Origin of the sequence: Polymorphospora sp. NPDC051019, from assembly GCF_040683055.1 — a bacterium.
In the GTDB taxonomy this organism is placed as follows: Bacteria; Actinomycetota; Actinomycetes; order Mycobacteriales; family Micromonosporaceae; genus Polymorphospora; species Polymorphospora lycopeni.
In genome coordinates, this window is the sequence record NZ_JBFBCH010000009.1 from 1 (window position 1) to 114360 (window position 114360).

At 71.6% G+C, this 114360-nt stretch carries 105 protein-coding genes, 1 pseudogene and 1 riboswitch (1 of these 107 only partly in view); of the genes and pseudogenes, 40 read left to right on the forward strand and 66 right to left on the reverse strand.

What is annotated here, in order from left to right:
- Nucleotides 1–56 precede the first annotated feature (56 nt).
- The 9 genes from AB0M79_RS17545 to AB0M79_RS17585 form a co-directional block, all read right to left on the reverse strand.
- A complete protein-coding gene (locus AB0M79_RS17545) occupies nt 57–530 on the reverse strand; it encodes a TIGR02452 family protein (RefSeq protein WP_364214304.1) in 474 nt (157 codons plus the stop codon).
- Between the two features lie 95 nt (nt 531–625).
- Nucleotides 626–784, reverse strand: a complete 159-nt coding sequence (locus AB0M79_RS17550; protein ID WP_364214307.1) for a hypothetical protein — start codon at nt 782–784, stop codon at nt 626–628.
- Entirely contained in the window at nt 781–987 is a 207-nt protein-coding gene (locus tag AB0M79_RS17555; protein WP_091094605.1) for a helix-turn-helix transcriptional regulator, read from the reverse strand. Before AB0M79_RS17555 ends, AB0M79_RS17550 begins: the two co-directional genes overlap by 4 nt.
- Nucleotides 987–1421, reverse strand: a complete 435-nt coding sequence (locus tag AB0M79_RS17560; protein ID WP_364214310.1) for a DUF2975 domain-containing protein — start codon at nt 1419–1421, stop codon at nt 987–989. Before AB0M79_RS17560 ends, AB0M79_RS17555 begins: the two co-directional genes overlap by 1 nt.
- Before the next feature lie 449 nt (nt 1422–1870).
- Entirely contained in the window at nt 1871–2194 is a 324-nt protein-coding gene (locus tag AB0M79_RS17565; protein ID WP_364214313.1) for a plasmid stabilization protein, read from the reverse strand.
- 136 nt (nt 2195–2330) lie between these two features.
- Nucleotides 2331–3119, reverse strand: coding sequence for an ABC transporter permease (locus tag AB0M79_RS17570; protein WP_364214316.1), 789 nt, complete (start codon nt 3117–3119; stop codon nt 2331–2333).
- Nucleotides 3116–4057 (reverse strand): ATP-binding cassette domain-containing protein, encoded by a 942-nt coding sequence (locus AB0M79_RS17575; RefSeq protein ID WP_357538406.1) that lies wholly within the window; start codon nt 4055–4057, stop codon nt 3116–3118. Before AB0M79_RS17575 ends, AB0M79_RS17570 begins: the two co-directional genes overlap by 4 nt.
- Nucleotides 4058–4068: 11 nt before the next feature.
- Nucleotides 4069–4926 (reverse strand): DUF4097 family beta strand repeat-containing protein, encoded by an 858-nt coding sequence (locus AB0M79_RS17580; RefSeq protein ID WP_364214320.1) that lies wholly within the window; start codon nt 4924–4926, stop codon nt 4069–4071.
- Between the two features lie 53 nt (nt 4927–4979).
- Complete coding sequence (locus AB0M79_RS17585; protein ID WP_364214323.1) at nt 4980–5486, reverse strand: toxin-antitoxin system HicB family antitoxin; 507 nt, start codon at nt 5484–5486, stop codon at nt 4980–4982.
- Nucleotides 5487–5626: 140 nt separating this feature from the next.
- On the opposite strand from AB0M79_RS17585, the gene AB0M79_RS17590 reads away from it, so the two are divergent.
- Together AB0M79_RS17590 and AB0M79_RS17595 are read left to right on the forward strand one after the other, a co-directional pair.
- Nucleotides 5627–6592: a DUF2267 domain-containing protein gene (locus AB0M79_RS17590; RefSeq protein ID WP_364214326.1), complete on the forward strand. Its 966-nt coding sequence runs from the start codon at nt 5627–5629 to the stop codon at nt 6590–6592.
- A gap of 29 nt (nt 6593–6621) precedes the next feature.
- Complete coding sequence (locus AB0M79_RS17595; RefSeq protein WP_364214329.1) at nt 6622–8040, forward strand: RtcB family protein; 1419 nt, start codon at nt 6622–6624, stop codon at nt 8038–8040.
- 29 nt (nt 8041–8069) lie between these two features.
- Here the strand turns inward: AB0M79_RS17595 and AB0M79_RS17600 are convergent, their stop codons facing one another.
- The 3 genes from AB0M79_RS17600 to AB0M79_RS17610 form a co-directional block, all read right to left on the reverse strand.
- A complete protein-coding gene (locus AB0M79_RS17600; protein WP_364214332.1) occupies nt 8070–8477 on the reverse strand; it encodes an archease in 408 nt (135 codons plus the stop codon).
- 84 nt (nt 8478–8561) lie between these two features.
- A complete protein-coding gene (locus tag AB0M79_RS17605; RefSeq protein WP_364214335.1) occupies nt 8562–9548 on the reverse strand; it encodes a phosphotransferase in 987 nt (328 codons plus the stop codon).
- 38 nt (nt 9549–9586) lie between these two features.
- Nucleotides 9587–10378 (reverse strand): GntR family transcriptional regulator, encoded by a 792-nt coding sequence (locus AB0M79_RS17610; protein ID WP_364214338.1) that lies wholly within the window; start codon nt 10376–10378, stop codon nt 9587–9589.
- A 229-nt stretch (nt 10379–10607) separates the two neighbouring features.
- On the opposite strand from AB0M79_RS17610, the gene AB0M79_RS17615 reads away from it, so the two are divergent.
- The 7 genes from AB0M79_RS17615 (at nt 10608) to AB0M79_RS17645 (ending at nt 17166) form a co-directional block, all read left to right on the forward strand.
- Nucleotides 10608–12095 (forward strand): FGGY-family carbohydrate kinase, encoded by a 1488-nt coding sequence (locus AB0M79_RS17615; protein WP_364214341.1) that lies wholly within the window; start codon nt 10608–10610, stop codon nt 12093–12095.
- Between the two features lie 41 nt (nt 12096–12136).
- Nucleotides 12137–13006 (forward strand): ABC transporter permease, encoded by an 870-nt coding sequence (locus AB0M79_RS17620; RefSeq protein ID WP_364214344.1) that lies wholly within the window; start codon nt 12137–12139, stop codon nt 13004–13006.
- Nucleotides 13003–13809 (forward strand): ABC transporter ATP-binding protein, encoded by an 807-nt coding sequence (locus AB0M79_RS17625; protein WP_357538384.1) that lies wholly within the window; start codon nt 13003–13005, stop codon nt 13807–13809. Before AB0M79_RS17620 ends, AB0M79_RS17625 begins: the two co-directional genes overlap by 4 nt.
- Nucleotides 13806–14813 (forward strand): ABC transporter substrate-binding protein, encoded by a 1008-nt coding sequence (locus AB0M79_RS17630; protein WP_364214347.1) that lies wholly within the window; start codon nt 13806–13808, stop codon nt 14811–14813. Before AB0M79_RS17625 ends, AB0M79_RS17630 begins: the two co-directional genes overlap by 4 nt.
- 33 nt (nt 14814–14846) lie before the next feature.
- Nucleotides 14847–16403, forward strand: a complete 1557-nt coding sequence (gene betC, locus AB0M79_RS17635; RefSeq protein WP_364214350.1) for a choline-sulfatase — start codon at nt 14847–14849, stop codon at nt 16401–16403.
- Between the two features lie 24 nt (nt 16404–16427).
- Nucleotides 16428–16781 carry a DUF202 domain-containing protein gene (locus AB0M79_RS17640; protein ID WP_364214353.1) on the forward strand — a complete coding sequence of 118 codons (354 nt, stop codon included), beginning with the start codon at nt 16428–16430 and terminating at the stop codon, nt 16779–16781.
- An 85-nt stretch (nt 16782–16866) separates the two neighbouring features.
- Entirely contained in the window at nt 16867–17166 is a 300-nt protein-coding gene (locus AB0M79_RS17645) for a DUF202 domain-containing protein (RefSeq protein WP_364214356.1), read from the forward strand.
- Between the two features lies 1 nt (nt 17167).
- On the opposite strand, the gene AB0M79_RS17650 is transcribed toward AB0M79_RS17645, so the two are convergent.
- Both AB0M79_RS17650 and AB0M79_RS17655 read right to left on the reverse strand, forming a co-directional pair.
- Entirely contained in the window at nt 17168–18112 is a 945-nt protein-coding gene (locus tag AB0M79_RS17650) for a formylglycine-generating enzyme family protein (protein ID WP_364214359.1), read from the reverse strand.
- A gap of 145 nt (nt 18113–18257) precedes the next feature.
- The gene (locus AB0M79_RS17655; RefSeq protein WP_364214362.1) at nt 18258–18596 is read right to left on the reverse strand and encodes a hypothetical protein; all 339 of its coding nucleotides are present in this window, start codon (nt 18594–18596) and stop codon (nt 18258–18260) included.
- A gap of 125 nt (nt 18597–18721) precedes the next feature.
- Between AB0M79_RS17655 and AB0M79_RS17660 the strand changes: the two genes are divergently transcribed.
- Nucleotides 18722–19324, forward strand: a complete 603-nt coding sequence (locus AB0M79_RS17660) for a nitroreductase family protein (protein ID WP_364214365.1) — start codon at nt 18722–18724, stop codon at nt 19322–19324.
- Nucleotides 19325–19327: 3 nt separating this feature from the next.
- Here the strand turns inward: AB0M79_RS17660 and AB0M79_RS17665 are convergent, their stop codons facing one another.
- On the reverse strand, nt 19328–19651 hold the full coding sequence (locus tag AB0M79_RS17665) for a hypothetical protein (protein WP_364214368.1): 324 nt from the start codon (nt 19649–19651) through the stop codon (nt 19328–19330).
- Nucleotides 19644–20111, reverse strand: coding sequence for a MarR family winged helix-turn-helix transcriptional regulator (locus AB0M79_RS17670; protein ID WP_364214371.1), 468 nt, complete (start codon nt 20109–20111; stop codon nt 19644–19646). Before AB0M79_RS17670 ends, AB0M79_RS17665 begins: the two co-directional genes overlap by 8 nt.
- Before the next feature lie 70 nt (nt 20112–20181).
- Here AB0M79_RS17670 and AB0M79_RS17675 point away from each other — a divergent pair, with 70 nt between their 5' ends.
- The gene (locus tag AB0M79_RS17675) at nt 20182–21363 is read left to right on the forward strand and encodes an MFS transporter (RefSeq protein ID WP_364214374.1); all 1182 of its coding nucleotides are present in this window, start codon (nt 20182–20184) and stop codon (nt 21361–21363) included.
- Nucleotides 21364–21441: 78 nt separating this feature from the next.
- Here the strand turns inward: AB0M79_RS17675 and AB0M79_RS17680 are convergent, their stop codons facing one another.
- From AB0M79_RS17680 to AB0M79_RS17695, 4 genes are read right to left on the reverse strand one after another with little or no spacing between them, the layout of a single operon-like run.
- Nucleotides 21442–21729, reverse strand: a complete 288-nt coding sequence (locus tag AB0M79_RS17680) for a hypothetical protein (RefSeq protein WP_364214377.1) — start codon at nt 21727–21729, stop codon at nt 21442–21444.
- Nucleotides 21726–22424, reverse strand: a complete 699-nt coding sequence (locus AB0M79_RS17685; RefSeq protein WP_364214380.1) for a DUF998 domain-containing protein — start codon at nt 22422–22424, stop codon at nt 21726–21728. Before AB0M79_RS17685 ends, AB0M79_RS17680 begins: the two co-directional genes overlap by 4 nt.
- Entirely contained in the window at nt 22421–23635 is a 1215-nt protein-coding gene (locus tag AB0M79_RS17690) for a glycosyltransferase (RefSeq protein WP_364214383.1), read from the reverse strand. Before AB0M79_RS17690 ends, AB0M79_RS17685 begins: the two co-directional genes overlap by 4 nt.
- Entirely contained in the window at nt 23632–24234 is a 603-nt protein-coding gene (locus tag AB0M79_RS17695) for a VTT domain-containing protein (RefSeq protein ID WP_357538356.1), read from the reverse strand. The genes AB0M79_RS17690 and AB0M79_RS17695 overlap by 4 nt, the downstream gene beginning before the upstream one ends.
- 236 nt (nt 24235–24470) lie before the next feature.
- Here AB0M79_RS17695 and AB0M79_RS17700 point away from each other — a divergent pair, with 236 nt between their 5' ends.
- Nucleotides 24471–25712 (forward strand): histidine kinase, encoded by a 1242-nt coding sequence (locus AB0M79_RS17700; RefSeq protein WP_364214386.1) that lies wholly within the window; start codon nt 24471–24473, stop codon nt 25710–25712.
- Nucleotides 25709–26377: a response regulator transcription factor gene (locus tag AB0M79_RS17705; RefSeq protein ID WP_364214389.1), complete on the forward strand. Its 669-nt coding sequence runs from the start codon at nt 25709–25711 to the stop codon at nt 26375–26377. Before AB0M79_RS17700 ends, AB0M79_RS17705 begins: the two co-directional genes overlap by 4 nt.
- Nucleotides 26378–26475: 98 nt before the next feature.
- Here AB0M79_RS17705 and AB0M79_RS17710 read toward each other — a convergent pair whose 3' ends face one another.
- Nucleotides 26476–27993 (reverse strand): hypothetical protein, encoded by a 1518-nt coding sequence (locus AB0M79_RS17710; protein WP_364214392.1) that lies wholly within the window; start codon nt 27991–27993, stop codon nt 26476–26478.
- A gap of 121 nt (nt 27994–28114) precedes the next feature.
- Entirely contained in the window at nt 28115–30172 is a 2058-nt protein-coding gene (locus tag AB0M79_RS17715) for a heavy metal translocating P-type ATPase (protein WP_364214395.1), read from the reverse strand.
- 268 nt (nt 30173–30440) lie between these two features.
- On the opposite strand from AB0M79_RS17715, the gene AB0M79_RS17720 reads away from it, so the two are divergent.
- Nucleotides 30441–30638, forward strand: coding sequence for a hypothetical protein (locus AB0M79_RS17720; protein WP_364214398.1), 198 nt, complete (start codon nt 30441–30443; stop codon nt 30636–30638).
- Nucleotides 30639–30689: 51 nt separating this feature from the next.
- Here AB0M79_RS17720 and AB0M79_RS17725 read toward each other — a convergent pair whose 3' ends face one another.
- Nucleotides 30690–31034 (reverse strand): hypothetical protein, encoded by a 345-nt coding sequence (locus AB0M79_RS17725; protein WP_364214400.1) that lies wholly within the window; start codon nt 31032–31034, stop codon nt 30690–30692.
- Between the two features lie 357 nt (nt 31035–31391).
- On the opposite strand from AB0M79_RS17725, the gene AB0M79_RS17730 reads away from it, so the two are divergent.
- Complete coding sequence (locus tag AB0M79_RS17730) at nt 31392–32081, forward strand: LuxR C-terminal-related transcriptional regulator (RefSeq protein ID WP_364214403.1); 690 nt, start codon at nt 31392–31394, stop codon at nt 32079–32081.
- Here the strand turns inward: AB0M79_RS17730 and AB0M79_RS17735 are convergent.
- From AB0M79_RS17735 to AB0M79_RS17745, 3 genes are all read right to left on the reverse strand, one after another.
- Nucleotides 32074–32388: a hypothetical protein gene (locus AB0M79_RS17735; RefSeq protein WP_364214406.1), complete on the reverse strand. Its 315-nt coding sequence runs from the start codon at nt 32386–32388 to the stop codon at nt 32074–32076. The genes AB0M79_RS17730 and AB0M79_RS17735 overlap by 8 nt on opposite strands.
- A 62-nt stretch (nt 32389–32450) precedes the next feature.
- On the reverse strand, nt 32451–35246 hold the full coding sequence (locus AB0M79_RS17740) for an AAA family ATPase (RefSeq protein ID WP_364214409.1): 2796 nt from the start codon (nt 35244–35246) through the stop codon (nt 32451–32453).
- 588 nt (nt 35247–35834) lie between these two features.
- Nucleotides 35835–36731, reverse strand: coding sequence for a DUF4231 domain-containing protein (locus AB0M79_RS17745; RefSeq protein WP_364214412.1), 897 nt, complete (start codon nt 36729–36731; stop codon nt 35835–35837).
- Between the two features lie 207 nt (nt 36732–36938).
- On the opposite strand from AB0M79_RS17745, the gene AB0M79_RS17750 reads away from it, so the two are divergent.
- From AB0M79_RS17750 to AB0M79_RS17760, 3 genes are all read left to right on the forward strand, one after another.
- Nucleotides 36939–37733 carry an AAC(3) family N-acetyltransferase gene (locus AB0M79_RS17750; protein ID WP_364214415.1) on the forward strand — a complete coding sequence of 265 codons (795 nt, stop codon included), beginning with the start codon at nt 36939–36941 and terminating at the stop codon, nt 37731–37733.
- Between the two features lie 61 nt (nt 37734–37794).
- Entirely contained in the window at nt 37795–37971 is a 177-nt protein-coding gene (gene fxsA / locus AB0M79_RS17755; protein WP_357538335.1) for an FxSxx-COOH cyclophane-containing RiPP peptide, read from the forward strand.
- A complete protein-coding gene (locus AB0M79_RS17760) occupies nt 37928–39616 on the forward strand; it encodes an HEXXH motif domain-containing protein (RefSeq protein WP_364214419.1) in 1689 nt (562 codons plus the stop codon). The genes fxsA and AB0M79_RS17760 overlap by 44 nt, the downstream gene beginning before the upstream one ends.
- Nucleotides 39617–39669: 53 nt before the next feature.
- On the opposite strand, the gene fxsT is transcribed toward AB0M79_RS17760, so the two are convergent.
- The 4 genes from fxsT to dnaE form a co-directional block, all read right to left on the reverse strand.
- Nucleotides 39670–43713 (reverse strand): FxSxx-COOH system tetratricopeptide repeat protein, encoded by a 4044-nt coding sequence (gene fxsT, locus AB0M79_RS17765; RefSeq protein ID WP_364214422.1) that lies wholly within the window; start codon nt 43711–43713, stop codon nt 39670–39672.
- A 44-nt stretch (nt 43714–43757) separates the two neighbouring features.
- The gene (locus tag AB0M79_RS17770; protein ID WP_364214425.1) at nt 43758–44981 is read right to left on the reverse strand and encodes a TIR-like protein FxsC; all 1224 of its coding nucleotides are present in this window, start codon (nt 44979–44981) and stop codon (nt 43758–43760) included.
- 146 nt (nt 44982–45127) lie between these two features.
- Nucleotides 45128–46345 carry an FxsB family cyclophane-forming radical SAM/SPASM peptide maturase gene (locus AB0M79_RS17775; protein WP_364214428.1) on the reverse strand — a complete coding sequence of 406 codons (1218 nt, stop codon included), beginning with the start codon at nt 46343–46345 and terminating at the stop codon, nt 45128–45130.
- On the reverse strand, nt 46342–49887 hold the full coding sequence (gene dnaE / locus AB0M79_RS17780; RefSeq protein ID WP_364214431.1) for a DNA polymerase III subunit alpha: 3546 nt from the start codon (nt 49885–49887) through the stop codon (nt 46342–46344). Before dnaE ends, AB0M79_RS17775 begins: the two co-directional genes overlap by 4 nt.
- Nucleotides 49888–50047: 160 nt before the next feature.
- Here dnaE and AB0M79_RS17785 point away from each other — a divergent pair, with 160 nt between their 5' ends.
- From AB0M79_RS17785 to AB0M79_RS17800, 4 genes are all read left to right on the forward strand, one after another.
- The gene (locus tag AB0M79_RS17785; RefSeq protein ID WP_357538322.1) at nt 50048–50515 is read left to right on the forward strand and encodes a DUF4442 domain-containing protein; all 468 of its coding nucleotides are present in this window, start codon (nt 50048–50050) and stop codon (nt 50513–50515) included.
- Between the two features lie 109 nt (nt 50516–50624).
- Entirely contained in the window at nt 50625–52166 is a 1542-nt protein-coding gene (locus AB0M79_RS17790) for a multicopper oxidase domain-containing protein (protein WP_364214434.1), read from the forward strand.
- 57 nt (nt 52167–52223) lie between these two features.
- Nucleotides 52224–53048: a beta-phosphoglucomutase family hydrolase gene (locus AB0M79_RS17795; RefSeq protein ID WP_364214437.1), complete on the forward strand. Its 825-nt coding sequence runs from the start codon at nt 52224–52226 to the stop codon at nt 53046–53048.
- A 70-nt stretch (nt 53049–53118) separates the two neighbouring features.
- A complete protein-coding gene (locus AB0M79_RS17800) occupies nt 53119–55491 on the forward strand; it encodes a glycoside hydrolase family 65 protein (RefSeq protein WP_364214440.1) in 2373 nt (790 codons plus the stop codon).
- Between the two features lie 53 nt (nt 55492–55544).
- Here the strand turns inward: AB0M79_RS17800 and AB0M79_RS17805 are convergent, their stop codons facing one another.
- The gene (locus AB0M79_RS17805) at nt 55545–56582 is read right to left on the reverse strand and encodes a hypothetical protein (protein ID WP_364214443.1); all 1038 of its coding nucleotides are present in this window, start codon (nt 56580–56582) and stop codon (nt 55545–55547) included.
- Between the two features lie 4 nt (nt 56583–56586).
- Nucleotides 56587–56718: riboswitch (cyclic di-AMP (ydaO/yuaA leader) on the reverse strand.
- A 277-nt stretch (nt 56719–56995) separates the two neighbouring features.
- On the opposite strand from AB0M79_RS17805, the gene AB0M79_RS17810 reads away from it, so the two are divergent.
- A complete protein-coding gene (locus AB0M79_RS17810; protein WP_364214446.1) occupies nt 56996–57439 on the forward strand; it encodes a hypothetical protein in 444 nt (147 codons plus the stop codon).
- Nucleotides 57440–57505: 66 nt separating this feature from the next.
- On the opposite strand, the gene AB0M79_RS17815 is transcribed toward AB0M79_RS17810, so the two are convergent.
- Nucleotides 57506–58585 carry a glycoside hydrolase family 19 protein gene (locus AB0M79_RS17815; protein ID WP_364214449.1) on the reverse strand — a complete coding sequence of 360 codons (1080 nt, stop codon included), beginning with the start codon at nt 58583–58585 and terminating at the stop codon, nt 57506–57508.
- Nucleotides 58586–58877: 292 nt separating this feature from the next.
- On the opposite strand from AB0M79_RS17815, the gene AB0M79_RS17820 reads away from it, so the two are divergent.
- On the forward strand, nt 58878–59114 hold the full coding sequence (locus AB0M79_RS17820) for a TerD family protein (protein ID WP_364214451.1): 237 nt from the start codon (nt 58878–58880) through the stop codon (nt 59112–59114).
- Between the two features lie 4 nt (nt 59115–59118).
- Here AB0M79_RS17820 and AB0M79_RS17825 read toward each other — a convergent pair whose 3' ends face one another.
- The 3 genes from AB0M79_RS17825 to AB0M79_RS17835 form a co-directional block, all read right to left on the reverse strand.
- Nucleotides 59119–60429, reverse strand: coding sequence for an ABC transporter ATP-binding protein (locus AB0M79_RS17825; protein WP_357538308.1), 1311 nt, complete (start codon nt 60427–60429; stop codon nt 59119–59121).
- Between the two features lie 104 nt (nt 60430–60533).
- Nucleotides 60534–62213, reverse strand: a complete 1680-nt coding sequence (locus AB0M79_RS17830; RefSeq protein ID WP_364214454.1) for a hypothetical protein — start codon at nt 62211–62213, stop codon at nt 60534–60536.
- A 36-nt stretch (nt 62214–62249) separates the two neighbouring features.
- Nucleotides 62250–64373, reverse strand: a complete 2124-nt coding sequence (locus tag AB0M79_RS17835; protein WP_364214457.1) for a glycosyltransferase — start codon at nt 64371–64373, stop codon at nt 62250–62252.
- 137 nt (nt 64374–64510) lie between these two features.
- Between AB0M79_RS17835 and AB0M79_RS17840 the strand changes: the two genes are divergently transcribed.
- On the forward strand, nt 64511–66163 hold the full coding sequence (locus AB0M79_RS17840; protein ID WP_364214460.1) for a glycosyltransferase: 1653 nt from the start codon (nt 64511–64513) through the stop codon (nt 66161–66163).
- Between the two features lie 26 nt (nt 66164–66189).
- Here AB0M79_RS17840 and AB0M79_RS17845 read toward each other — a convergent pair whose 3' ends face one another.
- The 5 genes from AB0M79_RS17845 to AB0M79_RS17865 form a co-directional block, all read right to left on the reverse strand.
- Complete coding sequence (locus tag AB0M79_RS17845; RefSeq protein WP_364214924.1) at nt 66190–68370, reverse strand: bifunctional glycosyltransferase family 2 protein/CDP-glycerol:glycerophosphate glycerophosphotransferase; 2181 nt, start codon at nt 68368–68370, stop codon at nt 66190–66192.
- Nucleotide 68371: 1 nt separating this feature from the next.
- Nucleotides 68372–70363 carry a DUF5941 domain-containing protein gene (locus tag AB0M79_RS17850; protein WP_364214927.1) on the reverse strand — a complete coding sequence of 664 codons (1992 nt, stop codon included), beginning with the start codon at nt 70361–70363 and terminating at the stop codon, nt 68372–68374.
- Between the two features lie 41 nt (nt 70364–70404).
- Entirely contained in the window at nt 70405–71151 is a 747-nt protein-coding gene (locus AB0M79_RS17855) for an ABC transporter ATP-binding protein (protein WP_364214463.1), read from the reverse strand.
- The gene (locus AB0M79_RS17860; protein WP_357538299.1) at nt 71151–71981 is read right to left on the reverse strand and encodes an ABC transporter permease; all 831 of its coding nucleotides are present in this window, start codon (nt 71979–71981) and stop codon (nt 71151–71153) included. The genes AB0M79_RS17855 and AB0M79_RS17860 overlap by 1 nt, the downstream gene beginning before the upstream one ends.
- Before the next feature lie 180 nt (nt 71982–72161).
- The gene (locus tag AB0M79_RS17865) at nt 72162–73535 is read right to left on the reverse strand and encodes an L-serine ammonia-lyase (RefSeq protein WP_364214467.1); all 1374 of its coding nucleotides are present in this window, start codon (nt 73533–73535) and stop codon (nt 72162–72164) included.
- Nucleotides 73536–73773: 238 nt separating this feature from the next.
- Here AB0M79_RS17865 and AB0M79_RS17870 point away from each other — a divergent pair, with 238 nt between their 5' ends.
- Nucleotides 73774–73974, forward strand: coding sequence for a PspC domain-containing protein (locus tag AB0M79_RS17870; protein WP_357538296.1), 201 nt, complete (start codon nt 73774–73776; stop codon nt 73972–73974).
- Between the two features lie 67 nt (nt 73975–74041).
- On the opposite strand, the gene AB0M79_RS17875 is transcribed toward AB0M79_RS17870, so the two are convergent.
- The 9 genes from AB0M79_RS17875 to pdxH all read right to left on the reverse strand — a co-directional run bounded on the left by AB0M79_RS17875 (nt 74042) and on the right by pdxH (nt 83820).
- Complete coding sequence (locus AB0M79_RS17875) at nt 74042–76135, reverse strand: arabinofuranosyltransferase (RefSeq protein ID WP_364214471.1); 2094 nt, start codon at nt 76133–76135, stop codon at nt 74042–74044.
- Nucleotides 76128–77354, reverse strand: coding sequence for a glycosyltransferase family 2 protein (locus AB0M79_RS17880; RefSeq protein WP_364214474.1), 1227 nt, complete (start codon nt 77352–77354; stop codon nt 76128–76130). Before AB0M79_RS17880 ends, AB0M79_RS17875 begins: the two co-directional genes overlap by 8 nt.
- A gap of 175 nt (nt 77355–77529) precedes the next feature.
- Entirely contained in the window at nt 77530–78366 is an 837-nt protein-coding gene (locus tag AB0M79_RS17885; protein WP_364214477.1) for a DUF4230 domain-containing protein, read from the reverse strand.
- A gap of 186 nt (nt 78367–78552) precedes the next feature.
- Nucleotides 78553–79722: an acyl-CoA dehydrogenase family protein gene (locus AB0M79_RS17890; RefSeq protein ID WP_364214480.1), complete on the reverse strand. Its 1170-nt coding sequence runs from the start codon at nt 79720–79722 to the stop codon at nt 78553–78555.
- 37 nt (nt 79723–79759) lie between these two features.
- Complete coding sequence (locus AB0M79_RS17895) at nt 79760–80056, reverse strand: type II toxin-antitoxin system VapB family antitoxin (protein ID WP_357538287.1); 297 nt, start codon at nt 80054–80056, stop codon at nt 79760–79762.
- A gap of 119 nt (nt 80057–80175) precedes the next feature.
- Entirely contained in the window at nt 80176–80811 is a 636-nt protein-coding gene (locus tag AB0M79_RS17900; protein WP_364214483.1) for a nitroreductase family protein, read from the reverse strand.
- Nucleotides 80812–80832: 21 nt separating this feature from the next.
- Nucleotides 80833–81765, reverse strand: a complete 933-nt coding sequence (locus AB0M79_RS17905) for an aldose 1-epimerase family protein (protein WP_364214486.1) — start codon at nt 81763–81765, stop codon at nt 80833–80835.
- Nucleotides 81766–81824: 59 nt separating this feature from the next.
- Nucleotides 81825–83120 (reverse strand): MFS transporter, encoded by a 1296-nt coding sequence (locus AB0M79_RS17910; protein ID WP_364214489.1) that lies wholly within the window; start codon nt 83118–83120, stop codon nt 81825–81827.
- Nucleotides 83121–83157: 37 nt separating this feature from the next.
- Nucleotides 83158–83820 carry a pyridoxamine 5'-phosphate oxidase gene (pdxH, locus tag AB0M79_RS17915; RefSeq protein WP_364214492.1) on the reverse strand — a complete coding sequence of 221 codons (663 nt, stop codon included), beginning with the start codon at nt 83818–83820 and terminating at the stop codon, nt 83158–83160.
- Between the two features lie 245 nt (nt 83821–84065).
- Here pdxH and AB0M79_RS17920 point away from each other — a divergent pair, with 245 nt between their 5' ends.
- The 4 genes from AB0M79_RS17920 to AB0M79_RS17935 all read left to right on the forward strand — a co-directional run bounded on the left by AB0M79_RS17920 (nt 84066) and on the right by AB0M79_RS17935 (nt 89046).
- The gene (locus AB0M79_RS17920) at nt 84066–85172 is read left to right on the forward strand and encodes a citrate synthase 2 (RefSeq protein WP_364214495.1); all 1107 of its coding nucleotides are present in this window, start codon (nt 84066–84068) and stop codon (nt 85170–85172) included.
- Nucleotides 85173–85430: 258 nt separating this feature from the next.
- Nucleotides 85431–86558, forward strand: coding sequence for a phosphoserine transaminase (gene serC, locus AB0M79_RS17925; RefSeq protein WP_364214498.1), 1128 nt, complete (start codon nt 85431–85433; stop codon nt 86556–86558).
- 241 nt (nt 86559–86799) lie between these two features.
- Nucleotides 86800–87879, forward strand: a complete 1080-nt coding sequence (gene sepH, locus AB0M79_RS17930) for a septation protein SepH (protein ID WP_364214501.1) — start codon at nt 86800–86802, stop codon at nt 87877–87879.
- Between the two features lie 180 nt (nt 87880–88059).
- Complete coding sequence (locus tag AB0M79_RS17935) at nt 88060–89046, forward strand: aldo/keto reductase (RefSeq protein ID WP_364214504.1); 987 nt, start codon at nt 88060–88062, stop codon at nt 89044–89046.
- A 20-nt stretch (nt 89047–89066) separates the two neighbouring features.
- Here AB0M79_RS17935 and AB0M79_RS17940 read toward each other — a convergent pair whose 3' ends face one another.
- From AB0M79_RS17940 to AB0M79_RS17965, 6 genes are all read right to left on the reverse strand, one after another.
- Nucleotides 89067–89768 carry a 2'-5' RNA ligase family protein gene (locus AB0M79_RS17940; RefSeq protein WP_364214507.1) on the reverse strand — a complete coding sequence of 234 codons (702 nt, stop codon included), beginning with the start codon at nt 89766–89768 and terminating at the stop codon, nt 89067–89069.
- Nucleotides 89765–90259, reverse strand: a complete 495-nt coding sequence (locus AB0M79_RS17945; protein WP_364214510.1) for a hypothetical protein — start codon at nt 90257–90259, stop codon at nt 89765–89767. Before AB0M79_RS17945 ends, AB0M79_RS17940 begins: the two co-directional genes overlap by 4 nt.
- 65 nt (nt 90260–90324) lie before the next feature.
- Nucleotides 90325–91077, reverse strand: a complete 753-nt coding sequence (locus AB0M79_RS17950; RefSeq protein ID WP_364214513.1) for a maleylpyruvate isomerase family mycothiol-dependent enzyme — start codon at nt 91075–91077, stop codon at nt 90325–90327.
- A 12-nt stretch (nt 91078–91089) separates the two neighbouring features.
- Entirely contained in the window at nt 91090–92397 is a 1308-nt protein-coding gene (locus tag AB0M79_RS17955) for an MFS transporter (RefSeq protein ID WP_364214516.1), read from the reverse strand.
- A 72-nt stretch (nt 92398–92469) separates the two neighbouring features.
- Nucleotides 92470–92919: a MarR family transcriptional regulator gene (locus AB0M79_RS17960; protein WP_364214519.1), complete on the reverse strand. Its 450-nt coding sequence runs from the start codon at nt 92917–92919 to the stop codon at nt 92470–92472.
- 106 nt (nt 92920–93025) lie between these two features.
- Nucleotides 93026–94492, reverse strand: a complete 1467-nt coding sequence (locus AB0M79_RS17965; RefSeq protein ID WP_364214522.1) for an NCS2 family permease — start codon at nt 94490–94492, stop codon at nt 93026–93028.
- A 180-nt stretch (nt 94493–94672) separates the two neighbouring features.
- On the opposite strand from AB0M79_RS17965, the gene AB0M79_RS17970 reads away from it, so the two are divergent.
- Nucleotides 94673–94879 carry a DUF2530 domain-containing protein gene (locus tag AB0M79_RS17970; RefSeq protein WP_357538486.1) on the forward strand — a complete coding sequence of 69 codons (207 nt, stop codon included), beginning with the start codon at nt 94673–94675 and terminating at the stop codon, nt 94877–94879.
- Nucleotides 94880–94898: 19 nt separating this feature from the next.
- Here AB0M79_RS17970 and AB0M79_RS17975 read toward each other — a convergent pair whose 3' ends face one another.
- Complete coding sequence (locus tag AB0M79_RS17975; protein ID WP_364214525.1) at nt 94899–95840, reverse strand: DUF3027 domain-containing protein; 942 nt, start codon at nt 95838–95840, stop codon at nt 94899–94901.
- On the opposite strand from AB0M79_RS17975, the gene AB0M79_RS17980 reads away from it, so the two are divergent.
- From AB0M79_RS17980 to AB0M79_RS17990, 3 genes are read left to right on the forward strand one after another with little or no spacing between them, the layout of a single operon-like run.
- A complete protein-coding gene (locus tag AB0M79_RS17980; protein ID WP_364214528.1) occupies nt 95830–97596 on the forward strand; it encodes an MFS transporter in 1767 nt (588 codons plus the stop codon). The genes AB0M79_RS17975 and AB0M79_RS17980 overlap by 11 nt on opposite strands.
- A complete protein-coding gene (locus tag AB0M79_RS17985) occupies nt 97593–98231 on the forward strand; it encodes a futalosine hydrolase (RefSeq protein WP_364214531.1) in 639 nt (212 codons plus the stop codon). Before AB0M79_RS17980 ends, AB0M79_RS17985 begins: the two co-directional genes overlap by 4 nt.
- Before the next feature lie 45 nt (nt 98232–98276).
- The gene (locus tag AB0M79_RS17990; RefSeq protein ID WP_364214534.1) at nt 98277–99113 is read left to right on the forward strand and encodes a 1,4-dihydroxy-6-naphthoate synthase; all 837 of its coding nucleotides are present in this window, start codon (nt 98277–98279) and stop codon (nt 99111–99113) included.
- Here AB0M79_RS17990 and AB0M79_RS17995 read toward each other — a convergent pair.
- Nucleotides 99074–99460, reverse strand: a complete 387-nt coding sequence (locus tag AB0M79_RS17995; RefSeq protein WP_357538256.1) for a cold shock domain-containing protein — start codon at nt 99458–99460, stop codon at nt 99074–99076. The two genes, AB0M79_RS17990 and AB0M79_RS17995, sit on opposite strands and share 40 nt — an antisense overlap.
- Before the next feature lie 176 nt (nt 99461–99636).
- Nucleotides 99637–99762: pseudogene (locus AB0M79_RS18000) on the reverse strand (succinate dehydrogenase/fumarate reductase iron-sulfur subunit); the annotation flags it as partial.
- A 184-nt stretch (nt 99763–99946) separates the two neighbouring features.
- Between AB0M79_RS18000 and AB0M79_RS18005 the strand changes: the two are divergent.
- On the forward strand, nt 99947–102361 hold the full coding sequence (locus AB0M79_RS18005) for a helicase-associated domain-containing protein (protein WP_364214537.1): 2415 nt from the start codon (nt 99947–99949) through the stop codon (nt 102359–102361).
- A 10-nt stretch (nt 102362–102371) separates the two neighbouring features.
- Here the strand turns inward: AB0M79_RS18005 and AB0M79_RS18010 are convergent, their stop codons facing one another.
- Entirely contained in the window at nt 102372–102623 is a 252-nt protein-coding gene (locus AB0M79_RS18010) for a hypothetical protein (protein WP_364214540.1), read from the reverse strand.
- A 209-nt stretch (nt 102624–102832) separates the two neighbouring features.
- On the opposite strand from AB0M79_RS18010, the gene AB0M79_RS18015 reads away from it, so the two are divergent.
- On the forward strand, nt 102833–104512 hold the full coding sequence (locus tag AB0M79_RS18015; RefSeq protein WP_364214543.1) for a DNA repair helicase XPB: 1680 nt from the start codon (nt 102833–102835) through the stop codon (nt 104510–104512).
- Between the two features lie 127 nt (nt 104513–104639).
- Here AB0M79_RS18015 and AB0M79_RS18020 read toward each other — a convergent pair whose 3' ends face one another.
- From AB0M79_RS18020 to ligD (AB0M79_RS18030), 3 genes are all read right to left on the reverse strand, one after another.
- Nucleotides 104640–105365, reverse strand: a complete 726-nt coding sequence (locus AB0M79_RS18020) for a helix-turn-helix transcriptional regulator (RefSeq protein ID WP_364214546.1) — start codon at nt 105363–105365, stop codon at nt 104640–104642.
- Between the two features lie 530 nt (nt 105366–105895).
- Nucleotides 105896–106810 carry a non-homologous end-joining DNA ligase gene (gene ligD, locus AB0M79_RS18025; RefSeq protein ID WP_364214549.1) on the reverse strand — a complete coding sequence of 305 codons (915 nt, stop codon included), beginning with the start codon at nt 106808–106810 and terminating at the stop codon, nt 105896–105898.
- Nucleotides 106797–107738, reverse strand: coding sequence for a non-homologous end-joining DNA ligase (gene ligD, locus AB0M79_RS18030; protein ID WP_364214552.1), 942 nt, complete (start codon nt 107736–107738; stop codon nt 106797–106799). The genes ligD (AB0M79_RS18025) and ligD (AB0M79_RS18030) overlap by 14 nt, the downstream gene beginning before the upstream one ends.
- Nucleotides 107739–107923: 185 nt before the next feature.
- Between ligD (AB0M79_RS18030) and AB0M79_RS18035 the strand changes: the two genes are divergently transcribed.
- The gene (locus tag AB0M79_RS18035) at nt 107924–108838 is read left to right on the forward strand and encodes a Ku protein (protein WP_357538244.1); all 915 of its coding nucleotides are present in this window, start codon (nt 107924–107926) and stop codon (nt 108836–108838) included.
- Nucleotides 108839–108855: 17 nt separating this feature from the next.
- Here AB0M79_RS18035 and AB0M79_RS18040 read toward each other — a convergent pair whose 3' ends face one another.
- Nucleotides 108856–109248: a PPOX class F420-dependent oxidoreductase gene (locus AB0M79_RS18040; RefSeq protein WP_364214555.1), complete on the reverse strand. Its 393-nt coding sequence runs from the start codon at nt 109246–109248 to the stop codon at nt 108856–108858.
- Between the two features lie 40 nt (nt 109249–109288).
- On the opposite strand from AB0M79_RS18040, the gene AB0M79_RS18045 reads away from it, so the two are divergent.
- The gene (locus AB0M79_RS18045) at nt 109289–109699 is read left to right on the forward strand and encodes a crosslink repair DNA glycosylase YcaQ family protein (protein ID WP_364214558.1); all 411 of its coding nucleotides are present in this window, start codon (nt 109289–109291) and stop codon (nt 109697–109699) included.
- Between the two features lie 15 nt (nt 109700–109714).
- Here the strand turns inward: AB0M79_RS18045 and AB0M79_RS18050 are convergent, their stop codons facing one another.
- Nucleotides 109715–110293: a hypothetical protein gene (locus AB0M79_RS18050; RefSeq protein WP_364214561.1), complete on the reverse strand. Its 579-nt coding sequence runs from the start codon at nt 110291–110293 to the stop codon at nt 109715–109717.
- Nucleotides 110294–110380: 87 nt separating this feature from the next.
- On the opposite strand from AB0M79_RS18050, the gene AB0M79_RS18055 reads away from it, so the two are divergent.
- Nucleotides 110381–110875: an NUDIX domain-containing protein gene (locus AB0M79_RS18055; protein ID WP_364214564.1), complete on the forward strand. Its 495-nt coding sequence runs from the start codon at nt 110381–110383 to the stop codon at nt 110873–110875.
- Nucleotides 110876–110908: 33 nt separating this feature from the next.
- On the opposite strand, the gene AB0M79_RS18060 is transcribed toward AB0M79_RS18055, so the two are convergent.
- A complete protein-coding gene (locus tag AB0M79_RS18060) occupies nt 110909–112543 on the reverse strand; it encodes an MDR family MFS transporter (protein WP_364214567.1) in 1635 nt (544 codons plus the stop codon).
- A complete protein-coding gene (locus AB0M79_RS18065; protein ID WP_364214570.1) occupies nt 112540–113028 on the reverse strand; it encodes a MarR family winged helix-turn-helix transcriptional regulator in 489 nt (162 codons plus the stop codon). The genes AB0M79_RS18060 and AB0M79_RS18065 overlap by 4 nt, the downstream gene beginning before the upstream one ends.
- Nucleotides 113029–113163: 135 nt before the next feature.
- Between AB0M79_RS18065 and AB0M79_RS18070 the strand changes: the two genes are divergently transcribed.
- A protein-coding gene (locus AB0M79_RS18070) for an MFS transporter (RefSeq protein ID WP_364214573.1) crosses the window boundary here: on the forward strand, nt 113164–114360 show its 5' portion. Its footprint extends 105 nt past the window's final position; only the first 1197 of its 1302 coding nucleotides appear in the window; its start codon is at nt 113164–113166; the stop codon falls past the right edge of the window.

Consider the following 114360-nt stretch of genomic DNA (forward strand, 5'->3'; position numbering starts at 1 on the left):
TGTAGTAACACGACCGACTTCGAGGGACCAAGGCTCTGACCTGCTCAAGCGCATGATCAATGCCTCCGTGTGACCACCAACTGCGGAACCCGGGGCACGCCGGGGCTGTAAATGACCCGGTCGCTGTAGCGCAGGTCGCGCTGCTCGCGGTGAAAGGTGTAGAAGTCCGGCGCGGTGAGCAGGCACGGGTACAGCGCGGACGAGCGGACGATGCTCTCCTCCTGCGCCTTCGCCCCGCCGAGGAAGCCGCCGCCGGGGTTTTTCGCCGACGCGAACACCAGGCACGCCGCCGCGGGGCCGAGGCGGCGGGCGGCGGCCAGGGTCGACTCGTGCGTCACCTCGACCGAGCCTTCACCGGGCTTGCCGTCGGGGACGGGCAGGGCGGCGTCAGGCGGGTAGTGGCGGGTTCCGGCGACGGCTGCCCGTACGTCATCGGCGATGACGACCTCGCCGCCGGCGCTGTCGAGGTAGCGGCCGGCTTCGGCGATCTCGACCGTCTGTCGGGCGATCTCCCGTAGCCGGCTGCTCACGAACGGACCTGAAGATCACAGCGTTGCACGAAGGGCAGGCTAGGCAGTCCGGGCGCCGACTGGCAACGCAATAGCCGACGACCGCGTGTCCGGTGCTATCTGCCGCGGCGGATGCTCCGTACGCCGAACGTGACCGCCCCGACGACGAACGCGACGCCGAGGATCTGCAGGCCCGGCGAGTCGTCGGCCTCCCCGTGCACGATGCCGGCGACCCCGATCACGACGGCAACAACGGCGAGGAGCCATTTCATCATTCCTCGACCCATTCGAGCAGGTCGCCGGGCTGGCAGTCGAGCACCCGGCACATCGCTTCCAGGGTGCTGAACCGGACGGCCTTGGCCCGCCCGTTCTTCAGCACGGCCACGTTCGCCGGGGTGAGCCCGACCCGCTCGGCGAACTCGCCGACGCTCATCTTGCGCTTGGCCAACTCGACGTCGATGCGGACGACGATGGGCATCAGATCACCGCTTCCATGTCGGTCCGCAGGGTGGTCGCCTGGCGCAGCAGCGCACGCATCACGATCATCAGGAGCCCTACCACGGCGACCCCGACCGACGTCAGGAACAGCAGCATCGGCAGCCCCGGGTCGTCCCCGGTGAATCCGACGTAGAGGAGAAGTCCCACGAGCACCACCCACGCGGCGACGATGGCCCACACGATCGTGTCGACCCACACCAGGGACGCCTCGGTGAAGATGCGGTCGTTCTTGACCAGGCCGAGCAACTTCCAGGTGGCCACGATCACCACCTGGACGCACAGCACCAGGAAGACCGCGATGGCGGTCATCGGCCACCGCAGGTAGGCGTCCTCGGGGGCCTCCTGCGCCATGTGTCTGAACTGTCCGGGCAGCGAGAGGGTCTGGAAGACGACCAGGATCCCGAACAACAACACGAGGAAGACTCTGAGTGGGGCTACGGCCCGATGCTCCGCCAACATGCATCGACTATCACTCGCTACCTATCGAAAGTCAATCGATTCGGCGACTTTCGACGGTATGCGGACCTGATGACGGCGCGGCGGACGAAGCACGGTCACGAACCACAGTGTGGCAGTCGCCGGCCAGCCGGACAGGTAGAGGGCAGGACGGTGAACGAGAATCCCCGGTGAGCGCGGATCGACGGCCGCCGCCGTACGGCTGGATCTGGTCCGGGCCTGGCGGACGCTGAGCGCCGGCGACCGCGAGGTGCTGGCGCTGGTCGCGTTCGACGGCCTGCCGGCCCTCGGCGTCATCCCGGTGTCATCTGATCGACCGATGCCGGGGCCCGGGGTGGGCGCCGTACCGTTGCAGCCACGTGTCGGCCGGGCAGGTCCCCCGTCTTGTCCGGCCCACACACTCCGGGCTACTTCGACAGGGCCTTTTCGAGTTGGGCCTTGGTCATCGTGGAGCGGCCCTTGATGTTGCGCTGTCTGGCCTCGTTGTAGAGCTGTTCCTTGGTGCGTCCCTTGGCGCCACTGTGCGACCGCAGCCCGCCCCGGCGTCCGGACGAGATGTCCTTGACCGAGGACCGGCTCGCGGTCCTGGATTCGCCGGCGCGGGCGCGTTCCTTGTTCACCGTGCGGGCGGCGATCTCCTCGGCGCGTGATTCGGAGACGCCCCGCCGCTTCGCGCTGGCCTTGATGTGCTTGTACTGACGTTCCCTCTTCGGGCTGGATCCCGCGGGCATGACCGGCTCCCCCTCCGTCAGGGCTTGTCACAGCGAGGCTGTCCACCCATCGGTTCGGCAGCCCCATATCGGCCTACATCAGGACAGATGCCCAGCACGGTCGACCGGCAAACGCTGCCGCCCGACCGGACCGGTGTCAGCGGGACGTGTCCCGGTTGTAGAGCCGCTTGGCCCAGACGTAGCTGGCCACGGTGATCACGATGGTCCAGGCGAGCGCGATCCAGCCGTCGTTGCCGATCCCGCTGCCCATCAGCAGGCCGCGCAGCGTCTCCATGATCGGGGTGAACGGCTGGTGGTCGGCGAACCAGCGCACCCCCGCCGGCATCGACTCGGTCGGGACGAAGCCGCTGCCGAGGAACGGCAGCAGGATCAGCGGCATCGGCAGGTTGCTGGCCGTCTCGACGCTCTTGCTGACCAGGCCGCAGGCGACCGACAGCCAGGTGACGGCGAAGGTGACGGCGACGAGCAGCCCGATCGCGGCGAGCCACTCGACCGGGTTCGCGGTGGGCCGGAAGCCGACCAGCAGGGCGACCCCGGTGACGGCCGCCAGGCCGAGCATCGTCTGGATCATGCTGCCGAGGACGTGGCCGGCCAGCACCGACGGCCGGAAGATCGACAGGGTACGGAACCGGTCGATGATGCCCTCGGTCATGTCCATCGCGACCGAGATCGCCGTTCCCTGCGCGGTGCCGGCGATCGCTATCAGCAGGATGCCGGGGGTGATGTAGTTGGCGTATTCGGCCCGGCCGCCGGCCCCGCCCAGCCCGGCCCCCATCGTGCCGCCGAAGACGTAGACGAACAGCAGCAGGAGGATTACCGGGATGCCGACCAGCATCAGGGTCAACCCCGGATACCGCTGCATCCGCCGCAGGTTGCGCCGCAGCATGGTGGTCGAGTCGCGTACGGCGTAGGTGAGGGTGCTCATCGCACGGATTCCCTTTCGGGGCGGCCGGTGAGGGCGAGGAAGACGTCGTCGAGGTCGGGGGTGCGCACGTCGAGGCCGTCGACCTCGATCGAGGCGCGGTCGAGCCGGTCGAGCAGGGCACGCAGCGAGGAAACCCCGCCGTCGCCGGGCACCCGCAGGGTCAGGGTCTCGTCGTCGCGGGTCGCCCCGGGGAAGGTGCGGGCGGCGGACTCCAGCCCGGACAGGTCGGCGAACCGCAGGCTGACGTGGCCGCCGGGGACGAGGCGCTTGAGTTCGTCGGGGGTGCCTTCGGCGATCAGCCGGCCGTGGTCGAGCAGCGCGATCCGGTCGGCGAGTTCGTCGGCCTCGGCGAGGTACTGGGTGGTGAGGAAGAGTGTCACCCCGGACCGGACGAGACCGCGAATGATCTCCCACATGGTGCGCCGGCTGCGTGGGTCGAGGCCGGTGGTCGGCTCGTCGAGGAAGATGATGCTCGGCTCACCGACCAGGGTCATCGCCAGGTCGAGGCGGCGCCGCATCCCGCCGGAGTAGGTGGCCACCGGCTTGCCGGCCGCGTCGACGAGATCGAAGCGGTCGAGCAGTTCGGCGGTCCGGCGCCGGACGGTGGCCCGGTCCAGGTGCCGCAGGTCCGCCATGAGGCGCAGGTTCTCCTCGCCGGTGAGCAGGTTGTCGACGGCGGAGAACTGCCCGGTGACGCCGATCGCGTCACGTACGGCGTCGGGTTCGCGGGCCAGGTCCCGACCGGCGATCCGGATTTCGCCGGCGTCGGCGCGGACCAGGGTGGACAGGATCTTCACGGTGGTGGTCTTGCCGGCGCCGTTCGGCCCGAGCAGCGCGAAGACGGTGCCGGCCGGCACGGTCAGGTCCACGCCGTCGAGCACCACCTTGCCGCCGTACGCCTTGCGCAGGCCGGTGGCCGTGATCGCGGGAATGGGCATCGCCTTCTCCTTCAGGTCTTCGAGGTCACGCTGCGGCGGACGGTGATGTCGCCGACGGAGGTGCTCGCCCGCACCCGGACGGTGTCGTCGGTGGTGTCCGGCGCGGGCGACGACGCCAGTTCGTTGTGGACACGTCCGAAGGTGGTGTCGAGGTCGAGCCAGGCGGCGGTGCCGGCGCGGATACCGATGCCGACGACCCCGGCGGCCGTCTCCAGCACCACCGTGCCGCGGATCACCTCGCTGACGTGTATGCCGCCGTTCGCGGTCCTCGCGGTGACGTCGGCGTGCGCCCGGTCGACGGTGATCGACCCGTTGGCCGCCCTGAGCCGCAGGTCGCCGCCGGCCTCGCCGATCCAGCTGTCGCCGTTGGAGTTCTTGACCGTCGCCGGCCCGTCGATCCGGCGGATCCGCACCGACCCGTTGCCGGCGGTGACCTCGCCGCCTTCGACGTGGTCGGCGATGACGGCGCCGCTGCCGCTGTTGAGGCGTACCGGGCCGGCCCGGTCGAGCTGGATGTCGCCGTAGCCGTTCTTGAAGCGGCACTCGCCGAGGCGGCCTTCGAGCCGCACCTCGCCCATGCCGGTCTCGCCGTCGAGGTGGGAGCCCTCGGGCAGTTCGATCGTGAGGTCGACCGCGCCGCTACGGGTGAACAGCGTCCCGAGCCGGGGGCCGCGGACCAGCAGTTTGCCGTCGGCGTACTCGACGCGGGTCTGTTCGGCGACCTTGCGGTCGGCCTTGCTCGACGGGTCGACGGGACGTACGTCGACGGTCGTGTCGGTGCGGGTGCCGGCGACGAGTCGCACGTTGCCGACGACGAAGCCGAGGTTCACGGTGACGGAGATCGGTTGCGGTGTGTCGAAGGTCGGCATGGCTGGTCCCCTACGTGGTGGGTGGACTGGTCCGAACGGAAATGGCTGGCGGGTCAGCGCACCCAGCCGGTGAACCGCTGGCCGTGGCCGGTGGCGCGGTGGCCGGATGTCGCGTTGCGGCCGGGTTCGAGCGCGGCGGCGGCGGCCCGGACGAGCCAGGCGTTGACCGAGAGCCGTTCCTGCCCCGCGGCCTCCTCGATCCGGGCCTTCAGCTCGTCGGGCAGGCGGACGTTGATCCGGGACGTCCCGCCGCCGCTTTCGTCGAAGGTGGGCGCCGGTGGGGCGGGTACGGGCTCCTCCGGTGCCTCGGGGGCGGGGCGGGCCGGCGTGACGACGAAGTCCGGGTCCCGGCCGCGCAGCCGCAGGTGGACCGAGCCCGGAGCGAGGTCGCGGGTGATCTCGGCGGTGGCGGCGGACAGCGCTTCCAGCAGGGTGAGCCGGATCGCGGATTCGAGCGGGGCGGTGAGGCGTTCGGCGAGGGCGCGCGCGTCGTCACCGCCGGCGTCGGCGGCGACCGCGAGTTCCCGCCGGAGCAGGTCGACGTACGGCGTGAGTTCCATGTGAGCCACTATGGCACCATTCTGGCTCAGACTGCAAGCAGATTGGCTCAACGCGGCACACGCTGAGCCACGCGCGCCGTCCCCACTACCCGGACGCATATGTCCGGGCGGGACGGGCAGTCGGCGGTATGGCCAAGGAGATGGAAGGCGACAACCAGAAGCGACGTGCGCTCGCCGCCGCCGCCCGCGAACAGGGCCGTACCGCCAGCGGGGCCGGGGCCAGCCTCGGCGGCTCCAAGCAGCGTGAACACGCCCGACGCAAGGAACGGGCCGGCCCGCAGCCGGCCGGCGCCCGCAAACCCGGCCCACGGGCACCGAGGCCGGACCTGCCACCAGGGCCGCAGACACCCCGCCCGCCGCACTCGCCGCCGTACGGCGACACGGTCGCCGACCCCGGCGTCCTGCGCCTGCGCTACCGCGAACTCGTCAGCGAGGTCGGCGACCGCACCGGCGTCGGGTTCGACCAGGCCAAGGGCGCCGCCCGCGCCACCGTGGGCGTGCTCGCCCGCGCGCTGCCCGAGGACGACAAGCAGCGACTGCTCGACGCCCTACCGGCCGAACTGACCGAGGGACAGGACGTCAGCGAGCCGTACTACGGCCGTGGCCTGTCCGGGTTCGTCCAGCAGGTCGCCGGCCTCGCCCAACGCCCGCCCGAACAGGCGCTGCTCCAGACGCAGGCGGTGCTCGGCGCCATCGCCGCCCAGGACGGACACCTGCTCGACTCGCTCGAACTGCCGGACTTCCTCACCGACCTCACCCACCCACCGGCACCCGGCGGCGGGCTGGTCGGCACGAACCGGCACACCGCACCGCTCGACGAGGACGAACTGATCGCCGCGCTGCGCCGGCTACCCGGCTGGACCGGCAACGTCAGTGCGCTGACCCGCACCCTGACCCTGCCACCCGACCAGCTCGACCGGGTCCTGGCCCGCCTCGACCAGCTCAAGATCGACAGTGGGCGCGGCCCACGGATCAGCCGGCCCGACGACTGGACCGCCCAGTTGGTCGTACAGACCACGAACGCCCGCGCGGTGACCGCACTCGACGTCGACCTCGCGGCGCTGATCAACGACGCCATCGACGAGGCCGCCGCCGGCCTGGCCTAGCCCGCGCCGACACACCGGGAGGTGGTGCCATGGAACTGGTCGAGGAGTCGCCGTACCGGTTCCGCATCGACCCGCACGGCGACATGCGGGTACCCGGCGTCGTCTTCGCCTCCCGGTCCCTGCTGCCCGACGTCACCGCCGACAAGGCGATCGAACAGGTCGCCAACGTCGCGACGCTGCCGGGCATCGTGGAGGCGTCGTACGCCATGCCCGACGTGCACTGGGGCTACGGGTTCCCGATCGGCGGGGTCGCCGCGACCGACGTCGCGGCGGACGGCGTCGTCTCGCCCGGCGGCGTCGGCTTCGACATCTCCTGCGGCGTACGGCTGCTCGCCGCCGACCTCGACCGCGCCGAGCTGCCCCGGGTGCGGGAACGACTGATGGACGGCCTCGACACGGCCGTCCCGCGCGGCATGGCCAGGGGCGCCGTCTGGAAGATCGACGACCGCGCCCAACTGAACGAGGTGCTGCTCGGCGGTTCGCGGTACGCCGTCGAGCAGGGCCACGGCGTCGAACGCGACCTCACCCGCTGCGAGGACCACGGCGCCGTGTCGGACGCCGACCCCGACCAGGTCAGCGACCGGGCTATACAGCGCGGGCAGGGCCAGGTCGGCAGCCTCGGCTCCGGCAACCACTTCCTGGAGGTGCAGGCGGTCGACCACGTCTACGACGACGACGCGGCGGAGGCGTTCGGGCTGCGGCCCGGCCAGATCTGCGTCATGGTCCACAGCGGTTCGCGCGGCATGGGACACCAGATCTGCACCGACCACGTACGGGTCATGGAGCGGGTGATGCCCCGCTACGGGATCGACGTACCGGACCGGCAGCTCGCCTGCGCGCCGGTCTCCTCGCCCGAGGGCCGCGCCTACCTGGGTGCGATGGCCGCCGCCGCCAACTACGCGCGGGCCAACCGGCAGCTGCTCGGCGAGGCCGCCCGCCGGGTGTTCGAACGGACCGTCGGCCGCCGCCTCGACCTGGTGTACGACGTCTCGCACAACCTCGCCAAGATCGAGTCGCATCGGGTCGACGGCGCCGACAGGCAGCTCTGCGTACACCGCAAGGGCGCCACCCGGGCCCTGCCGCCCGGCCACCCCGACCTGCCCGTCGACCTGGCCGGGGTCGGGCAGCCGGTGCTCATCCCCGGCTCGATGGGCACCCCGTCCTACGTGCTGACCGGGGTCGCGGGCGCCCCGGCGTTCGCCTCCACCTGTCACGGCGCCGGCCGGGCGCAGAGCCGCACGCAGGCCGCCAGGTCGGTGCGCGGCAAGGACCTGCGCGACCAACTGGAGGCCCAGGACATCTCGGTACGCGGCGCGTCGATGCGCGGGCTCGCCGAGGAGACGCCGCAGGCGTACAAGGACGTGTCCGCGGTCGTCGGGTCGGCCGAGGGCGGCGGCCTGTGCCGGCGGGTGGCCCGGCTGGTCCCGGTCGGCGTGGTGAAGGGCTGACAGCGCTAGCGGTGGCCAGCCGGCCGCCGTCACACGTCGAGGGTCACCGCGCACGACCAGCCGTCGGCGCCCGGGGCGAACCTCAGTTCGTGCAGCGACACCGCCTTCGGCACCGCGCCCACCACCTCGATCCGGTCGGGGTCGGCCATCCGCAGCCGCACCTCGAACCCGCCGTCGACGGCGGCCACGTCTGCGGACGCCGGCAGCCGGCCCTCGGTGTCCATCCGGAAGATCACCTCGTCGAGTACGGCGACCAGCATGTCCTCGTCGGTGCCCGGGTCGACCCGGAACTCCACGGTCTGCCCTGACGGCTCCGCCGGCACCTCGGCGAAGCTGCCGACCAGGCCGGCCACGGCCTCCGCCACGCAGCGCTCGCGGGCCGGCGCCCACGCCTCGACGCGTACGTCGGCGGTGTGCGGCACGCTGCGGTGGCCCACCGGTCCCAACTGCCGCCCCCTCCGCGTAGCCCTTCGCCGCCCATTCTCGCCGCCGTCCGCGCGCCCGGGCAGGCGAACGGCGGGCTACCCGTCCCGCAGCGCCTGGGCCGGCAGCCCGTACGGCCCGAGCACACCCTCGACATAGCCGAGGTTCTCGGCCCGTTCCGGCGGGTCGAGGGTCGGGTCGAGGGCGACCATGGCCAGGTCGGCGACGTCTTCGAGGGCGCGGGTGCAGCGGTAGTAGGCCAGCAGGTCCGCATCGGGCTCCACGGCCCCGTAGCCGTCGAGGAACCAGCCCTGCTGCGCGGCCGTGGCGGGCGCGAACGGCAGCACTCCCCCGCCGAGCACGAACATCAGGTCACGTTCCGGCGGGGCGAGTACGGCGTCGTCGAAGTCGATCAGGACGACGGACTGGTCCCCGGTCGCGATGACGTTGCCGAGGTGCGGGTCGGCGTGACACGGCACCGGCGCCGGCAGGTCGGTGCGGCGGCGCAATTCGGCGGCCAGCCGCACGGCCCGGTCCCGCACCTCGACCAGCTTGCCGCGACCGGCCGCCCACCCCTCGGCCAGCCGTTCCTGGATCTCGTCGGCTCCCCGTCCGACGCCGGTCACGGCGTGGTCGGCGGCGTCGAAGGCGCGCACCCAGCGGCTCGGGTCGTACGCCTCCGCCGGCACCGCCGCCCGCAGATCGTCGTCGACCGGGAGCCGGTGCAGGCGGGCGAGCAACCGGCCGTACGCGGTCCACTGCTCCCGTCGCAGCGGGCCTTGCAGGGCCGGCGTGCCGGTGACCCAGCGGGTGACCGACAGGCGTCGCCCGGCGACCTCGGTCCACAGTCGACCGTCGCGGGTACGCACGACGTCGGCGACCGTGCCGGGTGCCACGACCGCGAACCGTCCCGGGATCACCAGGCCGGCCGCGGAGTCGTTCGCCGACCACTTCACGGCGAAGTCGGTCCCGGCGACGTCAGTGCCCCGGAAGAGGTCGGCGGCCCGGTCGGCACCGGTCTCGACGGCGCGGACGTCGGTCAGCTCGATCCCGAAGTGTTCGGCGACCCAGCCGGCGACACTCATCGCGCCCCCTGGGTTCGCTGGGCGGTGGGAGCCACCGGTCAGGCCGGGGTTTCCTGGCGACCGGCGGTCAGCGCGGTCAGGCCGAAGGTGCCGGACTGCCGGTGGGCCGACAGCGCCGGATCGGCGGAGGCGGTCAGGCACAGGACATCCGGGCGGAAGACGAGGCGCCCGGTGGCCACCGCGTACGGCCCCGCCGCGTAGAGCTGGCAGTCGATCACCAGTAGTGGCGCCCCGACCGCGACGTCCAGTTCCCCGGCGAGGGTTTCGGTCGCCGCCTCGGCGGTGATGGTGTGGTCGCTGCGGGTCAGGCGGATGTTCTCCGTCTCCCGCAGGAACGTGGTGATGCCGTCGGTCAGCGCGTTTATCCGCACCTGCTGCCCGTCGAACGCCCCGGGCAGCCGGTGTTCGAGCCGGGCGGCGGCCCGCCCCTCGACCTCGTAGAGGCGCACCGCCCGGTAGACCGCTTCGCCGCGGGCCACGCCGAGCAGGGCGGCGTCGTCATCGTCGGCGGTCTCCCGCGCGATGTTGACGGCCCGTACGGCGTAGTCGGCGCCGGCCTCGGCGAGGAAGTCGGACAGGGACAGGATGAGGTCGACCGGATAGGCCAGCGAACCGGCGTGGGCGGCCCGGGCCGGCGCGGTGATGAGGGTGCCGACGCGGCGTCGGCGCACGATCTCACCGGCGGCCTCCAGCCGGCTGAGGGCGTCGCGCAGGGTGCTGCGGGACGCGCCGACCAGTTCGCAGAGCCGCTGTTCGGGCGGCAGGCGGGTGACCCCGGTGCGCTGGTACTCCGCGATCAGCGCCCGCAGCTTCACCTCGGCTTCGTCCACCCGGCTCCGTCGGCCCGGAGTGTCCACTTCGGTCGACCGCGTCTCCATAGGCCCTCCCTCGAATGGTCATACCTTATCGGCGCAGACCCGCCGCCCGCAATCCGCCCAACGAGCAGGGAAAACGCGACCCTTGACACTGGGCCAGCATTGGTCATATCTTACCGCCTAATTGATCGGACTTAACGCGACGGAAACACGTACGCGCAGGTCGGGGGCGAGGAGGTGCCAGATGACCGAGGTCCTGCTGGGCATCGACATCGGCACGTCGAGCGCCAAGGGCGTACTCGCCCACCCCGACGGAACCGTGCTCGCCACCGCCGTCCGCCCCCACCGCACCTCGATGCCGCGCCCCGGCTGGGTCGAGCACGACGCCGAACACGACTGGTGGCAGGCCGTCGTCGATCTCTCCCACCGGCTGCTCACCGACCGCCCCGAACGGCCGGCCGCCGTCTGTGTGAGCGGGATCGGCCCCTGCGTCCTGGCCGCCGACGAGGCGTACCGGCCACTGCGCCCGGCGATCCTCTACGGCGTCGACACCCGGGCCACCGCCGAGGTGCGGGAACTGACCGACCGGCTCGGTACGGCGGCCCTGCTCGACCGCGCCGGCTCGCTGCTGACCAGCCAGTCAGCCGGCCCGAAACTGTCGTGGCTGAGCCGGCACGAGCCCGACGTCTGGGCCCGGACACGCCACTTCCTGATGGCCAGTTCACTCGCCGTCGCCCGGCTCACCGGCGAGTACGTGCTCGACCACCACTCCGCCAGCCAGTGCCAGCCCATGTACGACCTCGCCGCGAGCCGGTGGTATGAGCCGTGGTGCGACATCGTGGCCCCCGGACTGGCACTGCCCCGGCTCGCCTGGCCCGGCGAGATCGTCGGCGTGACCACCCCCGGCGCCGCCGCACAGACCGGCATCCCCGCCGGCACCCCGGTCGCCGCCGGCACCATCGACGCCTGGGCCGAGGCGCTCAGCGTCGGCGTACGCGAACCCGGCGACACCATGCTCATGTACGGCACCACCATGTTCCTGGTCCAGATGCTGGCCCGGCCGCTCACCGACGCCCGCCTGTGGGCCACCCGGGGCGTCACCCCGGGCAGCGCCAGCCTGGCCGGCGGCACGGCCACCTCCGGCGCCGTCACCGACTGGTGGCGCCGCATCACCGGCGAGGACGGCTTCGACCAGCTCGTCGCCGACGCGGCGGCGACCCCGCCCGGCGCCGACGGCCTGGTGACGCTCCCCTACTTCGCCGGCGAACGGACCCCGCTGTTCGACCCGGACGCCCGCGGCACGATCCTCGGCCTGACCCTGCGCCACGGGCGCGGCCACCTCTACCGGGCCGCGCTGGAGGCGACCGCCTACGCCGTCCGGCACCACCTCGACGCCTTCACCGAGGCCGGTGCCGCACCCGGCCGCCTGGTCGCCGTCGGCGGCGGCGTACGCGGCGGACTGTGGACCCAGATCGTCTCCGACGTCACCGGCCGTCCCCAGGAACTGCCCGAGCAGACGATCGGCGCCAGCTACGGCGACGCGCGCCTGGCCGGCGAGGCGGCCGGCCTCGTCACCCCCGACGCCCCCTGGGCCCGTACCGCGCGGGTGGTGGCGCCCCGGGCCGAGCACGCCGAGGTCTACGACCGCCTCTACCGCGTCTACCGCGCCGCCTACCCGGCCACCCGTGACCTCGCGCACGAACTGGCCGCGCTGCAAAAAGCCACGAGTTGAGTTCCGGACCCCCACCTGCCTCGCTGGTGACAGGAGAGAACATGCCCGAAGTCGTCATCGCCTCCGGCCGGCAACGACCGGACACCGGACCACCGCCACCGCCGCGGCCGCCCGCCGGCCCGGCGAAGCGCGGCGGCCCACGCCGGGGCCTGGCCCGGCTGCGCGGCGGCCTGCTCGGCCTCGCCGGCTTCCTCGGCCTTGTCCTGGTCTGGCAGATCACCGCCGCCGCCGAGGTCGTCGGCAACGGCCTGCTGCCCACCCCCGGCACGGTGTTCGAGGTCATCTGGACCGGGCTGGGCAACGGCCTCGCCAACGACGTGCTCATCAGCAGCCGCCGGGTCGTCGTGTGGGTATCCGTCGGCATCGCCGCCGCCGTACCGGTCGGCTTCCTGCTCGGCTGGTTCCCCATCGCCCGCGCCGCGCTCAACCCGCTGGTCAACTTCTTCCGGGCGCTGCCACCGATCGCCCTCGTACCGCTGGTCATCGTCTACTTCGGCATCGGCGAACTGGCCCGCGGCATCATCCTGATGTACGCCGCGTTCTTCGCCACCGTCGTCATCGTGTTCGAGGGCATCGCCGGCATCGAGGACAAGTACGTACGCGCCGCGCAGACCCTCGGCGCCAACCGCATCGAGGTGCTGACCCGGGTCGTACTGCCGTTCTCCGTACCGCACATCCTCACCGCCGCCCGGGTCTCGCTCGGCATCGGCTGGGCGTCGCTGGTCGCCGCCGAACTCGTCGCCGCCCAGGACGGCCTCGGCGCCGTCATCCAGAACGCCGGCAACTTCCTCGACATCCCCCGGGTCTACGCCGGGATCATCCTGATCGGCCTGTGCGCGCTGGTCATGGACGCGGTACTGCGGTTCATCTCGGTACGACTCGTGCGCTGGCAGGACAGGGGGACCCGGTGACGACAACGGTCAACAGCGGCGGACTGACCCTCGACCGGGTCAGCAAACGCTTCGGACGCGGCGCGGCGGCGGTCACCGTACTCGACGACGTCGCGTTCGACGTGCCCGAGGGCGAGTTCGTCGCCGTCGTCGGCCCGAGCGGCTCCGGCAAGACGACGCTGCTCAACACCGTCGCCGGCTTCGTCGACCCCGACGCCGGCCAGATCCTGGTCAACGGCAAGCCGGTCACCGGCCCCGGCCCGTCGCGGTGCGTGGTCTTCCAGGAGTACGCGATCTTCCCCTGGCTGACCGTACGCAAGAACATCGAGTTCGGGATGCGCCTGCGGGCCCGCCGCCGCCCCGCCGCACAGCGCCGCGAGATCACCGACCGGTACCTCGAACTCATGGGCCTGACCGCCTTCGCCGACGCGCTGCCGAAGACCCTGTCCGGCGGCATGCGCCAGCGGGTGGCGCTCGCCCGCGCCTACGCGGTCGACCCCGAGATCCTGCTCATGGACGAACCCTTCGCGGCACTCGACGCGCAGACCCGGGAAACCATGCAGGAAGCCCTCCTGGAGATCAACCAGAAGGAGCGGCGCACCGTCCTGTTCGTCACCCACCAGGTGGAAGAGGCGATCTTCCTCGCCGACCGGGTCGTGGTCATGTCCGCCCGCCCGGCCCGCGTGCAGGAGATCGTGCCGGTGCCCTGGCGCGGCCCGCGCAACCACGAACTGAAGACCAACCCGGAATTCATCGAACTACGCCGGCACATCGAGACGATGCTGCGCGGCGGCACCCCCACACCCCGGAAAGAGACGACATGAACCGACGAATTCTCGCGGCGGTGACCGGACTCGCGCTCGCCCTGTCCGTCACCGCGTGCGGAACCGACGACGACGCCACCGGTGACGGCGGCACCCAGAAGGTGAAGGTCGGCTACATCGCCGGCCCCGCCCCCGGCATGCACCTGCTGCTCGCCAAGGAACGCGGCTACTTCGCCGAGGCCGGCCTCGACGTCGAGACGGTGCCGTTCCAGACCGGCATCTCACTGTCGAACGCGCTCACCGGTGGCAGCGTCGACGTCGGTGTGATGGGTGCCGTCATCGCCAACTTCCCGGCCCGCGGCCAGGGCAAGGTCTTCCTGCTCAACAACCTCGAAGCCAACATCCAGCAGATCTGGGCGGCTCCGGACAGCGGCATCAACTCCATCGCCGACCTGCGCGGCAAGAAGGTGGCCACCACCACCGGCACCGCCGCCCACCTGCTGCTCCACGTCGCGCTCGCCGAGAACGGCATGACCACCGACGACATCGAACTGGTCAACCTGGACATGCCGGCCGTCGCCAACACGTTCGTCACCGGCGGCGTACCGGCCGCCGCGCTGTGGGCCCCGTTCGACAACCAGATCAAGGAACGCCTGCCCCAGGCCCGCATGATCGGCACCGCCGAGCAGTTCCAGCCGAAGTCCGCGATCACCGGCGGCTGGGTCGCCAACAACAAGTTCCACGCCGAGAACCGCGACGCCCTGGTCAAGATCGCCCAGGCCTGGCTGAAGGCCAACGACGACATCGTCACCGACCAGGCCGGCGCCCTGGCCGCCGGCTGCCCCAGTCTGTCGGAGTTCATGACCACCGAGGTCTGCACCCAGATCTACCAGCAGGCCCGCAGCTACCCCAACGCCGAATGGGCCACCTACTACGCCGACGGCACCGTCGCCGACTGGGTCGGCCGGATGGAACAGGTCTTCGTCGACATCGGCGCGCTGCCGGCCTTCGTCGACCCCGACCAGTTCCTCGACACCACCGTCTTCACCGACGCCAACAAGTAGGCGCCCACCGGCGCCCCTCGCCTAGGAGACAGCTTGACCACGCCCGGCAGCCGGCCCAACATCCTCCTGCTCATGGCCGACCAGCTCAGCGCGTTCGGCACCGGACCGTACGGCAACGAGGACGTCCTGACCCCCCACCTCGACGCCCTCGCCGCCCGCGGCACCGTACTGGCCAACGCCTACTGCAACGCGCCGCTGTGCGTGCCGTCGCGGGCCGCGATGATGACCGGCCGGCTGCCGAGCGAGGTCCCCTCCAACGACAACGCCGAGGAGTTCCCGGCCTCGGTGCCCACCTTCGCCCACACGCTGCGCCGGGCCGGCTACCGCACCATCCTCGCCGGCAAGATGCACTTCGTCGGCCCCGACCAGTTGCACGGCTTCGAGGAACGGCTCACCACCGACATCTTCCCGCCCGATTTGACCTGGACCCGGCCCTGGGAAGAGCAGGGCGACCCGCCGCGGCTCTCCGGCGAGCAGCAGAACGGCGGCCGGGAATACCTCGACATCCTGCGTTCCTCCGGCCCGCTGCCGTGGACGTACCAGATGCACTACGACGAAGAGGTCCGGTTCAACGCGCTGCAACGGATCCGGGAACTGGCGCTGGCCACCGACGACCGCGCCGACGAGCCGTGGCTCATGGTGGCCTCGTTCACCCAGCCCCACGACCCGTACGTCGCACCGCCGGAGTACTGGAACCGGTACGAGGGCCGGCACATCGGCCTGCCCGAACCCGTACCCGCCGGCACGGCACCCCACCCGCTCGACCGCTGGGTCAACTCGTTCCACGGCGTCGACCGGGGCACCGTCACCGACGAGACCACCTACCTGGCCCGGCGCGGCTACTACGCGATGACCAGCTACATCGACGACGTCGTCGGCTCGTTCACCGCCGAACTGGAACGCTTCGGCCTGCTGGACGACACCGTCGTCGTCTTCACCAGCGACCACGGCGACCAGCTCGGCGAGCACGGCATGTACTTCAAACGCACGCTGCGCGAGTGGTCGGTCCGGGTGCCGTTGCTGATGGCCGGCGCCGGCATACCGGCCGGACACCGCATCGACACCCCGGTCTCCCTCGTCGACCTGCATCCCACCTTCGCCGACCTGGCGCAGGCCCGGCTGCCCGACTGGGTCACCGGACGGTTCGCCGGCGCCAGCCTGGCCGGGGCGCTGCGCGACCGCACCGACGAGGTGGCCGGGCATCCGGGCGTCATCATCGAGAACTCCGCCGAGGGCACGCTGCGCCCGGTACGCGCCGCCGTCGACGGCCGGCACAAGCTCGTCTACGCCCGCGACCTGCCCGACCAGCTCTACGACCTGGAGAAGGACCCCCGGGAACTGCACAACCTCGCCACCGAACCGGAACACGGGTCGACCCGGACCCGGCTGCGGCAGCGGGTGCTGGACGGCTGGGACCCCGACCACGCCGAGCGGGAGATCGTGACGAGCCAGCGGATGCGGGCGTTCCTCGGCGAGGCGCTGGGCAAGGGCCGGCACACCTCGTGGGCGTACGAGCCGCCCGTCGACGCCGCCAACCGGTGGATCCGCGGCACGCAGGACGACCCCTGGGACCCGTTGTGCGGTTTCTGAACCGGCGCCCGGGAGCCGGCCACGGTGCGTGAACCGGCCTGGTACCGCGCGGGCGACGAACCCGACTACCGGTTCTCGCTGGCCAACGAGCGGACCTTCCTCGCCTGGATCCGGACCGCGCTGGCCCTGCTCGCCGGCTCCGTCGCCGTGGTCCAGTTCCTGCCGCCGTCGGCCCTGTCCGGGATGCGGGACCTGCTGGCGGCGGTACTCGCCGCCGCCGGCAGTGCCCTGCCGGCGGCGGCCTACCTGCGGTGGGTACGGGTCCAGAAGGCGATGCGGCTGGGCCGGGGACTGCCGTTCACCCCGCTGCTGGCCGTCATGGCGGTCGGGGCCGCCGTCGTCGGCGTCGGCGTCATCCTGCTGGCCGTCCTACCGTGAGCGAGCGCAGCGAGCGAATCAGTGGCTCCGCTGAACACGGTGCCGCCGAACGCAGTGGAGGCGGCACCGTGAGCGAGGCGGGACCGTGACCGACGCGGGTTTGCAGGCCGAGCGTACGGCGCTGGCCTGGGCGCGTACGGGCGCCGTCGCGGCGGTCAACGCGGCCCTGCTGCTACGGGCGGCGGCGGGTTCCGGCGCCACCGTCCTCTTCGGAGCGGCGGCCCTGCTGATGCTGCTGACCGTCGGCTTGTGGGGCTACCGGCGGCACCGGTTCGCATCGGCCTCCACGGCGCGGCAACGGCGGCCACCGGCCCCACAACTGCGCCTGCTCGCCGGGCTCGTCATGCTCTGCGGGCTGCTGGTCCTCGCCGGCCTGCTCGGCTGAGTCACCGGCTTCCGGCCGGCTCCGGGTCGGCGGCGCAGCGGAAGCCGAGGTGCCCGGTGGTGCTGTCCGGCGGGCTCATGGTCCGGGCCGCGACCCGGTAGCGGTTGCAGTAGGAGTGGTGGCACAGGTACGAGCCGCCGCGCATGACCCGGCCGGTGCCCTCCGCCGGCCCGCGCGGATCGTTCCTCGTCTCGGGACGTTCGGCCGCGTGCCAGTCCCGGCTGAACCAGTCGGCACACCACTCCCACACGTTGCCCGAGGTGTTGAAGATGCCGTAGGCGTTGGGGCGGTAGGCGTCCACCGGCGCGGTGCCGACGTAGCCGTCCGCCGCGGTGTTCGACGTCGGGAAGGTGCCCTGCCAGATGTTGCAGCGGTGCTGCCCACGCGGGGTCAGTTCGTCGCCCCACGGATACTGCGCCCGGTCCAGCCCGCCCCGGGCGGCCTTCTCCCATTCGGCCTCGGTCGGCAGCCGCTTGCCGGCCCACTCGGCGTACGCGGAGGCATCGTTCCAGGACACGTGGACGACCGGGTGGTTCTGCCGGTCGCCGATCGACGACCCCGGCCCCTCCGGGGTACGCCACGCCGCCCCCCGTACCGGCAGCCACCAGGGTGCCTGCGGCACGACGCCGTCGAGAAGATGTGCCCGCGCGGCGCCCGAGACGAACAGGTGGAAGACGTACGACCAGCCGTGGTGCTCGGCCTCGGTGACGTGTCCCGTCGCCTTGACGAACGCGGCGAACTGGGCGTTCGTCACCGCCTTCGGGTCGATGAGGAAGGTCGGTACGTCGACCCGGCGGACCGGCCCCTCACCGTCGTCGGCGAAGGCGTCGGGGTGGTCGCTGCCCATCCAGAAGTCGCCGCCGGGCACCGTGACCATGCCACGCCGTACCTGGCGGGCGTCGCGGGCCGGCGCCTGCGGTGGGCGGCTGCGCGGTAGCCCGACCACCGGCGGGGCCGTACTGCGACCCGGTGCGCAGCACGCGCTCTCGGAATCCGGCACCGCCCCTCCTCGAAATCCGGATCTCTACACCGACACCAGACTAACCCGCAGGTCAGAGAGGGGGTGAAGGCGTCCGGGCGCTGCTGGTCGGTCAACTGCCGGGCGGGAAGGCCCGGCGGCCGTCCCAATAGGGCTTGATGTCGTGCACCCGGCACAGTTCGACGTCGCCCGGCTCGATCCGGCTCGCCGACACGGTGCAGCGGTGATCTCCGTGTGCGGTGGTGGCGACCCAGCCCTGGGGCAACTGCCAGACCTGGAAGCGGGTCGGTGCGCCCTCGACCGGGATGACCACCTCGTCCGGGTCGTCGGCCAGCAGTTCATGGTCGATCCGTCGGAAGGTCTCCTCGTCGCGCGGCGGTTCGGTCTCGTACCGGACCTCGCGGCGACGGTGGAGGGCCAGGTCCGCCCCGTCCGCGGCGTTGACCAGCACCTCGGCGTACGGCCCGGGGCCGGGGGAAGTGCCGTGGCCGAGGCCGACAATCTCCAGCCCGCCGTATCAACGGGAAGCCGCGCGGCCGGTTCTCACCGAACCGGATCTTTCCTAGACTTCCGGCCATGGAGTTCCAGGATGTCGTCCGGCGCCGGCGCATGGTCCGCACCTACACCGACCGGCCGGTCCCGCCCGATGTCGTCGACCGGATCGTGCACAACGCGCTCCGGGCACCGTCGGCCGGCTTCTCGCAGGGCTGGGGTTTCCTGGTGCTCGACAACGCCGACGACATCGCGCGCTTCCGGGACGCGGCCCGGCCGGAGCAGGACCCGGAGAACTGGTTCGCGGCCAACGTCGAGGCACCGCTGCTGATCGTGGCGCACTCCAACAAGGACGCCTACCTCGACCGGTACGCGCAGCCCGACAAGGGACAGACCGCCCGGTCGGAAGCCTGGTGGCCGGCGCCGTACTGGGACATCGACACCGGCATGGCCTCGCTGATGATGCTGCTGACCGCGGTCGACGCCGGCCTCGGCGCCTGCTTCTTCGGCATCGCGGCCGCCCGCATCGACGCGTACCGCGAGGCGTTCGGGGTGCCCGCGCACTACGCGCCGATCGGAGCGGTCTCGATCGGCTACAGCGAGGAGCCGCCCCGCGACCTGCGCGGCCGGCGTCGGCCGACCGCCGATGTCGTGCACCGGGGCAGGTGGAGCCAGCCGGCCGGGTAGCGGCTATTCGTACGGGTCGCCGGGCTCGTTCTGCTTCCGCTTCCAGTGCAGGTATCGGCGGTGCAACTCCCGCTCCCTGCGCAGCTTCCGGCGGTGCAGCACGATCCAGGCGACGAGCAGCACCAGTCCCAGCAGGATCAGCCAGAGCCCGACCCGGCGGTCCTCGGGAGTGGTCACCAAGAGGCCGCCGGTGAACAGCGCCGCGCCGCCCAGGTAGAGGGCGATGCCGGGCAGGGTGTTGCGGTATTCGAGCGCGTGCCGGGCGGCGAAGGTCCGGAACTCGTCCGGAACCTCCTCCAACTCCTCGTACTCCTTTCCGCTACCCATCCGCCCGCTCCCCGGAGCCCAGGTTCGCCAGTAGCGCGAGCGACCGGCGGAGTCGGGCCGGCTCCCCGGGGCCGAGAAGTTCCTCGTACTCCCGCTCGAGACTCGCCTTCACGGCCTCACCGTCCGCGCCGAAGCCGTACCCCTGAGCGGTGAGAGTCACCACCACCGCGCGTTGGTCGTCGGGGTCGGTCCGGGTCGTGACGTACCCCAACTCCTCCAGTTCGCGTACCAGGCGGCCCATCATCTGGCGGGTCATGTCGGCCCGGGCGGCAAGGTCGGTGATGCGGGTGCCGGCGTCGTCGATGTAGCCGAAGACCGGCAGGTGCCCGGTACGGATGCCGGGGTGGCCGCGTGCGTGGAGTCTGGCGACCGCGTTGGCCTGGACCTGGCGCAGCGCCCGCAACAGGAGCCGGCCGAGGTGTGCGGTGCCGACGTCGTCGGCCGGATCCCAATCCGACATGCGAAACCTCGTTTACAATCTACGAAACCTGGTTTAGCTTATGCCGGGTGAAGCCTGCGAGCGAGTGTTGTTGACCAGCCCCTATCGGGGACTCTTCGCCCTGCCGGGCGCCGCCGCCTTCGTCGCGGCCGGGCTCGCGGCCCGCCTGGCCCACCTGACGACCGTCCTGGGCATCGTCTTCCTCGTCTCGGAACTCAGCGGCTCCTACGGCCTCGGCGGACTGGTCTCCGGTGCGTACGCCCTCGCGTATTCGCTCGTCGCCCCACTGGTCGGTCGCCTCGCCGACCGCCACCGGCAGGGCCCGGTTCTCATGGCGGCCGCCATCGCCATCACCATCACCAGGACCGGGTTTCTCGTCGCGGCCGCGTCCGGTGCGCCGGCCTGGGTCCTCGTCGTCCTGTCCGCGACCAGTGGTGCCAGCATGCCGGCGATCGGGCCGTTCGTCAGGGCCCGCTGGGCCCATCTGCTGACCGGCACACCACGGCTGCACGCGGCGACGTCCTTCGAGTCGGTCGTGGACGAACTGCTTCTGGTCATCGGCCCGATCGTGGTGTCCACAGTGGTCGTGTACCTGCATCCCGCGGCCGCCCTGATCCTGTCGGTTCCGCTCGCCGCCGGGGGCTCGATCGCGCTCGCGCTGCAGCACCGCACCGAACCCCCGGGCGCCCCCACCGGTCGGCCCGCCTCCGGAACCGCCGTGCGCACGCCCGGACTTCCCCTGCTGCTGCTCACATTCGCGCTGGTCAGCATGGTGCTCATCGTGCTGGACGTCGCCGTCGTCGCCTACGCCCGACAGCACGACGCCGAAGCCCTCAGCGGCTGGATACTGGCAACGATCGCCGCCGGCAGTGCCGTGTCCGGGCTCTGGTACGGCGCCCGCGACTGGTCCCGCCCACCGCACCGACGCCTGGCCGTCGTATTGCCGCTGCTGACGGTGGGCACCGTGCCGTTCATCGCCGTACCAGCGACCGGATGGCTGTTCCCGGCCGCGTTCACGCTCGGCTTGACGCTGGCACCGGCCTTCATCGACGGCTTCTCGATCGCCGCTCGGGCCGTTGCCGTCCGCCACCGTACCGAGGGCCTGACCTGGCTCACGACGGCCGCCGGCATCGGCATCTCGGTCGGCTCGGCCACGGCCGGGGCGCTGGTCGACAGCCGAGGCACGACGGCGGCCTTCGCCCTGGCCACCGGCTGCGCAGCCACGGCGGCCCTCGCCGGCCACATCGCGAGCCGGCGGCTGACCGCCCCGTAACGGCCGGTCCGCCGGGCGGACGCCAGCCCGATGGCCAGCGAAGTCCGAAGTAGAACTGGAACAAGTTGCCGCCCGAGATCAGCCCATGACGACCAGCAGCACGGTGGCCGCCGCGAGGCTGCCGACACCGGCACCGGCAAGGAACGGCAACGTCCGCAGACCGTTCCAGACAACGACGGCGAGCGTGACCCCGAGCAGCAGGTTCACCAGGCCCCAGCCGATGTTCGCGGCCGGCGACCAGGCCACCTCGAACGGGGTCGGAAACGGCTGGCCCAGGCCGCCGTGCACGAGGTGCGGCAGGGCGTTGACGAGCAACGCACCGGCGAGCAGCCCCGCCAGCGCGTAACCGACGGCCCGCGGGTTCACGGCCCGGTCCCGGCGTCTCGCAGCACCCGGGCGACCCGGACCAGGACCACCAGGACCAGCGCGAGCAGGATCCGCTCGAGCAGTCCGATGTACGGCAGCGAGTCGGCGTCGAGCAGGATCGTCGGCCCGTGGGCGGCGGCGAACCCGACACCCGCCACCGCGGTGACCACTGCCGCCGCCCTGAGCTGCCGGGCACCGTCGTCCCGGCCCGCACCGGCGAGGACGAGTCCGAGCAGCGGCGGTACGGCGACCGCGACAGCGGCCCCGTACCGGTGCAGCACCCCGGCGTACGTGGTCGGCTCCCCGGACAGGTCCATCGGGAACACGGCCAGCGCCACCAGTCCCGCCGCCCACAACGCGAGCAGCAGGGTGAGCGGTCCGCTCCGGCGCAGCCCGGCCCGCCGGATGCCGATCCCCAGGCAGGCGGCGGCGGTGACGAGGGCGGCGGCCGCGACACCGAGCAGCAGTACGCCCGTCGGCGAGGCGACGGTCTCGCTCAGCATCTGGTGCAGCGGGTGGACCCCGTCGACCGCGTGCAGTGCCAGTCCGGCGACCAGTGCGACGGTGATCGCACCGAGCGCGTACCGGTACCAGCCGGGAGCCGGGGTCGACGGTCCGCCGGGCCGCTGCCCGGCGGGAGCGTCGACGGTGACGGGAGGGCGGGTGTCGGCCAGCAGGCCGCTTCCGGTCGTCACGCCGACACCCGCAGCGCCGGGACCGTGGCAGCCGGGACCGTCGGCCGCTGGCCGCCGACCCGGGCGTAGATCTCGTCGAAGGCGGCGATGGTGCGGGCCTCGTCGTGTTCCTCGGCGAGGATCCGGCTCCGCCGGCCCATGGCCGCCGCCCGGGCGGGGTCGGCCAGGATCGCCAGCAGCCGGTCGGCCAGTGCCGCGTCGTCACCGGGCGGGAAGAGCAGGCCGTTGTCGCCGGGCCGCACCAGGTGCGGCAGCGCGGACGCGTCCGCGCCGACGACCGGTACGCCGCACGCCATCGCCTCCAGCGTCACCAGGCTCTGCAGTTCGGCGGTGCCGGCGTTGACGAAGACGTCGGTGGCGGCGTAGGCGGCGGGCAGGTCGGTGTCGGCGACGAATCCGGTGAAGACGAGTGCGTCGGCGACGCCGAGGTCGGCGGCCAGGGCCGCCAGCCGGCCGCGCTCGGCCCCGGTGCCGACGAGCATGAGCTGGGCGTCGACGTGCCGGCGTACCCGGGCCAGGGCGCGGACCACGACGTCGATGTTCTTCTCCTTGTCGAGCCGGCCGACGTATCCGATCGTCGGGCGGGCCGGCACCCCGTAGCGCAGCCGGAACCCGGCGGAGTTGTGGCCAGTGCCGAAGCGGGACAGGTCCATCCCGCACGAGATCGGCAGGACCGGCCCGGGCACCCCGGCACGCTCGGCGAGTGCCGCCGCGTACGGCGTCGGCGCGGTCACGACCGCGGCCCGGCCGTAGACGCCGGCCAGGTCCCGCCACGCCCACTCGTGCAGCCGGCGCCGGCCGAGGTCGCCGACCGGCACGTAGTGGGTCAGGTTCTCCGGCATGAAGTGGTTGGTGGCGACGACCGGGATGCCGAGCCCGGCCGCGGCCTCGATCAGCGCCCGGCAGAGCGGGAAGTGGCTCTGCACGTGCACCACGTCGGGGCGTACCTCGGTGAGGATCCGGCGGGCGGCGGCGACCAGGCGCACCGGGGCGCAGAACCGGAAACCTCTTCGGCGCAGTACGGGCAGCGACCGGACCCGGTGCTCGACGATCCCCGGTTCGGTGGCGGTGCTGCGGCTGGCGTACCCGGTCGACGGGCAGACGACGTGCACCTCGTGCCGGCCGGCCAGGGCGGTCGCCAGCCGCTGTGCGAAGTACGACGCGCCGTTGACGTCGGGCGCGTACGTGTCGGCACCGATGAGGATCTTCATGGTTTCTCCTTGACGGGATCGAATCGGGTTCCGGCGAGCCGCCGGGTGATCAGGTGGGTGGCCACGACCGCCAGGGCCAGCCCGGCGGCGACGGCGAGCCCGGTGCCGGGCGAGGTGAGCAGGTGGGCGACCTCCTGGCCGAAAAGCACGCCGGCACCGATCAGCAGTGCGGCGCGTACCGTGCTGGCCCCGGCCACCCAGGCCAGGAACCTGCGGTACGGGGCCCGGGCCAGCCCGGCGGCCAGGAACGCGGGTACGGCGGCGACGTCGACGACCTTCGCGCCGAGCACGACGCGGGGCAGGGCCCGGCGGACCGCCGTGGTGAGCCGTTGCCGCCGGTGTGGCGGCAGGCCGAGCCGGCCCAGCAGCGGCGCCACCCGCCGGTGGTTGCCGAACCGGCCGAGCAGGTAGAGGCCGCTGTCGGCGAGCACGTCGGCGACGACGACGATCAGCCAGATCGGCCAGAACCGGGCCATTCCGGCACCGACCAGTGCCCCGGCGACGACCGTCGCCGCCGGCCCCTCGATCAGCACCAACGGCCCGAGCAGCAGGTACGGGTGGTCGGTCACCCCCGTCCACAGCACCTGCGCCGGATCCATGGCCGCCCCCTCCGCACCGCCGTCTCCGGCGGCGGTTCCGCCGGCGACGGGAGAAAGCTAGGTACGGGACACCGCGCCGGTCGTCGCCCCGCGGAGGCGTTCCGGCCCGGACGGCGGAGGTAGTTCGCCGACCCCGCGCCTACCTCCGCGGTAGGGGGTGGCGTACCGCCACGGCCTGACGTCACCCTGACTCCGACCCCGGTACCGTCGCCCTGAGCAGGGCACGGGGAGGAATCGTGGAAACCAGGCTGTGGGCGCCGGTACGCCCTGCCGAGCCGCTCGGACCGTGGTCGTGGCTGGTGGCCGGCGCGCTGGCCGTGGTGTTGATGGCGGTCAACATTCCGGTCGCGGCCGAGATATACGAGGTGCCGCTGGTCGTGGCGTTCGGCGCCGGCATCGCGCAGGGGGTGGCCCTGCCGCTGACCCTGTGGTGGCCGGTCCAGGCGACCGCGGTGCAGTTCGCCGGGGTGACCGCCCTGGCGGTCATGCTGTCCTTCGACGCCGGCCCGACCTGGCCGCTGACGATTCCGGGCCTGATCGCCCTGATCGCCCACGTGGCCCTGGTCGGCCTCTTCCACGAGTGGCGGGCGGCGGCGACGGCCTGGTGGGCGAGCGTGCTGCTGTGCGTCCTGCTGGTGGTGCTCGACCTGCGGGCCGGCCATACGTTCGCCGAGGCCGAGCCGTTGCTCGTCATCTACGCCACGAACTCGGCCCTGATCACACTCGGTGCGATCGCCTTCCGGCAGCGGGCCGTGATCCGGCGCCAGCTCGTCGACGCCCGCCGCGACGTGGCCCTCGAACAGGCGCAGCGGGCGGTGGTCGAGGAACGGACCCGGATCGCCCGGGAGCTGCACGACGTCGTCGCGCACAGCATGTCGGTGATCCACATGCAGGCGACGTCGGCGGCGTACCGGATCAAGAACATCGACGACGAGTCGCGGGACGAGTTCGCGCAGATCGCCGCCGGTGCCCGGGGCGCGCTGCGCGAGATGCGGCAACTGCTGGCCGTGCTCCGCGACGAGGACGCCGCCGTCGACCTGCGGCCGGTGCCCGGCCTGGACCGGCTCGACGAACTGGCCGAGTCGGTACGCCGTGGCGGCGTACCCGTCGACCTGTGGGTCTCCGACGCCGTACGCGCCACGACGGTGTCGGACGCGATCGCCCTGGCCGCGTACCGGATCGTGCAGGAGTCGCTGAGCAACGTCGTCCGGCACGCGGCCGGCGCCCCTACCGTCGTACGGGTCGACCTCGAACCCGGCGACGTGCTCGCCGTCGTCGTCACCAACGACGCCCCGACCGGCCCCACCGGCCCGCCCGAGGATGTCGGCCGGGTTGGCCACGGGCTGCACGGGATGCGGGAACGGGTCCGCCTGGTCGGCGGCACCCTGGAGACGGCTCCGCTCGCGGACGGCGGCTACCGGGTCGCCGCCCGGCTGCCGATACGGTGGGACCAGGCAGCCGACGGGAGCAACGGGTGATCCGGATTCTGATCGTGGACGACCAGTCGATGATCCGGGTCGGCATCCGGGCGATCCTCGACTCTCAGGACGACATGACCGTGGTCGGCGAGGCCGAGAACGGGCGCGCCGGCGTCGACCGCTGCCGCAGCCTGCGCCCCGACGTCGTGCTGATGGACGTACGGATGCCGGTGCTGGACGGGCTCGCCGCCACCCGGGCGATCCTCGGCCCGGAACGCACCGAGGGACACCACCCCCGGGTGCTGATGCTGACCACGTTCGACATCGACGACTACATCTACGAGGCGCTGCGGATCGGGGCCAGCGGCTTCCTGCTCAAGGACAGCGAACCCGACGAGCTGATGCGCGCCGTACGGGTGGTGGCCGGTGGCGAGGCGCTGCTGGCGCCGAGCATCACCCGCCGGCTCATCGAGAACTTCGTCGACGCGCAGCCGAGGCGGCCGGCGGGCACCACGGCGCTCAACGCGCTGACCGACCGGGAACGGGAGGTGTTGCGGCTGGTGGCGCTCGGCATGTCCAACGCCGAGATCGCCGCGTCGCTGTTCATCGCCGAGCAGACCACCAAGACCCACGTCAGCCGCATCCTGCAGAAGCTGGGTCTGCGTGACCGGGTGCAGGCGGTGGTGTTCGGCTACGAGACCGGCCTGGTCACCCCGGGCGGCTGACCTTCGCTGATCCGGGCGATGCGCGCCGCCCCGCTGCCCGCACCATCGTTGATCTGAGCGTCAGCGACCTTATCCGGCGCGGGTAGGGTCTCTGGTGCTCAGATCAACTTTGTCGGGTCCGCCGAAAGTCCGGCGTGGAAGCGCAGCAGCCTGACCCGATGCTCGCCGAGTACCGGTCGGGCCCGCTCGATCAGCCGGTCGAGTTCGGCGGCGAGGCGCGGTCCCGGCTGGTCGTAGGTGGTCGCCGCCTGCCGCTGGAGCCACATCGCGAGGTCGGCCCGGACGGCACCACGCAGCCGTTCGTCGGCGTCGTCGAGCAGGCGCAGGTCGGTGGCGACCCGCTGCCACGCGCCGCCCGAGATCAGCAGGCGGTAGCCGGCGAAGCGGACGTGCGGCGGGTTGCCGGGGTCGGTCAGTCCGGTGACCATCGCCGGGTCCAGGCTCCCGGCCCCGTGCCGCAGCGTCGTCACGACCTGCCGGGTGACCGCGCCCGACCTGTCGCCCAGCAGCGGCAGCAGGTCTTCCTGGCGGGCGACGCCGAGCCGGCGCAGCGCCCGGACCGTCTCGGCCCGGCCGCGCGGGCGGGGGTGGGCCAGCCAGCGGGTGAGCAGGCCGGCGTCCTCGGCGCGGCCGGTTTCGCCGAGCCCGGCGATCGCCGCCGGAGCCGGCGGCTCGTGGCCACCGACAAGGTCGCGGTAGCCGGCCACCGGGTCGGCACCGGCCCGGTGGAGCATGGCCTGGGCGGTGGCCCGTACCACCGGATGCCGGTCGAGCAGCGCCGTCTCGGCGGCGGCCTGGTCGCCGGCCATGGTGAGGGCACGCAACGCCTCGGCCCGCACCAGCGCCGTACGGCTGGCCAGCAGTTCGCGCAGCGCTTCGGGGCCGGCGCCCACGACGGCGGCGCGGGCGCACATCGCCCGGATCGGCGGGTCACCGTCACGGACCGCAGCCGTCACCAACTGCCGCTGCCCCAGCCGGCCGGTGGCGAGGGCAGCCCGGTACGCCGCCCGCCGGGTCCGGTGGTCCGGGGCGGTGAGCAGCGGTTCGAGGCCGTCGGATGGCAGTTCCCGGAGCAGCCGCTCGACCCGCTCCACCAGCCAGCCGCCGTGCCGCCGGGCACGCAGCCCGTACGCCGTCCCGGCGAGCACCGCCAGCGCCGCACCGGCGGCCAGCCCCCGTTCGTCCACTGTGGTACGGGCGCGGGCGCGGACCTGTTCCACCCAGTCGGCGCAGCGCAGTGCCAGCACCGCCAGCGCCGCCGGATGCGGCACGTGCTCGGCGAGCCGGGCGACGGCCGCCTCGCGGATCCACCCGTCGCCGTGGCAGGCGACCACCACGAGGCAGAGCAGGTCGGCGCTGCCGTCCGCGATCCGCTCCGCGAGCCGTACGGTCCAGACCGGCGCCCACCACCATCGCTCCCGCAGTTCCTCGTCGACGGCCACCCAGGTTCGGGCGGGCCATGAGCCGAGAATGTCGGCGGTGGCCACCCGGAAGCCCTCGTCACCGTCGCGGGTGGCCGTGATCAGGCCGGTGACGACCTGTCCCGGTGCACCGTCCCGGCCGGCGGCCCGCAGCAGATCGAGGTCGGGCAGTTCCGGCAGGTAGTCAAGTTCCACCGGTACGCCCCTGGTCATCCCCCGCAGACGGCTCCACAGATCCACGTCCACCACCGCCCCCGTATCCGGTCCCGCTATTCGTATCCCACGCTCCACCACGACCGCCCGTGCATTACGGCGGCTATCCGCCGAGGCGGACCCGGCGCAGGAGTTGGGCGTTGAGGGCCACCACGATGGTCGAGGCCGACATCAGCAGGGCTCCGGCGGCCGGGCTGAGCGCCACCCCGGCCCAGGCCAGCACCCCGGCGGCCAGTGGCAGCGCCACCACGTTGTAGCCGGCCGCCCAGCCCAGGTTCTGGATCATCTTGCGGTAGGAGGCACGGGACAGCCGGATCACTCCGGTCACGCCACGCGGGTCCGACGAGGCCAGTACGACACCGGCGGACTCGATGGCGACGTCGGTGCCGGCCCCGATGGCGATGCCGACGTCGGCCCGGGCCAGGGCGGGCGCGTCGTTGACGCCGTCGCCGACCATCGCCACCCGTAGGCCGCGCCGCTGCAACTCGCCCACGGCGTCGTCCTTGTCGGCCGGCAGGACCTCGGCGAAGACCTCGTCGAGCCCGAGTTCGGCGGCGACCGCGTCGGCGACCGGGCGGGCGTCCCCGGTGATCATCACGATCTTCGAGATGCCCTGCCCACGAAGGTCGGCGATGGCCTGCCGGGCTTCGGGGCGTACCTCGTCGGCCAGGGCGAGCGCGCCGACGACCTGGGCCGGCCCTGCCTCGTCGAGGCGGAGCAGGTGCAGCACGGCGGCCCCCCGCCGCGCCCAGTCCGCCGTCTCGGCCGCCAGTTCGGCCGGTACGTCCGCGTCCAGCTCCCGCAGCAGCGCCGGCCCGCCGACGGCGTACCCGGTGCCGTCGATGCTGGCCCGCACGCCGCGCCCGGTCAGCGACCGGAAGTCGGTGGCCGGTGCCGGTCGCCCCCGGTCGGTGGCGGCGGCGACGATGGCCCGGGCGAGCGGGTGCTCGCTGTCGGCCTCGACGCCGGCCGCCAGGCGCAGCACCTCGTCGCCCTCGGTGCCGGGGGTGCCGGCGATGGCGGTGACGACGTGCTCGCCCCGGGTGAGGGTGCCGGTCTTGTCGAAGAGCACCGCGTCGACCGTACGCATCCGCTCCAGCGCCAGCCGGTCCTTGACCAGGATTCCGGCCTTGGCCGCGACGGCGGTGGACAGCGCGATCACCAGGGGGATGGCGAGCCCGAGGGCGTGCGGGCAGGCGATCACCAGCACGGTGACCGTACGCACCACCGCCTCGTCGACGTTGCCGAGCAGCGCCCACGCCGTGAAGGTGGCCACGGCGGTCCCGATCGCGATGTAGAACAGCCAGGCGGCGAACCGGTCGGCCAGCACCTGGGCGCGGCCGCTGGACCGCTGCGCCTGTGCCACGAGCCGCTGGATTCCGGCCAGGGCGGTGTCGTCGCCGACGGCTTCGACGCGTACCCGGATCGCGGAGTCGGTGGCGACCGTGCCGGCGACGACCCGGTCGCCGACCGACCGGGCGACCGGCCGGGACTCGCCGGTGATCATCGATTCGTCGAGTTCGGCGCCGCCGTCGACGATCCGGCCGTCGGCCGGCACCCGCGCGCCCGGCCGGACCAGCACCACGTCGTCGACGTGCAGTTCGGCCACCGGGACCCGCTGGGTACCGCCGTCGCCGACCCGTTCGGCGTCGTCGGGCAGCAGCGCGGCGAGGGCGGAGAGGGCGCCCTGCGCCTGACCGATCGCCTTCATCTCCTGCCAGTGCCCGAGCAGCATGATGGTGACCAGGGCCGCCAGTTCCCACCAGAAGTCGAGGTCGAACGCGCCGAAGGTGGTGGCGAGCGAGGCGGCGTACGCGACCGTGATCGCCATCGCGATCAGCAGCATCATGCCCGGGGCCCGGTCGCGGATCTCGTGTACGGCGCCGGCCAGGAACGGCCAGCCGCCGTAGAGGAACACCACCGAGCCGAGCACCGGCCCGATCAGGGGCATGCCGGGGAAGTCCAGCGTGTAGCCGAACCAGTCCATCACCATGTGGCTGGTCACGACGATCGGCACGGTCAGTGCCAGGCTGAGCCAGAACTTGCGGCGGAAGATCTCCGGGTCGTGTCCGGCGTGCTTGTCGTGCCCCTGGTGACCGCCGTGGCCGTCGTGCTGCTCGTGCCCGGCGTGTTCGTCGTGCGCTGTCGTGTCGTGTCGCATGTCGGCACCTCCCACCCTCACCATATACCCCCCGGGGGTACCCGCAACCCTCGCGTGACCACCACCTCACCCTCGCGCAACCCGACCCGCACCGCCGCCGGTTCGGAAACCGTCGGAGATGCGTGATTGTCAATACATGAATGGACTGGACGCGCCCTGCCCATTTTCCGAATACCGCGTTTTCCGTCGGTCGAGTTGACCTCTTTCAGCACGTAATCATTGGTGCACACGGGCCACGGCAGGCCCATCCCATTCCCGTGGAGACTCGATGCTCCGTAGGTCGAACGCCCCTGCCCCGACCGCCCCCGCCAAGAGGATCCGGACGAGAATCGTCGCCACGATCGCCGGCCTGCCGGCCAACACCACCTTCCAGTACGTGGTCGGAATCGGCGCCCCCACGACCTACGTACTCACTCCCCCGAAACACAGCAGCAGTTACGAACTGACCGTCACCTACACCTATTGACGGCCCGCCCGGCCCCCGACCACCACGCGGGGCCCGGGCAACCCGGCCGGGTCAGCGGACCCGCAGATTGACCAGCGAACCGGCCGGCGGCCAGCCGGCCGGCGGAATCTCGCCGAGCCAGACGTACTCCAGGGAATCCACGCCGGCTTCGGACGCGAAGAGCAGCACGACGTCGCCTTCGGTTCCGGCCACCTCCGCCTCGGCGACCAGTTCGGTGCCGGCGACGGGGCCGGCGGTGAAGTAGACGGTGGGGCAGCCGCAGCCGCACACCGCCCGCACCCGGAGCCGGGTCGCCTCGGCCCGCAACCGCCACCCGTGCCGGATCGGCAGCTCCAGCATCGCCCCGAGGATCTCCCGCTCCGCATCGCCCAGCGCCCGGCCCGTGTCGTCGGTCATGAGAGAAGCATGCCTCGGCACCGTCGTTCGATGCCCGGCCGGACCTCGGCAGGCATACCTCGATTCCGCCACCCTGCGCAAACTCTGAGGTAACGCCAGTGGCAACCGTTGGAAGATCCGTAGAGACCGCCACGCGAGGACGCCTCCGCGGGCACCCCTAGGGGCACGGCTTCACCAACCCCTAGGTGGCGACCCCTGCTCGTCCCCTGCCGATAGGGGGCGGATACGGGTTTCACATTCGCCGCCCCCGCCACCATGATCGTTAGCGTCCGACAGGTTCTTCGCCCCTTCCGGTGGACGAGGTCATCACCACACGTGATCGCCGCTTACCGCGCCATGGAGAGGAAACGAGTTCGCGTGTCACAGGCATTGATGGACCTTGCGCCGCAGGAGATCGTCGACCGGGCCCGGCTCGCACAGCTGCACAGGCACGCGGACGCCTACCGGTCACTGCTCGAGCGGTCCGGGATCTGCATGGCCAGTGTCGACCCCACACTCAAGATCCAGGAAGCGAACGAACAGTTCCGCCGCGATCTCGGCGGTTCCGGCGACGTCGTCGGCCGCGACCTCTTCGACTTCCTGCGGCTGGGCCCCCAGACCCAACTACGCCGCCAGTTCGTCCGCCTCATCGAAGGCCGCAGCGAACGGGTCAGCGAACGGATCGTCGGCGTACGGGCCGATGACCACCTCTTCCCCGGCCAGCTCACCGCCGTCCCCGTACGCGGCCGGTCGCCGCTGATGGCCAGCATCGTCGTGACGCTGCAGTGGGACGAGTCGGCCGCCGAGACGGCGATCCGTACCGCCCGGCACAAGGTCCTCACCGAACTCGACGCCCGGATCCTGCAGGGCGTCGCGATGGGCATGTCGACGGTCAACCTGGCGGGCGAGCTCTACCTGAGCCGGCAGGGCGTCGAATACCACGTGGCGACGATGATGAAGAAGCTGAAGGCGCCCAACCGGGCCGCGCTGGTGTCCCGGGCGTACTCGATGGGTGTGCTGAACGCCGGCACCTGGCCGCCGCAGGTCTCACCCGACTTCGTCAAGTGACCTCGTCGTCATCGTCGGACTCCAGGAACTGCCCCAGCAGCCCCGGCACGGCGGTGTCGGCGAACGCGAGCCCCCGGTAACGGATCCACGGCACGACCAGGGCGTAGAAGAGCGTCACGACACCGATCAACGCGGCGGCCAGCAGTAGCCACTGCCGTGCCGGCCGGACCAGCAGCCCGACGATCACCAGAGGGGCCAGGACCGGGATGGAGACGACGACCGCCTGCACCGCCCACCAACCGATCGCCCGGCGTTCGACCGGATTACGAGGCGGCCGCAGCCGCAGGGCGCGATTCACGTCCGTCACGTACACAGTTGATCAGTCACCGCGACCGGGGCGCCAGCGCCGGTTCGGGCACGGGGCGTGCGCTACGCGGTGTTGCGTAGATCCCCGGCCAGGCTGAACGGCAGATCCGAGCGGCGGTTGATCCGCAGCTTCCGGTAGACCCGGGTCAGGTGCTGCTCGACGGTGCTGACCGTGATGAAGAGCTTGCGGGCGATCTGCTGGTTGGTGTGCCCCCGGGCGGCGAGCGCCGCCACCCGCCGCTCGGCGTCGCTCAACTCCTCGATCATGGAATCGCCGGCCGGCTCGGCCCTCAGGTGGCTCACCGGCCGGGCGGGGACCAGGTCGTTGAGATCGTGTTTGGTCGCCACCTGCTGCGCCCGGCGATGGGTCGTCCTGGCCTTGGTGTGCTCGCCGAGCGCGCGCTGCGCCGCGCCGAGCTCGGTCAACGCCTCGATCAGTTCCGTCTGGTCACCGCCGGCCTGTAGCTCGTCGACGGCCTCACGCAGGATCGGGACCCGTTGCGCCGGGTCGGTCGCCGCCGCCAGGACGCGCAGGGTTATCCCCCGGGTACGACGGTTGGCCGGGCCCAGCCGGGCGAGTTGGTCGGTGACCAGGTCCTCGCCCGGCAGCCCGAGGGCGAGGCGCGCCTGCGCCAGGTCGGTGCGCCACGGCAGGATCGCCGGCAGGTCGCCGCCCCATTTGGCGACCAGTTCTCCGCACGTTCCGAAGTCCTCCATCGCGGCCTTGTAGCTGCCCCGGGCCAGGTGGAAACGACCCCGGGCGCGTAGGTACTGCAAGCCGAAAGGGGTCCGGAACATGACGTCCGGCACCGGCACGGCAAACAACCGGAGGGCTTTCTCGAATTGCCCACGACGGGTCGCCGAAAGCAGGAGCACCGACAACGGAATGCCGACGAAGATGCCCAGTCCACCGGGCTGGACGCGACACATCGCGGTGCTGGCGTGCCGTTCCGCTTCCAGCATGTCGCCCTGCCGGAAACTGATTACCGCCCGTATCGAGGAGAGCAGGGCGCTCCAGGTAGGAATGTGCCGCTCGTCGGCCTGGGTCAGCAACGAGTCGCACCAGAACGCCGCCGTCTCCAGGTGTTCGGCGGCGACCAGGATCTCCAGCGCGGCGAGGACCCCGTCGTAGGTGTGGTCGTCGATCCGGTGCTGCTGCAGGATCGCCTGGGCGTCGTCCACCGCGTCCTCGGTGATCCGGCCGTGCCGGAGCGCGTCGATGATCCCGGCCGTCTGAATCCGCAGCTTGCCGGTCGACGTGGCCAGCGCCACCGCCGGTGGACGGATCCGGTCGCACGGTAGCTGCCCGGCCAGTTCGGGATAGACGTACGCGAACCGTGACTCGACCGGGTAGAGGGTGATCGCCGCTTCGGGGTCGTCGGGGTCGACAGCGTCGACGGCTGCGGCCAGGACCGCTGCCGCCTGCGCCGGCCGGCCGAACCACATCAGGTGCTTGACCAGCATCGCCGCCGCCATGACCGGCAACTCCCCGGCCAGGCCGGCCTTGAGCAGGGACGGGGTATAGCGCTCGGCGGTGGCCGGGTCGAGGCGCCAACTGGTCCGCAACAGGGCGGCCTGGATCCGTACGCACTCGGTGATTCCGTCCCGGCCGCGCTCGGCGAGTCGGAGGCAGTCCAGCGCCACGGTGGTGTCGTCGGCGGCGAGGGCCTGCTCGGCGGCCTCGTGCAGCAACGGCACCGACCACGGTGCACCGGCCCGGCGGGCGGCGAGCTTGTGCCGGGCGACCGTCAGCGCCGGCGCGCCGTTGCGGTACAGCAGCTTCGCGACCCGCTCGTGCAGGTCGGCCCGGTCGTCCGGGCTCATGGCGTCGAGTACGGCGGCGGCGGCGCGCGGATGCCGGAACCGGCCGTCGGCCAGGATCCCGACCTCGGTGATGGCGGTCAGTCCACCGGTCGGCGCGGGGCAGATGTCGCGGACCAGTTCGTCGAGCAGTCTGGGGGTCGCCGGCCCGTCGAGCACGGCCAGCCCGCGGGCGACCGGCAGCATCGACTCGTCGCCCCGGTAGAGGCAGGTCAGCACGGCCTGCGCGTACGCCTCGCCGGCCGCCGGTTCCGGCGTGCCGGGGCGGCCGACCCGGTGGTCTTCGACCAGGGCGTTGAGCAGCAGTGGGTTCCCGCCACTGACCCGGTGCCAGGCGGGCGGGCTGACCGCGCTTAGGTCCGGGTGCCGGGCCAGGGCGGTGGCCACGCCGGCCGGCGAGAGCAGGTTGAGCCGCAGTTGCCGGGAGTTCGCCTGGCTCTGCAACTCTGCGGCCAGCATGGGCCACGAGCGGCGCAGTCCCCCGGACTCGTTGATCACGATGAGCATCCGGGCCCGGTCGATGCGGCGCAGGAGGTAGAGCAGGTATTGCATGGATTCGGTGTCGGCGAGGTGGGCGTCGTCGATACCGATCAGGAGCGGCGTACGGTCGGCGAGTTCGAGCAGGACCCGGGTCAGCCCGCGCCAGGCCCGCACGTCGGGGTGTTCGGCGACCGGCCCGTCCCCCGTCCCGGGGGTCGTCGCCTGGGAGTCGAGCAGTCGGGCGATCTCGGTCGTGGCGTCCTCGGGCAGGCCGGCCCCGGCGAAGACCTGGCCCATCAGTCCCATCGGAAGGTCACGCTCGGCCCGGGAACCCTTGCCGATCAGGAACGTGAAGCCGGCGTCCACGGCCCGCTGGGCAACCAGCCGCAGCAGCGCGGTCTTGCCGGAACCGACCGGCCCGGTGATCGTGACCGCGCCGCCGTTTCCGCTCGCGCATTCGGTCAGGGCCCCGTCCAGAAGCGCCGATTCCATATCACGCTCGACCAGCATTCGCCCCCCAATAGCGCATGACAGACCCGAGGTCGTCGGCACCGGCATCCGTGCCACCCGCCGTCACCATCGGTGCCGCGGTGGCCGCATACCGCCGACCGGACGCCGGCGAAGCCGGAAATGAAGACCTTTCACTACGTCAAAGCGTGAACGAGCCGCTACACCAGGCTTTCGGCGTCCAAGTGGGCGTCCGAAAGACGACCACCGGCTTATAAAACGCCATGCGGTCAAGGCCAGCAAGCCGACTTAGATCACGCGGCGGTAACAGCGGCGACCGGCAACGACACTGGAAACGAGCAAGCGACCAGACATTCAACTTGTCGTTAATTTTGTGACAATCGAAGCAATGTCAGCCGATGCGGCTTTCGCCCGCCGATGTGATCACTTCTCGGATTATCACCGCGGGGAAACCACGCCGCCGACACGCTCCGCACCCGCAGCCCCGCACATGGTTGCCGAAAAGGCAATGGTCACCGGCCGGCCCGCCGCGACCGGCGCCCCCGACCGACCCGTTCACGCCGCCCGCTCATGATCTTTATCACCGCCTGCACCAGCAGACGGAAACGAGGCTAGAGCCGGCGGCGACCCGCCCGAACCCCTATCGGTCCCCTACCCACTCTGCGCGCCGGACCGGTGTCAGAGGGCAAGATCCTCGCTGTTGAGCTTGGCCATCCAACCCTCGTTCTGGATGGAGATCACCCGCTCGCAACTGGCCACGAGCGCATCGTCGGCGTCGTCGCCTCCCGGCCCGTCGGCGTACCGCGCGAGCAGATCCTCCAGGCCGTCCGCCGTACGGGTGAACTCGATCTGCTGGTATTCGTAGCGTTCCGCGGCGGCGTGCGCGACGACGGCGGTGCTGACCGTGGTGACCAGACCGACCCAGGCGGTCAGCCCGGCGCCCGGCACGAATCCGGCGACGGCGGCGAGAACGGCGCCGAGCATGGCGAGACCGAACTCGATCCGTCGCACCAGGCTGACCCGGCGCCGCAGCTCGGCCGCCCGGCGCCGGTAGTAACCGTCGATCTGGGCCCGGGCCCGGCCCTGGACGTACGAGTCGACGTCGTGCACGTCGGGCAGGGAACGTGGCATCGGGTCGATCCCCGCCACGTACTGCTCCAGGTCCTCGGTGCCGGTCAGCAGGGCGTCCAGGCGGTCGACGAGGACGGTGGCGCGGTCGTCTCCCCGATAGGGCGCGACCCCGGCGAGATAGGTGTAGATCTCGGTCTTGAGCGCCTCGGAGACCGAGCGCGCCCGGGTCCAGTCCCGGACCACTGTGGATCCGGCGCCCTTGCCGAGCACCGGCACCAGCCCCAGCGACACCGCGGCGAGGCCGGCGAAGACCTTGGCACCGGTCGGCACCGAGCTGATCAACTGGACGGAGACGGCACTGAACAGGGCGCCGCCGACGGTCAGGAGCATGGCCCCGAGCCGGGCCCGCTGGATCTGCGTCTTGAGCTGGTTGGCGCCCTGGGACCAGACGCTCTGCCGCCGCCAGCGAACGGCGAGCACCTCGGCCGACGTCGTTGCCGTCATAACGAGAATTCTCGATACTCACCACCAACATCGGAAGTGGCCGATCGGCCCGCAGGTCCGTCGCGAGCCGGTCGACCGTCCGCACCGTGGCCCGGCCGCGGTGGTCAACCGGCACCACGACCCGGCAGTACGGTCTGGACGAAATCTGGGGGATGGAACCTCATGTCGGACGTACGCGAGCCCCGACAGGTGCGAGAATCACGCCTCGTGACGGCACCCGCGTCCGGCCCGCAAACCAGGGTTTCCCTCGCGACCGATCTCGCCCGGCTGGGCGTGACGCGCGGCGAAACGGTCCTGGTACACACGTCGTTGAGTGCGCTGGGCTGGGTCTGCGGGGGCGCCACCACCGTCGTGCACGCCCTGCTCGACGTGCTCGGACCAACCGGCAACCTCGTGGTCACCGCCCAGTCGCCGGACAACCGCGACCCGTCGACCTGGACCGACAATCCGGTTCCGGAGTCGTGGTGGCAGACCATCCGGGACCACCTGCCCGGGTTCGACGCCGCGCTCACGCCCAGCACCGCCGTCGGCGTGGTCCCCGAGCGGGTACGGACCTGGCCGGGTGCCGTACGCAGCAACCACCCACAGACCTCCTTCGCTGCCATCGGCCCGCGCGCCGCCGAGTTGATGGAGCACCACCTGCTCGAATCGCCCCTGGGCGACGAGTCGCCACTGGCCCGGCTGGAAAAGGCCGACGCCAACATCCTGCTGCTCGGCGTCGGCTTCAACCGCTGCACCGCCTTCCATCTCGCCGAATACCGGCTGCCGTCGCCGCCGTGCCGGATCGCCGCGTGCGCGGTGGCCGACGGTGCCGGCCGACGTTGGATCGAGTATCCGACCGTCGCGCTCGACGACGGCGACTTCGGCCGGCTCGGTGCGGCCTTCGAGAGCACGTCCGGGCAGGTCACCGTCGGCCGGGTCGGCGCGGCGGAATGCCGGTTCCTGCCGATGCGGCCGGCGGTCGAGTTCGCGACATCATGGCTCACGTTCAACCGGAACTGACACCGACGCGGTCGGCCCGCGAAGCCGACAACGCCGCACCTTTTTGCCCAGAGGGGTTGTTGTGGAAGACCACAGGCAGGACATCGACACCGACGTCATCCAGCTTGCCGATTTGCCGCTGCACCTGCTGCTGACCATGGAGGACACCGTTCTCGGACACTCGCTGCGCCGCGTTGCCGAGGAGGCGATGGCCGGTGCCGGGTCCGACGCGGTCTCTGCCTTCAACTCCAGCATCTGATCCGGCCGTCCGGGCACTGCGCCTGACGGCGGCCCAGTTCGGTACCCTGGCCGCCGGCTACGGCGACCCGACCGCCGTCGCGGTCCTGCGCGACGGGCAGCTCGCCAAACGCCGCCTGCTGCTGCGGGCGCTCGCCGACACGGCCGGGGCGGCGGGAACCGCCGCGCTCGACCTGCTGTCGGCCGCCGACCGGCGGGCTCCGGAGGCGGTCCGGACGGTGCTCGCGCAGCCGCACCTCGACGCGGCGGCGGCCGCCCGGCTCCGCCGTGGCAGCCCCGACGACCTGCTGTGCCGGTACGCCGCCGCCGGCGCCGCCCGGGCCGGGCTGCGGTTCACCATCCGGGTCCCCACCGACGCCGGACACCTGCACCTGCCGGCGCTCGGCACGGCCGTCGGGGTCGGCCCCGGGCCGGCCACCGTACGCGGGACGGATGCCGGGGTCACCGTCACCGGCAGCACCGGCACGGTGTCCGTACCGGCGCCGTTCGACACCGGTACGCCGGACTGGTGGCCACTGCGCCGGCTGGCCGTCGAGGCGTCCGGGCAGCGGCTCACCATCGCCGTCGACGACGTGGACCCGGAGCGGGACTGCTACCAGTGGCCGCCCGCCGGCCGGCTCGACGACGGCGGTCTGGCCGACCTCGCCGCGCTGCTCGGCGACGCCTGGCGGCTGATCGTGGCGGATCATCCCCGCCATGCCGAGGCCATGAGATGTCTACTGTGGTCGGTGGTGCCGCTGTCGCCGGCCGCCGGCAACGTCAGCGCGGCGTCCCGCCGGGCGGGTGGCTCGATCGCCCTCGCGACACCTCCCGACGCGGCCGGCCTCGCCCTGCTGATGTTGCACGAGTTCCAGCACATGAAGCTGAACGCGCTGCTCGACCTCGTCGACCTGCATTCCGCCGGCGGCCCGGCGAGACACCGCGCCCCCTGGCGGATCGACCCGCGGCCAGTCGGAGCCCTGCTCCAGGGAACGTACGCCCATCTCGCCGTGGCGGACTTCTGGCGACGGCACCGGCACCGGGCCGCCGGACCCGCCGCGCACCTGGAGTACGCGTACTGGCTCGCGCAGAGCCGCCAGTCGGCCGCCACGCTGGCCGCCTCCGGCGAACTGACCGGCCCCGGCGCCACCTTCGTCGCCGGGCTCGCCGAAACGCTCGACGGCTGGCACGCCACCGAGAAGGTGCCGTCCGGGGTGGGGCAGGCGGTGGCCGACCTGTCGGTCGCCGCCGCCGTCTCGTGGCACCTGCGCAACCTGCGCCCGACGGGCACGGCGGTGGACGCGCTCGTCGCGCAGTGGGTGGCCGGAGACCGCCACCCGGACCTGCCGGCCGCGCACTGGGGGCCGGTGCCGCCCGCCGGCCCGGCACCGGTTTCCGGGATCGAGTCGACGATCCGCGACCACGTGCTCAACGAGCACAGTGGACCACCCGGCGCCGACGACTGGTCGCGGCGGCTGGCCACCGACCCCGACGACGTCGAGGCCTGGATCGGACTCGCGGTCGCGCTGCGCCCGGTGGACCCGGTCGCCGTACGCGGTCTGACCACCCGCCCGGACCTGGTCCGGGCGCTGCTCGCCCACCCGGACACCGGTCCCGCCGGACCGCCGGGGCTGGCCGCCTGGATCGGCGCCGGCCTCCCCGGCTGAGTACGCCGCGAAGCGACGCCGGTCCCGTGCGCGGCCCACCCATGGGACCCGGCTCAGAGCAGCGGCGGCTCCAGATCGGAGCTGAGCCGCTCGCCGGCCCGCACCACCTTCGTCGTCGGATGCTCGTGGCCGAGCAGCGCGCCGAACTTGGCCAGCACCGACTCACCGACCCGGCGCCCCTGCTCGACCTCCCCGACCGCACCCAGCGACAGGGCCAGGTTGGCCTCCGCGGTGAGCGTCTCCGGATGCCCCGGCCCGAACACGTCGGCCAGCCGGCGGTGCACGTCCTCGTCGATCTCCCGGGCTCGCGTCACGTCACCGAGGGAGAACAGGCTGTTGGCGAGATTGAGCCGGGCCGTCAGCGTGTACGGGTGGTTGTCGTTGAGCCGGGCACCGAACTCGTCGGCCACCTCCGCGGACAGCGCCCGGGCCCGCTCGTGGTCACCGAGCGCACGGGTGAACACGGCGATGTTGTTGGTGCAGATCAGGCTGAACGTGCGGTTGGCGGGAATGATCCGCTGGTATTCCGCCCGGGCCTCCTCGGCCCGGTCCAGCGCCGACCGCAGGTCACGGACCGCCCAGTCGTCACTGGCCAGGTTGAGCAGGCAGGTGACGGTGTCCGGGTGGTTGCGGCCGGGGCCGTGCAGGTAGTGCTGCAACGAGCTGTCGGTGAGCCGGCGGGCGGCCGCGTAGTCGCCGAGCTTGCGCAGTGTCACGGCCAGGCTCTTCGCCGTACGCAGCGTCTCGGTGTGGCTCTCGCCGAGCACCTCCTCGTAGGTCCGCAGGGTCCGTTCCAGGGTCCGCCGGGCGGCCGGGAAGTCACCGATCTCCCGCAGGTCACGGCCGTAGTTGCCGGCGGAGAACAGGGTGTACGGGTGACGTTCGCCGAGCACCCGCCGCCGCTTCTCCAGGGTGTCCAGGTCGAGTGCGGCGGCCGCCTGGTAGTCGCCGACCAGGCGCAGCGACACGGCCAGGTTGTTGGCGACCATCAGGCTGTGCGGGTGCTCGTCGGACAGCGTCGAGCGCAACTGCCGCAGGGTGCGTTCGTCGAGTTCCCGGGCGCCGACGTAGTCGCCGGTCATCCGGTGGTCGGCGGCGAGGCTGCGGGCGGCCATCAGCGTGTACGGGTTGGTCTCGCCGACGGTGGCCTTGAACCGGTCGTACACGTCGTGGTTCTCGTCGTGCGCGTCGCGGTCGTGCCCCTGTGCCCGCAGCACGTTGGCCCGGTGGAACCGCACCAGCAGGGTCAACCGGTCGTCGGCGCCGAAGACCTCCTCCCACCTGGCCCGGGCCCGCTCCGCGAGCAGCCGGCTGCCCGCGTAGTCGTTGCGCTTGTGCAGGTAGCGGACGACGTCGATGATGAGTTGCCGGACCTCGGTGGACCTGGACTCGACGGCCTTCGACGGCAGCAGGTGCGGCCAGAGTTCGGCGTAGCGGGACCAGTTGTCGGGGTTGTCGGGGTCCTTCGGGCTGGGCTGCGCGCCGGCCAGGATCTCGTGCACGTGGCGCCGGTTCTCGTCACGCTTCTCCGGCGACAACTCCTCGCGGATCATCAACTGGATCAGCCGGTGCACCTGGATGCTGCTCTGCCCCGGACCGACCTGGGCCAGCGCGTACCGGTTGATCTCGCGGATCACCGGTCCCATCATCAGCGGGTCGGTCAGCGACGGGTCGTACTCGGTGAGCACCTGGAGACACCGGTCGCTGTAGATCAGCGACGTCGGGATCGGTTCGGCCGAGAAGAACGCGCACAGCTCCATCAGCCGGGCGGCGGCCGGCTGGCGCTCGCGCACCTTCTCCAGGGCGAGCTGCCACATCGCGGCGACGGTCTTGGAATAGCCGCCGGGCACCGGCGCGGACAGCACGCGGACGAGTTGGCGCTCGATCTGGCGGAGCAGTTCCGGCACCGGGATCAGCGTCTCGGCCAGCCAGGCCGCGGCCTGTTCCAGGGCCAGCGGGAGATCGCCCATCTTCTCCGCGACCAGTTCCGCGTCGTCGTCCGTGATCGACTCGACGTGCCGGCGCAGCAGCGCGATGCTCTCCTCGCGGTGGAAGACGCCGACCGACACCCCCTCCGCCCGGGTCGCCCACGCCGGGTCACGGGACGTCAGCAGCACGTGCCCCGGCCCGTGCGGGATCAGCCCGTCGACGCTGGCCGGGTCGTCGACGTTGTCGTAGATGATCAGCCAGCGGGCGTACGGCCGGCCCTGCTGGAGCGCGGTCAGCACGGTGCGTACGGCCTCGTCGGCGTCGTTGCCGGCCGGCAGCCCGAGTTCCCGGCCCAGCTCGACGAGCCGGTCCCGCACGACGCTCTCCTGCTCCGCCGAGATCCACCAGACCACGTCGTAGTCGGCGGCGAACCGGTTGGCGTACTCGCGGGCGACCTGGGTCTTGCCGACGCCGGCCATGCCGTGCAACGCCTGCGGCAGGGTGCGGCTGGCCCTGGTCGCGAGCCGGTCCCGCAGGTCGTCGAGGATGCCGACCCGGCCGGTGAACGTGCTGTAGCGGGGCTGGAGGTTGCGTACCCGGGGCTGCCCGGTCGGGAACCGGGGCCGCCGGCCGCCGGCCGACTCGGCGCGCGGGTCACCGTCCGGGGGCGCGGCCTCCAGGCCCAGCGCGTCCAGCAGAAGTTCGCTGGCCTGCTGCTCGGTGCGGTCGGACAGGTCGACCTGGGTGCGGTCCAGGTAGGGCGCCGGCGGCCGGGTGGCGTCGAGCCGGGCCACCACGACCGAACGGGGCACCGGCCCGGAGCCGGCCCCGACCAGCCGCTTCCACAGGTCGGTGGCGCCCGGCGCGGCCAGGAAGTCGCGGGAGAGCAGCACCAGCGCGGCACTGGTCGTACGCACCAGCCGCTCGGCCTCGGCCATCCGACCGCCGCCCGGCCGGGCGTCGATCTCGTGCAGCACCGCCTGCATGCCCGCGTCGGCGAGTTCGGCGGCGATCCACTCGGCCCACAGCCGGTCCACCGCCGAGTAGGTGAGGAACACCTCGGAGATCTCCGACGGGCGCAGCCGCTGCCGCTCGAAGTCGGCCAGCCGCCGCAGCCGCTCCCGCTCCTCGATCGAGCCGTTGTGCTGCACCTCTCCGTTCGTCAGCACCGTGGTCAGCCGCTCGTACGCCCCGAGCAGCGAGTTGTCCTGGTAGGGCCGGTCACCGAAGGTGGAAAGGATCTCCTCGTACGCGTAGTACGCCCGGTAGGGGATCTCGACGTTGCCCCAGTAACGGTCGGCCTGGGCCGCGTCGAGGTGGGCGAGCATCGGCCGGAACCGCAGCCGGGCGAAGTCCCGGCCGGCCTCGACCTTGCCCTGCTCGCCGTCCTCGACCCGCATCGGTGCCGGCAGCATCCGCACCGGCCGGTCGCCCCGCTGGGTCTGGATCGAGTACGCCACCGCCGCCGCGCCCTCGATGCTCTGGGTGTTCATCGTGAAACAATTGACGACGGTGTCGGGCAGCAGCACCGTGCAGATGCCGGCGGCGTCGCTGAGGCCGGTGCGGCTGTCGATGAGCACGTAGTCGTAGTTGGCCTTCAGGTCGTCGCGCAGTGCCTGGAGGAAGACCCCGCCGTGCAGCCGCTCGAAGAAGCCGTTCCAGTCGAAGGTGGTCACCGCCCGCGAGTAGTGCCGGTCCTGGCGGCCGGCGGGGACGAAGTCGAGCATGCCGTCGTCGGGGAAGTGGTCCCACTCGATGGTCGACGCGTAGTCGAGGATCCGGGCGTGGTCCCGGTGCCAGCCCGGCTGGCTGGGGCCGTTGGGATCCAGGGTCGCCTCGGAGAACGACCGGATCATGTCGATGATGCCGGGCGAGGACCGCAGTTGCTTGTCGACCAGGAACGGGTGCAGGTAGCGGTGCAGGCCCGGTGACTCCAGGTCCCAGTCGATGACCAGGACCCGCTTGCCGTTGCTGGCGAGGATCCACGCGACGTTCGCCACCGCCATCGTGCGACCGGTGCCACCCTTGTACGAGTAGAACGTGATGATCTCGCCGCCGGGCTCGGGACCGGCGGCGGGTTCCGCCCCGGTGGCCGGCGCGGGCTCGATTGCCGGTGCGGCCCCGGTGGCCGGGGTGGCCGTACTCGTGGGCGTCTGTCTGACCGTCATGGTCCGCTCCTGATCCGGTCGTGACGTCGGGCGTCCGTACCCGGTTACGGGTTTTCGAGGAAGGGACGGTCGAACCGGATCTCCCCCTGCGGAATCCGGTAGATGTGCCCCCTGGTGATGACCCGGCTCCACGCCTCTTCGAGCACCTCTTCCAGGCACTGGCCGAAGCTTTCCGGGCTGGGAATGCCGAGCCGGAACATCTCCTGGTCGGGCCGGGTGACGTTTCGGGGCAGCAGACGTCTGCACTCCAGGTCGAGCTGCGCCCAGTGCGACTGGTTCTCGGCGATGGCCGGGTTCCAGGGCGCGAGCACGGCCGTGGTCGGGCCGCTGTTCTCGTCGTAGCGCTGCAGGGCCAGGCGCTGGTCCTGCAGCTGGCTGGACCAGGCGTCGAGGAGCAGCACCACGATCTGGTTGTTGCGCACCGCCGATTCCAGCCGGTCGGTGATGCCGTCGGTGGAGGCCACCTCGGCCCCGAAGTCACGCTGCATCGCCAGGCCGCTGGCCAGGTCGGAGACCGACGTCCGCGGATCGGGATGGTACGGCGCCCAGGAGTGGTCGTGGTTGCCGTAGGCGCCGAGTTCGGACCGGACCGGCGACATCTCCTCCCGGTTGCCGGCGGAGACCACGAAGTGCACGTGCTTGACCGCCTGCCGGACCTCCACCGACTCACGTGGGGTCGGCGCCACCGCGACGGCGAACGCGTTGGGCACCAGGCGCAGGACCGGCTTCTCGACCGGGGGCGGCAGCGGATGGTCGTCGTGCAACGACACGATCGTGCGGGCCAGTTCGGCGATGAACTGGTATTTCCGGTCCCGGTAGCGGCCCTGCCGCATCAGGTCCCGCAATCCGATCGGACGGTCGTTCTGGTCGAGGCCGATCTGCGGGTACTGCAGCCTGGCGGCGACCGGGTGCACCTCGGTGCCGGCCATCCACATGACCGGGATCAGCGACGGCGGGCGGCTGCCCTGCGCGGTCCGGTGCTGGTCGAGCCGGCCGTCGAAGACCGACCATTCCTGGCCGCAGTTGACGCTCTTGAAGTATCGCGGCGCCATCAACGCGATGAAGGTGTGCGCCTGGGACAGTGCGGTCGCCAGCTCGTCGGGCCATTCGGTGCCCGGCTCGATCGTGCTGGTGTCGAAGAAGCCGACGCGTTCGTGGCGGCCCAGTCCGGCGTGGGCGCGTACCTCGGCACTGAGAAGGTCGAAGAACTTCTTCTTCCACGGGTCGTCGTCACCACGGGCGTAACTGAGAAAGAAATACTGTCCCACCACGTCCTCCGACCCGCCGAAAGGCATTCAGACAGCCGGTAACACGCATGCTGTGCAGCGAGTATATCCACGCGCTTCCAGGCGGAATGGGTCCCGATCTTCCGAGATAGCCGATTGGGATAAATTGGACCGACAATTGCCGATCATCACTCGATGGAGGGAACCGCCGGCACCCGTTGCCGAAGATCTACCGACAGCCGTCGCCGTACGTGGTCGATCAACCGATAGAGATCGACACAGTAGACGGACGGGTTACGGAACCCGGAGCCGGCGCGATAGCGGTGCGGGAAACAGCCGCCGCCACAGGTGCGTACGACGTCGCACCGGCCACACTCGTCGGACAGGGCAGCCGCCCCCAACTGGCGGGCCACGACCGCGGGATGCCAGAGTGCCGCGTCGAACGCGTCGGTGTCGACGTTGCGGCCGGTCGCGGGCGCCCCCGGGTAAGCCGACTTGAGCGTGTCCACCTGCTCGACCGCCCCGTCGGTGTCGACGACCGCGGTCACGTACGGGCTCAGACCGACCGACTCCGACCGGCCCGGACCACCCAGCAGCAGGTGGATGATCTCCTCGAAGAGCCGGACCCCGGTCTCCCGCCGCGGCGCGCCGTACCACCGGTCGAAGACCGCGATCAGCCAGTCGGCGTACGGGGTGGCGCCGGTCGGCGGCCGGCCCGGCGGCGGATCCGACCAGTTGCCGTGCGGCAGCAGCAGGTCGATCGTCGGTGGCGCGAACGACAGCAGCGCCTCGTACGTGCCGACCGGATCGTTGGCCAGGTCGACCGTACACAGCAGACCGGCGAACATCTCCCGGAAGTCAGCGCCGGTGAGCAGGTCGAGACCGGCCCGGACCTGCGCGTAACTGCCGCGCCCGTCGGCGAACCGGCGGTGCCGGTCGTTGCCGACCGCGTCACCGTCCAGGCTCACCCCGACCCGGTAGCCGTGCCGGCGCAACGCCGACAGCATCGGCCGGTCGAGCAGGATGCCGTTGGTCTGCACGCTCAACGACAACGTGGTGCCCGCCGGCAACAGCGTCCGCAGGAGTTCGGCGGTGCGCTCCACCGCCCCGGTGCCGGCGAGCAACGGCTCCCCGCCGTGCAGCACCACGGCCACCTCGGCGAGGGCGTGGGTCCGGGCGTGCTCGGCGATCCGCTCGCAGACCCGGGAGTGCACCACCGCCGACATGACCTTCGGCCGCGACCGCCAACTCTGGTCGGCCATCGTGTAGACGTAGCAGTAGTCGCAGGCCAGGTTGCAGCGGGCGTGCACCTTGACGACGAACTGCCGGAACGGCGCCGGCCGGAAGCCGGTCCGGCGCAGCGCCGCCAGATCGAGGTCTTCGGGCCACCGCGCCGGCCGGCTCACTCGATGCCGCCCGCCCCGAGCAACACCTTGATCTCGGAACGGAACGCGACGTCGTTGGCCACCTTGATCTCCGCGCCGAGGGCCAGGCGGAGGTCTGCGCCGGCACCGGCCGGCTTGCGCAGCCGCATCTGCACCGGTACGTCGCCGGGGTGGGCGAGCAGCACCCGCCTCAACTCCTGCGCGAACTCGGCGGTCACCTTGTCCATGGTGGTGACCAGCACGATCGGCGGCTCGCCGCCCTCGACCACACTGGACACGTCGAGGATCGCCATGTCCTGGCCGAACACGCTGACCTCACCGTCGCGCCGGCTGACGTGCCCGGAGATCTTCACAACAGTGTCCTCGATCATGTACTGCCCGAGCACTTCGTAGGACTTGGGGAAGAACAGCACCTCGACGCTACCGCTGAGGTCCTCCAGGTGCACGATCGCCCAGGAGGCGCCCTGCTTGGTGATCTTCCGGGTGACGCCGGAGATCATGCCGGCGAGCACCACCGGCTTGCGGTCCGGGGTGTCCTCGCCGAGGATCTCGCTGATCATCTGCTCGCTGTTGGCCTTGAGGATCCGCTCGGTGCCGGCCAGCGGGTGGTCGGAGACGTACAGGCCGAGCATGTCGCGCTCGAAGGCGAGCTTCTCCTTCTTGTGCCACTCCTGCCCGCTGAAGGTCAGGTCGAGACCGACGACCGACGACTCGCTCGGCGTCTCGGTCAGCCCGCCGAACAGGTCGAACTGGCCGGCGGCCTCCTGCCGCTTGAGGCCGACGACGGCGTCGATCGCCGTCTCGTGATGGATCACCAGATCACGCCGGGTGTGCCCCATCTCGTCGAAGCCGCCCGCCTTGATCAGCGATTCCACCGTCCGCTTGTTGCAGACGACCAGCTCGACCTTTGACAGGAAGTCGGAGAACGACGTGTACGCCCCCTTCTCCTGCCGGGACTTCACGATCGACGACACCACGTTCGCGCCGACATTGCGTACGGCGCCGAGGCCGAAACGGATGTCACGACCGACCGGGGTGAAGGCCAGGGCCGACTCGTTGACGTCCGGCGGCAGCACCTTGATCCCCATGCTGCGGCACTCGGCCAGGTAGAGCGCCATGGTGTCCTTCTTGTCGCCGACCGAGGTCAGCAGGCCCGCCATGTACTCGGCCGGATAGTTCGCCTTCAGGTATGCGGTCCAGTAGCTGATCAGGCCGTACGCGGCGGAGTGCGCCTTGTTGAAGGCGTAGCCGGCGAACGGCACCAGCACGTCCCAGACCGCCTGGCACGCCTCCTTGGAATAGTCGCGTTCCAGCATGCCCTGCTGGAACGGCACGAACTCCTTGTCGAGGATCTCCTTCTTCTTCTTGCCCATCGCGCGGCGGAGCAGGTCGGCCTGGCCGAGCGTGTAGCCGGCCAGCTTCTGCGCGACACGCTGCACCTGCTCCTGGTAGACGATCAGACCGTAGGTGTCGGCCAGGATCTCCTTGAGCGGTTCGGCCAGCTCCGGGTGGATCGGGGTGATCTCCTGCTGGCCGTTCTTGCGCAGCGCGTAGTTGATGTGCGAGTTGACGCCCATCGGGCCGGGGCGGTAGAGGGCGCCGACGGCGGAGATGTCCTCGAAGTTGTCCGGCTTCATCAGCCGCAGCAGGGACCGCATCGGCCCGCCGTCGAACTGGAAGACGCCGAGCGTGTCGCCCCGGCCGAGCAGGTCGAAGGTCGGCTTGTCGTCGAGCGGCAGCTTGAGCAGGTCGATCTTGAGCCCGGCGGTCGCCTCGATGTTCTTCAGCGCGTCGTCGATGATGGTCAGGTTGCGCAGGCCGAGGAAGTCCATCTTCAGCAGCCCGAGCGACTCGCAGGTCGGATAGTCGAACTGCGTGATGATGGTGCCGTCGGCGTCACGCTGGACCAGCGGCACGTGGTCGATCAGCGGCTCGGCCGACATGATGACGCCGGCGGCGTGCACGCCGAGCTGGCGGACCAGTCCTTCGAGGCCCTTGGCGACCTCCATCACCTTGGCGACGTCGGCCTCGTTGGCGGTCAGCTCACGGACCGCGGCGGCCTCGGCGTACCGGGGGTGCTTCGGGTCGAAGATGCCGGACAGCGGGATGTCCTTGCCCAGCACCGCCGGCGGCATCGCCTTGGTGATCTTGTCGCCGAGGGCGTACGGGAACCCGAGCACCCGGCAGCCGTCCTTGATGGCGGCCTTCGCCTTGATGGTGCCGAAGGTGGCGATCTGCGCGACCCGGTCCGACCCCCACTTCTCCGTGACGTAGCGGATCACGTCGCCGCGCCCACGCTCGTCGAAGTCGATGTCGATGTCGGGCATCTGGACGCGTTCGGGGTTGAGGAACCGCTCGAAGATCAGGCCGTGCTGGAGCGGGTCCAGGTCGGTGATGCCGAGCGCGTACGCGACGATGCTGCCCGCCGCCGAGCCACGCCCCGGTCCGACCGAGATGCCGTTGTTCTTCGCCCACATGATGAAGTCGGAGACCACGAGGAAGTAGGCCGGGAAGCCCATCTCGCAGATGACGTCCAGTTCGTACTCGGCCTGCTTGCGGCGGGCCTCGTCGTAGCCGTCCGGCCACCGGCGGTCCATGCCGGCCCAGACCTCCTTGCGGAACCAGGTCGACTCGGTCTCGCCCTCGGGGACCGGGAACTTCGGCATCAGGTTCCGGAACTTGAACATCCCGTCGGTCTCGACCCGGGAGGCGATGAGCAGCGTGTTGCGGCAGCCCTCCTGCCACGCCTCGGACAGGTCGACGGCGTACATCTCCTCGGCGGACTTGATGTAGTAGCCGCCGCCGTCGAACCGGAACCGGTTGGGATCGGACAGGTTGCTGCCGGTCTGTACGCAGAGCAGGGCGTCGTGCGCCTCGACCTGGGAGGCGAAGGTGTAGTGCGAGTCGTTGGTGACCACCGGGGGGATGCCGAGCCGGCGGCCGATCTCCAGGAGTCCGTCACGGACCCGCTTCTCGATCTCCAGACCGTGGTCCATGAGTTCGAGGAAGAAGTTTTCCTTGCCGAAGATGTCCTGGTATTTGGCGGCCGCCGCCTCGGCCTCCTTGACGTGCCCCAGCCGCAGCCGGGTCTGCACCTCGCCGGACGGGCAGCCGGTGGTGGCCATGATGCCAGCGGAGTGCTCGGAGATCAGGTCGGCGTCCATCCGGCCCTTGACGTAGTGCCCCTCGATCGACCCCCGCGAGTTGAGCCGGAAGAGGTTGTGGAGGCCCTCGGCGTTACGGGCCCACATCGTCATGTGGGTGAAGGCGCCGTTACCGGAGACGTCGTCGCGCTTCTGGTCCGGGTTACCCCAGTTGATCCGCTTCTTGTCGAACCGGGAGGCCGGTGCGAGATACGCCTCGATCCCGATGACCGGGGTGATGCCGGTCGCCTTGGCCTGCTGGAAGAAGTCGTACGCCCCGTGCATGTTGCCGTGGTCGGTGACGGCCACCGCAGGCATCCCGAGCCGGGCCGCTTCGCCGAACATCTCCTTGAGGCGGGCCGCTCCGTCCAGCATCGAGTACTCGGAATGCACATGCAGATGGACGAACTGGTCAGCCACAGGTTTCTCCCCCCACGTGAGATGCCGGCCGGTACGGCGGCGCGAAGCCCACCTGACCCTAGCGCTGTCCCGACGCGGGCGTGGACAGGGCGTCCGGCGCGTCCCGCCGGCCGCCGGAGGCCGATTGCCCAAGCAAGTTACCAGCAAGTAACATGCTGCCATGTCCATCGACTCGCGGCAGGTGGCCGCCGGAATGCTGCAGGCCGTCCCGTTCGCCCGCACCCTCGGAATCGAGTTCATCGACGTGGCGGAAGACTCCGAGGGGCTGCACGCGATCGTGCGCCTGCCGGACTCCGGAGCGACCCACAACCACGTCGGCGGGCCGCACGCCGGCGCCATGTTCACCCTCGGGGAGACCGCCTCCGGCGCGGTCGTCCTCGCCGGCTTCGGGCACCTGCTCGACCGCGCCGTGCCGCTGGCCGTACGCGCCGAGATCGCGTACAAGAAGCTCGCCATGGGTCCGGTACGGGCGACAGCCCGCCTCGGCCGGCCGGTCGCCGAGGTCGAGGCCGAACTCGCCGCCGGCACCCGACCGGAGTTCCCGGTCCTGGTGGAGATCTCCACCGAGGGCGAGAGCGCGCGGGTCACGGCCCTGTTGACCGTGGTCTGGACGCTGCGCCCGCAGTGATCCCCGGGTCTTCCCTGATCCGCCCCTGAATCCGGCCGGCGGACCTGGACACCTCCTCGATAGGAAGACACGCTACATGTAGCTGTCAGACCTATCGAGGAGGTTCTCGGTGACCACCACCGGTCCCCGTCCCCGCCGACCGCTCCGCCTGCTCGTCGGCATACTCGTCGCGGTCGTCGTGCTCTGCTGCTGCGGCAGCGCCGGGATCACCGGGTGGCTGCTGCGGCCGGGGATCGACACCGCCGGAAAGGTCGACTTCCGCAACCCGCTCGCCGTACCACCGCTGGCCCCGTCCCGCATCGACGACGAGGGACGACGGGTGTTCGACCTGCGGGCGCAGGCCGGCCAGCGCGACTTCGGCCGGGGCACGGCCACCCGGACCTGGGGCTTCGAGGGCGACTACCTCGGACCGACCCTGCGCGCCACGCGCGGCGAACGGGTCGTCGTCGACGTCGTCAACGGGCTGCCCGAGCCGACCAGCGTGCACTGGCACGGCATGCGCCTGCCCGCGGTCATGGACGGCGGCCCGCACCAGGAGGTACGCCCCGGCGCCACCTGGTCACCCACCTGGACGGTCGACCAGCCGGCGGCCACCCTCTGGTACCACCCGCACCCGCACGGCAAGACCGAGGAGCACGTCTACCGCGGCCTCGCCGGCATGTTCATCATCGACGACGAGCGGGAATCGGCACTACCGCTCCCCCGCGACTACGGCGTCGACGACTTCCCGGTGATCGTCCAGGACAAGAACTTCGACCGGGACGGACAACTGCGGGTCACCCGCAACATGTTCTCCGGCATCGGGACGCTGGGCGACACCCTGCTGGTCAACGGCACCGTCGCGCCCTACCTGGACGTCACCACCGAACGGGTACGGCTCCGGCTGCTCAACGGCTCCACCGCCCGGACGTACGACTTCGGCCTCGCCGACGACCGGCCGTTCGCGCTCATCGGCACCGACGGCGGTCTGCTGCCCGCCCCGCACACCACCCGGCGGATCACCCTGTCGCCAGGTGAACGGGCCGAGATCGTCGTCGGGATGCGGGCCGGCGAGCGGGTCGCCGTACGCAGCTTCCCGCCCGCGCTCGGCAACGTCTTCTCCGACCGGTTCACGGGCGGCGAGGACACCTTCGACGTGCTCGAACTGCGGGCCGCCGGCACCCTCGCCGCAGCACCCGACCTGCCCGACCAGCTCGTTCCGGTCAAGCGCATCGATCCGGCGTCGGCCGTCACGACCCGGTCGCTCGACTTCGCCGGCCGGGGGATCAACGGCAAGAGCATGGACATGGGCCGGATCGACGCCGCCGTCGTCCGGGGCAGCGTCGAGATCTGGGAGGTCACCAAGCTCGACGGCACCCCGCACAACCTGCACGTGCACGATGTGCAGTTCCAGGTGCTGACGATCGGCGGCGAGCCGCCACCGCCGCACCTCGCCGGCTGGAAGGACACCATCCTCCTGCCCGACGACGACACCGTACGGATCATCATGCGGTTCGGTGACCACGCCGACCCGAACGTGCCGTACATGTACCACTGTCATCTGCTCTACCACGAGGACCAGGGGATGATGGGCCAGTTCGTGGTGGTCGAACCGGGCCAGTCGGCGGGCACCCCGCCGCGCGGCGGGGCGGGACACTCACACGGACAGTGACCGCGGCGCTCCGCGCGGCAGGGTTTCAGCAGCCTTCGGCGCGGTTAGATTGACCTGGTGCTCGGTCTACCCGCTGACGTCACCGCCTGCCTGTTCGACCTCGACGGTGTCCTGACCCAGACCGCACGGGTGCACAACGCGGCCTGGGCGGAGACCTTCGACGCCTACCTGCGCCGCCGATCGGCCGCCACCGGCGAGCCGTTCCGGCCGTTCGACCCCGGCCCCGACTACCACCTGTACGTCGACGGCCGGCCCCGCCTCGACGGCGTACGCAACTTCCTCGCCTCGCGCGGCATCACACTGCCGGAGGGGACGCCGGACGACCCGCCGACCGCCGACACGGTCAACGGGATCGGCAACAGCAAGAACGCCATCGTGCTGCGCCGGATCGCCGCCGGTGACGTAGAGGTCTTCGACGGATCGGTCGCCTACCTGCACGCGGTCGCCCGGGCCGGAATCCGCCGGGCGGTCGTCTCCGCCAGCGCGAACTGCCGCCAGGTGCTCGCCGCCGCCGGCATCGAGGACCTGTTCGAGGTACGCGTCGACGGCATCGTCGCACGCGAACAGGGACTGCCCGGCAAACCGGCCCCGGACACCTTCCTGGCCGCAGCCCGGATGCTGGGGGTCGAACCGGCCCGGGCCGCGGTCTTCGAAGACGCGCTCGCCGGGGTCGAGGCCGGCCGGGCCGGCGGGTTCGGCCTGGTGGTCGGCGTCGACCGGGCCGGCCAGGCCGAGGCGCTGCGCGTCCACGGCGCCGACGTCGTCGTCACCGACCTGTCCGAACTACTCACCGCGCAAGAGGCCGTGAGCGAGCGCAGCGAGCGAACCAACAAGCTCAGTACCAATCATGACGACGGCGAGCGAAGCGAGGCGGTGTCATGAGCGAACGCAGCGAGCGAACCAACAAGCTCAGTACCAATCATGACGACGGCGAGCGAAGCGAGGCGGTGTCATGATCCGTGAGCGGGCCTATCCGGTCGAGCCGTGGCACGTGCGGGAGACCGGCCTCGACCTGGACGTCCTGGCCCAGTCGGAGTCGGTGTTCGCGCTGGCCAACGGGCATGTCGGGCTGCGCGGCAACCTCGACGAGGGTGAGCCGCACGGACTGCCCGGCAGCTACCTCAACTCCTTCTACGAGCTGCGTCCGCTGCCGTACGCCGAGGCCGGGTTCGGTTTTCCCGAGTCGGGCCAGACGATCGTCAACATCACGAACGGCAAGCTGATCCGGCTGCTGGTCGACGACGAACCGTTCGACGTCCGCTACGGCGAACTGCTCGCCCACGAGCGGGTGCTCGACCTGCGCGCCGGCACCCTGGAACGCAACGTGCACTGGCGTTCACCGGCCGGCGACGAGGTCCGGATCCGCAGCACCCGGCTGGTGTCGTTCACCCAACGGGCGGTCGCGGCGATCTGCTACGAGATCGAACCGGTCGACGAACCGGTGCGGCTGATCGTGCAGTCCGAACTGGTCGCCAACGAGGAACTGCCGGCGCAGGCGAAGGACCCGCGGGTCGCCGCCGTACTGGAGTCGCCGTTGCAGGCCGAGGAGCGGCTGGTCTACGAGGACGGTGGCCTGCTGATCCACCGGACCAAGCGGAGCGGGCTGCGGCTGGCCGCCGCGATGGGGCACGAGGTCGACGGGCCGGAACGCACCAAGGTGACCACCGAGGCGTACGAGGACTGGGCCCGTACGACGGTCGCGGTGGCGCTCCGTCCGGGCCAGCGGCTGCGGATGGTCAAGTACCTGACGTACGGCTGGTCCAGCCGGCGGTCCCGGCCCGCGCTGCGGGACCAGGTCGGCGGTGCGCTGGCCGGGGCCCGCTACTCCGGTTGGGAGGGCCTGGTCCGCGAGCAGCGCGAATACCTCGACGACTTCTGGGACGCGTCCGACGTGCGGGTCGAGGGTGATCCCGAGGTGCAGCAGGCGGTGCGGTTCGGGCTGTTCCACGTGTTGCAGGCCGGCGCGCGGGCCGAGTCGCGGCCGATCGCCGCGAAGGGCCTGACCGGTCCGGGCTACGACGGCCACGTCTTCTGGGACACCGAGACGTTCGTGCTGCCGGTGCTGACGTACACCCAGCCGGCCGCGGTGGCGCACGCCCTGCGCTGGCGGCACGCCACCCTGGACCTGGCCCGGGACCGGGCCCGGACCCTCGACCTGCACGGGGCGGCGTTCCCGTGGCGGACGATCCGGGGCCACGAGTGTTCGGCGTACTGGCCGGCGGGCACCGCCGGCTTCCACATCGGCGCCGACATCGCCGACGCCGTCCGCCGCTACGTGCAGGCGACCGGGGACACCGAGTTCGAGCGCGAGATCGGCCTGGAGCTGCTGGTGGAGACGGCGCGGTTGTGGCGGTCGCTGGGCCACCACGACCGGCACGGCCGGTTCCACATCGACGGGGTCACCGGGCCGGACGAGTACACGGCGGTGAAGGACGACAACGTCTACACGAACCTGATGGCGCAGCGGAACCTGCTGGCCGCCGCGGAGGCGGTGCAGCGGCACAGCGAGGAGGCGTGGCGGCTCGGCGTCGACGACGAGGAGACCGCCGCGTGGCGGGACGCGGCCGGGTCGATGTACGTGCCGTACGACGAGGAGCTGGGCGTGCACCCGCAGGTGGAGGGCTTCACCCGCTACCAGGAGTGGGACTTCGCCGCGACCCCGCCGGACAAGTACCCGCTGCTGCTCAACCACCCGTACTTCGACCTCTACCGCAAGCAGGTGGTCAAGCAGGCCGACCTGGTGATGGCGATGCACCTGCGCGGCGACGCGTTCACCGCCGAGGAGAAGGCGCGCAACTTCGTCTACTACGAGCGTCGTACGGTTCGCGACTCGTCGCTGTCGGCGTGCACCCAGTCGGTGCTGGCCGCCGAGACGGGCCATCTCGAACTCGCCCACGACTATCTGGGCGAGGCCGCCCTGATGGATCTGCACGACATCCACCAGAACACCCGCGACGGGGTGCATGTGGCGTCGCTGGCGGGGGCGTGGATCGCGCTGGTGGCCGGGCTCGGCGGGATGCGTGACCACGACGGCCGGTTGTCGTTCGCGCCCCGGCTGCCGAGCCGGATCGGCCGGCTGGAGTTCTCGTTGATGTGGCACGGCCGGCGGTTGCGGGTCGACGTGCGGCCGCACGAGGTGACGTACGCGCTGCGGGACGGCGACGACGACACCCGGCTGGAGTTGCGGCACCACGGTGAGGAGGTCACGGTGACCTGTGACGATCCGGTGACCCTGCCGATCCCGGCGGCTCCGCTGGCGGGGCCGCCGCCCCGCCAGCCGCCGGGGCGTGCCCCGGCCCGCCGGTCGGCGCTGGGCGAGCTGTGACGGATACGCCGGAGCCGGGTCGCGCAGGCGACCCGGCTCCGGCGTGAGTGTCCCTACAGCAGGGACAGGTGCACGTGGTTCGTGTGGTCGGTGTTCGGGTCGCCGTAGGCGCCGCTGTACGACTTCCAGCCGATCGCCGGTAGCCAGACCTGTTTGAACCAGATGACGTAGAGGATGCCGAGCCGGTCGGCGTTGCGGACCAGGAACGCGGCCAGGTTGTTGCCGTACAACCTGTTCTCACCCTGCGCGACGCCGCCGAAGCCCTTCTTCTGGGAAGAGAAGTCGCAGGCGCGTCCCTTGGGGTGCTCGTACGGCCCACCGGGGCGGTAGCAGGAGACGTACCAGTTGAACCCGGCCTTCTGGGTCTCCTTGAGCGCGTGCAGGGTACGCGCGGTGATGCATCCCGAGGTCGTCGGGTCGTTCTGGTTGCACGACTGTGCCGGCCACGATCCGTCGCGGTTGCGCGGGGCCTGCGCGGCGATCGGCGAGGTCGCGTTGACGAACCCGCCGGTCGAGGCGCCGCCGGCCAGCCGGAGCGCCTTCTCGGTCTCGGCCTTTTTCTTCGCCATGACCTCGAGTTGCTGCTGCTCCTCGGTGACGGCCTGGTCGATCGCGGCCTTGGCCCGGTTGGCCTGGTCGAGCGCGGCGTTGAGTTCGCGCATCTTCCGGTTGTCGTGCTGGGCGAGGGCGTCGAGGCTCTCGGCGCGGTCGAGGAAGTCCTCGGGCGACGCGCTGTTGAGCAGCATCATCATCGGCCCGATACGGCCCATCCGGTAGGCGTTGGCCGCCACCTGGCCGATCTCGGGCTGGAGCACCTCGATCTGCTTTTCGACCTTCTGTAGTTCGAGGGTGAGCTGCAGCTGGCGCTTGCGTGAGTTGTCGACCGCCGTCTTCGCCTCGACGTAGCCACGACTGGTGGCTTCCATCACGTCGCGCAGCAACGGGTTCTCACCCTCGTCGCCGGGCGTCGTCGGTGCGGAAGTTGGCTCGGCGTGTGCCGTGCCGGGGGCGACCGCCAAGCCGATGAGCACGGCTACGGCGGTCACGAGCGTGACGGGCAGCGACTGCCGCCGACGCTGGAATGACGTCATCTACCGTTCCTCCCATCTGCCGCCGACCGGGTTAGCTGACGGGTTCGGGACGGAAGGATCCCTACCGCTGGCGCGGATTCACCCCGGGACACCTGGTTCCCCGGCTCGCCTCGCGGCGATTGGGCGGCGGTCACCACCGGCGCCGATGGGCGCCGCCGGGCGGAGACCGCGGGCCAGCCTACCGGATGGTTCGGGTCCGTCGCTCCGGAACCACCGAGCCACTACCAGGGCGGATGCGTTACAGGACAACGACTTTCGGTGATGTCTGCTGGTCGGTCGAGCCGGCCGCCGGCGGCTGCCGGGCGGTGACTTGCCAGCTTGCTGACAGGTTCCACATGGCCGGCGCCCAGCGGCACGACTCATGGTGAATCCCGGTAAACCGTCCAACCGTTACCAATCGGAGGAAAGTGATCATGCAGATCGTCCCCAGGAAGGCGGCACTCGTCGGCCTCGGTGCGGCCGGGGTGCTCGCTCTGGCGGTGGCCGTACCGACCGTGGCCCTCGCCGAGGATCCGACACCCGCGCCGTCGACGTCGTCCTCCAGCGCGCCGTCCCGGACGGAGCAGCACGAGGAACGGCGGGCCGAGCACAACCGGCAGCTCGCCGAGGGGCTGGCCGCCGAACTCGGCGTCGACGTGGAGAAGGTCAGCGCCGCGCTGGAGAAGGTGCAGGGTGACCTGCGCACCGGGGCCGAGCAGGAGCGGCAGGCGAAGCTCAAGGAGCGGCTCGACGCGGCGGTCGAGGAAGGCAAGCTGACCCGGGAGCAGGCCGACGCGATCATCGCGGGCGCCGAGGCCGGCGTGTTCGGGGGCAAGGGCGGCGGGTTCGGGCCGGGGCCGGGACGCGGCGGACGCTGACCGGAGCCCGGCACCCACCGGATCGCGGGCCGGCGGCGGACCTGTCCGCCGCCGGCCCGCGCGGTCTCAGCAGTAGAGGTTGTTGCCGGGCGTGGTGCCGAGGATCTGGACGAACCGCTGGTAGGCGTTCACCCGACTCTGCACCGTGGCCGGGTTGCGGCCGTTGCACTCCAGCGCGCCGTTGATGCTGCGGATCGTCTCGCCGAAACCGATCCCGTTGACCATCGCGTGGTGCGGGGTCATCGTGCCCGGACCCGACTGGGTGTTCCAGTACCACAGCGCCGTCTTCCAGGCCACGGCCGCGTCGTTCTGCACCAGCCACGGGTTGGTGAGCAGCGGCAGGCCGAGCGCGTCGCCGGCCGCCTTGTAGTTGAAGTTCCAGCTCAACTGCACGGGGCCGCGGCCGTAGTAGGCGGCCTGGCCGGCCGGGCAGCCGTACGGCTGGCTGGTGTCGCAGTAGTGCGGGTAGTTGGCCTGGTTCTGCTCGACGATGTGGACCAGGCCGCCGGTCTCGTGGTTGACGTTGGCCAGGAAGGCCGCCGCCTCGCGCCGCCGGGTGGTCTCGTCACCGGTCTTGGCGAAGCCCGGGTACGCGCTCAGCGCGGCGGTCAGCCCGCTGTAGGTGTAGAAGCCGTTCCGGCTCGGGAACATCTGGTTGAACTGCGCCTGGCTGACCACGAAGCCAGTGTTGCCGCCCGGCGGGGTGGTGGGCGGCTGCCCGCTGCAGGAGTAGGGCTCCCAGTACCAGGTGCTGATGATCGGGTCGTACCCCGGGTTCTCGTGCTTGGCCCGGTAGTACTGGCCATTGGTGTAGCGGACGATCGAGCCGGCCGGGTACCACTGGCCGGCGACCCAGGCGGGATGGTTGCAGTTGGTGCCCGGCGGCGGCTGGGTGCCGCCTCCGCAGGTGCCCTGGTCGGCCCAGACGCCGGAGCCACCGGTGCTGGGCGCCTCGCCCTGCGTCCACCACTTGGCCTGCCAGTTACGGCCGTTGTGGGAGGCGGTCATGCCCCCGGTGTAGACCGCCGAGGAGTTCCAGGCGGTCGCGCAGGTCGCGGCGGACGCGGACGACATCGGTACGACGACGGCCAGGGCGACCGCGACCGCGAGTGCGGCCAGCGACGCGATCGTGCGTTTTCTGGACACCTAATCACTCTCCTCGTTACAGCAGACGTAGACAGCCATCTTTTAATAAACTTTACTAACCTATTCCGTCGATCAGCGCAAGGGATCGAGCCCCGGACATACGCGGGGCGCACGACGGCACCGGTCGAGGTCATCCGGCGGGAAGACGCCACCGGGTCACGCCGCACGGCCGGTCGCGGGGCGAACCGGATGGACCGACCGAGCTACCCAACGGCCAAAATGATCTAGATGAATACTCTTCGCCGCACGGTGCCCAATACGGTCGAACGACCCCGAGCACGAGGAGCCACCCGTGTCACCGCTGGTCAAAGGAGCCAGCACAGCGCTCACGTCGACCCGGGCACGGCTCGTGCCGAGCTGGACCGCCGGCGCCGACGTGGACGCGTCCGCGCTCCTGGTGACCGCGGCCGGCAGGGTCCGCGGCGACAAGGACCTCGGGTTCTACGACCAGCAGCACCACCCGAGCGGCGCGGCCGTCCACCCCGGAAAGCGGACCGGTCCGGCCGGTCCGCTCAACGGCTACAGGTGAGGCGTCAGCGCCAGCCCACGTCGATCCGGTCGCCGCGCTCGTCGAAGAAGTGCAGGGCGTCCAGGCGTACCGAGATCGCCAGCGGATGGCCCGCCGACACCCCCGGGTACGGCGCCAGCCGTACGGCCAGTTCCGCCGGCCGCCGGTGGTGCCGGCCGGGGTCGCTGAGCACACTGGTCCGGCCGCCGGCCTGCCGCTGCCGCGGGATCGAGCGGCCGGCGTCCGCGCCGCGCCCGGTCAGCCGCTGGACGGCATTACCGAGCCGCTTGATCGGCCCCGGCTCGGCGGCCTGGCCGGGGACCGCGCCGCTGATGTCGTCGACGACCACGGCGGTCGCCCCGATGTCGAGGTAGGCCAGCGACTCGTGTCCGTGGTGCTCCAGGTAGCGGATCCGGCCCTGGAGCACGTCGCCCTGGGTGTCGGGTGCGACCGGGGTCAGCGCCTCGGCCCGCATCCCGACCACGATCCGCTCACCGTGGTAGTGCGCGACGGCCCGCGCCCGGATGTCGTCCCACGGCAGGTAGAGCGCCTGGTCACCGAGGTTGAGCGTGACGTAGCGGTCCAGGTGCACGTAGACCGACGCCTCGAGCAGGTTCATCCGGGGGCTGCCGAGGAAGGCGGCGACGTAGAGGGTCGCCGGCCGCCCGTAGACCTGGGTGGGGGTGCCGACGTCCTGGAGCACCCCCTTACGCATGATCGCCACCCGGTCGGCCATGGTCAGCGCCTCGGCCTGGTCGTGGGTGACGTAGATGGTGCTGACCTTCAGCTCGCGCACCAGCCCGGAGATCTCGGCCCGCAGCTCCGCCCGCAGACCGCTGTCCAGGTTGGACAGCGGTTCGTCCATCAGGAACAGTCCGGGGCGGCGTACGATCGCGCGCCCCATCGCGACCCGCTGACGCTGGCCACCGGAGAGCTGGTTCGGTTTACGGCCGAGCACGTCGCCGATGCCGAGGGCGCTGGCGACGTCGGCCACCCGCTCACCGCGCGGAGCGGGCTCCACCCCGGACAGCCGCAGCGGGAAGGCGATGTTGTCGCCGACCGTCATGTGCGGATAGAGGGCGAAGTCCTGGAAGACCATGGCGATCCGGCGGTCGCGAGGTGGCAGGTCGTTGGCCAGCTCACCGTCGAGCAGGATGGCCCCCGAACTCGGGTCCTCCAGCCCGGCGACCATCCGCAGCACGGTGGACTTGCCGCAGCCCGACGGGCCGAGCAGCACCATGAACTCGCCGTCGTTAACGTCCAGATTGACGTTGTCGACCGCGATCGTGCCGTCGTGGAACACCTTTGTGACGTCTTTGAGCGCGACGGTTGTCACCGCCACCTCCCCAAGCCTCGATGCCGGCCTCCGAATGACTGTGACGAGCGTCATCAGGTCCGACTATCGGGTAAACGTTCCATGTTCGTCGTGTGACAGGCCAGTTACCTGGGTTGCTTGACCTTCAGGAGCCGCGATCCGCCGGGTCCTTCGACGACGGCCGAGGCGTATCCGTCGGCCCAGCCGTAGCTGCCGTCCGGGTCGAATATCCAGTCCACGCCGTACGCGACCAGCAGCTCACGGCGGCGCGGCTCGGGGGTCCCGGGGTCCACCAGCTCGGCCTGTTCCGCCCGGCGGCGCTCCTCGTCGTCGAGCAACGGGTCGGGCCAGGGCGGTGCCACCGACCGGATCTCGTACGCCAGCAGGGCCCGGCCGACGGACACGTTCCCGGTCAGCACCACGGCACCGGGTTCGACCGCCCGGCCCACCCAGCCGAGATCGGGCCGGTTGGTGACCCCGTGCGCCGCCCGCCGGGGCGCGCTGAGCTGGTCGGCGGGCAGCACGAGCAGCAGGTTGCCGTACTGGGTGGCGAATCCGGCCAGGCAGGCGACCGCGGCGACCGCCGCCCACAGCCCGGCCGGCAGCCGGGCGCCGTTTCCGGGCCGCCGAGGTGCCGAGCCGCCCGAGCCGGTTCCGACCTTCTCCGCATCGCCCGGCGGCTGTCCGGCGACCAGTCGCCGACCGAACGCCGTGGCCACGGCCATGGCGAGTTCGACCGCGGCGGCGACCTGGAGGCCGAGCAGCAAGACCGGCCACACCCGGCCGAGCGCGTACGCACCGATGAGCCAGCCGGCGAGCACCACCGCACCGGACAACCCACAGAGCAGCACCAGCGGGTCGAGCCGGTCCCGGCGCAGCCGCAGCACCAGGGCCGGCACTCCGACGAGGAACGCCAGCCCGTAGCGGCCGGCCACGTCGAGGTAGAGCGTCTCGTGGATGGCGTTCAGGTCGGATGCCGACGAGGCGATGGCGGTGACCCGGAAGTAGGGCCAGCCGAAGACCGGCAGCAAAGCGGCGGCGGCACCGACCAGCACGCCGAGCGGGCGGGCCCGGACGAGCCAGATCGCCCGCCCCGCGACAAGGGCTACCACGCCGATCGCCGTGTTGACCGCGGTGAACGGGTGGATCAGGATCACCAGGCCGCCGAGCAGGCCGGCGCCGAGCCAGCGCGACCATGACGGCGTACGCAGCGCGCCGGCCACCGCGACCCAGCAGAGCAGCATCAGACCGAACGCGAGCGTGCTGGGGTACGGCAGGATGAGCACCAGCCCGCGCAGGGCCGGAAAGCCGCCCCACTGGGGGACGGCCGGCCCCCACAGCAGCGGCACGAACAGCAGTGCCAGCACCGGCGCCCACCGGTTGGCGGTGAACACGCGGACGAAGCACCACAGGCCGTAGAGCAGCAGGGCCAGGTTGACCGGGGCGGCGGCGCTGACCACGGTCGCCGGCCCGAGCCCGGTCACCTTGGCGATCACGGCGAGCAGCAGCGGGTACGGCGTGAAATAGGGGCTGGGCGCGGCAGCCTCGACCATCGGATCGGCCGGGTGCCACAGGTCGTCCCGCAGCCGGCCGACCACGGCCGCGTGCAGCCCGAAGTCGGCACCCCACGGCTGACGTACGACCAGCGCGACCGCGAACAGCACGGCGAGCGTCGACAGGACGAGGTAGAGCAACGGGGCGCGGCCGGGTCGGGACGGCGGGACGGGATCGGGGGCTGGCCCGGCGCCGGTCTCAGGAACGGAGCCGCCGGTCACCGCCCCGGATCCACCGCCCGCCACCCGCACGCAAGGCTCTCCTTCTCCCGGGCATGGCCGGTGGCCTCAGATCTGCGCGAGCGGTGCCTCCGAGTCGCCGGTCATCCCGGCGGACCGCTGGACCTGGCCGGGCGGCACGGGTGCCGGGCGCTCCTCCTCGGCGGCGGCCCGCTCGGCGACCGACCCGCTTCCGGCGAGCGCGTCCAGCAGGACCGCCCCGGTCGGGGCGAGGGTGCCGAACTCGCTGTGCCGGGGCAGCCCCGACCACTGCATACCGTTACCGCGTAGGAAATATTCTAGGCCCGGATCCCAGGTGTGGCCCCCCGAACGGCGGTGGTAGACGTAGCCGAGCGGGTGGGTGCGGTAGACCAGTCCCCCGGCCCGGCGCACCCGGTCGATCAGGCCGCGGTCGATAGACCTCGGCACCGGCCGCCAGCCGCCGACCTGCTCCAGGTCGCCCCGGCTGATCAGCATCGTGCCACCGGCGACCACGGCCGCGAACGCCTCGACCTGGCCGGCCTCCCGGCGCACGGTCATGTCGAGGGTCTCCAGGTGGACGAACTCGGCGCCCTTGCCGACCATCGTCGCCCCGGAGTAGTGCCGGGCCAGGACGAGGTCCCAGACGTGCTCGGGCCCGTACGTGTCGTCGTCGTCGATCTTGGTGACCAGGCTGCCCCGGGCGTGCGCGGTGGCCGCGCCGATCGCCTCGCCGAAGCCGTGCTCGGCGGGTACGGCCAGCGTCTCGATCGGCCGGTGGGAGCGGGCGAGCCGGGCCTTGTACTCGGCCGGCAGCTCGATGCCGTGCGTACAGAGCACGATCTCCAGGTTGGGATAGGTCTGCGCCTCGAGCGCGGCGATCACGGTCGGCAGGTGCTCGAGGCGCTTGGTGACCAGCAGTGCGCTCACCGACGGCAGGGCCGGCAGGGCCGGGAAGGTCGCCGAGACGATCTTCGGCAGGGCGAACGGGGTGGCGTGCTGGCGCAGTGCCGCCCGGCGCTGGCGTACGGTGCGCACCTCCCACTCCAGCTCGCTCTCGGCGCGGCCGGGCAGGGGCGCGGTGATCAGGTCGGCCAGTTCGTCGGCGAGCACCGACCGGCAGGCCGGCGGCAGGGTCGGCGCGTGCAGCAGCACTCCCGCCATCGCCAGGTGCACCAGCAGCGCGGCTTCCTCCATCGGATGCCGGGCCGGCACGGTGGGGCACTCCACGACGCCGAGCTGGGCAAGTGCCTCCAGCGCGTCCTCCGACAGCCACGGCCGGTCGACCCGGCCGCTCCAGATCGGTCCCTGCGGGCCGACGATCCGCCAGCCCCGGCCGTCGCTGCCCCCGCCGAAGCGCAACTCCGCCCGCGACACGTCGGGGCCGAACGGGCCGTACCTGCCGGTGACGACGGTCCGTTCGAGGTCGACCAGTACGGTGTCGGGCCGGGTGCCGGCACCGGACCCGGCGCTGTCGGCGGCGAGAACGGTGGCGTAGAGGTCGGCCGGTGCGGTGCTGCTCTGTTCGGTCTCGGCCGGCAGGTCGGGTTCGACCGGCGGCTCCGGCACACCGGTCGTGGTGAGCAGCACGTCGTGGGCCCGGATGTCGTCGTTGCCGGGCAGGTCGCCGGTGAGCACCGTGACGTTGGGGCCGGCACCGACCCAGGCCGGGAAGACGTTCTGGGCCGTGATGTCGGCGCTGGCCGGGGCCGGGATCGGGCGGATCGGGGAGAGGACCGGCAGCACCGCGGCGACCGCGTCGCGCAGCGACACCGGGTGGCGCAGCCGAAGTTCGATCACCGCCTTGCCCTTGCCGGAGCGCGGTACGCGGATCTGGTGCGACAGCAGGTGCGGCAGCGGGCCGACCCGCCCGGACCAGCCGCTGGCCGGCACCTGCCAGGAATCGACGACGACCGTGACCCGGCGCACCCGCAGCAGCGACGCGGGGTCGTCGAGCAGGTGCCGCAACCAGCCGACCGAACGGGCGGCGACCATCACCCGGCCGATGTGCGAGCCCTGGTCGGGGACGAAGACGTCCTCGCCGTCCCTCGGTAGCTGGGTGATCGGCGATCCCCACTGGCTGGCCGGCCACTGCCGACGCCGTGGTCCCTGTCGCTCGCCTACGGATATCCGCCAGCGTAGGTATCTGTGCGGCGTGCCTTCGCTGGACAAAGCCAGTCCCTCCCGCGCCGTCGACGCGTCGTCGGTCGTCACCACAGGTTATGCCTGCGTCACTTAACTCACCGTGAAGCCGCGCCGGGCGACCCAGACCTAATCAATACCGCCGCCGACCGCTCCACGCCAAACGCGAACGGGGGCCTCTCCCAGTGACGGTCGTTAGACTGTCGGTCGTGTCGAGCCGCAATCGCGCCAACGCCCACGCCCACGACCAGCAGCACATCAGACTCTTCCGCAACGACTGGAGTGCCCTGACGCCGCCGCAGGTCGGCAACTGGCGGCCGACGAAATCGGTGTCGGTGGTCATCCCGGCCTACAACTGCCAGGAGTCGCTCGACCTCACCCTGGCGTCACTCCGTCACCAAACGTATCCGGAAGAGCTGCTGGAGGTGATCGTCGCCGACGACGGCAGCGAGCCGCCGCTGGAGCTTCCCAAGATCCGGCCGACCAACTGCCGCATCGTGCGGGTCCCGGACCACTCCACCGGGTGGGGCCGGGCCAACGCCCTGCACGTCGGGGCCACGCAGAGCACCGGCGAGATCATCCACTGGCTCGACGCCGACATGGTGGTCTTCCACGAGCACGTCGAGGCCCAGGTCCGCTGGCACCACGTGTCCGACGAGGTGGTCACCCTCGGCTACAAGCGGTTCGTCACCGGCTGGGCGACCCCGGAGGAGGTGTCGGAGCAGGCGGCCGAAGGCCGGCTGGACCGGCTCTTCCGGCTCGAGGAGACCGAGCCGCACGACTACGTCGAGAAGCTGATCAACGAGACCGACCGGCTCCGCGCCGGCGACCACCTCAACTTCCGCGCCCACGTCGGCGCCACCGCGGCCCTGACCCGCTCGCTCTACGAGCGGTCCGGCGGCCTCAACACCGAGCTCCGGCTCGGCGAGGACACCGAGTTCGGCTACCGGCTCACCCAGACCGGCGCGGTCTACATCCCCGAGCCGCTGGCCCGAAGCTGGCACATGGGCCCGACCCACATGATGACCAAGGGCGACGCGCTGCGCCGCTACAACCACCCCCACCTCGCCGAACTCATGCCGCACCCGCGCTACCTGCGTCCGGCCGGCAACCGGACGTGGGCGGTGCCGCTGGTCACCGCGGTGGTGGAGGCCGAGGGCAGCTTCGAGATGGTCCGCACCTGCGTCGACCGGCTGCTGGCCAGCGACCAGACCGATCTGAAGGTCCTGCTCGTCGCCGACTGGGCGGCCGTCACCGACGAGCGCCGGTCGATCCTCGCCGACCCGCTGCTCGACCGTCGGCTGATCATGGTGACCTACCGGTCGGACGCCCGCGTGGAGCTGGTGCAGGAGGTGCCCGAGACGGTTTTCCCGTCGCCCTACCTGCTGCACGTACCGGCCCATCTCGGCGTCGACCCGCCGACCGTCCGCCGCATGATCAAGATGGCCGACGACTGGCAGGTCGGTCTGGTCCGGCTGCTGCCGACCGGCGCCCGGTCGTCGGACGGCGCGGTCGCGCTGTGGCGCACCTCCGCGCTCAGCCGCGCGCTGCGGGTACGCCGGCCCGACGAGCAACTCGACAAGGTCGTCGCCGAGGTCGCCGGCGAACGCTGGGCCAGCGGCAAGGAGTTCACCCTGAGCGACCTGTCGACGCTGCCGCCGACCAAGCTGGTCTCCCCCGCGCCGCGCCTGGTCACCGGCTCCGACAAGGGCCGGGCCAGCGCCAGCGACGTCGAGGTGATCCCGGTCGGCGGGGTGCGCTCACTGGCCGCCGCCACCAAACTGGTCGGCAACCGGGTCGCCCGCGAGGCGGCCCAGCAGGTCAAGCTACGCCTCAAGCGGCCCTCCCGACCGGCCCACTAGCCCGGCCGGCTGGCCCGACGGCGGAGTCAGCCGGGCGGGCGAGCCCGCCCGGAGTCGAGGAACACCCGCCGGACCACCCGCTCGGCGGCCCGGCCGTCCTCCAGAGCACAGAACCGCGCACGGAACGCGGCCCGCGCCGAGCGGGCCGCGGCGCCGTCCAGCACGTCGGCGCGTACCAGGTCGAGCAGTTCGGCGAAGGTGTCCGCCACCACCCCGGGCGGCTCCGCCGTGACGTCGAAGTAGACGCCGCGCTCGGCCCGGTAGGCCGGCCAGTCCGGGGCGTACAGCACGATCGGCCGGTCCAGCACGGCATAGTCGAACATCACCGACGAGTAGTCGGTCACCAGCACGTCGGCGGCCAGGCAGAGCTCCTCGACGCTCGGATGGGCCGACACGTCGCGTACCCGGTCGGCGTGGTCCGGCCCGGCGGTGGGTGCCGACCGCTCGTGGAAGTAGTGGCCGCGGACCAGCAGCCGGCCCGTGGGGCCCAGGGCCTCGACGAACGTCTCCGGTTCGAAGTACGGCTCCCGGCCCGGCCGGTGCTCACGGTGGGTCGGCGCGTAGAGGACCACCCGGTCGGCGGCGGTCAGGCCGAGCGCGGCGCGGGCCCGCGCGACGTCACCGGCGGTCGCGGTGGCGAGCCGGTCGTTCCGCGGATACCCGGTTTCCAGCGTCGTGTGCCGGCACGGATAGGCGGTCCGCCACATCCGGGTGGTGTGCGGGTTGGCGGTGACGCTGAAGTCCCACCGCCCGGCGCGTCGCATCTGCGCGTCGAAATCGGGGTCCTGCACGCCGTCGGGGTAGGCGCGCTGGTCGAGTCCCATCACCTTCAGCGGCGTGCCGTGGTGGGTCATCACGTGCACCGCGCCGGGTCGTTTCACCACCGGGTTCGGCCAGTTGACATTGTTGATCAGCCACTTTGCGCGGGCCAGCGCGCGGTAGTAGCCGGGCGAGCCGGCCACCACGTGCTCGACCCCGGCCGGCAGGGTCCCGGCCCGGTCCCGGCGCACCACCCACACCCCGCGTACGGCGGGAGCCAGTTCGCGGGCCTTCTCGTAGACCGCGGCCGGGTTGCAGGCGTACCCGCGATACCAGTACGCCGCGTAGACGGCCAGCGCCGGGTCGACCGGCCGGCGCAACTGGAGCCGGTAGTAGCCGGCCAGGGCCAGGTCCCGCAGGCGCCGGGCGGCGTCGGCGAGGGCGGCGACGCCACGCCGGCCCCCTCGGCGGACCATCCGGACGCCCCGGAGCGTACGGCGCAGTGCCAGGAACGTGCCGTGCCGACCACCGGCCACGAGGCGGTGCCTGATCCCCTCCAGGCCGCCCGGCACCGGATAGCCGCCGGGCGGCAGGTAGCGGTGGTACATGGCGGTCATCTCGGTGAAGAAGCCGGGCCGCAACGCGGACTCCAGCCGGTCGTCGTTGCCGCGTACCCGGATGAAGTGCCACACCATCCGGCGGAACAGCAGCGGGCGCAGCCGCGCGGTTTCCGGCCGGGAGTCGTCGAGGCTGTCGAAGACCCGCGCCCAGTTGGGGAAGATCCCGAAGTGACCGCCGCCGGCGGTGGCGGTCGCCGCCCCGGCCCGCTGCCGGTAGAACACACAGACCCGGTCCAGGGTCGAGATCCGGTCGGCGGCCAGCAGCAGCGCGTACGTGAACGGGACGTCCTCGTACCAGCCGGGCCGGAAGCGGAAGTCGAGCCGGTCGAGCAGCGACCGGCGGACGACCTTGTTCCACGGCACGTGCAGTACGTCGATTGCCGCCGGCCAGTCCCGCAGCGCGAACACCTCCGGTGCGCCGTGCAGGGCCGGCCCGCGCCCGACCCGCCAGGTGGCGCCGTCCGGGGCGGCGTCGGCGTGGCCGACGATCAGCACCTCGGCGGCGGTGTGCCGCAGCCGGTCGGCGACCGCCCGCACCGCGCCGGGAGCCAGCCAGTCGTCACCGTCGAGGAACCAGACATGGTCGCCGGTGGCGGCGGCGAGGCCGCGTTCCCGGGCCGGCCCCGGCCCCTCGTTACCGGCCGACCGGATCACCCGGACCCGCGGATCGCGGGCGGCGTAGCCGGCCAGGATCGTGCCGCTGTCGTCGGGCGAACAGTCGTCGACCGCTATCACCTCGACGTCGGTGTACGACTGTTCGAGGATCGAGTCCAGGCACCGCCGCAGGTAGTCCTGCACCTGGTAGACCGGTACGACGAAACTGATCAGATCAGCGGCTCCGTTCCTCGGTTGCCCGGCCCACGGTGGCCAGGGCCGGGATCACGTCGATGTCACCGCCCCGCGTCCTGCCGGGCCGGTTTCCGGTCGAGGTCCAGCCGATGACCGCGCTCAGTACGAAGATCAGGAAGAGCAGGCCGGCAAGCACACCGACCACGGTGGTGGCCGCCCCGAGGGCGGTGCCGGCGGCGAGCACGACGACCCGACCGTCCCAGCCGAGGTTGAGCGTGTGCAGCGGTGGAGCCGCGGCCCGCTTCTCCAGCCGCGCCGTCAGGTCGTAGTGGTGCATCGCCAGCGCGAAGAGCAGCGCGAACGTCAGCGGTGGCGGCACGTCGCCGACCAGCCCGACGGCGACGACGAAAAGGTATTCGGCGGCCCGCAGCGCGGCCGGGACGAGCCAGTCCAGCGCGCCCGCGTGCGGTCGGGCCGAGGGCAGGGCGGCGAGCAGCACGACGAGCGCCACCGGCAGGACCGTCCAGCGGGCCGGACCGCCGAACACGGCGGCACCGAGCAGGCCGAGCGCGGCGAGGCCGGCCAGCACCGCCGCCGGGAGGGCGGGAACCGGCAGCCGGGCGGTGAACCGGCCCAGCGGGCGGGCCAGCAACCCGTCGTCGCGGTGCAGGACCGCGTCGACCGTCGACAGCACCGGCACCCGCATCGAAGCCGACCGCAGGGTACGCAGCGCCAGCGTGTACGCCGCGGCGAGCCCGCCCCAGACCAGGACGGCGATCAGGCTGACCAGCGGGTTGAACAGCGCGACCGTCAGTGCGATCAGCGCCCACCGCTCCCCGATCGGGAAGACCACGGTCCGCTTCAGCCAGTACGACACCGAGCCGGTGTCGGCCTGCACCCGGGTCGACGCCTGGCTGAGCCGGGCGCCGAGCCCGCCTGCCGCCGCCGGCTTCGGGCGGCGGGCCGCCTCGTCGTGCAGGGCGCCGTACCAGGTGTCGGTCATGTGCCGGACGGTCTGCAACAGGATCGCGGCGATCGCCAGCGCCCACCCGTTGCCGAGTCCGGCCCGCTCGGCGCCGACGGCGAGACCGGCGTAGACGAGGTATTCCTTGGCCCGGTCGGCCATCGTGTCGAGCCAGCCGCCCCAGGCACTGAAGTTACGGGTGTAGCGGGCGAGCTGACCGTCGACGCAGTCGAGTACGAAGCCGAGGTAGAGCAGGAGCGCCCCGGCGACGAGGGCGATCCGGTTGCCGCCGAAGGCGAAGAGCGCGGCGGCACCGGCCGCGAAGACGATCGACAGTACGGTGACGCCGGTCGGGCTGAGACCGAGCCGGGCGGCCAGCCGGGTCACGTACGGCGACCACGTGCTGACCGCGTAGGTGGTGAAGAGGTCGTCCCGCTCCTTGACCGCCAGCCGCAGTTCGGCCCGGTCGGAGTCGACCGCGGCCACCGTCCGGGCCGCCGCGTCGGCGGCCGGCTGGCTGGTCACCCGCCGGGCCACCAGCAACCGGGCCCGGTGCGCGAGGATCATGGTCGGCCGGGCGGTGAGCCGGGTGAGCAGCCGGTCGAGCGGCGGGACCGCCCGGTCCGGGCCGGCCTCGGCGGCCTCGTCCCGGCCCGCTTCGGCCAGCGCGGACTCGGCCAGGGCGGGCAGGTCGGCCGGGCCGACCCGCAGGACGGCGCCGAAGACGCCGATCGGGTCGCTGGCGGCGCCGTCGAGCCGGGTGATCCCCTCCAGCCCGGCCGCGACGACCTGGCCCCGGTCTTCGATCACCGTGGCGCGTGGCCCGGCGTCGGGCTCGTCGGTGAGGACGAGCGCGACGCTTGCGGTGCCCGGCACGGTGGCCACGTGCCGGAGGACGGCGGTGTGCGCGACGACGTCGTCGCCGACCAGCAGCACCGGCTCGCGCGTCGACCGGGCAAGCTCGGCCAGGTGCACCAGGCTGGTCACCGATACGACCTCACGCGCACCGGCCGCCCGTAGCTGGTCGAGCAGGTGTGTGGTGAGCCGACGGCCGCCGGCAACGGCCAGCGGCGCCTCGTCAGTGGGTTGGGTGAGCAGGATCGCCAGCGTCACGTCCGTACCACGTTGTTGTATCCGTCAAGCGCTTCCCGGACTGTGCCGTCCACCGTGAGCAGGCCGTTGTTGAAGTAGAGGCCACGGGTGCAGAACCGGGTGAGATCGTTCTCGTTATGTGAAACTAGCACCAGGGTCCGGCCCTCGGCGAGAAGTCGCTCGATCGTGGCGTAGCACTTCTTCTTGAACTCGGCGTCGCCGACCGCCAGCACCTCGTCGACCAGCAGGATCGGGTGCGGGAGCTGGGCGATGACGGAGAAGCCGAGCCGGACCTTCATACCGGACGAGAAGTGCCGCACCGGGGTGTCGATCCCCTTCTGCACCTGCTCGCCGGCGAAGTCCAGAATCTCGTCGAACTTCTGCTTCATCGTCCGGGCGCTCAGCCCGTGCAGGGAGCCCACCAGGTGCACGTTCTCCCGGCCGGTGAGGTCGTTGGAGAACCCGGCCGACAGCTCCAGCAGCGGGGCGACCGCCCCGCGCACGGTGATCGAGCCCTCGTCGGGGATCAGTACGCCCGCGATCAGCCGCAGCAGGGTGCTCTTGCCGGTGCCGTTCTTCCCGATGATGCCGACCGCCTCGCCCGGCTGCACCGCGAAGGACACGTCACGCAGCGGCCAGAAGACCCCGGACTCCGGCGACCGCCCGCCCTTGTAGATGAACATCTCGCGCAGCCGGAGCTGTCGACGGCGGTTGCGAACGAACTCGATACCAAGCTTGTTCGCCTCGATGATCGGCTGAACCACTACAGCTCCTTGAGGACGGCGGGCTCGAGACGGCGGAACACCCACCAGCCACCGAGGAAGACCACGAGGCTGCCGCCGATGGACGTGCTGAGCAGGAACGCGTCGGGGAACTCGTCGGGGTACCAGGCCGCGTGGTGCAGCTGGAAGATGCCGACGAGCGGGTTGATTTCGTAGAGCACCTTGACCCAGGACGGCATGTCCGAGTCCTTGACCAACGACAGCGGGTAGATGATCGGCGTCGCGTAGAACAGGATCCGGGTGACCAGCCGCATGAAGCGCTCCACGTCGCGCATCAGCACGTTCATCGACGAGAGCAGCAGCGAGAGGCCGACCAGCAGGACGGCCTGGATCAGCACGGCGAGCGGCAACGCGAGCAGGTTGAATCCGAACGTCACGCCGTCGGTGGTCAAGGCGAAGAAGATCGCGAGCCCGAACAGGATCGGCAGACCGGCCAGGTATTCGGCGAACCGGCCGGTCACCCGACCGATCGGGAACACCTCGCGCGGCATCCGCATCGTCGTGATCAGCCGGGCCTGGCCGGTGAGCGCGTTGGTCGCCTCACCGATCGCCGAGTTGGTCCACATCCAGGCGAAGATGCCGGTGACCAGGAACAGCGGGTAGGAGCTCGACGCGTCGCCCAGGTGCCGGTTGGTGTCGGTGCCGTAGAGCAGGCCGAACACGAACCAGTAGATGGCCCCCATGCCGAGCGGTTCGATCAACGACCACAGATAGCCCAGGAACGACTGCTGGTACTTGACGGCAAGATCCCGCCGGACCAACAGCCGCAACGCGTTGCGACTGGACCACACCGCGTGGACGCTCGACGTCAAAGCCGCCTCCAGCTATCAGGGAGAGGAATCAGTAACCGGGTGCGTCGATGGCCGGCACCACCCGTGAGCAACCCCGGCGGCGCGCACGCGGTGGCGGCTAGATCGCCGGCGCGGGGCCGCTGACGCGCCATAGGTTAGCAGTCCGTAATAGGCGGGGGTAGGCGGCCGAGGCAGCCACGTTCAGCACTCGATTACATTGACGGCCAACCCACCTCGCGCCGTTTCCTTGTACTTGACTTTCATGTCGGCACCCGTCTCGCGCATCGTTTTGATCACCTTGTCCAACGACACCGCGTGTTCGCCGTCGCCGCGCAGCGCGAGCCGGGCCGCGGTGATCGCCTTTATGCTGGCCACGGCGTTGCGCTCGATGCACGGGATCTGCACGAGGCCACCGACCGGGTCGCAGGTGAGGCCGAGATTGTGCTCCATCCCGATCTCGGCGGCGTTCTCCACCTGGGCCGGCGTGCCGCCGAGCGCCTCGGCGAGCCCGGCCGCGGCCATCGAGCAGGCCGAGCCGACCTCGCCCTGACAGCCGACCTCGGCGCCGGAGATCGAGGCGTTCTCCTTGAAGAGCACACCGATCGCACCCGCCGCAAGAAGAAAGCGGACGATACCGTCATCTGAAGCTGATGGAACAAAGCGGTGGTAATAGTGCAAAACTGCCGGAATGATTCCGGCGGCTCCATTCGTGGGTGCTGTCACCACCCGGCCGCCGGCCGCGTTCTCCTCGTTCACGGCGAGCGCGAACAGCGTGACCCAGTCCATGACCCGCAACGGGTCGGCGGAGGCGTCCGGATCGCCCTCCAGGCTCCGCAACAGCTCCGCCGCGCGCCGCCGGACCCGCAGCCCGCCGGGCAGCACCCCGGTGCGCGTACAGCCGGTCGTCACGCACTCGCGCATCACCCGCCAGATCTCCAGCAGGCCGGCCCGGATGTCCGCCTCGGACCGCCAGGCGCGCTCGTTGGCGAGCATCACCTCACTGACCGACAGACCGGTCGACCGGGTCACCGCCAGCAGTTCCGCACCGGTGCTGAACGGGTGCGCCACCGTAGTGGTGTCCGGCTTGATCCGGTCCGCCCCGGCCGCCGCTTCGTCGACGACGAACCCGCCGCCCACCGAGTAGTACGTCCTGGCCCGGATCGACCGGCCGGTTCCGTCGTACGCGGTGAACGTCATGCCGTTCGGGTGGTACGGCAACGAGCGCCGGCGGTGCAGCACCAGGTCACCGTCGACGGCGAAGTCGATCGGGTGCGCGCCGAGCAACGCCAGGCGGCCGGTGCCGCGCACCTCCTCGACAAGCGGCCCGACCTGGTCGGTGTCGACGGTCTCCGGCGACTCGCCACTGAGCCCGAGCAGCACCGCCCGGTCGCTGCCGTGGCCGTGCCCGGTGGCCCCCAGCGAGCCGAACAGCTCCGCATGGACCCGTGCCGTGTCCGACAGCAGCCCGTCGGCCTTGAGGCCGGACACGAAGGTACGCGCGGCGCGCATCGGGCCGACCGTGTGCGAACTGGAGGGGCCGATCCCGATGCTGAAGAGGTCGAAGACGCTGATCACGGTTCCACAGTGCGCCCGCCGGGTAGCAACTGTCCATCCCAACGCACAGCCAGAAGCAGACAATCAGCATTTTCGGCACGGACCGTTACCCGGGGCCCCCGCGCGAGCGGGCGTAAGGGTTGACCACCTACGGGAGCGGCGGCCGGAATCCACCTCCGGACGGAGGGTGCCGACATCGGCCGTTCGTACCGTTGGATGTGGAGCGGCGCATCGCCGCCCGGAGAGGAAGCAGACGACCATGAGTCGCAAACTCGTACGTCCCCGCGACAACCGCATGCTGGCCGGCGTGTGCGCCGGACTCGCCCGCCGCTTCGGCATGTCGACCGGACTGGTCCGGCTGCTCTTCCTCCTGTCGCTGCTGCTGCCGGGCACCCAGGTGATCATCTACCTGGCACTGTGGATCATCATGCCGAACGAGGACCGGCAACTCGCCTACTGACCCTCATCCTGACCGCCACGAAGGCCCGGACGGCAGCGCCGTCCGGGCCTTCCGGATCAGCCGGCGGTCACCTGCGGACCGCCACCACCACGCCGTTCGGCAGCCCTTCGACGACGGTGAAGTGCTCCGGCGCGAACTGGTCCGGACTGAACGACACCCCGCGCAGCCACGACCACTGACCGTCGTTGGTCCGCAGGACGAAGATGTCGATCGGCCCGAACGCCGTGCTCCGCGACGCCGCGGCGAACTCGGCCGGGTCGGTCACGTCGGCGATCCGCTGCACCTCGGCGAACCTCTGGTCCCACCGGGACAGGGTGCTGCCGGCGGTACGGTCGTTGTCGAGATATCCGGGCCAGGGCAGGTAGGAGAAGAGCCGGTCGTCGACCGCCAGCGTCGGTCGCTGCGGATCCGGTCCGGTCACCCGCTCGACCGCGTCCTCGACCGCGGCCACCGGGAACCAGTTCCGGCGCAGCTCGGTGTCCTTGGGGGCCCACCGGGTGTAGCGACCGTCGGGCAACGGCTCGGTGTGCGCCGCCACCGCGTACGTGCCCCCCGTCTCCGGCATCCAGGTCAGCGTGAAGCTCGTGCTGACCCAGGCGAGAACCACCGCGAGCAGGGCCGCGCCGGCCAGCCGCGGTGGGGTCACCCGTAGCCGGTGCAGGATGATCGGCGCCACGTGGACCAGCACCAGGATGCCGGCGATGGCGAAGAGGACGCCGTACAGGCGCACGGTGTAGTGCATGAAGCCGGTGTGCCCGGTCGCGACGAACCTCAGCATCGACACGAACCGGTAGGCGTAGGTGCCGAGGATCAGCAACAGCAGCGGCTGCGCCCACCACGTCGAACGCCACAACCAGATCAGGCCGACCAGCCCGATCAACTGGAGCACCCCCATCGGGGTCCACTCCAGGAACGGGAACAGGCCGTCGTTGATCGACTCGGTCAGGAAAAGGTCGGAGATCGACTCGCCGCCCCTGGTCAGGGTCAACCACACGAACGGCACGACGTACCAGGCGGACACCGCGAACGCCACCGCGATGATCAGCCCGATCCGGCCCAGGTATGCCGCCCGCCGCTTCTCCCGACGCAGGGTCACCACACCGAGCACGATCATGCCGGCGGCGGCATAGACGATCCACGCCTGATAGGTCATCACGATGAAGCCGCCGATGAGTCCGGCCCACAGCCAGTGCATCCGCTTGCGGGCCGGACGCGCGAAGACCTCGAGCGCCCAGGGTACGAACAGCGCCAGGGTGATGACCTCGAACGCCTTGCGCGGGTCGGACCAGGCGATCAGCGACACCGCCGAGATGGCCAGCGCCACCCACGGGTTGACGTGTCGGCGCCACATGAGGAACGCGGCGAGCACCGAGGCCGACATGAACAGCACCTGGGCGCTGCCGAGCAGGGTCCAGGCCGGCTGGTCGAGCAGCACCGCCACCCGGCCGACGAGCCACGCGAAGAACGGCGGGTATTCCGACGGCAGGCTGGGAACGAGCGTGTCGGAACTGGTGACCGTGGTCGTGTAACGGGTGATCGAGGCCGACATCCGCCCCATGTCGCCCACCAGACCGCCGAACCCGAACGGCGTACCCGAGAGCGCGGTCCGCAGCATCAGGACCGGCCAGGCGGCGGCCAGGCCGGCGGCCACCCCGGCGACCACTTCCCCCGACCACCGGGACGCGACCGCGAAGGCAAGAATGATCAACACGAACGCGCCCGCGATCGGCGCTATCGACGCACCGATGGCGAACGGGTCGGGATCGGCCCAGGCGGGGATGTAGTAGGCGACCGGCGTCGCCACCAGCCAGGTGAGCAACGCGATCGTGCCGCTGTTGGTCAGCCACCGGCGCGGGGCGCGCCGGTCCCGTGGCGTCGGTGCCGCCTTCCCGGGCGACGCCGGCTGGTCGCCGGGTGCCGGCGCCTCGGCATCCGCCGACGGTTCGTCGGCGCCGGTGGCTGGGCCGTCGGTGGCCGTGACCGGCCGGTCGGCGCCGGTGACCGGGCCGTCAGTGCCGGTGACCGGTCCGTCGGTGGCCCGGTCACTCTCCGCGACCGGCTCCCCGGCGCCGGCGTCGGCAACGTCCGACTGGCGCGGTTCGGTGGTCGTGGTCCCGTCCTGCTCGGCGCCGTCGCGTACCACGGCAACCGGGTCAGCCACGGGTGGCCGTCAGCTCGTCGGTCGGGACCGGGCTCGCCGAGACCGGCGTGCTGATCCGGCGCAGGCTCAGCAGGCTGGCGAACAGCCCGGAGAAGAGCACGGTGATCCCGACCCCGATGGCGGTCGAGGACGGCAGCACGACGCGCAACGTCTCACCGAGTTCCTGCGGGCCGAAGCCGGTACGGCCCCAGGCGGTCACGGCGAGGATCGTTCCGGCGAGGCCGACCAGGGTCAGCAGTACCCCGGCCGCGGTGCAGGTCTCGAACCGTACGAAGCGACTCCACCGGGCGACCTGACGCTGGTCGGTGATGCCCTCGTTGTGGCCGTAGAGCAGGGCGAACACCCCGAAGAGCAACAGTTGGGCACCGACCAGCATGGCCAGGCACGTGTAGACCATGGTGCTGATGTCGAACCCGACCCCGGCGATCCGGACCTGCCCGAACGACAGGATCGTGGTGCCGATCACGCCCAGCACGAACATCGTCAGGCCGGGCCAGATCAGCGTCTTGCGTGGCGCGAAGACCAGCAGGAAGCGCAGGTGCCGCCAGCCGTCGCGCCAGGTGCGCAGGTGCGGCGGCCGGCTCCGGCCGTCGGGCTGCAGGGTGGTCGGCACCTCGACGATGTCGTAACCGTTCAGCGCGGCGCGGACCACCAGCTCGGACGCGAACTCCATGCCCGGCATGCACAGCTCTAGATCACGGATCCGGTCGCGGTTGAAGCCGCGCAGACCGCAGTGGAAGTCACCGACGTTGCGCAGGCCGAAGAGGCGACGGCCGAGCCAGGAAAGCACGGGGTTGCCGAGGTAGCGGTGCAGCGGCGGCATGGCGCCCGGGGCGATCCCGCCCTTGAAGCGGTTGCCCATCACGACGTCGTGCCCGGCACGCAGTGCCTCGACGAACGGCCCGAGGTTGGACAGGTCGTACGAGTCGTCCGCGTCCCCCATGATCACGTAGCGGCCGCGCGCGTGCGCGATGCCGTTGAGCAGGGCACCGCCGTAGCCGCGGATCGGCGCGTGAACCACCCGGGCACCGGCCCGGGTGGCGATCTCCTGGGATCCGTCGGTCGAGCCGTTGTCGCTGACGAGTACCTCGCCGACCACCCCGAGCTCTTCCATCGCCCGGAGGGCCTTTGTGACACAGATTTCCAGAGTCTCGGCCTCGTTGAGGCAAGGCAGCAGGACGGTCAGCTCGACGTCGTCACTGGCGACAAGGTCTGACACAGGCGTATCTCCCGGATTCGGCGATCACGAGGCCCGGGTCGTCGCGGAGGAAGCTGTAGCCGGGCCAGCCGTAGACTGTGATGATGCGTACCGTCGAACTGTAGCGACGGCACGATCGAGGAGCGTACCCGGTCGATGACGCTGTCGCGCTCCCTCGGCGCGTACGAGGACACTGTCAACCAGCCGTATAGGTGACCGTCACCGTTTCGTAGCCCAGCGATCGCAGCAGGCCCTCGAGCATCTTCCGGGTGTTCTCCTGTGCCCGTTCGGCCAGCCCGGTGTCGCGGGCGGCCGCGGCGATCCGCTCTTCGGCCAGCTGGTAGACCTCGCGCTGCCGGTTGGGGTCGCCCCCGAACACCTCACCGAGCCGGTTGAGCAGGCCGCGCTCCTCGGCGAACACGTAGCTGTTCTCAAGATCGAGGTTGGTCTTGCCGAGTTGCGGCGCGGGCAGCCTGATCTCGACCGTCCGGCCGTCGTCCGACGCCACCACGGCGCCTTCGGAGATCTGCGCGAAATCGACGTATGCCTCGACGCTGCCGGCACCCACGAACAGGGTCCGCTCGCGCAGCAGGAAGTCCGGCACGTATTTGCGGTCACGCTCAAGATCGATAACGACCTGGAAGTTGCCCTCGGCGGCGACGTAGCGGCTCAGGTCCTGGATCGACTTGAGCAGCGCCGGCTGGCTGCGGTCGGTCTTCTCCTCGGCGAAGGGGTTCCGCCAACTGGGCAGCAGGCCGGTCGCCTGCACCCCCAGGAAGAGCAGAAGCACCACGCCGGCGATGCCGGCGAACCAGAGCAGCCCCCGGTTGCGGCCGGCCGGCGAGGTGGGGCCGGCGGCCGGCAACGTGGGGCCGGCGGCCGGCGGTTCGCCGGTCGGACCGCGCTCGCCCGGCTCGACCGCCTCGGCCGAGTCGTCGGACCACGGCGACGGGGCTTCGGGCGCTGTCGCCCGGCCTTTCGGGTATTCCGGGAACTCCCGGGTGGGCTGGTGCGTGTCTCCGTTGCTGGACATCGACTCACCGTCCTCAGCAGACCTGCCGCCCTGAGCGGACCCGCGGCCGGATCGAACGTGATCAGAATCCGCCGGGAGTCCACTCCCTACCGCAGACGGTACGGCTCCGGTACGACACCCGCGACTCGGGCCGGATCCGACCGCGCCGACCAGCGAAATCGCCCGCCGCGAGGAGCCGGCCGGCGGTCAGGCGAACGCCGACAGCCCGGTGAGCTTCTGCCCGATGACGAGCTGGTGGATCTCCGAGGTGCCCTCGTACGTCAGCACGCTCTCCAGGTTGTTGGCGTGCCGGAGCACCGGATACTCGCCGCTGACCCCGTTGGCGCCGAGGATGGTCCGGCACTGGCGGGCGATGCCCAGCGCCTCCCGTACGTTGTTGAGCTTGCCCACGCTCACCTGCTCCGGCCGCAGTGTGCCGGCGTCGGCCAGCCGGGCCAGGTGCAGTGCGAGCAGGTAGCCCTTCTGCAGCTCGACGGCCATGTCGGCGAACTTCGCCTGGGTGAGTTGGAAGCCGGCGATCGGCCGGCCGAACTGCGTCCGGCTGCCGGCGTAGTCGATCGCCGTCTGGAGGCAGTCGCGGGCCGCGCCGAGGCTGCCCCAGGCGATCCCCTGCCGGGCCTCGGTGAGGCAGGACAGCGGCGCCTTCAGCCCGATCGCGAGCGGGAGCCGGGCGTCGGCCGGCAGCCGTACGTCGTCGAGCACGACCTCACCGGTCGAGGAGGCGCGCAGTGACATCTTGTTGCGGATCTCGGTGGCGGTGACACCGGGCGTGTCCATCGGCACGACGAAGCCCCGGACTCCCTCGTCGGTCCGGGCCCAGACCACGGCGACATCCGCGACCGGCGCGTTGGTGATCCACATCTTTCCGCCGGTGAGCACCCAGTCGTCGCCGTCCCGCCGGGCCCGGGTCCGCATCGACGACGGGTCCGAGCCGTGGTCAGGTTCGGTCAGGCCGAAGCAGCCGATCACCTCGCCGGCGGCCATCGCCGGCAGCCAGCGCTGTTTCTGCTCCTCGCCGCCGTAGCGCCAGATGGCGAACATCGCCAGCGAGCCCTGGACCGACACCAGGGACCGTACGCCGGAGTCGCCGGCCTCCAGTTCCAGGCAGGCCAGCCCGTAGGCGACCGCGGAGGAGCCGGCGCAGCCGTAGCCGGTGAGGTGCATGCCGAGCAGGCCGAGCCGGCCGAACTCGGTGGCCAGTTCGCGGACCGGGGCACTGCCGCGCTCGTACCAGCCGGCCACATGCGGCCGGACCCGGTCGTTGACGACCTGGCGCACGACGGCCCGGATCTGCCGCTCCTCGTCGGTGAGCGACGCGTCCAGGTCGAGCAGGTCGAGCGGGGCGACCCGACTCATGACAGCTTCTCACTCACGCCGCCACCCTAACGGTCGATCAGCCGGCCAGCACCAGGACCCGGGCGTGGATCTGGTTGCGCTGTTGCAGCGCCGCCCGCAGCGCGCGGTGCAGGCCGTCCTCCAGGAAGAGCGAGTTCTGCCACTGCACGACGTGCGGGAAGAGGTCGCCGTAGAAGGTGGAGTCCTCGGCGAGCAGCTTGTCGAGCGCCAGCTCACGCTTCGTGGTCACCAGTTGGTCGAGCCGCAACGGCCGGGGCGGGATCTCGGCCCACTGTTTCAGGGTGAGTCCGTGATCCGGGTAGGGACGCCCGTCCCGAACCGCTTTGAAGATCACGGTGCGCTCCCCCCATCTCGGAACAAATCCATCGGATCAGGCCCGCGAACCGACCCACCGATACCGCTGCCAGCGTAGCGAGCATCGCTGACATCGCGGTTTGTTACCCGATGTCAGTTTCATTGCTCTCCCGCATCAGATGATGATCCTTTAGCCTCCCACCGGCCACGATGCACCACCTGGTCGACCGGCCGGCGGCCGCGCCGCAGCGACGGGGAGCGGCGGTCCGGCGCCGGATACCCGATGCTTAGCGCACCGATCGGGGTAAATTCATCGGGTACGCCGAAAGCATCCCGATAACTGGCGGTGCGTTCCGGTGGAATTCCGAAGAAGCAGGCACCAAGGTCTTCGTCGACGACGGTCAGCAACATCAACATCGCGGCGAATCCGGTGTCGATGTGCCAGTACGGCACCGGCCAGCGCGCCTCGTCCCGATCCGCCCAGCCCTTGTCCGGCTCGGCGTACCGGTCGAGATAGACCGACCGGTTGGAGTGCGGTACGACGATCAGCGGCGCCCGGCGCATCCCGGTCAGCCAGCTACTCTCCGGAGCCCCCTCCGGCGTGGTCGACACCCAGAACCGCTCCCGGTCCGCCGGGCTCTCGAGCACCAGGAACCCCCAACCCTGCGAGAACCCGGCCGACGGGGCGCGTACGGCATGGTCGAGCAGCCGGTCCACCACCGCCGCCGGCACCGGCCGGTCGGGGTCGAAGCTGCGTACCATCCGGCGCCGCCGGACGACGTCACGGAACTCCATCACGTACTCCGATCCGGTGGATCAGGCCGGGCGGATGCCCCAGCTCGCGGTGAACGTCTCCCCCGGGGCGAGGACGACCAGGCCGTGCCCGGACCGGAACGCGTCCGGCGGGCAGGTCATCGGCTCGATCGCCACCGAGCGACGGTGCCGCTCGCCGGACAGGGTGTCCCCGGTGAACACCTGCCACCAGCCGAAGGACCGGTCGGCCCAGATCGTCACCGACGCCGTACCGGCGGGGCCGGCGAGCGTGACCGCCGACCCGCCGTCGGCCTCGGTCGCAAGGTCGCCGAACGCGGTGTCGAGCTGCGCCGACCCGATCCGCCGGGGCGCGGTGAAGTCGTACTCGCCGCCGGCCACCTTCGCCGCGCCGATCGGCAGCAGCCGGCCGTCGACCAGCACCCGGGTGCGGGCCGGCACCCGCAGCAGCATGTCGTCCACGGCGACCCCGGGCAGCCGCAGGTAGGGGTGTGTGGCCAGGCCGAACGGCGCGTTCCCGGCACCGAGGTTGGTCGCCTCGTGGGTGGCCCGCAGCCCGTCGGCGCCGACCTGCCAGCGGGTACGCAGCAGCAGCGGCCACGGATAGCCCGGCTGGGCGGGCAGCTCGTACTCCACGGTCACCGCGCCGGGCGCCTCGTCGACCCGCCGCCACCGGGCCCAGTTGGCCAGGCCGTGCAGGGCGTTGTGCCGCACCGGTTCGGTGATCGGAAGCTGGTGCGCGACGCCGTCGAAGGTGTAGCGGCCGTCCCGGATCCGGTTCGGCCAGGGGGCCAGCACCTGCCCGGCCCCGCCGACGCACAGCTCGTCGACGGCGTACCCGTCCAGGTGGTCCACCCCGGCGGACCGGTAGGCGCGCAGGCCGCCGCCCACCTCGACCACGACCGCCTCGTGCCCGTCCGCGGCGATCGTCCACTGTGCACCCGACGGTGGCCGCGGGCCGGTATCGACGTTTTCCATGCCGGGACGATAGCCGCCCGCGACCGGTGCTGCCGGCACCACCGGCCGCGGGCGGCCCGTCACCCGGTGGTCCGGTAGCGCAGCAACGTCGGGAACACCAGCGCCAGCGCGAGGGCCAGCACCGCCGCCAGCACTCCGCCGGCCACCCAGGAGAAGCTGACCCCGAACGCGGCGGCCATCATCCCGGCCCGCAGGTCGCCCAGGCGCGGGCCGCCGGCGACCACCACCGTGTTGACCCCCTGGAGCCGGCCGCGCAGCCTGTCCGGCGCGTAGACCTGGAGCATCGACTGCCGGAAGACGGCACTGACCAGGTCGGCGGCCCCGGCGACGGCCAGCAGCAGCACCATCAGCCACAACTGCCCGGCCAGCCCGGCCAGGGCCACGGCCACGCCCCAACCGACCACGGCGACCACGAGGGCGACGCCCTGGCGGCGTACCCGGCCGATCCAGCCGGAGGTGAGCCCGCCGAGGACCGATCCGATGGCGATGGCGGCGAAGAGCCAGCCGATGGCCGCGCCGCCACCGAACCGCACCTCGGCGATCTCCGGGAACAGTGCCCGTGGCATGGCCAGCATCATCGCGATGACGTCGATCGCGAAGGAGAGCAGTAGTACCGGCGTGGTGGCCAGGTATCTGATCCCGACGGCGATGCTGCGCAGTCCGGCCGTACGCGGCCCCGGGCTGTCGTCGGGCTCCGGAGGCACCGGTGGCAGCCGCAGGGTGGCCCACATGGAGACGGTGAAGAGCACCGCGTCGACGGCGTACGCGATCGGAAGCGCGAGGTCGGCGTCCCAGCTCGCGAAGATCACGCCGGCGGTGAGCGGGCCGAGGACCATCGTGGCCTGGAAGGTGGTGAAGTGCAGCGTGTTGGCGGCCGGCACCAGCGACTTCGCCACCAGCCGCGGCACGATCGCCTGCCGGGTCGGCGAGCTGACCGCGAAGGCACTGGTCTGCAACGCGACCAGGACCAGCAGCAGGACCGGGCTGCCGACCCCGAGCAGCGCCTGACCGAACAGCCCGAGCGTCGACAGCCACATCAGCGCCGAGCTGGCCAGCAGCAGCTTGCGGCGGTCGACCACGTCGGCGACCGCACCGCCCCACAGGCCGAAGACCAGCAGCGGCACCAGGCCGGCGACGCCCAGCAGCCCCACCCAGAACGATCCGCCGGTGAGCGCGAACATCTCCACCGGGACGGCGACCGCGGTGAACTGGAAGCCGAACATCGAGACGGCGTTGCCGACCCACATCCGGCGGTAGGCCGGGATGCGCAGCGGCCGGATGTCGATCGCCCACCGGGACGGCGGCGGACCGTCGTCGGCGTCCTTGACCGGCCGGTCGTCGTCGACGCTGGTCATCGCCGGGCCCCGCGCCGCCCGTCCCGCCCGGTCCGGGTCACGGCGCGAGCCGTTCGACGGTCCACGACCCGCCCTCGGTACGCCGGTAGCGCAGCCGGTCGTGCAGCCGGCTGGCCCGGCCCTGCCAGAACTCCACGCTGTCGGGCACCACCCGCAGTCCGCCCCAGTGCGGTGGCGGCGGCACCGGACCGGCGCCGAAGCGGTCGGCGACCGCGGCGTAGCCGGCGTCCAGCTCGGCCCGGTCGGCCAGCACCCGCGACTGCGGGCTGGCCCACGCGCCGAGCTGCGACCCGCGCGGCCGGGCGGCGAAATACTCCTCGGTCTCGGCCCGGGCGACCGGCTCGACCCGCCCGCAGACGATCACCTGCCGCTGCATGGCGAACCACGGGAAGAGCAGACTCGCGTACGGGTTGGCGAGCGCCTCGACGCCCTTGCGCGACTCGTAGTTGGTGTAGAAGACCAGTCCGGCCGCGTCGTACGCCTTGAGCAGCACCGTACGGGCACTCGGCCGGGCCGCCGGGTCGGCGGTGGCGACCACCATCGCGTTCGGTTCGGGCAGGCCGTACGCGACCGCGTCGGCGAACCAGCGGGCGAACTGGGTGTGCCAGTCGGCGGCCAGATCCGCACGGGAAAGGCCTCTCTCGGCCGCGTACTCCTGCCGCATCCCGGCCGGCAATACTGTGTCGCCCGTCACGTCCACCTTCTCCCGAAGCCCGACTGAGCTGCCTGGATGGTCCCCCATCGGCCGACAGATCCCGCCAACCACCCCACCACGACACGGTGAGCAGCGAGGATGTCGCACACAGCACACCATCGGTGGGTCGCGCCGAAGTTACCCGCCAGGCAAGATGTCACGAACCACATCGCCGAGGGTCGACGTGACCCCACCGGACACCGCCGGAAGAGCGCCGCACCCGCTCGCACAGACAGATCAGGAGAAACGAAATGTCTGACTTCAAGCCGGGTCTGGAGGGCGTGATCGCCTTCGAGACCGAGATCGCCGAGCCCGACAAGGAAGGCGGGGCGCTGCGCTACCGGGGCGTCGACATCGAGGACCTGATCGGGCAGGTCTCCTTCGGCAACGTGTGGGCACTCCTGGTCGACGGCCGGTTCGGTCCGGGCCTGCCGCCGGCCGAACCGTTCCCCGTACCGGTGCACTCCGGCGACATCCGGGTCGACGTGCAGTCGGCGGTCGCCATGCTCGCCCCGTACTGGGGGCTTTCCCAGCTTCTCGACATCTCCGACGAGCAGGCCCGCACCGACCTCGCCCGGGTCTCCGTCACCGCGCTGTCGTTCGTCGCCCAGTCGGCCCGCGGCCTCGGCCTACCGGCGGTGCCGCAGAAGGAGATCGACAAGGCGTCCACGATCGTCGAGCGGTTCATGAAGCGCTGGCGGGGCGAGCCCGACCCCCGCCACGTCAAGGCGGTCGACGCCTACTTCATCTCCGCCGCCGAGCACGGCATGAACGCCTCCACGTTCACCACCCGGGTGGTCGCCTCCACCGGCGCCGACGCCGCCGCCTGCATCTCGTCGGGCATCGGCGCGCTGTCCGGCCCGCTGCACGGCGGCGCGCCGTCGCGCGTACTGCACATGATCGAGGGCGTCGAGCGCAGCGGCGACGCCGCCGGCTACGTCAAGGGCGTGCTCGACCGCGGCGAGCGGCTGATGGGCTTCGGCCACCGGGTCTACCGGGCCGAGGACCCCCGGGCGCGTGTCCTGCGGCGGACCGCGAAGGAGCTGGGCGCCCCCCGCTACGAGGTGGCCGAGGCGCTGGAGAAGGCCGCCCTGGAGGAACTGCACAACCGCAAGCCCGACCGGGTGCTCGCCACCAACGTCGAGTTCTGGTCGGCCGTCGTGCTCGACTTCGCCGAGGTGCCGGCGCACATGTTCACCTCCATGTTCACCTGCGCCCGGATGGGCGGCTGGAGCGCGCACATCCTGGAGCAGAAGGCACTCGGTCGGCTGGTCCGCCCGTCGGCCACGTACGTCGGACCGGGGCCGCGCAAGCCCACCGACGTCGAGGGCTGGGACGCCATCCCGCACGGCGTCTGACCGTATCCGTCGCATCGGGGCGCCCCTGCCCGGCCACCGGCCGGGCGGCGGGCGCCCCGACCCGTGTTCACCGGATGTGTTGGACGACTCACCTCCACCGGCGGGATCACACCTGGCCGGCACCTGTGAAGGTGGAAGGATGGGGGCTCGGCAACGCCGCCGGGTATTCCCGCCAGACCGACTGGCCCGCGCCAGCTCGACAGGCTTCTGCCAGCTCAAATGGGGCTAGCCGCCCACCCGAGAGGATCTTCGATAACCGTGGCTGACGTTTCGACCATCCGGATCCCCGACGAGATCAAGCCCGCCGACGGCCGGTTCGGCTGCGGGCCCTCCAAGGTGCGTCCCGAGGCAGTTTCGGCGCTCGCCGACGTGGCCACGACGTACCTCGGCACCTCCCACCGGCAGAAGACGGTCCGGGACCAGGTCGCCCGCCTTCGGCGCGGCCTCACCGACTTCTTCGGCCTGCCCGAGGGCTACGAGGTGGTCCTCGGCAACGGCGGCACCACCGCGTTCTGGGAGGTCGCGGCGTTCGGACTGGTCCGCGACCGGGCCCAGTTCGCGAGCTTCGGCGAGTTCGGGGCCAAGTTCGTCAAGGCGGTCAAGGACGCGCCGTTCCTCGGTGACCCGTCGGTCCACAAGGCCGAGCCGGGCTCGGCCCCGGCACTGACCGCCGAGGCGGGCGTCGACGTCTACGCGACCCCGCACAACGAGACCTCCACCGGCGTGGCGGTGCCGATCCGGCGGGTGGCCGGTGCCGACGACGACGCGCTGCTGCTGGTCGACGCCACGTCCGGCGCCGGCGGTCTCGACGTCGACGTCGCCGAGACCGACGTCTACTACTTCGCCCCGCAGAAGTGCTTCGGCTCCGACGGCGGCATCTGGATCGCGCTGATGTCGCCGGCCGCGCTCGCCCGGGCCACCGAGATCAAGGAATCCGGCCGCTACATTCCGGCCTTCCTCGACCTGGTCACCGCGATCGACAACTCGCGGCTGGAGCAGACGTACAACACCCCCGCGCTGGCGACGATCTTCCTGGCCGCGGAGCAGACCGACTGGATGAACGCACAGGGCGGGTTGTCCTGGGCGGCCAAGCGCACCGCCGAGAGCGCGGCGACCGTCTACGGCTGGGCCGAGCGGTCGTCGGTGGCCACCCCGTTCGTCACCGACCCGGGTCTGCGCTCCAACGTCGTGGCCACGATCGACTTCGCCGAGGGCGTCGACGCGGCGGCGGTGGCCAAGGCGCTGCGGGCCAACGGCATCGTCGACACCGAGCCCTACCGCAAGCTGGGCCGCAACCAGCTCCGGGTGGCGCTCTTCCCGGCCGTCGACCCGGCCGACGTCGAGGCGCTGACCAAGAGCATCGACTACGTCGTCGAGCGGCTCTGACCCGCTTCCCGCACCAGAACGACGCCGTACGCGGCGGTGGGAGCACCCGCGCTGGTGCCCCCACCGCCCGTCGGCTCTGACGGAAACCCAGCTCACATCGGTCGGCGTGGCCTACTCCCATCGGGTGACCGACCGGCGTACCTTGTTTCAAGGACGCTCGGGCGTGGCTGGCCCGGGGCGTCGGTGACCGGGGCGACGGCCCGGGTCGCAGCGGCCAGCGCAGCGGGACGGAGGCAACGCGATGCGCCCAGTACGCTTCGTCGCCCTCTCCGAGGACGGCCAGGCCATGGTGCTCGCCGACGAGGTGGGTCGCCTTCTTGCGCTGCCCATCGACGAGCGGGTGTCCACGGTCCTACATGCCGACTCGGGCAGTGGCGGCGCCAGTCTCACCGTGGCGATGCCGCCGAGCGACCTGACGCCCTCGCTGTCGCCACGCGACATCCAGGCCCGGATCCGGTCCGGTGAGTCCGCCGACGACGTCGCCCGCATCGCCGGGGTGCCGGTCGACCGGGTGCTGCGCTACGCCGGCCCGGTGCTCCAGGAGCGGGCGATGCTGGCCCAGCACGCGCGCCGCACCCGGCTGAAGAACTCCGACAAGAACGCCCCGCTCGCCGAGGTCGTCGACAGCCGGCTGGCCCAGCACGGCATCGACACCGAGAAGATCTCCTGGGACGCCTACCGCCGCGACGACGGCACCTGGCGGATCGTCGCCACCTGGCCGTCGGGCAAGGCGACCGCCCAGGCGATCTGGGAGCTCGACAAGACCCGCCAGGTCGTCGCACCACACGACGACATGGCGCAATACCTGTGTGCCGAGCGGCCCACCCAGATCCTGGGGCACGAGCCGACCACCGAGCGGGGCGGTCACGCGCTGCCCGGCCCGTCGCGCGGCGAGCCGAGCCGGGGCGGGCACGGCCTGCCGACCGCGGCGCCCGCCGACCACACCCGCCCGACCCGGGACCCGATCCGGGCCGGACGCGACGCGCTGCTCGCCTCCCTGGACCGCCCGCTCAGCCCCAGCCCGGGGCGCGGGCTCGACCCGGCGGCCGCCACCGACCAGCCCCGCCAACGGCCGGTGGCCGGCGGTGCCGCGGCGCTGCTCGGTGGCGGCGGTGCCGGCTCCGCCTTCGACGACGACGCCGACCTGCCGAAGGAGGTGCCCGCGGTGCCGTCGCTGGCGGTGCTGCGGCCACGTCGCACCACGGGCGGTGCCGCTGCGGCGAGCGAGGCCACCGACGCTCCGGGCAAGTCGCGCAAGCGCCTGCCGAGCTGGGACGACGTCCTGTTCGGCAGCGGCCCGGCAGCCCGCGAAAGCTCCTGACCACCGCGCTGCGGCGCGGCCCAAACTCGCGGCGCCCGAGCCGCGCCGATCAGCCCAGGTCCGCGCTGATCAAGGGGATACTTCGGGCATCTCGCCCCGCCTCAGCCACGATTGGGCCTTGATCGGCGCCGAGCCTGGAGCGCTAGGCACTCGAAGTCCACCCGTGACAGGGTGAGTGACATGGACTACACCAACCTCGGACGCACCGGCCTGTCCGTGAGCCGGCTCTGCCTCGGCACGATGAACTTCGGACCGCAGACCACCGAACCCGACAGCTTCGCCATCATGGACCGGGCGCTGGAGCACGGGCTCAACTTCTACGACACCGCCAACGTCTACGGCTGGAAGACCGGCGAGGGCATCACCGAGCAGATCATCGGCCGCTGGTTGGCCCAGGGCGGCGGGCGGCGCGAGAAGGTCGTGCTGGCCACCAAGGTGTACGGCCGGATGGGCGACTGGCCCAACGAGCAGGGGCTGTCCGCCCGGCACATCATCCGGGCCTGCGAAGACTCGCTGCGCCGGCTGCAGACCGACACCATCGACCTCTACCAGATGCACCACGTCTCCCGCAGCACGCCGTGGGAGGAGATCTGGCAGGCCATGCAGACCCTGGTCGACCAGGGCAAGGTGCTCTACGTCGGTTCGTCCAACTTCGCCGGCTGGCACCTCGCCGCCGCCCAGGAGTCGGCCACCCGCCGCAACTTCCTCGGTCTGGTCTCCGAGCAGGCGATCTACAACCTGTTCACCCGGCATATCGAGCTGGAGGTGATCCCGGCGGCCCAGCACTACGGCATCGGCATCATCCCGTGGTCGCCGCTGCACGGCGGACTGCTCGGCGGTGCAATCCGCAAGCTGGCCGAGGGTGGGGCGGAGCGGGCCAAGAGCGGCCGGGCGGCCGAGACACTGGCCGAGCACCGGCCCACCGTCGAGGCGTACGAGAAGCTCTGCGCCGACCTCGGCCACGACCCCGCCGACGTGGCCCTGGCCTGGCTGCTCTCCCGCCCCGGCGTCACCGCACCGATCATCGGGCCGCGTACGGTCGAGCAGCTCGACAAGTCACTCGGCGCGCTCGACGTCAGCCTCTCCGACGACGTGCTGGCCCGGCTCGACGAACTCTTCCCGCCGGTCGGCAAGGGCGGCCCCGGCCCGGAGGCGTGGGCCTGGTAGTCACACCGCCCGGCCGCCGGTCACAGCGGCCACGAACCGAGCCGGTCGTACGTCGGTCGCGGGCCGAGATGGCTAGCCACCAGCACCATCTCGGCCAGCGGCCACCACGGGCCGACGTATCCGGCCAGGTCGGCGAGGTCGGCGTCGACGGCCGCCCGGGACAGCCACTCCCCCGGCCGGGCCAGGGTCAGGTGCGGCCGCAGCAGCCGCCGGTCGTACGGCAGCCGGGACCGCCTGAGTTCGCTCCGGACCGCGCCGCTGACCAGGTACAACGCATCGACGTCGCCGTCCAGCCCGGCCCACAGCACGGTGAATCGGCCACGGCCGAAGCGGCCACCGCCGGCCAGCCGCAGTCGCGCCACCGGCCCACCGGCCACCGCCGCCACACCACCCGCCGGCACCGGCCCCACCGCCAGGTCGGACTCGGGCGCCGGCTCCGGTGGGTGGCGCCAGCGGTCGGACCGGTCCGGCCGGCGGGTTCCACGCCGGCGGGACGGCTCACGCCAGCCCGGTGCCGCCCGGTCCAGCACCGCCCGTACGTCCGGTAGCCGCCCCTCGTCGACATCGCCGAGGAAGGCAAGGGTGACGTGCAGGTTGTCGGCGTTGGCGAGGCGTACGTTCACCCCGTCGGCGGTGGCCCGGCCGATCCGCAGCCCGTCGACGTACGCGCCGATGTGCCTGACCACGTCGGGCGGTGGGTAGAGGGCGACGAAGAGTCTCACCTCGGCTCACGCCGCTGCCAGGTGGTGGCGGCCGGCAGCATCAGGCCGGCGGCCGCCAGTTCGCCCTCCACCCGGATCCGCTCGATGTCGAGATCGAAGCCAGCGAGTTCATCGAGGTGCTGGGCGATGCCGAGGCTCTGGCTCGCCATCCGCAGCCGGTCGTCGTATGCCTGCGCGAACGCGCTGCGCCACAGCAGGCTCTCGCTGCCCAGGTAGCGCCGCTGCACCGCGAGCCGGCGCAGGTCGGCCGCGAGCTGCTCGATGGGCACCTGCCGGAAGGGGCCGGCGACCGCCCGGGCGGATGTGATCGCGCCCGGGCCGGCATCCTGTTCGAGCCGGGCGACCGTACGTCGCTCGCGCCGGGCCCGGCGGCGCGCGACGAGCCGGGCGGTCAGCCGGTCGATCATCTCGTCGGCGCAGATGAGCGCCGCCACGACCGCCGGCAGGCACAGCACGGAGAGCAGCGCCAGTGGCAACACCAGGGCGTCCACGAGGGGCCACAACCTTCGGCACGGGACGGCGGAGCGGACGTCCACCGTCGGATCGGCTTCATCCGTTACAGGGTGGCGACTCCGAGAAGCTGACGGAGCCGGACGACCAGGTCCTTTTCACCTTCGATCCGGACGGCGTCGTCGTCGACCCGTCGCCACAACCACCGTAGGACGGCGTCGGGATCGCCGCTGACCCGGGCGTCCGCCTCGTCGGTGCTCGCCGGCCGCACCGTGACGACGTCACGGTCGAAGCGGACCAGCCACCTGCTCCCGCCACCTGCCACGACCACCCCACGCCCGTCGTTACCCACCATCAGTTCGGTGAAGTATTCCGGCCAGCTGCGGGTGGCGTAGGCCAGGCAAACCTCGAGCACCTCGTCGATGCCGTCGACGGCGAGATCGTCGGGGACGGTCGCGGACGGCACGCCGGCCGCCAGCTCGGCGTCGATCCGGTGCACGACCGTCTCCTGCGCCATCCGGCGGATCCAGAAGCCGACGGTCGGGTCCGGCTCGTACCAGCCGGCGGCCGGAGCGTCCGGCGACCGGCTGGTGAGCTCGTGGGTCAGCGCGGCGTAGGCCCGGTCGAGCAGGGCGATCGGCTCCTCGCCGGCGAGGTCCGGCGGCCACGACTCGGGCTCGACCCCGTGCCGCATGCACTCGGTCTTGTGCAGGTAGACCTGCGCGACGTGCCGGGCGAGATCGGCCATCGACCAGTCGGGGCAGCTCGGTACGACCGCGTCGAGCGGCCCGCCGGTGACGACCTCGCGCAGCCGGCGGTAGTCGCTCGCCAGGCACTCCAGGTAGCGGGTGTTCTGCATCGGGACAGACAATCAGACGGGTGTGACAGCCGGCTCGGATTTTGCCGCCGGCACCACGTAGAACGCGGGCAGCGGGCGGATCCGCAGCCGGAGGCGGGCACCGGTCCGGTGCAGCTGCCAGGCGAGCGCCAGCAGCGCCACGGCCAGGGAGATCAGGCCGCCGAGCCAGATGCTCGCCGCCGCGCCGTACGTCTCGGCGACCCAACCGATCAGCGGGGCGCCGACCGGGTTGGTGCCCAGGAAGACCAGCACCCACAGGGCCATGACCCGGCCCCGGAAGGCGGCGTCGACGCCGAGCTGGACCCGCTGGTTGGACGCCTGCGCGAAGAAGATCATGAAGAAGCCGGCGGGCAGCAGCAGGAGCACGACCAGCCAGTACGTCGGCGCCAGGCCGACCAGGGTGCCGAAGATCGCACAGCCGACCGCGGCGCCGAGCACCAGCCACACCGACGGCCGCTCCCGGCGGGTGCTGCCGGCCAGGGCGCCGGCCAGCGAGCCGAGCGCGAGCATGGTGGTGAACACGCCGAAGGTGGCCGCACCGGTGTTGAAGACGGTCTTGGCGAGGGCGGCCAGGGTGATCTGGAAGTTGAAGAGGACCATCCCGATGATCGACATGAGCGCCATCGGCAGCAGCAGGTCGGGTCGCCGGGCGACGTACCGCAGCCCGTCGACCACCTTGGCGTTGTCACGTTCGCCGATCGGCAGCAGGTCGGCGCGGTGCAGCTCGGCGCTGCGCATCCGCAGCAGGCCGACGAGCGGGGCGACGGTGGCGACCGCGCTCACCAGGAAGACCGGGCCGACGTCGAAGACCGCGATGGCCACGCCGGCCAGCGCCGGTCCGAGGACCCGGGCCGAGTTGAACGTGGCCGACGAGAGGGCGAGGGCGTTCGGCAGCAGGGTGGTGCCGACGAGTTCGGACACGAACGCCTGACGGACCGGGGTCTCCACCGCGTTGGCCACACCGAGCAGGCCGGCGAAGACGAAGACGTGCCAGAGCTGGACGACCCCGGTGACCACCAGCAGGCTCATCGCCAGGGCGAGCACCGTCCAGGTCGCGTTGGCCACCAGGAGCAGCATCCGCTTGTCGTAACGGTCGGCGAGCCGCCCGGAGAGCAGCGTCAGCAGGAGTACCGGCGCGAACTGGAGGGCGACCACGACACCGAGGGCGGTCGCCGAATCGCCGGAGAGTTCGAGGACCAGCCAGTCCTGGGCGATGAACATCACCCAGACGCCGATCAGCTTGATCAGTTGACCGATCGCGAAGAGCCGGTAGTTGCGGACCGTCAGGGACTGGAACGTGCTGCTCAGCTTTGCCCGCACTCGGGGTGCGCCTCCTCAGATCGTACGCGTCATCCACAGTGGACGAAGCAGATCCGAGGCCCCGACGCGCCGTCAGGCGCGCGCGATCCTCCGCAGGATCTCGGCGGCGCTCGACAGCGTCTCGCGCTCGGCCGCGGTCAGTTCCGCGAGCCTGCTGGCGAGCCACTCGTCGCGGGCCCGCTCGATCTGGTCGAGCATGTCCCGCCCGGCCTCGGTCACCGCGAGGATGACCTGCCGGCCGTCCGTCGGGTGGGGCGTGCGGCCCACGAGGCCACGCTCCTCCAGCTTGGCGACGATCCTGGTCATCGTCGGCGGCTGGACCCGTTCGGTGTCGGCCAGTTCGCGCGGGGTCAGCGCGCCCGCCAGTTCGAGACTGATGAGCGCGGAGAGCTGGGTCGCGGTGAGGTCGCCGACCGGGCGGGTCTGCCGGACCCGTCGGTTGAGCCGGGTGATCGCGTCGCGCAGGAGAGTCGCCAACTGCGCCGGCGGCAAACGCTTCGCCATCACCGTCCGCTCCGTCACGATCGTTAGCCTAACTAATGAGCGATGCTAACGACCACTCGATATGACAGCCGTCACCGTACCGTGCCCGGCGGAGGCCACCGGGCACGGTACGTCGGAAAACCCGCTAGTAGATCAGCGCCTCGACCGGGCCACGCATGAAGTACACGACGAACAGCACGGCCACCCCGTACAGCAGCGGATGCACCTCGCGGGCCTTACCACGGACGACCTTGAGCAGGACGTACGTGATCACGCCAGCGCCGATGCCGTTGGAGATCGAGTATGTGAACGGCATCAGCACGATGGTCAGGAACGCCGGGATCGCGATCTCGTAGTCGGACCAGTCGATCGTGCGGATCGTCGTCATCATCAGGAAGCCGACCACGATCAGCGCGGTCGACGCCGCCTCGAACGGCACGACCACCACCAGCGGCGCGAAGAACATCGCCAGCAGGAACAGCCCGCCGGTGACCAGGTTGGCGGCCCCGGTCCGGGCCCCCTCCGCGACACCGGCCGCACTCTCGATGTACGACGTGTTGCTCGATACGCTCGCCGCGCCACCGGCCGCCGCGGCGACCGAGTCGACCAGCAGGATCTCCCGGGTACGCGGTGGCATGCCCTTGTCGTCGAGCAGGTTGCCCTCCTGCCCCACCGCGACCATCGTCCCCATCGTGTCGAAGAAGTCCGTGATGAGGAGGGTGAAGACGAACATCAGGGCGACCAGCCAGCCGGCCCGTTCCCACGAGCCGAGCACGTTGAAGTGCCCCAGCAGCGACAGGTCCGGAACGTCGACCACGGTCTCCGGCACCGCCGGCACGTTCAGCGACCAGCCCTTCGGGTTCGGTACGCCGTTCACGACCGACGGGCCCACCTTCGCCACGGCCTCGACGACGATCGCCAGCAGGGTCGTGGCGAAGATGCCGATCAGGATCGCGCCCTTGACCCGGCGTACGACCAGCACCAGGGTCAGCAGCAGGCCGAGGACGAACACCAGCGCCGGCCAGCTCACCAACCTGCCGTTGATGCCGAGGCCGACCGGGACGGTGGTGTTCGCGATATCGGGAACACGCCGGACGAAACCGGAGTCGACCAGGCCGATGATGGTCAGGAACAGGCCGATGCCGACCCCGATGGCGGTCTTCAGCTGGACCGGAACCGACCGGAACACCGCCGTACGCAGGCCGGTCAGCACCAGGATGCCGATCAGCACCCCCTCGATGACCACCAGCCCCATCGCGTCGGCCCAGGTCATCTGCGGCGCGATCTCGTATGCGACCAGCGCGTTGACGCCGAGACCGGCGGCCAGTGCCAGTGGGAAGCGGGCGGCGACCCCCATCAGGATCGTCATCACCCCGGCGACCAGGGCGGTCGCCGCCGCGATCGCCGCCATGGCGAGCCGCCGGCCGTCGCCGTCGACCGCGTTGCCGAGGATCAACGGGTTGAGTACGACGATGTACCCCATCGTGAAGAAGGTCGCCAGACCGCCACGGACCTCCCGGCTCAGCGTCGAGCCACGCGCGGAGATCTCGAAAAAGCGGTCGAAGCGGTTACGGGCAACGGTCGTCCCGGTGCCCGTCGGGCGTTTGTCCATCTGGTCCTCACCGCACTGGTCACATGATGCCGCGCGCATAATCGCAGATCAGGCGTTTCCAGGGAAATTCGCGCCCGTTACGATCTTCGATCTTCGCGCGGCGACCAGGGAGCCGGGAGCCGGCGCAGTAGGCTGGCCCTCGTGTCCGACCGCCCCAAGCCCGAGCCGCTCGACCCGCCGATGGTCCCCTTCGCGGTGGCCGGCATCGTGGCGTGGGCGGTCGCCGGCCTGGTCCTGCTGGTCTTCTTCCGCGGCTGGCTGGCCGATCAGGGGCACACCGACTGGCTCTGGACCTGCCTCGCCGGCTTCCTGATGGGCTTTCCCGGCCTGGCGGTGATGATGAAACACGACGCCAACCGGCGGCGCCGCCGCGCCGCGGCCGGCTGACCCGGCCGGCCGGCTCCGGTCAGCCGTGCCCGTACGGCTCGGCCGGCTCGTCCTCGGCGACCGGACCGCCGGTCGTGGCCGGAGCGGCGGCCACGTACACCGGCACCGCCTCGACCTCGCTGTCGTCGTAGACGGTCGGCAGTTCGTCGACCGGCGTCGGGGCGACGTCGGTCAGCGTCTCCGAGTGGGCACCGCAGCCGTGATCGGCACTGACCACCCGGCCGTCGTCGGGGGCGTAGACGTTGGCGCAGGCCCCGAACAGCAGCCGCATCGAGCCGGCCAGCGGCAGGTAGAACCCGCACGACCCACAGCGGGCGGTGCGGGGCGCGGCGACCGAGATCGGCGCTTCCGGACCGTGGTCGCCGTCGTACCAACGCTGGCCGGTGTCGGCACGGCCCTCGCGGGACAGCACCCGCGCCCGGCCGAGGCCCAGCTCCCAGGAGACCTCCTCGACCGCGGGGTCGTCCGACTCCAGATAGCCCGGGGCCAGCCGCTCGTCGTCGGGCGCGGTCGGCAGCAGGTCACCGACGCCCAGGTCACCGGGCTGGAGCCGCTCGTGCCAGGGCAGCCAGCCGGGGGCGAGCAGCGCGTCGGCACCGGGCAGCAGCACGGTGTCGCAGACCGTCACGTGCTTGCTGCGGGCCACCCGGGTGACGGTGACCGCCCAGCGCCAGCCCCGGTAACCGGGCAGCAGGCACTCGAACAGGTGGGTGACCAGCCGATCACCCTCGACGACCGCCTCCAGGTGGACGCCGACCCCCTCCGGCTCGACCTCGGTGATGGCGGCGCGGGCCACGTCGACGGCAGAGGCACAGACCTGGTCGAGGCGGGCGGCGCGGGTGGTCGTCCTGGTCACACAGACATTGTTCCTCATGCCGGCCGATCGTCGACAGGCACTCCCCGATCCGATCCGCTGCCGGATGGGACGAAGACCCATCGGATGGGCGAGGATGGGAGGCATGCCGCTCTTCCCGTCGCTCGGGCGCACCATCGGTTCCGCGTTCCGCGGCACCCGCGTGCTCGCCAGAGGTTCGGTCAGCGGCGGGCGCTGGGCGACCCGCCGGGTCGGCCGGATACGCGAGAAGGGCGCCGGCGGCGAACCCGGGATGGTCCGCCTCTTCGACCTGCACGCCGTGTCCTGCGCCGGCGACACGCTCATCGCGATCGGACTGGCCGGCACGATCTTCTTCAACGCGCCGCTCGGCGAGGCCCGCAGCAAGGTCGCCCTCTACCTGCTGGTCACCATGGTCCCGTTCGCGCTGCTCGCCCCGGTGGTCGGTCCGCTGCTCGACCACTTCCGGCACGGCCGGCGCTACGCGCTGGCGGCGACCATGCTCGGTCGGGCGTTCCTCGCCTGGTTGATCTCCGACTACATCCACGGCTTCGGGCTCTATCCGGCCGCCTTCGGGGTGCTCGCCCTGTCCCGGGCCTACGGCGTCGCCCGGTCGGCGGCCGTGCCCCGGCTGCTGCCGGAGAAGCTCGGCCTGTCCCAGGCCGGCGCCCGGGCCAGCGTCTACGGCACGATCGCGGGCGCCGTGGTGGCCCCGCTCGGCCTGGCCGCGTTCTGGTTCGGTCCACAATGGCCACTGCGAGTCGCCTCGGTGATCTTCCTCGTCGGCATGGTGATCGCGCTGCGGCTGCCGCCGCGCGCCGACTCCGATCCCCCGGAGACGGTGCCCCGGGCCTGGCAGATCCTCGGCTTCCGCCGGGGTCGGGGCGAACGGGTGCTGTCCGGCCGGCTGGTCCTCGCCGCCCTGATCGGCAGCGCCAGCCTGCGTGCCCTCTACGGTTTCCTGCTCCTCTTCCTGGCCTTCGCGATCAAGGCCGGTGACCTGACCACGGTGGTGTTCGGCCGCGACCTCGGCGACGAGGCCGCCCTCGGCCTGGTCGGTGCCGCGCTCGCCGTCGGCACCTTCCTGGCCACCGCGATCGGGACCCGGCTACGCATCCACCACCCGCTCGCGCTGCAGTCGAGCGGGCTGGTCATCGTCGCCGGTGTCGCGATCCTCGCCACGATCAAGTTCTCGCTGCTGATGGTCGCCCTGCTGTGCCTGACCAGCGCCGTGATGAGCGGTATCGCCAAGCTCGCCGTCGACGCCTCGATCCAGGAACGGGTCCGGGAGCGGATGCGGGCCAGCGCCTTCGCCCACTCCGAAACCGTGCTCATGCTCGCCTTCGTCGCCGGTGGCGCGGTCGGCCTGATCCCGTTCGACGGCCGGGTCGGCATCGGCGTGGTCGCCGGGATCGGTGTACTCGCCGCCGCCCGCGCCGTGTTCGTCGCCTGCCGGCTGCGGGCCGAGAGGCTGCAGGGCCGGCCGACGGCCGACGCCGAAGATCCGGCCGACACCGCGGACCCGCCGACGCCACCCACCCCCGACCGTGACGCCGAGAAGCCGGCCCCGGCCGCCCCCACGGCCGGGAAGGAGCCGGACAGCCCCGGGCCGAACCGGGAAGCCAGCGGCATCAGGAGGATGTTCATCCGCAAGAAGGCCGCCGCCAGGGAACCGGCGAAGACCGCGCCCGACGATCCACCCACCCGGCTCGAGAAGACGCCCCGAACGCCGACCCAGTCCGCCGGCGACCGGCCGACCACCCCCGTCGAGCGGCCCGAGGCCACCGCCCCGCCCGGCTACCACATCTACCGCCCCTCGTCGGCCGTCCCCCGGCCCGGCACCGGCGACGACGAGACCAGCCGCGAATCACGGGGGCCGGCATGATCGCCGACCGCCTGCTGGTGGTCACCGCCGTCGAGGCCGAGGCCGCCGCCGTACGCGCCGGGCTGGGCGACGCCGCCGTGACCGTCACCCCGGTCGGGGTCGGGCCGGCGGCCGCCGCCGCGGGCACCGCCCGGCTGCTCGCCCTCGCCGAGGGCGCCGGACGGCCGTACACGGCGGTGATCTGCGCCGGGATCGCGGGCGGGTTCACCGACCGGGTCGAGGTCGGCGGCACCGTACTGGCCGACCGCAGCATCGCCGCCGACCTCGGCGCCGAGTCGCCCGACGGCTTCATCCCCCTCGACGAGCTGGGCTTCGGCGAGACCGTCGCGCCGGTCCACCCGCCGCTGCTGGCGGCGCTGCGCCGGGCGCTGCCCGCCGCCGCCGTCGGCGCGGTACTCACCGTCGGGACCGTCACCGGCAGCGCCGACTCGGCAAAAGCCCTGGCCGCCCGGCACCCCGACGCCGTGGCCGAGGCCATGGAGGGGTACGGCGTCGCGTGTGCCGCCGCCGGTGCCGGTGTTCCCTTCGCCGAGCTGCGTACGGTCTCGAACCCGATCGGGCCGCGCGACCGGGCCGCGTGGCGGATGCGGGAGGCGTTCGACGCCCTCACCACCGCCGCCACCCGGCTCGCCTGACAACCGCCGCGCCGGGCCGGCCAGCCGCTGGATACGGTGGGGGGCGTGACGATCTCGCTGGCCATCTCGCCGTGCCCCAACGACACCTTCGTCTTCCACGCGCTCGTCCACGGCCTGGTGCCCGGGGCGCCGGCGGTCGACGTCACCTACGCCGACGTCGACGTGACCAACACCGCCGCCGAGCGGGGTGCGTACGACATCGTCAAGGTCAGCTACGCCGCGTTGCCCTGGCTGCTCGACGACTACGAGCTGCTGCCCTGCGGCGGTGCCCTCGGCCGGGGCTGCGGCCCGCTCCTGCTCGCCCGGACCGACGCCGCCACCACCGACCTGACCGGGGCGACCGTCGCCGTACCCGGCGACCGGACGACGGCGTACCTGCTCTTCCGGCTCTGGGCGGCGGACCACCCGCCGGCCCGGATCGAGGTCGTGCCCTTCCACGAGATCATGCCGGGCGTGGCCGCCGGCCGGTACGACGCCGGCCTCGTCATCCACGAGGCCCGCTTCACCTATCCCCGCTACGGCCTGACCGCCCTGGTCGACCTCGGCGAATGGTGGGAGAACGACACCGGGCTACCGATCCCGCTCGGCGCGATCCTGGCCCGGCGGGGGGCCGTCGACCCGGTCGCCGCCGCCGGCTGGATCCGCGAGTCGGTGCGCCAGGCGTGGGCCGACCCGGCGGCCAGCCGCGACTACGTGATGGCGCACGCCCAGGAGATGGAGCCGGACGTCACCGACCGACACATCGCGCTGTATGTCAACGACTTCACCGCCGACCTGGGCCGCGACGGGCACGCGGCGGTCGACGCGCTGCTGCGCCGGGCCGCCGACGCCGGTCTGACGCCTCAGATCTCCAGCTCGCGGGCCACCGCGTGGACGAGCTGAGCGACGTTCTGGGCGGTCTTGCGGTCGGGGAACCGGCCGCGCCGCAGGTCGGGCTGCACCTTGGCCTCGAGCACCTTGATCATGTCCTCGACCAGCCCGTGCAGTTCCTCGGCCGGACGCCGGCGAAGTTCCGCCATGGACGGTGGGGCGTCGAGCAGCTTCACGCCGTGCGCCTGCGCACCCCGACGGCTGTCCATCAGCCCGAACTCGATCCGCTGGCCACCCTTGAGTTCCGTCACACCCGCCGGCAGCGCGCCCTTCGGCAGGAAGACGTCGCCACCCTCGTCACTGGTGACGAACCCGTAGCCCTTGGCCGCGTCGTACCACTTAACTCGCCCCGTCGGCACCGATGACCCCTGCTTCGTCGAAATTACGGACCTGACAAGGCTATCCGTAGGAACCCGTCGAGTGCGCCCGAGAATCCGCCTGGGCCGGCCGAAGCCCCACCGGTCGCCGCCCGCACCGGGACAGATGCTTCCCGGACCGGCCAGGGGACGTGACGACAATCACTTCCCCGCCGGACTCAGCGACTGACGTGCGTGTAGTTCAGGTCTTCCACCGGCAGCGGAAACTGCACGTCGTCGCCGAACGGGGAGGGACCACCCGGTCGGGAGAAGGTGATTTCGGTGACCGCCAGGTGTCCCTGCTTCACCGGCTTGACCCTGGTGTCCCGCGCCGTCCCCGCCGCGCCACGCTCCGGCACCCGCCGTCCGCCGTCCCGAGCCATGCTGAAACTCCCTCCCCGCCGTTCCTTACCTGATCATCGTCGCACGCCACCCGCACGAGCGACCGAGGCCCATCATCCACGTCCGGCCGGATAGCGTGGAAAGACGATGACCACCACCCTCGCCGACCAACTCCGGGCGCTGCCCGACGAAGCGCTCGGCGCCCTGCTGCGCCTGCGCCCCGATCTCGTCGTACCCGTGCCGACCGACATCGGCGCGCTGGCCGCACGCGCCCAGTCGCGGGTCTCGGTGGCCCGGGCGCTCGACGGGCTCGACCGGTTCACGCTGCAGGTCCTCGACGCCGTACGCCTCGCCCGCACCGCCGACGAGGGCACCACCTCGGTCGAGTCCGTGCTGGCGCTGGCCGCCGTACCGGCGCAGGGCGTCGACGCGGCCACCGCCCGGGCCGCCCTCGACCGGCTCCGGGCCCGGTTCATCGTCTACGGCCCGGAAAGCACGCTGCGGCTCGTCGACGCCGTCGACGAGGTCTGTTCGCCGTACCCGGCGGGGTTGGGGCGACCGGCCGCCGACCTCGACTCGCGCACGGCGGCCCTGGTCGCGGACCCGGCGCGGCTGCGCCGCACGGTGCTGGCCGCCCCGCAGCCGGCCCGGGCGGTCCTCGACCGGCTCGCCGCCGGCCCGCCGGTCGGCTCGCCCGCCACCGGTGCCGCCGTCGGCTGGCTGCTCGACAACGGGCTTCTCGTCACGATCACCGACGGGGCGTTCTCGGTCGACGCCGACGCCGTCGAACTGCCCCGCGAGGTCGGGCTGCTGCTGCGCCGCGACACCGGGGCGCTCGGCCCGCTGCATCCCCGGCCACCCGTCCCGGTCCCCGCCGGCCGGGAACCCAAGGCCGTCGACTCGGCCGGCGCCGGCCAGGCCATGGAGGTCATCCGGCACGTCGAGGCACTGGCCGAGGCGCTGGCCGCCGAGCCGGCACCGGTGTTGCGGTCCGGCGGGATCGGCGTACGCGAACTGCGCCGGCTGGCGAAGGCCGCCGGCCTCGACGACGCGCCGGCCGCGCTGCTGATCGAGGTCGGATACGCGGCCGGGCTGCTCGGCCCGGCCGACGTGCCCGGAGCGGGTGGTCGGGCCGGCGGCGACAGCCAGATCCTGCCGACCACCGGCTACGACGTGTGGCGGGTGCTGCCCCTGTCGGCCCGCTGGGAGCAGCTGGCCCGTGGCTGGCTCGGAATGCCCCGCCAGGCCGGCCTGGTCGGCCAGCGCGACGACCGGGACCGGCCGATCGCCGTACTATCCACCGAGGTCGGGCGTGGTTCGGCACCGGCCGCCCGGCGGGCCGCGCTCGGTGTGCTCGCCGACCTCGCCCCCGGTGCCGCGCCGACCGCCGACGAGGTGCTGGACCTGCTCGCCTGGGAAGCACCACGCCGTGGGCGTGGCCGCGAGTCGGCCTACCGGGACGCGCTGGCCGAGGCCGCCCAGCTCGGCGTGACCGGGCTCGGCGCGCTCACCAGCTTCGGGCGGGTGCTGCTCGCCGAGACGGCACCGGACCGGACGTCCACCGTCGAGGAGGACCCGCTGGGCGTACGGTCGACCGTCGGCAGCCCGGCCGACCTGCCGGCGGTGGCCCGGGCGCTCGACGGGCTGCTGCCCGCCCCGGTCGACCACCTGCTGGTGCAGGCCGACCTGACCGTGGTCGTACCCGGTCCGCCGGAACCGGCGCTCGCCGCCGAACTGGACGCCGTCGCCGAGCCCGAGTCAGCCGGCGGGGCCAGCGTCTACCGGGTCACCCCGGCCAGCGTCCGCCGTGCCCTCGACGCCGGATACTCCGCCGACGACCTGCACGCACTGTTCGACCGCCGGTCGCGTACCCCGGTGCCGCAGGCGCTGCGTTACCTCGTCGACGACACCGCCCGCAAGCACGGCGGGCTGCGGGCCGGGCCGGCCGGGTCATACCTGCGCAGCGACGACGAGGCGCTGCTCACCCAGGCACTCGCCGACCGGCGGCTGACGGTGCTGGCGCTGCGCCGGTTGGCCCCGACCGTGCTGGTGACCCCGCACCAGGCCGGTCGGCTGCTGGCCACGCTCCGGGAGGCCGGCTACGCACCCGTGCCCGAGGACGCGAGCGGCGCCGCCGTGCTGTCCCGGCCGAAGGTCCGCCGGGCACCGCTGCGTACGCCCGACCGGGGCGCCGACCCGCTGGCCGCGCCGGCCCTCACCCAGCCCCGGGTGCTGGGCATCGTCGAACAGCTCCGCCGCGGCGACGCCGCCGCCCGGGCAGCCCGCCGGGCGCCGGCGACGATGCGGACAGCGGGTGGGCGCAACGGCGAGCGGCTGACCACCGTGCAGGCCCACACCCAGGCGCTGGCGGTGCTGCAGCAGGCGGTCCGGGACCGGTCCCAGGTCTGGGTCGGATACGTCGACGCGCACGGCGGCACCACGTCGCGGCTGCTGCGACCGGTGTCGATCGGTGGCGGTTACCTGCGCGCGGAGGACGACCGGACGGAGACGTTGCACACGTTCGCCCTGCACCGGATCACCGCGGCGGTCGTCGAGGAGTGACCTGACCCGCTCATCGTCGGTGGCGGCGTGCCATCCCGACGATCGACACCAGCAGGAGCAGGGCGGATGCGGTGCCCAGCGCCTCGCCGACCGAGTCGACGAAGCCCTGCTGCTGGACCAGCCAGCCGAAGAGGAACCAGCCGAAGAGCAGTGCGGCGGCACAGCCGTACGCGACGATCGTGGCGCGCGACACCGGCGCCGGATCGTCGGACGTGGCGTACCCCGGCTCGGTTCGGCGGGCCGTCTCACCATCCACTGACATGCGCCCTCCCCGTCTCCACCAGCCGGTTCCATCCAGACTGGCAGCCGCACGGCGCTTCTGACAGGGTTTTCGCCCCGGAGTCCGCTCCGGGTTCGCCCCGTCAGGGCAGGTCGGACGGCCGGTGGGCGGCCGCCGCGGACCGGCGCCGAACCGTCCCGTGCGTGCAACACTGGAGGGTCCTTTCCGCGCGGTCGAGGGGGAAAACCGGCGTGAACAGCGGTCCGCTGATCGTCCAGTCCGACAAGACTCTTCTGCTGGAGGTCGACCACCCCGACGCGCAGGCCTGCCGCATCGCGATCGCGCCGTTCGCCGAACTGGAGCGCTCGCCGGAGCACGTGCACACCTACCGGCTCACGCCGCTCGGGCTGTGGAACGCGCGGGCCGCCGGCCACGACGCCGAGGGCGTGGTCGACGCCCTGATCAAGTTCTCCCGCTATCCGGTACCGCACGCGTTGCTGGTCGACGTCGCCGAGACGATGGACCGGTACGGCCGGCTGCAACTGGTCAACCACCCCACCCACGGTCTGGTGCTGCGTGCCCTGGACCGGATGGTGCTGATCGAGGTGGCCAAGAGCAAGAAGCTTGCCGGCATGCTCGGTGCCAAGGTCGACGACGACACCCTGGTCGTGCACCCGTCCGAACGTGGACGGCTCAAGCAGGCACTGCTCAAGCTCGGCTGGCCGGCGGAGGACCTGGCCGGTTACGTCGACGGTGAGGCGCATCCGATCGACCTCGCCGAGGCCGGCAAGGACGGCCGGCCGGCCTGGACGCTGCGGTCCTACCAGCGCGAGGCGGTCGACACCTTCTGGGCCGGCGGCTCCGGCGTGGTCGTACTCCCCTGTGGCGCCGGCAAGACGCTGGTCGGGGCGGCGGCGATGGCCGAGGCGAAGGCGACCACGCTGATCCTCGTCACGAACACCGTCGCCGGCCGGCAGTGGAAGCGGGAACTGGTCGCCCGGACATCGCTGACCGAGGAGGAGATCGGCGAATACTCCGGAGAACGCAAGGAGATCCGGCCGGTCACCATCGCGACGTACCAGGTGCTGACCTCGCGGCGTGGCGGCGCCTTCACCCACCTCGACCTCTTCAACGCCCGCGACTGGGGGCTGGTCGTCTACGACGAGGTGCACCTGCTGCCGGCGCCGATCTTCCGGTTCACCGCCGACCTGCAGGCCCGCCGCCGGCTCGGCCTGACCGCGACCCTGGTCCGCGAGGACGGCCGCGAGGGCGACGTCTTCTCCCTGATCGGGCCGAAGCGCTACGACGCGCCCTGGAAGGACATCGAGGCACAGGGCTGGATCGCCCCGGCCGAGTGCACCGAGGTACGGGTCACGCTGACCGACGCCGAACGGATGGCGTACGCGGTCGCCGAGCCGGAGGAGCGCTACCGGGTGGCGGCGACGGCCCGTACGAAGCTGCCCGTGGTCCGCCGCCTGGTCGAGCGGCACCACGGCGAGCAGGTGCTGGTCATCGGCGCCTACATCGAGCAGTTGCACCAGCTCGGCGAGTTCCTCGACGCGCCGATCGTGCAGGGGTCGACGACCAACAAGGAGCGGGAACGGCTCTTCGACGCGTTCCGTTCCGGCGAGGTGTCGACGCTGGTGATCTCGAAGGTGGGCAACTTCTCCATCGACCTGCCGGAGGCGGCGGTGGCGATCCAGGTCTCCGGCACGTTCGGGTCCCGGCAGGAAGAGGCACAGCGGCTCGGCCGGGTGCTGCGGCCGAAGTCCGACGGACGGCAGGCGCACTTCTACACGGTGGTGTCCCGGGACACGATCGACACCGAGTACGCCGCACACCGGCAGCGGTTCCTCGCCGAGCAGGGGTACGCGTACACGATCGTCGACGCCGACGACGTGCTCGGCCCGCCGCTGCCGTCGACAGACTGATCCGGGGATCGCCGGGGCGGGCGTGCGCGACGGGTGGCCGTGTCGGCGGCCGTGACTCGCGGATGGCCGTGTCGGCGGCCGTGACTCGCGGATGGCCGTAGCGGGCCGCCGGCGCTGAGGGTGGGTGTCAGGCGCCGAGCACTCTGGCGCGGCGCGCGACGCGGTCGAGTTGCGGGTCGTCGCGGAGGACGTCGAGCAGCGGCCGGACCGGCACCTCTTCCGCCCCAGCGACCACCGGGACCGGCGTCGGCCAGGTCTCCAGCAGCCGTACCCGCAGCTCGGCCAGTGGTGTCCACCAGCGCAGCGGGCCGGGCCGGTTCGGGTCCCGGTCGGCGCCGACGAAGTCCCGCCACCGCTCGTTCCACCGCTCGCAGTTCGGCAAGGTGAAGATCCAGTCGGTCAACCGGGGCAGGTCGGCCGCGGCGACCGCGACGTCGGCGCGGGTCACCCGGACCGGCACGCCCTGCAACGCGGCGGCCAGTTCGCCGTCGATGACGTAGTCGAGGCCGCCGGACCAGCGCAGCAGGCTCCCGAGGTTGCCCAGCATGAACCGGATGTCGTCGTCCCGTTCCCGGCGGGCCACCGCGATGCTCTCGTCGAGATCGGCGTCGAGCGCTTCGACATCGGCCCGCACCTGGCAGCCGAGCGCCTCGAAGAGCCGTTCGACGACGGCCGTCGTCGGGGCGTGGAAGCCGGTCTCGAAACGGGAGACGCACTGCTGGGAGGTGCCGGCACGGGCCGCCAGCGCCCGCTGTGAAAGCCGCGCCCGCTCCCGTTCGAGGCGGAGCAGTTGCCCCAGCCGAAGATTGAGTCGCCCGGCCGGCGCCGCGGCGACGGCTCGGTCGTCACTCACCGCCTGATCGTGGCGCGGTCCGCCGTCGCGTGCCACCCTGCCTGCCCACCCTGTGGAAAACGCTGTGGATAACTCCAGCCGTTGAGGATCTGGGGCTCGGGCAGGCGGGCAGGGGTGGGGCGGAAGGCCGGCCCTGAGCCACACCGGGCGGGATCGGCAGGGCCGAGGCCGGTCGGGGCGCGCGCAGGGCAGGTATTGCTGATGTGGTCCACAGCGAATTCGCTGTTAAGACAGCGAATTCGCTGTTGTCTCGGACAGCTATGTCGTGCCCGGCCGGAGAGCCCTACCGCGAGGCAGTCGGGCTTCACCAACGGCCGACCCGCCGCCGTCCGGGCCGCCCGACCGCACAATCGGCCAATCGGGTAATCGGGCAATCGGGCAATCGGCCGGATTGGGCGGTTGGTCGGCAGGCGCGAGTGGCCGGGGCGGGCGGTCGGCCGGGGCGGGTGGCCGGACTAGGCGGTCGGCCGGGCCGGGTGGCCGGACTGGACGATCGGCTGGCCGGCGTGGGTGGGGTCAGGGTGGGGGCATCAGGTGGGGAGGGCGGGGCCGGGGGTGACGAGGTCGGCCATCAGGTCGCCGTACCGGTCGACGCGGTCCAGGACCTCGGCGGCGGTGAACGGGCGGACGGCCCGGGCGTCGCCGTCGGCCGCCGCCTCGACCTCGGTCCAGGTCAGCGGGGTGGAGACGAAGGGTTGCGGTTCGGCGCGCAGCGAGTACGGCGCCACGGTCGTCTTGGCCGCGTTGTTCTGACTCCAGTCGATGAACACCTTGCCGGGACGCAGGTTGCGGGCCATCTTCGAGGTGATCGACTTCGGTGCCGTCCGTTCCAGTTCCTCCGCGATCCGCCGGGCGTAGTCGCTGACCACCTCGGCGGACTGCCCGGCGGAGATCGGGCAGCACAGTTGCATGCCCTTCTTGCCCGACGTCTTGGGCTGGCTGACCAGGCCGTCGGCGGCTAGGCGTTCGCGCAGCAACAGCGCGACGCCGCAGCACTCGCGCAGGCCGGCCGGGCGACCCGGGTCGAGGTCGACCACCATCAGGTCGGGGTGGGTGCCGATCCGCCACTGCGGGGTGTGCAACTCCAGGGCGGCCAGGTTGGCGAGCCAGACCAGGGTCGGCAGGTCGTCGGCGACCACGTAGTCGATTTTCTCCCGGTTCTTGGTTGAACCGGGTGCCGGCAGGCGCTCGGTCCGCACCCAGTCCGGAGTGCTCGCCGGGGCGTTCTTCTCGAAGAAGAACTGCTGGTCGACGCCGTTGGGATAGCGGATGCGGGTCAGTGCGCGGTCGCGCAGGTGTGGCAGCAGGACCGGCGCGACGCGGGTGTAGTAGTCGATCACCTCACCCTTGGTGAACCCGCTCGCCGGGTAGAGCACCTTGTCGAGGTTGGACAGGTCGAGTTCGCGGTCGCCGACCTCGACCCTGATCCGGTCACCACTCGCCATCGACGTCCTCCGGTCGCAGGTCGGGGCGGCGCCGCAGGAAGCGGGGGAAGCGCAGCCGGCCGTCGGGGGTGCGCTGGCCGTACTTCACCTCCACGACCACCTCGGGGCGTACCCAGTGGGCGCCCCGGGCGTCCTCGCGCGACACTCCAGGGGCGAACGGTGAGGCGTCGGCGCGGCGCGGTTCGAGTTCGGCGAGCAGGTCGCGCTCGGCGGCCGCCCCGATGCCGCCGCCGACCCGGCCCCGGTAGGTGAGCCGCCCGTCCGGGCCGGGCACCCCGACCAGCAGCCCGCCGAGCCGGCGGGCGCCGGGTCGCCAGCCGCCGACGACGAAGTCGGCGGTCACCTCGACCTTGGTCTTGACCCAGTCGGGGGTACGCACCCCCGCACGGTAGGCGGAGTCGAGCCGTTTGGCGACGACTCCCTCCAGGCCGTGTTCGCGGGCGGCGGCGTAGGTCGCGGGGCCGTCGGTGAACGTCGGAGGTACCGCCCAGCGTGGTCCTGCGAGGTCCAGCCCGTCCAGTTCCGCGCGCCGCTCCCGATAGGTCCGTCCGGTCAGGTCCACGCCCCGCAGCCGGAGCAGGTCGAAGATCATGTACATCGCCGGTACGGTCGCCGCCAGCCGCGCCGCGCGGCCCGGGTCGCGTACGTGCATCCGCTCGGCCAGCGCGGTGAACGACGGCACGCCACCCTCGTCGAGCACGACGATCTCGCCGTCGAACTGGACGTCGTCGAACAGCCTGGTCAGGGCGGTGAACTCGGGGTAGGCGACGGTGATCTCGACCCCGGACCGGGCGAAGAACCGGCCGCCGCCGGCGGCGACGTCGGCCAGCGCCCGGACGCCGTCCCACTTGAACTCGTAGCCCCAGCCGGGGCCGGTGGGCAGGTCGCCGGTGACGGCGAGCATCGGCTTACGCGGCGGGGCCGGCACCTGCCCATCGTAGGACGAATCCGGCCTGGCCAGGCCACACATCCGCCAGCCGTCGGAGGGAAACCCTCCCGCTCGGGGCCCCCCGGTGCGATCCTGGTCTATACCGGGCTGCTCCGGCCCCGGTACGGCGGATTTCCACAGGTCAGGCCGGGTATCTCCAGCGGTGGAGCGGGGTAAGGAGCGACATGCGGGCTATCTGGAAGGGTGCCGTCTCGTTCGGTCTTGTCTCGATCGCGGTCAAGCTCTACTCGGCCACCGAGGAAAAGGACATCCGCTTCCATCAGGTGCACCGCGAGGACGGCGGCCGGATCCGCTACAAGCGCACCTGCTCGATCTGCGGGGAAGAGGTCAAGTACGACGACATCGCCAAGGGCTACGACATCGGCGGTGGCGAGATGGTGATCCTCACCGACGAGGACTTCGCCGACCTGCCGCTGACCACCTCGCACGCCATCGACGTCATGGAGTTCGTGCCCGCCGAGCAGGTCGACCCGATCCTCTACAACAAGGCGTACTTCCTGGAACCCGAGGGTGCGGCCACCAAGCCGTACGTGCTGCTGCGCGACGCGCTGACCGACTCCGACCGGGTCGCGATCGTCAAGGTGGCGCTGCGGCAGCGCGAACAGCTCGCCACGCTACGAGTCCGCGAAGGCGTACTGCTGCTCAACACGATGTTGTGGCCGGACGAGATCCGTAAGCCGTCGTTCGGTTTCCTCGACGACGACATCCAGGTCCGCCCGCCGGAACTGGCGATGGCCAGTTCGCTGATCGACTCGATGGCCGGCGACTTCGAACCCGACGCGTTCACCGACGACTACCGCGCCGCGTTGCAGGAGGTCATCGACGCCAAGGTGGAAGGCCGCGAGGTCGTACAGCCCGAAGAGGTGGAGGAGGCGCCGGCGGCCGCCGTCGACCTGATGGCGGCGCTGCGGGCCTCGGTCGAGCGGGCCAGGGTCGCCCGGGGCGAACCCGCCGAGGAGGCGCCGAAGAAGGCCCCGGCCAAGAAGGCGGCGAAGAAGGCGGCGCCCCGAAAGGCCGCGAAGAAGACGGCGGCCAAGAAGGCGGGGTCCGCCCGGACCCCGACCCGCAAGACCGCCTGACCGCCGTCCCGGCGGGCTCAGCCCTGACCGAGGCGCTCGGTCGGCGTGATCCGTACGATCACCCGCTGCTCGCCCGGCTTCCGCATCGGATACGTCGGCTGGCCCAGGTATTTCTGTGCCATCTTGTCGATGTGCTCGTCGGCCCCCTCGTCGACGAACTCGGCCGTCCCCTTCACCCACAGCGTCCGGTAGTCGTTGTTCTTGTCCACCACCGACACCGCCACCCGCGGGTCGCGCAGGATGTTGTCGTATTTCACCCGGCCCTTGGCCGTGTTGAAGATGATCCGTTCGCCGTCGGTGTCCACCCACACCGGCGTGACGTGCGGCGAGCCGTCGGCCTCGATGGTGGCGACGTGGGCGAGGTGTGGCTCGTTGAGCAGGGCGACATCGGCCTCGGTCAGAATCGACATGGACCCGAATCTACAGCGACCGCGAGAAGGGCGACGGCGGATGACGGATCAGCCGATCAAGGTCACCCGGTCGCGCATGCTCGCCTACCGGGTGGCGGCGCAGCAGCTCGACCGGGCCGGCGCCGATCCGGCCGCACTCGCCGTGCTCGACCTCCGCGTGCAGGACACGCCGTACGGGTCGGCCCGCCAGGCCCGGGACCGCGAACTGCTGCTGCCCGACCGGCAACGGCAGCGGCAGGTCCGGCGGGCGGTCGCGGCACCGGGCGCGTTGCTCGTCGACGGCGAGATCGCCGGCACCTGGCGGGCCCGGCTGGCCAACCGCAAGCGCCTCGATGTCACCGTGCCCCCGTTCGAACCGCTGTCGGCCAAGGTGCGCCGGAAAGCCGAGGTGGAGGCCGAGCGGCTGGCCGCCGTACGTGGCGTGCCCGACGTGCTCCTGACCGTCGACTGAGCGGGCGCGGCCCGGTCAGGGGCAGGCGGTGGCGCGCAGCGGGCCCGGTGCCGGCTGGCCGTCCAGCGAGGTCGGGTCGATGCTCCAGGCCCGGGCCAGCCGCATGACGTCGTCCTCGGCGACGAGGATGTCGGTGTCGGTGTCGACCTCCGGTGGCAGGCCGATCGCCCGTTCGGCGTCGTCGGGGTCGCCGCGCCACTCGGTGACCTCGCCGGTCTCGCCGATGTAGCCGAACGCCCGGACCGACACGCCGTCGACGGCACGTTCCCAGCGGTGCACCTCGGACACCCGGTAGGTGGCGAAGAACTGCACCTCGGTCTGCATGATCGCGGACAGTTCGATGACGTCGACGGCGGAGCGCGGGCCGAGCAGCCAGCGTCCGGTGGCCAGCAGCCAGTGTGAGCCACGGGCGCCGGGCAGCGGCGGGGTGAGCACCAGCCGGTCGTCGGTCAGGTAGGCCAGGTCGATGCCGTCCCGCCAGGGCACGGTGCCCAGGTCACGCAGTCCGAGTACGGTGACCACCGCCGCCGGGTCGCCGTCCCGGACCGCGAGCCACGCCTGCTTGTAACCGAACCCGACCATGGTCTCACCCATGCCCCGCACGTTACCGACCGCGCACCCCGCCCACTGCCCAGTCCGGCGGGCCGCCGCGCGGTCATCGGCCGCCTCTAAGGTGATCTGATGGCGTACCTTCCGTGGGCGGAGTCCTACCTGGGGCAGCTTCGCGCGCTTGCCGGCGACCGCACCCTGATGTTCGTCGGGTCGCGGGCCGTGGTCCGTGACGACGGTGGCCGGGTGCTGCTGATCGAGCGTTCGGACAACGGGATCTGGGCGTTGCCGGCCGGGGCGATGGAGCTGGGCGAGTCGATTTCGGACTGCGTGATACGTGAGGTGTGGGAAGAGACCGGGCTGACCGCGACCGAGGTGACGCCGTTCGCGTTCTACACCGGCCCGGACTACACCCACACCAACATGTACGGCCACAACTACCAGCTCTTCGTGGTCGCCTTCCGGGTCGACCGATGGGAGGGCGAGCTGGCCCGGGTGACGACGGAGAGCACCGACGCCGGCTTCTTCGCCGCCGACGCCGTACCCGCGCCGATCTCCCCGGTGGTGGCCGAGGTCCTCGCCGACCTGGCGACGTTCGAGGAGACGGGCCAACTGCTGATGAAGTGAGCGGCCAGCGTGAGCGAGCGAAGCGAGTAGGCGTCAGATCATCGTCTGCGACTTGGCTTCCATCTCGGCGGCGGCGTCGTCGTGCGGCTCCTTGCGCAGGGCGTCGTCGCTGGCCGCGGGCATGGCGCCGCGCAGTTCGTGGTCGGGCAGCAGGACGGTGACCGCGACGGCGACGATGGCGATCAGCCCGGCGACCAGGAAGACGACGTGCAGCGAGTCGACGAACGACTCCTGGACGGCGGCCCGGATCGGGTCCGGCAGGGCGAGGATCACCGAGGGCTCGTTGACCGAGAAGCTCGTGCTGGAGGCGCCGGCGAAGGCCGCCGCCTGCTCGGGCGGGAGTTGGGCGATCGCCCCCGGCATCCGGTCGGCCAGTTCGGTGGTGAGCCGGGCGGACAGCACCGCGCCGAGGATCGCGACGCCGAACGAGCCGCCGAGCGAGCGGAAGAAGGTGACCGCGGACGTGCCGGCGCCGAGGTCGCGGGGTGGTACGCCGTTCTGTACGGCGAGGACCAGCGACTGCATGCACAGGCCCAGGCCGACGCCGATGACGACCATGAACCCGAAGGCGAGCCAGAGTGAGGTGTCGACCTCCAGGCGGGTGAAGAGCAGCATGCCGACCAGCAGTACGACGGAGCCGGCCACCGGGAACCACTTGTAGCGGCCCCGGCGGCTCATCGCCCGGCCGGAGAGCACCGAGGTGACGATGACGCCGGCCATCATCGGCAGCATCAGCAGGCCGCTGCGGGTGGGTGAGGCGCCCTTGACGATCTGGAGATAGAGCGGGATGAAGATGATCGACCCGAACATCACCAGGCCGAGCACGAAGCCGGCGGCGTTGGCCAGGGCGAAGGTCGGGATGCGGAAGAACCGCAACGAGAGGATGGGTTCGGCGACCCGGGATTCCTGGAACAGGAACAGCAGCGACAGCACGCCACCGGCGACGAACAGGCCGATGATGACCGGCGAACCCCAGGCGTACTCGTTGCCGCCCCAGCTCAGGGCGAGCAGCAGGCAGCTCACGGCGGCGACCATGAGGGCCGCGCCGAGCCAGTCGACCGCGTGGTCCCGGCGCTGGAACGGGACCAACTTCATGACCTGATAGCAGACGAGGATGGCGACCACGCCGAGCGGAACGTTGATGAAGAAGATCCACCGCCAGTCGGTCTCGGCGAAGTATCCGCCGACCAGCGGGCCGGCGACCGAGGAGACGCCGAAGACCGCGCCGAACAGCCCCTGGTAGCGGCCGCGCTCCCGGGGCGACACCACGTCGGAGATGATCGTAAAGGCGAGCGTCATCAGGCCGCCGGCGCCGATGCCCTGGATGCCCCGGGTGACGATGAGCTGGGTCATATCTTGGGCGAAGCCGGCGAGCAGCGAGCCGAGGACGAAGGTGCCGATGGAGAAGAGGAAGACCGGCCGGCGGCCGTAGAGGTCGGCCATCTTGCCGTAGAGCGGGGTGGAGGCGGTGGATGCCAGCAGGTAGGCGGTCACCACCCAGGAGTAGTGGTTGATCCCGCCCAGCTCGCCGACGATGGTCGGCAGGGCGGTGCCGACGATGGTCTGGTCGAGCGCGGCGAGCAGCATGCCGGTCATCAGCCCGACCATCAGCAGCAGGATCTGCCGGTGGGTCAGCCGCGGCGTGGCGGTCTGGTCGACGGTGGTCATGGTGCGTTCTCCCCGTTGTTCGCCGGTGCCGGCACGGCGGGCGGTACGGCTATCGATTCGTTGAGGCGGGCGAACAGGCGGGCGAACTCGTCGCGCTCGTCCGGTGTCCAGTCAGCGAGGGCGTCGCGCAGGGCGGCCACCCACTGTGCGCGGTAGCGCCGGTAGGACTCGACGCCGGTGGCGGTGGCGGTGATGACGCTCGCCCGGCGGTCGGCGGGATCGGGGCTACGGGTCACCAGTCCTCTGGTCTCCAAGGCGGTGACCTGACGGCTGACCGTCGACAGGTCGAGTTCGAGGTCTTCGGCGAGCGCGGTGAGCCGGGCGGGGCCGGCGGAGCCGAGCCGGCTCAGCAGCGTGTAGGCGGACCGCTCCAGGCCCTGATCCGGTCGGAGCCGCTGGTAGAGCAGGTTCACCCGTCGGTAGAACAGCCCGATCGACCGGCCGATCTCGACGTATTGGGCGTCCGGGTCGTGCGTCGTCTGCATCGCCACCCCAAAAAAGCTTGCTTGCTACAAGCACTCTGCCACCGGCGACGCTGGCTTACCCACGGAACCGGCTGTGATTCGGGCCATGGGGAAACCCGCTCGACACGGCACGGGCGATCGGTCAGCATCTCGTCCGTGAAGACGGGCCTGCTCCGGCGCGTGGCGCTGGACGTCACCCCGCTCAAGACCTCGCGCGACTACCGGTTCCAGTTCGCCGCCAGCGGAATCTCCGCGTTCGGGGCGTTCATCGCCTACGTCACGATCCCCTACCAGGTCTTCCTGATCACCGACGATCCGCTGTTGGTGGGCCTGATCGGCGTCTTCGAACTCGTACCGCTGCTCTTCATGGCCTTCGTCGGCGGCGCGCTCGCCGACTACCTCGACCGGCGGCTGATCGTCATCGGCGGCGAGGTCGCCTTCACCGCGCTCTGCGGGGTGCTGCTGCTCAACTCGCTGTCCGACGAGCCGCACCTGTGGCTGCTCTACCTGGTCGCCGCGCTGACCGCGGCGGTCGACGGCGTACAGCGCCCGGCGATGGAGAGCCTGACGCCGCGGCTGGTCAAGCCCGAGGAGATCCCGGCCGCCAGCTCGCTCAACGCGCTACGGATGCAGGTGGCCCAACTCGGCGGACCGGGTGTCGCCGGCATTCTCATCGCCTCGGTCGACCTGACCTGGGTGTACGCCATCACCATGGGCACCCTGGCCGTGTCACTGGTCTTCCTGACCCTGATCAGGGCGGTGCCGCCGCCACCGGACGCCGACCGGCCGTCGCTGCGGTCGGTGGTGACCGGCCTGCGGTACGCCCGCAGCCGCCCCGAACTGCTCGGCACCTACCTGGTCGACATCAACGCGATGTTCTTCGGCATGCCGCAGGCGCTGTATCCGTTCATTGCGGAGAAGTTCGGCGGCCCGGCGGTGCTCGGCCTGCTCTACGCGGCCCCGGCGGTGGGCTCGCTGGTCGCCACGGTCAGCTCGGGCTGGACCAGGTACGTGCACCGGCACGGGCTGATGGTCGTGCTCGCGGCCGGGGCGTGGGGTCTGGCGATCATCGGCTTCGGGGTGGTCGACACGCTCTGGCTGGCGGTGCTCTTCCTCGCCCTGGCCGGTGCCGCCGACATGATCTCCGGCCTCTTCCGCATGATCATCTGGAACCAGACCATCCCCGACCACCTGCGCGGCCGCCTCGCCGGCATCGAGATGCTGTCGTACACGACCGGCCCACTGCTGGGGCAGCTCCGCTCCGGCCTGTCCGCCCGCTGGCTCGGCATCAACGGCTCGATCGTCTCCGGCGGGGTGCTCTGCGTGCTCGGCACCGTGGCCCTGGCCGCCCTG

Bases quoted from the DNA above. Each gene is read 5' to 3' on its own strand.
- AB0M79_RS17550 (WP_364214307.1), bottom strand. From the start codon at position 784: ATGATGAAATGGCTCCTCGCCGTTGTTGCCGTCGTGATCGGGGTCGCC.
- AB0M79_RS17555 (WP_091094605.1), bottom strand. From the start codon at position 987: ATGCCCATCGTCGTCCGCATCGACGTCGAGTTGGCCAAGCGCAAGATG.
- AB0M79_RS17565 (WP_364214313.1), bottom strand. From the start codon at position 2,194: ATGCCCGCGGGATCCAGCCCGAAGAGGGAACGTCAGTACAAGCACATC.
- AB0M79_RS17570 (WP_364214316.1), bottom strand. From the start codon at position 3,119: ATGAGCACCCTCACCTACGCCGTACGCGACTCGACCACCATGCTGCGG.
- AB0M79_RS17575 (WP_357538406.1), bottom strand. From the start codon at position 4,057: ATGCCCATTCCCGCGATCACGGCCACCGGCCTGCGCAAGGCGTACGGC.
- AB0M79_RS17580 (WP_364214320.1), bottom strand. From the start codon at position 4,926: ATGCCGACCTTCGACACACCGCAACCGATCTCCGTCACCGTGAACCTC.
- AB0M79_RS17585 (WP_364214323.1), bottom strand. From the start codon at position 5,486: ATGGAACTCACGCCGTACGTCGACCTGCTCCGGCGGGAACTCGCGGTC.
- AB0M79_RS17590 (WP_364214326.1), top strand. From the start codon at position 5,627: ATGGAAGGCGACAACCAGAAGCGACGTGCGCTCGCCGCCGCCGCCCGC.
- AB0M79_RS17595 (WP_364214329.1), top strand. From the start codon at position 6,622: ATGGAACTGGTCGAGGAGTCGCCGTACCGGTTCCGCATCGACCCGCAC.
- AB0M79_RS17605 (WP_364214335.1), bottom strand. From the start codon at position 9,548: ATGAGTGTCGCCGGCTGGGTCGCCGAACACTTCGGGATCGAGCTGACC.
- AB0M79_RS17615 (WP_364214341.1), top strand. From the start codon at position 10,608: ATGACCGAGGTCCTGCTGGGCATCGACATCGGCACGTCGAGCGCCAAG.
- AB0M79_RS17620 (WP_364214344.1), top strand. From the start codon at position 12,137: ATGCCCGAAGTCGTCATCGCCTCCGGCCGGCAACGACCGGACACCGGA.
- AB0M79_RS17630 (WP_364214347.1), top strand. From the start codon at position 13,806: ATGAACCGACGAATTCTCGCGGCGGTGACCGGACTCGCGCTCGCCCTG.
- AB0M79_RS17660 (WP_364214365.1), top strand. From the start codon at position 18,722: ATGGAGTTCCAGGATGTCGTCCGGCGCCGGCGCATGGTCCGCACCTAC.
- AB0M79_RS17665 (WP_364214368.1), bottom strand. From the start codon at position 19,651: ATGGGTAGCGGAAAGGAGTACGAGGAGTTGGAGGAGGTTCCGGACGAG.
- AB0M79_RS17670 (WP_364214371.1), bottom strand. From the start codon at position 20,111: ATGTCGGATTGGGATCCGGCCGACGACGTCGGCACCGCACACCTCGGC.
- AB0M79_RS17690 (WP_364214383.1), bottom strand. From the start codon at position 23,635: ATGAAGATCCTCATCGGTGCCGACACGTACGCGCCCGACGTCAACGGC.
- AB0M79_RS17695 (WP_357538356.1), bottom strand. From the start codon at position 24,234: ATGGATCCGGCGCAGGTGCTGTGGACGGGGGTGACCGACCACCCGTAC.
- AB0M79_RS17715 (WP_364214395.1), bottom strand. From the start codon at position 30,172: ATGCGACACGACACGACAGCGCACGACGAACACGCCGGGCACGAGCAG.
- AB0M79_RS17720 (WP_364214398.1), top strand. From the start codon at position 30,441: ATGCTCCGTAGGTCGAACGCCCCTGCCCCGACCGCCCCCGCCAAGAGG.
- AB0M79_RS17725 (WP_364214400.1), bottom strand. From the start codon at position 31,034: ATGACCGACGACACGGGCCGGGCGCTGGGCGATGCGGAGCGGGAGATC.
- AB0M79_RS17740 (WP_364214409.1), bottom strand. From the start codon at position 35,246: ATGCCGGTGCCGACGACCTCGGGTCTGTCATGCGCTATTGGGGGGCGA.
- AB0M79_RS17745 (WP_364214412.1), bottom strand. From the start codon at position 36,731: ATGACGGCAACGACGTCGGCCGAGGTGCTCGCCGTTCGCTGGCGGCGG.
- fxsT (WP_364214422.1), bottom strand. From the start codon at position 43,713: ATGACGGTCAGACAGACGCCCACGAGTACGGCCACCCCGGCCACCGGG.
- AB0M79_RS17785 (WP_357538322.1), top strand. From the start codon at position 50,048: ATGTCCATCGACTCGCGGCAGGTGGCCGCCGGAATGCTGCAGGCCGTC.
- AB0M79_RS17800 (WP_364214440.1), top strand. From the start codon at position 53,119: ATGATCCGTGAGCGGGCCTATCCGGTCGAGCCGTGGCACGTGCGGGAG.
- AB0M79_RS17805 (WP_364214443.1), bottom strand. From the start codon at position 56,582: ATGACGTCATTCCAGCGTCGGCGGCAGTCGCTGCCCGTCACGCTCGTG.
- AB0M79_RS17810 (WP_364214446.1), top strand. From the start codon at position 56,996: ATGCAGATCGTCCCCAGGAAGGCGGCACTCGTCGGCCTCGGTGCGGCC.
- AB0M79_RS17870 (WP_357538296.1), top strand. From the start codon at position 73,774: ATGAGTCGCAAACTCGTACGTCCCCGCGACAACCGCATGCTGGCCGGC.
- AB0M79_RS17885 (WP_364214477.1), bottom strand. From the start codon at position 78,366: ATGTCCAGCAACGGAGACACGCACCAGCCCACCCGGGAGTTCCCGGAA.
- AB0M79_RS17890 (WP_364214480.1), bottom strand. From the start codon at position 79,722: ATGAGTCGGGTCGCCCCGCTCGACCTGCTCGACCTGGACGCGTCGCTC.
- AB0M79_RS17900 (WP_364214483.1), bottom strand. From the start codon at position 80,811: ATGGAGTTCCGTGACGTCGTCCGGCGGCGCCGGATGGTACGCAGCTTC.
- AB0M79_RS17905 (WP_364214486.1), bottom strand. From the start codon at position 81,765: ATGGAAAACGTCGATACCGGCCCGCGGCCACCGTCGGGTGCACAGTGG.
- AB0M79_RS17910 (WP_364214489.1), bottom strand. From the start codon at position 83,120: ATGACCAGCGTCGACGACGACCGGCCGGTCAAGGACGCCGACGACGGT.
- AB0M79_RS17920 (WP_364214495.1), top strand. From the start codon at position 84,066: ATGTCTGACTTCAAGCCGGGTCTGGAGGGCGTGATCGCCTTCGAGACC.
- sepH (WP_364214501.1), top strand. From the start codon at position 86,800: ATGCGCCCAGTACGCTTCGTCGCCCTCTCCGAGGACGGCCAGGCCATG.
- AB0M79_RS17935 (WP_364214504.1), top strand. From the start codon at position 88,060: ATGGACTACACCAACCTCGGACGCACCGGCCTGTCCGTGAGCCGGCTC.
- AB0M79_RS17950 (WP_364214513.1), bottom strand. From the start codon at position 91,077: ATGCAGAACACCCGCTACCTGGAGTGCCTGGCGAGCGACTACCGCCGG.
- AB0M79_RS17965 (WP_364214522.1), bottom strand. From the start codon at position 94,492: ATGGACAAACGCCCGACGGGCACCGGGACGACCGTTGCCCGTAACCGC.
- AB0M79_RS17970 (WP_357538486.1), top strand. From the start codon at position 94,673: ATGGTCCCCTTCGCGGTGGCCGGCATCGTGGCGTGGGCGGTCGCCGGC.
- AB0M79_RS17980 (WP_364214528.1), top strand. From the start codon at position 95,830: ATGGGAGGCATGCCGCTCTTCCCGTCGCTCGGGCGCACCATCGGTTCC.
- AB0M79_RS17975 (WP_364214525.1), bottom strand. From the start codon at position 95,840: ATGCCTCCCATCCTCGCCCATCCGATGGGTCTTCGTCCCATCCGGCAG.
- AB0M79_RS17985 (WP_364214531.1), top strand. From the start codon at position 97,593: ATGATCGCCGACCGCCTGCTGGTGGTCACCGCCGTCGAGGCCGAGGCC.
- AB0M79_RS18005 (WP_364214537.1), top strand. From the start codon at position 99,947: ATGACCACCACCCTCGCCGACCAACTCCGGGCGCTGCCCGACGAAGCG.
- AB0M79_RS18010 (WP_364214540.1), bottom strand. From the start codon at position 102,623: ATGTCAGTGGATGGTGAGACGGCCCGCCGAACCGAGCCGGGGTACGCC.
- ligD (WP_364214549.1), bottom strand. From the start codon at position 106,810: ATGGCGAGTGGTGACCGGATCAGGGTCGAGGTCGGCGACCGCGAACTC.
- AB0M79_RS18035 (WP_357538244.1), top strand. From the start codon at position 107,924: ATGCGGGCTATCTGGAAGGGTGCCGTCTCGTTCGGTCTTGTCTCGATC.
- AB0M79_RS18040 (WP_364214555.1), bottom strand. From the start codon at position 109,248: ATGTCGATTCTGACCGAGGCCGATGTCGCCCTGCTCAACGAGCCACAC.
- AB0M79_RS18045 (WP_364214558.1), top strand. From the start codon at position 109,289: ATGACGGATCAGCCGATCAAGGTCACCCGGTCGCGCATGCTCGCCTAC.
- AB0M79_RS18050 (WP_364214561.1), bottom strand. From the start codon at position 110,293: ATGGGTGAGACCATGGTCGGGTTCGGTTACAAGCAGGCGTGGCTCGCG.
- AB0M79_RS18055 (WP_364214564.1), top strand. From the start codon at position 110,381: ATGGCGTACCTTCCGTGGGCGGAGTCCTACCTGGGGCAGCTTCGCGCG.
- AB0M79_RS18060 (WP_364214567.1), bottom strand. From the start codon at position 112,543: ATGACCACCGTCGACCAGACCGCCACGCCGCGGCTGACCCACCGGCAG.
- AB0M79_RS18065 (WP_364214570.1), bottom strand. From the start codon at position 113,028: ATGCAGACGACGCACGACCCGGACGCCCAATACGTCGAGATCGGCCGG.